Source organism: Marinomonas ostreistagni (assembly GCF_016888445.1).
Lineage (GTDB): Bacteria > Pseudomonadota > Gammaproteobacteria > Pseudomonadales > Marinomonadaceae > Marinomonas > Marinomonas ostreistagni.
In genome coordinates this window covers 1-115,343 of record NZ_JAFEKF010000001.1, presented here as the reverse complement: position 1 = coordinate 115,343, position 115,343 = coordinate 1, and the positions used below count along the sequence as shown (strand labels likewise).

General features: G+C 47.3%; 93 protein-coding genes, 2 tRNA genes, 1 rRNA gene and 1 riboswitch (1 of these 97 running past the window's edge). Of the genes, 38 read left to right on the top strand and 58 right to left on the bottom strand.

The genetic code is table 11. From position 1 onward, the window contains the following. The 4 genes from dgcA to JQX58_RS00465 all read right to left on the bottom strand — a co-directional run. A protein-coding gene (dgcA, locus tag JQX58_RS00480; RefSeq protein ID WP_204144874.1) for a dimethylglycine demethylation protein DgcA crosses the window boundary here: on the bottom strand, positions 1-431 show its 5' end (the start). It extends 1,633 nt beyond the left edge of the window; only the first 431 of its 2,064 coding nucleotides appear in the window; the start codon lies at positions 429-431; its stop codon lies beyond the left edge, outside the window. Positions 432-485: 54 nt separating this feature from the next. After that, entirely contained in the window at positions 486-1,031 is a 546-nt protein-coding gene (locus JQX58_RS00475; RefSeq protein WP_204144873.1) for a DUF5943 domain-containing protein, read from the bottom strand. A gap of 140 nt (positions 1,032-1,171) precedes the next feature. Next, positions 1,172-2,149 (bottom strand): dipeptidase, encoded by a 978-nt coding sequence (locus tag JQX58_RS00470; protein WP_204144872.1) that lies wholly within the window; start codon positions 2,147-2,149, stop codon positions 1,172-1,174. 206 nt (positions 2,150-2,355) lie between these two features. Beyond that, positions 2,356-3,957, bottom strand: coding sequence for a methyl-accepting chemotaxis protein (locus JQX58_RS00465; protein ID WP_204144871.1), 1,602 nt, complete (start codon positions 3,955-3,957; stop codon positions 2,356-2,358). Between the two features lie 184 nt (positions 3,958-4,141). Between JQX58_RS00465 and purB the strand changes: the two genes are divergently transcribed. The 3 genes from purB (at position 4,142) to JQX58_RS00450 (ending at position 7,196) form a co-directional block, all read left to right on the top strand. After that, positions 4,142-5,515 carry an adenylosuccinate lyase gene (purB, locus tag JQX58_RS00460; protein WP_204144870.1) on the top strand — a complete coding sequence of 458 codons (1,374 nt, stop codon included), beginning with the start codon at positions 4,142-4,144 and terminating at the stop codon, positions 5,513-5,515. A 74-nt stretch (positions 5,516-5,589) separates the two neighbouring features. Beyond that, positions 5,590-6,774 (top strand): cupin domain-containing protein, encoded by a 1,185-nt coding sequence (locus JQX58_RS00455; protein ID WP_204144869.1) that lies wholly within the window; start codon positions 5,590-5,592, stop codon positions 6,772-6,774. Between the two features lie 5 nt (positions 6,775-6,779). Continuing rightward, complete coding sequence (locus tag JQX58_RS00450) at positions 6,780-7,196, top strand: GNAT family N-acetyltransferase (protein ID WP_204144868.1); 417 nt, start codon at positions 6,780-6,782, stop codon at positions 7,194-7,196. A gap of 71 nt (positions 7,197-7,267) precedes the next feature. Here JQX58_RS00450 and JQX58_RS00445 read toward each other — a convergent pair whose 3' ends face one another. Beyond that, positions 7,268-7,888, bottom strand: a complete 621-nt coding sequence (locus JQX58_RS00445; protein WP_204144867.1) for a BamJ family beta-barrel-assembly machinery protein — start codon at positions 7,886-7,888, stop codon at positions 7,268-7,270. Between the two features lie 157 nt (positions 7,889-8,045). Between JQX58_RS00445 and JQX58_RS00440 the strand changes: the two genes are divergently transcribed. From JQX58_RS00440 to JQX58_RS00430, 3 genes are all read left to right on the top strand, one after another. Next, positions 8,046-8,210, top strand: a complete 165-nt coding sequence (locus JQX58_RS00440) for a hypothetical protein (RefSeq protein WP_204144866.1) — start codon at positions 8,046-8,048, stop codon at positions 8,208-8,210. Between the two features lie 57 nt (positions 8,211-8,267). Continuing rightward, positions 8,268-8,768: a universal stress protein gene (locus JQX58_RS00435; protein WP_338040621.1), complete on the top strand. Its 501-nt coding sequence runs from the start codon at positions 8,268-8,270 to the stop codon at positions 8,766-8,768. 74 nt (positions 8,769-8,842) lie between these two features. Beyond that, entirely contained in the window at positions 8,843-10,759 is a 1,917-nt protein-coding gene (locus JQX58_RS00430) for a DNA topoisomerase III (protein ID WP_204144864.1), read from the top strand. A 3-nt stretch (positions 10,760-10,762) separates the two neighbouring features. On the opposite strand, the gene JQX58_RS00425 is transcribed toward JQX58_RS00430, so the two are convergent. The 5 genes from JQX58_RS00425 to exaC form a co-directional block, all read right to left on the bottom strand. Next, positions 10,763-11,380 carry a LysE family translocator gene (locus tag JQX58_RS00425; RefSeq protein WP_204144863.1) on the bottom strand — a complete coding sequence of 206 codons (618 nt, stop codon included), beginning with the start codon at positions 11,378-11,380 and terminating at the stop codon, positions 10,763-10,765. Between the two features lie 107 nt (positions 11,381-11,487). After that, positions 11,488-12,276, bottom strand: coding sequence for a hypothetical protein (locus JQX58_RS00420; RefSeq protein WP_204144862.1), 789 nt, complete (start codon positions 12,274-12,276; stop codon positions 11,488-11,490). 73 nt (positions 12,277-12,349) lie between these two features. Further along, entirely contained in the window at positions 12,350-13,030 is a 681-nt protein-coding gene (locus JQX58_RS00415; protein ID WP_204144861.1) for a hypothetical protein, read from the bottom strand. Between the two features lie 117 nt (positions 13,031-13,147). After that, positions 13,148-14,716, bottom strand: coding sequence for an inorganic phosphate transporter (locus tag JQX58_RS00410; RefSeq protein ID WP_204144860.1), 1,569 nt, complete (start codon positions 14,714-14,716; stop codon positions 13,148-13,150). A gap of 366 nt (positions 14,717-15,082) precedes the next feature. Next, positions 15,083-16,600 carry an acetaldehyde dehydrogenase ExaC gene (exaC, locus tag JQX58_RS00405; RefSeq protein ID WP_204144859.1) on the bottom strand — a complete coding sequence of 506 codons (1,518 nt, stop codon included), beginning with the start codon at positions 16,598-16,600 and terminating at the stop codon, positions 15,083-15,085. Between the two features lie 198 nt (positions 16,601-16,798). Here exaC and JQX58_RS00400 point away from each other — a divergent pair, with 198 nt between their 5' ends. The 3 genes from JQX58_RS00400 to JQX58_RS00390 all read left to right on the top strand — a co-directional run bounded on the left by JQX58_RS00400 (position 16,799) and on the right by JQX58_RS00390 (position 19,810). After that, the gene (locus JQX58_RS00400; protein WP_204144858.1) at positions 16,799-17,707 is read left to right on the top strand and encodes a helix-turn-helix transcriptional regulator; all 909 of its coding nucleotides are present in this window, start codon (positions 16,799-16,801) and stop codon (positions 17,705-17,707) included. 109 nt (positions 17,708-17,816) lie between these two features. Continuing rightward, entirely contained in the window at positions 17,817-19,040 is a 1,224-nt protein-coding gene (locus JQX58_RS00395) for an MFS transporter (protein WP_204144857.1), read from the top strand. Further along, positions 19,037-19,810, top strand: a complete 774-nt coding sequence (locus tag JQX58_RS00390) for an ABC transporter ATP-binding protein (RefSeq protein WP_204144856.1) — start codon at positions 19,037-19,039, stop codon at positions 19,808-19,810. The genes JQX58_RS00395 and JQX58_RS00390 overlap by 4 nt, the downstream gene beginning before the upstream one ends. A 70-nt stretch (positions 19,811-19,880) precedes the next feature. On the opposite strand, the gene JQX58_RS00385 is transcribed toward JQX58_RS00390, so the two are convergent. Both JQX58_RS00385 and JQX58_RS00380 read right to left on the bottom strand, forming a co-directional pair. Further along, a tRNA-Leu gene (locus tag JQX58_RS00385) sits at positions 19,881-19,965 on the bottom strand. Positions 19,966-20,132: 167 nt separating this feature from the next. Then, positions 20,133-20,217: transfer RNA gene (locus tag JQX58_RS00380), tRNA-Leu, on the bottom strand. 184 nt (positions 20,218-20,401) lie between these two features. Here JQX58_RS00380 and JQX58_RS00375 point away from each other — a divergent pair. Next, a complete protein-coding gene (locus JQX58_RS00375; RefSeq protein WP_204144855.1) occupies positions 20,402-21,271 on the top strand; it encodes a DMT family transporter in 870 nt (289 codons plus the stop codon). Positions 21,272-21,337: 66 nt separating this feature from the next. Here the strand turns inward: JQX58_RS00375 and folE are convergent, their stop codons facing one another. The 7 genes from folE to JQX58_RS00340 all read right to left on the bottom strand — a co-directional run bounded on the left by folE (position 21,338) and on the right by JQX58_RS00340 (position 29,328). Next, a complete protein-coding gene (gene folE / locus JQX58_RS00370) occupies positions 21,338-22,021 on the bottom strand; it encodes a GTP cyclohydrolase I FolE (RefSeq protein WP_204144854.1) in 684 nt (227 codons plus the stop codon). 404 nt (positions 22,022-22,425) lie between these two features. Beyond that, entirely contained in the window at positions 22,426-23,505 is a 1,080-nt protein-coding gene (locus tag JQX58_RS00365) for an MJ1255/VC2487 family glycosyltransferase (protein WP_204144853.1), read from the bottom strand. Then, positions 23,502-24,017 carry a phosphatase PAP2 family protein gene (locus JQX58_RS00360; protein WP_204144852.1) on the bottom strand — a complete coding sequence of 172 codons (516 nt, stop codon included), beginning with the start codon at positions 24,015-24,017 and terminating at the stop codon, positions 23,502-23,504. Before JQX58_RS00360 ends, JQX58_RS00365 begins: the two co-directional genes overlap by 4 nt. Positions 24,018-24,153: 136 nt before the next feature. Further along, complete coding sequence (locus JQX58_RS00355) at positions 24,154-24,501, bottom strand: 5-carboxymethyl-2-hydroxymuconate Delta-isomerase (RefSeq protein ID WP_204144851.1); 348 nt, start codon at positions 24,499-24,501, stop codon at positions 24,154-24,156. Between the two features lie 41 nt (positions 24,502-24,542). Next, a complete protein-coding gene (locus tag JQX58_RS00350) occupies positions 24,543-25,511 on the bottom strand; it encodes a 2-hydroxyacid dehydrogenase (RefSeq protein ID WP_239090104.1) in 969 nt (322 codons plus the stop codon). Positions 25,512-25,570: 59 nt separating this feature from the next. Beyond that, entirely contained in the window at positions 25,571-27,970 is a 2,400-nt protein-coding gene (locus tag JQX58_RS00345; protein ID WP_204144850.1) for a putative bifunctional diguanylate cyclase/phosphodiesterase, read from the bottom strand. Between the two features lie 149 nt (positions 27,971-28,119). Next, positions 28,120-29,328, bottom strand: coding sequence for an MFS transporter (locus JQX58_RS00340; RefSeq protein WP_204144849.1), 1,209 nt, complete (start codon positions 29,326-29,328; stop codon positions 28,120-28,122). Between the two features lie 102 nt (positions 29,329-29,430). On the opposite strand from JQX58_RS00340, the gene JQX58_RS00335 reads away from it, so the two are divergent. Together JQX58_RS00335 and JQX58_RS00330 are read left to right on the top strand one after the other, a co-directional pair. Continuing rightward, on the top strand, positions 29,431-30,309 hold the full coding sequence (locus JQX58_RS00335) for a LysR substrate-binding domain-containing protein (RefSeq protein ID WP_204145793.1): 879 nt from the start codon (positions 29,431-29,433) through the stop codon (positions 30,307-30,309). Positions 30,310-30,459: 150 nt separating this feature from the next. Continuing rightward, the gene (locus JQX58_RS00330) at positions 30,460-32,367 is read left to right on the top strand and encodes a methyl-accepting chemotaxis protein (protein WP_204144848.1); all 1,908 of its coding nucleotides are present in this window, start codon (positions 30,460-30,462) and stop codon (positions 32,365-32,367) included. 67 nt (positions 32,368-32,434) lie between these two features. Here JQX58_RS00330 and JQX58_RS00325 read toward each other — a convergent pair whose 3' ends face one another. Further along, positions 32,435-33,016, bottom strand: a complete 582-nt coding sequence (locus JQX58_RS00325; protein ID WP_204144847.1) for an NnrU family protein — start codon at positions 33,014-33,016, stop codon at positions 32,435-32,437. A gap of 300 nt (positions 33,017-33,316) precedes the next feature. On the opposite strand from JQX58_RS00325, the gene JQX58_RS00320 reads away from it, so the two are divergent. The 4 genes from JQX58_RS00320 to JQX58_RS00305 all read left to right on the top strand — a co-directional run bounded on the left by JQX58_RS00320 (position 33,317) and on the right by JQX58_RS00305 (position 38,736). Further along, the gene (locus JQX58_RS00320) at positions 33,317-34,897 is read left to right on the top strand and encodes a glucan biosynthesis protein G (protein ID WP_204144846.1); all 1,581 of its coding nucleotides are present in this window, start codon (positions 33,317-33,319) and stop codon (positions 34,895-34,897) included. Positions 34,898-34,911: 14 nt separating this feature from the next. Next, positions 34,912-37,038, top strand: coding sequence for a glucans biosynthesis glucosyltransferase MdoH (gene mdoH, locus JQX58_RS00315; RefSeq protein WP_239090102.1), 2,127 nt, complete (start codon positions 34,912-34,914; stop codon positions 37,036-37,038). Between the two features lie 248 nt (positions 37,039-37,286). After that, complete coding sequence (locus JQX58_RS00310) at positions 37,287-37,913, top strand: OmpW/AlkL family protein (protein WP_204144844.1); 627 nt, start codon at positions 37,287-37,289, stop codon at positions 37,911-37,913. A gap of 235 nt (positions 37,914-38,148) precedes the next feature. Continuing rightward, complete coding sequence (locus JQX58_RS00305) at positions 38,149-38,736, top strand: porin family protein (RefSeq protein WP_204144843.1); 588 nt, start codon at positions 38,149-38,151, stop codon at positions 38,734-38,736. A gap of 89 nt (positions 38,737-38,825) precedes the next feature. Here JQX58_RS00305 and JQX58_RS00300 read toward each other — a convergent pair whose 3' ends face one another. The 4 genes from JQX58_RS00300 to JQX58_RS15500 form a co-directional block, all read right to left on the bottom strand. After that, entirely contained in the window at positions 38,826-39,275 is a 450-nt protein-coding gene (locus JQX58_RS00300; protein WP_239090101.1) for a pseudoazurin, read from the bottom strand. Between the two features lie 221 nt (positions 39,276-39,496). Next, positions 39,497-39,727, bottom strand: a complete 231-nt coding sequence (locus tag JQX58_RS00295; protein WP_204144842.1) for a DUF2789 domain-containing protein — start codon at positions 39,725-39,727, stop codon at positions 39,497-39,499. An 83-nt stretch (positions 39,728-39,810) separates the two neighbouring features. Further along, positions 39,811-40,467 carry an NAD(P)H-binding protein gene (locus JQX58_RS00290; protein WP_204144841.1) on the bottom strand — a complete coding sequence of 219 codons (657 nt, stop codon included), beginning with the start codon at positions 40,465-40,467 and terminating at the stop codon, positions 39,811-39,813. 156 nt (positions 40,468-40,623) lie between these two features. Next, positions 40,624-42,489 carry a methyl-accepting chemotaxis protein gene (locus JQX58_RS15500; protein ID WP_204144840.1) on the bottom strand — a complete coding sequence of 622 codons (1,866 nt, stop codon included), beginning with the start codon at positions 42,487-42,489 and terminating at the stop codon, positions 40,624-40,626. A gap of 457 nt (positions 42,490-42,946) precedes the next feature. On the opposite strand from JQX58_RS15500, the gene JQX58_RS00280 reads away from it, so the two are divergent. Then, positions 42,947-43,951: a lipid A deacylase LpxR family protein gene (locus JQX58_RS00280; protein ID WP_204144839.1), complete on the top strand. Its 1,005-nt coding sequence runs from the start codon at positions 42,947-42,949 to the stop codon at positions 43,949-43,951. 50 nt (positions 43,952-44,001) lie between these two features. Here JQX58_RS00280 and JQX58_RS00275 read toward each other — a convergent pair whose 3' ends face one another. Continuing rightward, on the bottom strand, positions 44,002-45,591 hold the full coding sequence (locus tag JQX58_RS00275) for an ABC-F family ATPase (protein ID WP_204144838.1): 1,590 nt from the start codon (positions 45,589-45,591) through the stop codon (positions 44,002-44,004). Between the two features lie 200 nt (positions 45,592-45,791). Here JQX58_RS00275 and JQX58_RS00270 point away from each other — a divergent pair, with 200 nt between their 5' ends. The 5 genes from JQX58_RS00270 to JQX58_RS00250 are packed head-to-tail and all read left to right on the top strand — an operon-like array spanning position 45,792 to position 50,078. Continuing rightward, positions 45,792-46,478, top strand: coding sequence for a thermostable hemolysin (locus tag JQX58_RS00270; RefSeq protein ID WP_204144837.1), 687 nt, complete (start codon positions 45,792-45,794; stop codon positions 46,476-46,478). Continuing rightward, positions 46,478-47,935 (top strand): AMP-binding protein, encoded by a 1,458-nt coding sequence (locus tag JQX58_RS00265; RefSeq protein ID WP_204144836.1) that lies wholly within the window; start codon positions 46,478-46,480, stop codon positions 47,933-47,935. Before JQX58_RS00270 ends, JQX58_RS00265 begins: the two co-directional genes overlap by 1 nt. 12 nt (positions 47,936-47,947) lie before the next feature. Then, on the top strand, positions 47,948-48,616 hold the full coding sequence (locus tag JQX58_RS00260) for an iron-containing redox enzyme family protein (RefSeq protein WP_204144835.1): 669 nt from the start codon (positions 47,948-47,950) through the stop codon (positions 48,614-48,616). Positions 48,617-48,630: 14 nt separating this feature from the next. Beyond that, complete coding sequence (locus JQX58_RS00255; RefSeq protein WP_204144834.1) at positions 48,631-49,440, top strand: SDR family oxidoreductase; 810 nt, start codon at positions 48,631-48,633, stop codon at positions 49,438-49,440. Beyond that, on the top strand, positions 49,437-50,078 hold the full coding sequence (locus JQX58_RS00250) for a tetratricopeptide repeat protein (RefSeq protein ID WP_204144833.1): 642 nt from the start codon (positions 49,437-49,439) through the stop codon (positions 50,076-50,078). The genes JQX58_RS00255 and JQX58_RS00250 overlap by 4 nt, the downstream gene beginning before the upstream one ends. Positions 50,079-50,104: 26 nt before the next feature. On the opposite strand, the gene JQX58_RS15215 is transcribed toward JQX58_RS00250, so the two are convergent. The 13 genes from JQX58_RS15215 to JQX58_RS00185 form a co-directional block, all read right to left on the bottom strand. Beyond that, entirely contained in the window at positions 50,105-52,141 is a 2,037-nt protein-coding gene (locus JQX58_RS15215) for an EAL domain-containing protein (protein ID WP_204144832.1), read from the bottom strand. A gap of 17 nt (positions 52,142-52,158) precedes the next feature. After that, positions 52,159-52,872, bottom strand: a complete 714-nt coding sequence (locus JQX58_RS00240; RefSeq protein ID WP_204144831.1) for a substrate-binding periplasmic protein — start codon at positions 52,870-52,872, stop codon at positions 52,159-52,161. Positions 52,873-53,081: 209 nt separating this feature from the next. Then, positions 53,082-55,037, bottom strand: a complete 1,956-nt coding sequence (locus JQX58_RS00235) for a methyl-accepting chemotaxis protein (RefSeq protein WP_204144830.1) — start codon at positions 55,035-55,037, stop codon at positions 53,082-53,084. Between the two features lie 202 nt (positions 55,038-55,239). Continuing rightward, positions 55,240-57,192 (bottom strand): methyl-accepting chemotaxis protein, encoded by a 1,953-nt coding sequence (locus tag JQX58_RS00230; protein WP_204144829.1) that lies wholly within the window; start codon positions 57,190-57,192, stop codon positions 55,240-55,242. A 271-nt stretch (positions 57,193-57,463) separates the two neighbouring features. Beyond that, positions 57,464-58,045: a hypothetical protein gene (locus JQX58_RS00225; RefSeq protein WP_204144828.1), complete on the bottom strand. Its 582-nt coding sequence runs from the start codon at positions 58,043-58,045 to the stop codon at positions 57,464-57,466. A gap of 117 nt (positions 58,046-58,162) precedes the next feature. Then, positions 58,163-59,413, bottom strand: a complete 1,251-nt coding sequence (locus JQX58_RS00220) for a sirohydrochlorin chelatase (RefSeq protein ID WP_204144827.1) — start codon at positions 59,411-59,413, stop codon at positions 58,163-58,165. Positions 59,414-59,474: 61 nt separating this feature from the next. Further along, positions 59,475-63,317, bottom strand: a complete 3,843-nt coding sequence (gene cobN / locus JQX58_RS00215) for a cobaltochelatase subunit CobN (protein WP_204144826.1) — start codon at positions 63,315-63,317, stop codon at positions 59,475-59,477. Positions 63,318-63,349: 32 nt separating this feature from the next. Beyond that, positions 63,350-64,426 carry a cobalamin biosynthesis protein CobW gene (gene cobW, locus JQX58_RS00210; RefSeq protein ID WP_204144825.1) on the bottom strand — a complete coding sequence of 359 codons (1,077 nt, stop codon included), beginning with the start codon at positions 64,424-64,426 and terminating at the stop codon, positions 63,350-63,352. A gap of 22 nt (positions 64,427-64,448) precedes the next feature. Further along, entirely contained in the window at positions 64,449-65,216 is a 768-nt protein-coding gene (gene cobM, locus JQX58_RS00205; RefSeq protein WP_204144824.1) for a precorrin-4 C(11)-methyltransferase, read from the bottom strand. Between the two features lie 30 nt (positions 65,217-65,246). Beyond that, positions 65,247-66,023, bottom strand: coding sequence for a precorrin-3B C(17)-methyltransferase (gene cobJ / locus JQX58_RS00200; RefSeq protein WP_204144823.1), 777 nt, complete (start codon positions 66,021-66,023; stop codon positions 65,247-65,249). Between the two features lie 100 nt (positions 66,024-66,123). Continuing rightward, on the bottom strand, positions 66,124-66,426 hold the full coding sequence (locus JQX58_RS00195; protein ID WP_204144822.1) for an MliC family protein: 303 nt from the start codon (positions 66,424-66,426) through the stop codon (positions 66,124-66,126). Between the two features lie 75 nt (positions 66,427-66,501). After that, positions 66,502-68,007 (bottom strand): methyl-accepting chemotaxis protein, encoded by a 1,506-nt coding sequence (locus JQX58_RS15615; protein ID WP_204144821.1) that lies wholly within the window; start codon positions 68,005-68,007, stop codon positions 66,502-66,504. Positions 68,008-68,014: 7 nt separating this feature from the next. Then, positions 68,015-68,551: a PAS domain-containing protein gene (locus JQX58_RS00185; protein WP_204144820.1), complete on the bottom strand. Its 537-nt coding sequence runs from the start codon at positions 68,549-68,551 to the stop codon at positions 68,015-68,017. Between the two features lie 202 nt (positions 68,552-68,753). Then, positions 68,754-68,898: riboswitch (FMN riboswitch) on the top strand. Between the two features lie 96 nt (positions 68,899-68,994). Here JQX58_RS00185 and JQX58_RS00180 point away from each other — a divergent pair. Further along, positions 68,995-69,480 carry a 6,7-dimethyl-8-ribityllumazine synthase gene (locus JQX58_RS00180; protein ID WP_204144819.1) on the top strand — a complete coding sequence of 162 codons (486 nt, stop codon included), beginning with the start codon at positions 68,995-68,997 and terminating at the stop codon, positions 69,478-69,480. Between the two features lie 39 nt (positions 69,481-69,519). On the opposite strand, the gene JQX58_RS00175 is transcribed toward JQX58_RS00180, so the two are convergent. Both JQX58_RS00175 and JQX58_RS00170 read right to left on the bottom strand, forming a co-directional pair. Next, positions 69,520-70,131: a hypothetical protein gene (locus tag JQX58_RS00175; protein WP_204144818.1), complete on the bottom strand. Its 612-nt coding sequence runs from the start codon at positions 70,129-70,131 to the stop codon at positions 69,520-69,522. A 131-nt stretch (positions 70,132-70,262) separates the two neighbouring features. Further along, positions 70,263-72,434, bottom strand: coding sequence for a malate synthase G (locus JQX58_RS00170; RefSeq protein WP_204144817.1), 2,172 nt, complete (start codon positions 72,432-72,434; stop codon positions 70,263-70,265). A gap of 299 nt (positions 72,435-72,733) precedes the next feature. On the opposite strand from JQX58_RS00170, the gene JQX58_RS00165 reads away from it, so the two are divergent. The 3 genes from JQX58_RS00165 (at position 72,734) to JQX58_RS00155 (ending at position 76,880) form a co-directional block, all read left to right on the top strand. After that, the gene (locus JQX58_RS00165) at positions 72,734-74,329 is read left to right on the top strand and encodes an isocitrate lyase (protein WP_204144816.1); all 1,596 of its coding nucleotides are present in this window, start codon (positions 72,734-72,736) and stop codon (positions 74,327-74,329) included. Between the two features lie 180 nt (positions 74,330-74,509). Further along, entirely contained in the window at positions 74,510-75,055 is a 546-nt protein-coding gene (locus JQX58_RS00160) for a glutathione peroxidase (protein ID WP_204144815.1), read from the top strand. A 217-nt stretch (positions 75,056-75,272) separates the two neighbouring features. Next, on the top strand, positions 75,273-76,880 hold the full coding sequence (locus JQX58_RS00155) for a methyl-accepting chemotaxis protein (RefSeq protein WP_204144814.1): 1,608 nt from the start codon (positions 75,273-75,275) through the stop codon (positions 76,878-76,880). A 30-nt stretch (positions 76,881-76,910) separates the two neighbouring features. Here JQX58_RS00155 and JQX58_RS15495 read toward each other — a convergent pair whose 3' ends face one another. Next, positions 76,911-77,537 carry a phosphatase PAP2 family protein gene (locus JQX58_RS15495; protein ID WP_204144813.1) on the bottom strand — a complete coding sequence of 209 codons (627 nt, stop codon included), beginning with the start codon at positions 77,535-77,537 and terminating at the stop codon, positions 76,911-76,913. A gap of 152 nt (positions 77,538-77,689) precedes the next feature. On the opposite strand from JQX58_RS15495, the gene JQX58_RS00145 reads away from it, so the two are divergent. Continuing rightward, positions 77,690-78,847 (top strand): MFS transporter, encoded by a 1,158-nt coding sequence (locus tag JQX58_RS00145; protein WP_204144812.1) that lies wholly within the window; start codon positions 77,690-77,692, stop codon positions 78,845-78,847. A 64-nt stretch (positions 78,848-78,911) separates the two neighbouring features. Here the strand turns inward: JQX58_RS00145 and JQX58_RS00140 are convergent, their stop codons facing one another. The 5 genes from JQX58_RS00140 to JQX58_RS00120 are packed head-to-tail and all read right to left on the bottom strand — an operon-like array spanning position 78,912 to position 84,124. Next, complete coding sequence (locus JQX58_RS00140; protein ID WP_204144811.1) at positions 78,912-79,610, bottom strand: 4'-phosphopantetheinyl transferase family protein; 699 nt, start codon at positions 79,608-79,610, stop codon at positions 78,912-78,914. Positions 79,611-79,670: 60 nt separating this feature from the next. Further along, entirely contained in the window at positions 79,671-80,426 is a 756-nt protein-coding gene (dhbA, locus tag JQX58_RS00135) for a 2,3-dihydro-2,3-dihydroxybenzoate dehydrogenase (RefSeq protein ID WP_204144810.1), read from the bottom strand. Beyond that, complete coding sequence (locus JQX58_RS00130; RefSeq protein ID WP_204144809.1) at positions 80,423-81,313, bottom strand: isochorismatase; 891 nt, start codon at positions 81,311-81,313, stop codon at positions 80,423-80,425. The genes dhbA and JQX58_RS00130 overlap by 4 nt, the downstream gene beginning before the upstream one ends. After that, positions 81,310-82,956 (bottom strand): (2,3-dihydroxybenzoyl)adenylate synthase, encoded by a 1,647-nt coding sequence (locus JQX58_RS00125; RefSeq protein ID WP_204144808.1) that lies wholly within the window; start codon positions 82,954-82,956, stop codon positions 81,310-81,312. Before JQX58_RS00125 ends, JQX58_RS00130 begins: the two co-directional genes overlap by 4 nt. 7 nt (positions 82,957-82,963) lie before the next feature. Continuing rightward, the gene (locus JQX58_RS00120; protein WP_204144807.1) at positions 82,964-84,124 is read right to left on the bottom strand and encodes an isochorismate synthase; all 1,161 of its coding nucleotides are present in this window, start codon (positions 84,122-84,124) and stop codon (positions 82,964-82,966) included. 231 nt (positions 84,125-84,355) lie between these two features. Here JQX58_RS00120 and fepB point away from each other — a divergent pair, with 231 nt between their 5' ends. Genes fepB through JQX58_RS00100 form a run of 4 tightly spaced genes read left to right on the top strand, consistent with a single transcriptional unit; the run spans position 84,356 to position 88,206 of the window. Further along, positions 84,356-85,390, top strand: a complete 1,035-nt coding sequence (fepB, locus tag JQX58_RS00115) for a Fe2+-enterobactin ABC transporter substrate-binding protein (protein WP_204144806.1) — start codon at positions 84,356-84,358, stop codon at positions 85,388-85,390. Next, complete coding sequence (locus JQX58_RS00110; RefSeq protein ID WP_204144805.1) at positions 85,380-86,411, top strand: Fe(3+)-siderophore ABC transporter permease; 1,032 nt, start codon at positions 85,380-85,382, stop codon at positions 86,409-86,411. Before fepB ends, JQX58_RS00110 begins: the two co-directional genes overlap by 11 nt. Then, positions 86,408-87,397: a FecCD family ABC transporter permease gene (locus JQX58_RS00105; RefSeq protein WP_338040617.1), complete on the top strand. Its 990-nt coding sequence runs from the start codon at positions 86,408-86,410 to the stop codon at positions 87,395-87,397. Before JQX58_RS00110 ends, JQX58_RS00105 begins: the two co-directional genes overlap by 4 nt. Beyond that, a complete protein-coding gene (locus JQX58_RS00100; protein ID WP_204144804.1) occupies positions 87,397-88,206 on the top strand; it encodes an ABC transporter ATP-binding protein in 810 nt (269 codons plus the stop codon). Before JQX58_RS00105 ends, JQX58_RS00100 begins: the two co-directional genes overlap by 1 nt. Positions 88,207-88,248: 42 nt before the next feature. Here the strand turns inward: JQX58_RS00100 and entS are convergent, their stop codons facing one another. Genes entS through fes form a run of 4 tightly spaced genes read right to left on the bottom strand, consistent with a single transcriptional unit; the run spans position 88,249 to position 99,670 of the window. Continuing rightward, positions 88,249-89,526 (bottom strand): enterobactin transporter EntS, encoded by a 1,278-nt coding sequence (entS, locus tag JQX58_RS00095; RefSeq protein ID WP_204144803.1) that lies wholly within the window; start codon positions 89,524-89,526, stop codon positions 88,249-88,251. A 57-nt stretch (positions 89,527-89,583) separates the two neighbouring features. Next, positions 89,584-98,145 carry an amino acid adenylation domain-containing protein gene (locus JQX58_RS00090; protein ID WP_204144802.1) on the bottom strand — a complete coding sequence of 2,854 codons (8,562 nt, stop codon included), beginning with the start codon at positions 98,143-98,145 and terminating at the stop codon, positions 89,584-89,586. Positions 98,146-98,175: 30 nt separating this feature from the next. Continuing rightward, a complete protein-coding gene (locus JQX58_RS00085; protein ID WP_239090100.1) occupies positions 98,176-98,373 on the bottom strand; it encodes an MbtH family protein in 198 nt (65 codons plus the stop codon). 13 nt (positions 98,374-98,386) lie between these two features. Further along, entirely contained in the window at positions 98,387-99,670 is a 1,284-nt protein-coding gene (gene fes, locus JQX58_RS00080; protein ID WP_204144801.1) for an enterochelin esterase, read from the bottom strand. Positions 99,671-99,821: 151 nt separating this feature from the next. Between fes and JQX58_RS00075 the strand changes: the two genes are divergently transcribed. Beyond that, positions 99,822-101,888, top strand: a complete 2,067-nt coding sequence (locus JQX58_RS00075) for a TonB-dependent receptor (protein WP_204144800.1) — start codon at positions 99,822-99,824, stop codon at positions 101,886-101,888. A 54-nt stretch (positions 101,889-101,942) separates the two neighbouring features. Here JQX58_RS00075 and JQX58_RS00070 read toward each other — a convergent pair whose 3' ends face one another. The 4 genes from JQX58_RS00070 to JQX58_RS00055 form a co-directional block, all read right to left on the bottom strand. Next, positions 101,943-102,830 (bottom strand): LysR substrate-binding domain-containing protein, encoded by an 888-nt coding sequence (locus tag JQX58_RS00070; RefSeq protein WP_204144799.1) that lies wholly within the window; start codon positions 102,828-102,830, stop codon positions 101,943-101,945. A gap of 40 nt (positions 102,831-102,870) precedes the next feature. After that, positions 102,871-103,620 carry an amino acid ABC transporter ATP-binding protein gene (locus tag JQX58_RS00065; protein ID WP_420827036.1) on the bottom strand — a complete coding sequence of 250 codons (750 nt, stop codon included), beginning with the start codon at positions 103,618-103,620 and terminating at the stop codon, positions 102,871-102,873. Between the two features lies 1 nt (position 103,621). Next, the gene (locus tag JQX58_RS00060) at positions 103,622-104,569 is read right to left on the bottom strand and encodes an amino acid ABC transporter permease (protein ID WP_204144797.1); all 948 of its coding nucleotides are present in this window, start codon (positions 104,567-104,569) and stop codon (positions 103,622-103,624) included. A 72-nt stretch (positions 104,570-104,641) separates the two neighbouring features. Then, positions 104,642-105,448, bottom strand: coding sequence for a transporter substrate-binding domain-containing protein (locus JQX58_RS00055; RefSeq protein WP_204144796.1), 807 nt, complete (start codon positions 105,446-105,448; stop codon positions 104,642-104,644). Positions 105,449-105,722: 274 nt separating this feature from the next. Here JQX58_RS00055 and JQX58_RS00050 point away from each other — a divergent pair, with 274 nt between their 5' ends. After that, positions 105,723-106,625 carry a homocysteine S-methyltransferase family protein gene (locus tag JQX58_RS00050; RefSeq protein ID WP_204144795.1) on the top strand — a complete coding sequence of 301 codons (903 nt, stop codon included), beginning with the start codon at positions 105,723-105,725 and terminating at the stop codon, positions 106,623-106,625. Between the two features lie 61 nt (positions 106,626-106,686). Here the strand turns inward: JQX58_RS00050 and JQX58_RS00045 are convergent, their stop codons facing one another. After that, complete coding sequence (locus JQX58_RS00045) at positions 106,687-108,612, bottom strand: methyl-accepting chemotaxis protein (protein WP_204144794.1); 1,926 nt, start codon at positions 108,610-108,612, stop codon at positions 106,687-106,689. 268 nt (positions 108,613-108,880) lie between these two features. Here JQX58_RS00045 and JQX58_RS00040 point away from each other — a divergent pair, with 268 nt between their 5' ends. From JQX58_RS00040 to JQX58_RS00030, 3 genes are read left to right on the top strand one after another with little or no spacing between them, the layout of a single operon-like run. Further along, a complete protein-coding gene (locus JQX58_RS00040) occupies positions 108,881-109,315 on the top strand; it encodes a MarR family transcriptional regulator (protein WP_204144793.1) in 435 nt (144 codons plus the stop codon). Then, on the top strand, positions 109,315-110,379 hold the full coding sequence (locus tag JQX58_RS00035) for an HlyD family secretion protein (protein ID WP_204144792.1): 1,065 nt from the start codon (positions 109,315-109,317) through the stop codon (positions 110,377-110,379). Before JQX58_RS00040 ends, JQX58_RS00035 begins: the two co-directional genes overlap by 1 nt. Next, positions 110,369-111,388 (top strand): DUF2955 domain-containing protein, encoded by a 1,020-nt coding sequence (locus tag JQX58_RS00030; RefSeq protein WP_204144791.1) that lies wholly within the window; start codon positions 110,369-110,371, stop codon positions 111,386-111,388. The genes JQX58_RS00035 and JQX58_RS00030 overlap by 11 nt, the downstream gene beginning before the upstream one ends. Positions 111,389-111,414: 26 nt before the next feature. Here JQX58_RS00030 and JQX58_RS00025 read toward each other — a convergent pair whose 3' ends face one another. Continuing rightward, a complete protein-coding gene (locus tag JQX58_RS00025) occupies positions 111,415-112,065 on the bottom strand; it encodes a glutathione S-transferase (RefSeq protein ID WP_204144790.1) in 651 nt (216 codons plus the stop codon). A gap of 199 nt (positions 112,066-112,264) precedes the next feature. Between JQX58_RS00025 and JQX58_RS00020 the strand changes: the two genes are divergently transcribed. Next, positions 112,265-113,002 carry a substrate-binding periplasmic protein gene (locus tag JQX58_RS00020; protein ID WP_204144789.1) on the top strand — a complete coding sequence of 246 codons (738 nt, stop codon included), beginning with the start codon at positions 112,265-112,267 and terminating at the stop codon, positions 113,000-113,002. A 104-nt stretch (positions 113,003-113,106) separates the two neighbouring features. Beyond that, positions 113,107-113,940, top strand: coding sequence for a polyphosphate kinase 2 family protein (locus JQX58_RS00015; RefSeq protein WP_204144788.1), 834 nt, complete (start codon positions 113,107-113,109; stop codon positions 113,938-113,940). A 38-nt stretch (positions 113,941-113,978) separates the two neighbouring features. Here JQX58_RS00015 and JQX58_RS00010 read toward each other — a convergent pair whose 3' ends face one another. Together JQX58_RS00010 and rrf are read right to left on the bottom strand one after the other, a co-directional pair. After that, positions 113,979-114,530, bottom strand: coding sequence for a DUF2058 domain-containing protein (locus JQX58_RS00010; RefSeq protein WP_239090099.1), 552 nt, complete (start codon positions 114,528-114,530; stop codon positions 113,979-113,981). Between the two features lie 602 nt (positions 114,531-115,132). Then, a 5S ribosomal RNA gene (gene rrf, locus JQX58_RS00005) occupies positions 115,133-115,247 on the bottom strand. Positions 115,248-115,343 lie beyond the last annotated feature (96 nt).

Here is a 115,343-nt window from a genome sequence, read left to right as displayed (position 1 = left end):
TCTACTTCAATCGTTTTACATGTCGCACGGTGAACCGGCTCACGGATACCAGATGGCGACATTAGGTTAGGCCAGTTTTCACCGTCCCAACGAGAACGACGACCCATGTGTGAGATTTGGATCATGATCTTGCCGCCGTGCTTGTGCACTGCGTCAGCAAGATTTTGGAAGTGAGGGATGATGCGATCTGTCGAAAGATTGACAGAGCTCCACCAGCTTTGTGGACTGTCGATGGATACAACACTTGATCCACCACAGATACACAAACCACAACCGCCTTTCGCTTTCTCTTCGTAGTACTTAACATAGCGATCGGTAGTCATACCACCGTCGGTTGCGTAAACCTCTGCGTGAGCCGTACTGACAATACGGTTACGAATGGTTAGTTTATTGATATTCAGTGGCTGAAACAGCACATCAAACTGGGACATAGTGGAACCCCGCCTTCTTTTTTTTAACGATAGACTGACAATTAATAATAATAATTAAAGCGGTGTTACTTCGAAGTAACCCACATCGCAACCTTCTTCGGCTGCACACTGCGTTTGCTCTGCTTTAGTGCGAACAGACAGACCTTGCGCTTCTGCGATTTGGTCCATTGCACCAGCAAACCAACCAGTAAACATGTAATCGATCTTACGGTTTACTTTTTTGCCGTGAATTTTTTCGTAATGGTAAACAAACGCTGAATTTTCTAGACGTACTTTAGCAGTACCTTTTTCGATGTCTAGCTCTTCAGTGATGAAGAAACCCCAACCGCGTTGAGACAGACGTTTTAGGTAGTGGTGCCATACATCTGCACCAGAGATACCGTGACACGCTGCTTCTTGTTCACACCAGAAGTAAGCAGACTTGTAACCTGCTTTGTAAAGAATTTCTGCGTAACGTTCTGCGCCGATCTCGTCTTCGATACCCATGTGGTTGTTAACGAAGAAGTGACGTGGAACGTAAAGCATTGGCAACGCATCCGTTGTCCATACGCCTGTTTCATCATCTACTTGGATTGGCATTTCTGGAGCATGTGAACCCATTTCTTACACCTCAAAATTAATTAAGCGGAATGCCTGTGCATTCTCTAAATCTTATTAGAACAAAATTAGAGTCGATAAACTTTGCATTTATCGACTCCCTTTTCCTGCTTTTAAGCCGTTTTTTGGCAAACTGTAAAAAATTACTCGCCCCAAACCTCAGCAAGTAGGTTAACCCAGTTTTCACCCATGATTTTAAGTACTTGACGCTCAGTGAAGCCATGACGAAGTAGCGCTTCAGTCAAGTTAGGGAATTCACCGACAGTACGGATGCCTTTCGGATTGATGATTTCACCGAAGCGCGTTAGGCGACGAGCATAACCTTTATCGTGTGTAAGGTACTCGAAGAAATCTTCGCCGTGACCTTGAGTAAAGTCAGTACCGATACCGATCGCATCTTCACCTACGATGTTGTAAACGTATTGAATCGCTTCAACGTAGTCATCAACCGTTGCATTAACACCCGCACGTAGGAAAGGTGTGAACATAGTCACGCCTACGAAGCCGCCGTTGTCCGCAATGAATTTCAATTCTTCATCAGAGCGGTTACGTGGGTGCTCTTTAAGACCAGAAGGCAGACAGTGAGAGTAAGCAACTGGTTTTTTTGATTCTTCGATAACTTCTTTCGCTGTGTTAGCACCTACGTGAGAAAGGTCACATAGCACACCGACACGGTTCATCTCAGCTACGATTTCACGACCAAAACCAGATAGGCCGCCATCACGCTCGTAACAACCTGTACCTACTAGGTTTTGCGTGTTGTAACACATCTGTGTGATACCCACGCCTAGGTCTTTAAGAATTTGTACGTAACCAATTTGATCTTCGTAAGGGTGGGCGTTTTGGAAGCCCATCATAACACCCGTCTTGCCTTCTGCTTTGGCGCGGTGGATGTCTTTAGTTGTGCGGACTTTTAGCAATAGATCGCTGTTTTCGTCGATCATTTTGTTCATGTCAGCGATGTTTTGGACGGCGCCTTCAAAGTTTTCCCAGAACGACATCGTGCAGTTCGCCGCAGTCAGCTTACCTTTAGCCATGTCTTCAAATAATTCGCGGTTCCAGTTCGCACAAATTAAGCCATCGATCACAATAGCCTTATCATGTAATTCTGCTGCATTCATCGTTCTTTTTCCTTTATATCAAATATAGGATTACTTGGAAGAAACACCTTCCGATGCGGTCAGTTTATGACTATGCATAAAACTATTAGTGGCTGTAAACGACCATGGCAGTACTAAAACCGACCCTAAATGCGACACACATCGGTAAATGATGTTAGGGGGCGGAGCCACTTGAAAATGACTCTCATATAGCCCTAATTATAGCCTTAAACTCGGTAAGCAGAGACCAGATTACTGATAGCTGCCGCCTGTTTCTGTACGCTTTCACTGGCCTGATTTGATTGCACCGCATTGGCACTGGTTTGCTCTGCCTCATCGCGAATCAAACGAATGCGCGTATCGATACTCTGCGCACTGGCGGCCTGTTGCTCCATCGCTGTCGCAATCTCTGCCGCCTTGGCAGACATGCTGCTAATCGAGCCAGAAATTTTCGCCAACGCCATATTCGCCTCAGTGGACTTGGTCACTGACTCTTCTGCCTGCTGCTTGCTACCGTTCATCACGACAACCGCCTCATGTGCACCAGCCTGCAACTTAGTGATCATCGCCTGAATTTGCTCGGTTGACTCTTGAGTTCGCTGCGCCAAGGTTCGAACCTCATCTGCTACAACAGCAAACCCACGCCCCTGCTCGCCTGCTCGCGCAGCCTCAATCGCGGCATTAAGAGCTAGTAGGTTGGTTTGATCTGCAATGTCGCGAATGACATCTAGAATACTACCGACATCACTGGTTTGTTTTTCTAAGCTTTGTAACGCAAGGGCTGCCTCATCGATTCCCTGCGCTAACTTGCCAATTGAGGCCGCACTGTTATCAACTAAACCCGCTACCGTTCGGGTGTATTCATCCGACTCTTTCGCGGCCTGCGCCGTGCCATCAGCCCCCTCTGCAACATAACGGATAGTACCTTGCATCTCTTCAATCGCGCCCGCGATGCCCAAGGTTTCATTTTGAAGTGACGCCATACCTGTGCGAGTACGCTCTGAAGCCGCTAGCATTTGCTCACCAACACTCGCTAATTCTTGGGATTGCCCTTGAACGGTTCCCACTAAGGTATTCAGATTGGCAATAAAACGGTTGAAGCTTTTCGCAACGTCCGCCAACTCATCATCACCCGCCTCATTTAAGCGTACTGTCAAATCGCGTGCGCCTTGAGCAATATCCTGCAAAGAGTGCTCCAGCTTACGAATATCTGGTAAGGTTTTTTGACGCAAAGCAAGCAGCAAACCGATCACCACCACAGCCGACACTAATGAGCTAATAAGAGCCACTTGCTCGGTTTCAGCGATGTTATTGATTGCATTATTAGAGCTTTGTTCGAGACGCCGCTCAATTTCATCGGAGACTGCAGCCAGCTCGGTAGACAGTTTTACCGATGCATCATCAAGTCCGCCTGGCCCCTTCATCAGAGCATTACCCGCGTCCGTACCCTGCTCAATATAAGCCTCTGCCATGACAAAACCGGATTGATACAGAGCATCAAGACTCTTTTTCAACGCCGCCACTTGCGTAGCATAATCTGGCATATAAGAGAGCAACACATCCAAACTCTGCTTGGCGCCAGCCAAACTCGCTTGCGCCTCTGGTAACGCATCGTCACCACGGGTCGCCCCCATATCGGTTAAAAATTGCTGCACCTGTACCGTGTAATAACGAGCATCCTTCATTGCTCCCATCGCATTCGCCAGTTGTACTTCTTTTTTAATAGTGGCCTGATTATTGATCAGGCCATACTCAGTAATGGCATACAGAGCGCACATTACTAACAAAACAGCCCCGATCACACAGCCGTATAAGCGATTAATGGTCATCGTTTATCCTTAATTGTGGGTAATAAGCCCCCATAGTATGACAAGCCCTAGATGTCCTTAATCAAAGAAATGTAGCAAATTGTCTACTTTGCCGATTTTAATTACAAAGGGTTAACGTAGCGCAAAAGCGGGCTTTCGCTTATAATGCGCCTTTCCCTGAAACCATGTTCGAGGCGTTAACTCAATGCAATTAACCAGCTTAAACGCGATTTCTCCTATCGACGGTCGCTACGGATCTAAAACAGACGCACTACGCCGCTCTGTTAGTGAGTACGGTCTACTACGCATGCGCGTGATTGTTGAAGTTCGTTGGCTTCAAGCGCTAGCGGCGCACCCAGAAATCACTGAAGTTCCTGCACTATCTAGCGAAGCCAGTGCCATCCTAGATAAATTGGCAGCGGATTTCTCAGAAGCCGATGCGCAAGCTATCAAAGATATCGAGAAAACCACCAACCACGACGTCAAAGCGGTTGAGTACTTTATCAAAGGCCATATGGCTGATAACGCTGAGCTGGCAGCAATCTCTGAATTTGTACACTTTGCTTGTACATCAGAAGACATCAACAACCTATCGCATGCATTGATGCTACGTGAAGCTCTAGACGAAGCAATCTTGCCAGAAATGAAAGCAGTGCTTGCTGCGATCGAAGAATTGGCACTTGAGCACGCTGAGCAATCTATTCTATCTCGTACACACGGCCAAACCGCTTCGCCAAGTACGGTCGGCAAAGAAATGGCCAACGTAGCAGCGCGTCTACGTCGTCAGATCAAACAAGCAGAAGCCGTCGAGTTCCTAGGCAAAATCAACGGTGCAGTTGGTAACTACAACGCCCACCTTTCAGCCTACCCACAAGTAGATTGGCAGGCACATGCTGAAAAGTTCGTAACGTCTCTAGGCCTTACATTCAACCCATACACGACTCAGATCGAGCCACACGATTACATCGCTGAACTATACGATGCGATTTGTCGTTTCAACACTATCTTGATCGATTTCGACCGTGACGTTTGGGGCTACATTTCTCTTGGTTACTTCAAGCAGAAGACCATCGCAGGCGAAATCGGCTCTTCAACTATGCCGCACAAAGTTAACCCAATCGACTTCGAAAACTCAGAAGGTAACTTGGGTATCGCCAATGCGATCATGGGCCACTTAAGCGCTAAATTGCCAATCTCTCGCTGGCAGCGTGACCTAACTGACTCAACGGTTCTACGTAACCTAGGTGTTGGTATGGCACACAGCTTGATCGCTTACCAAGCGTCACTTAAAGGCATCAGCAAACTAGAAATCAACGCTGTACGTCTAAACGAAGACCTAAACAACTCTTGGGAAGTACTAGCAGAGCCAATCCAAACTGTGATGCGCCGCTACGGTATCGAAGCCCCTTACGAGAAGCTAAAAGAGCTAACTCGTGGCCAAACGATCAATCAAGAGATCATGCAAGCGTTTGTTGAGAAGCTAGAGCTTCCTCGCGAAGCCAAAGAAGAACTGAAGGCCCTAACACCTTCAAACTACATTGGTAACGCTGTAGCCCAAGCCAAAGCGATTCGCAACTAAGCTAGGCATTGCCGCTACAATCCGCTACATTCAAAGAGCCGTTTACGGCTCTTTTTTTTACGACGAGAGCGAACATGAATATCGACACGCCCCTTTCTATCTTAGCTGGCATCAGCGCAAAAACCTTTTACCAAGAGTACTGGCAGAAAAAGCCATTACTGATCCGTGGTGGCGCAAAAGACATCGAGCTACCCATCAGTGCTGACGAGCTTGCCGGCTTAGCAATGGAAGAAGAAGTGGAATCACGCCTAGTCATTGAGCAAGGTGATACACCTTGGCAACTTCAACAAGGACCTTTCACAGAAGACACTTTTGCCCAACTTCCAGAATCTGAATGGACGCTATTAGTACAAGCAGTCGATCATTGGGTGCCAGCAGTTCAAGCGTTGCGTGAACGTTTTAACTTTTTACCAAGCTGGCGTGTCGATGACATCATGGTGAGCTACGCCACCGAAGGTGGTAGTGTTGGCCCACACTATGATCAATACGATGTATTTTTAGTTCAGCTGGCTGGCAAGCGTCGCTGGCAGGTGTTAGCTCCTGAACAGTACCAAGACACTAACCTTGAAGGCACCAAGCTGCATATTTTGGATATTTTTGAGGTCGACCCCAAACAGGATTACGAACTTGAAGCGGGCGATATTTTATATTTGCCGCCCAACTTTGCTCACAATGGCCGCGCCCTCGACAATGAGTGCATGACCTTTTCCGTCGGTTTTCGTGCGCCTTCCGTGCAAGCCGCATTACAGGGCGTGACGGATAAGCTGTGCGAAGAAGTCGATGAAAAAAATCGCTTTGCCGCACCTGAGCCGCTAGAACGCGATCACCATGCCCAGATTCAAGTCAGCGATATCGATCATTTACGCAACAAGCTATTAGATCTAATCGACGATCCAGCGTTGCTGGCACAATGGTTAGGCGAGACCATGAGTGAGAGCAAGTACCCTGAGTACACCGCACAACTTAATCAAAAAGAATTGGACGATGTGTACACTCAAGCCCTTCGCGGTGACACCTTCATTCGCCCTGGGGATGCTCGTTTAAGCTATTACAACGAACACTCAACCTGTCTGCTGTTCTGCAACGGTCAATCACTGGCTATTGCCGCCGAGCTTATCCCGTTTATCGAGGCCATTTGTGATCAAGAAGAATTTGATTTTAGCGGTCTTGAAATCAACCAGCATCCGCAACTCGCTGAGACACTGCGTTTTCTATTGCAGCACCAAGCGATTGTGGCACTGCCCTTTGAGGATGAATAACGTACATGAAAGTACTCACGTCAGACTGGCACAGCAGCCAAGCGCAACTTACCTTTGTGCGCAAACAGGTATTCGTCATAGAACACGGCTTTGATGAGGCAGACGAATGGGATGGGCTTGATGAGGACGCCACGCATTTTGTGGCCTTTGGCACCACCGCCGTGCCGATGGGCGTTTGTCGCTTAACGATGGCCGGCCAAATCGGTCATCTAGCGGTATTGCCGAATTATCGCCATCAAGGCTACGGCAAAATGCTGCTTAATCGTGCGGTACAAGTTGCTCGTGAGATGCAGGTAAAAGAAATCTTTTTACATACCATGGTCGATGCGCAAGCTTTTTTCCATGCACACGGTTTTGAAACCGATGGTCGCATCTTTCTGGAAGCCGGCAAACCGCATGTCAAAATGACGCGCCAGGTGTAAAAGCAAGACTATTTAAAGATAAAAAAATAGGAGCCTTGGCTCCTATTTTTTCGTGTTTAACTGGGCAAACCTTACAGGATCGCAATCAGCTCAACATCAAATACTAGAGTTGCGTGAGGTGGGATGACCGCACCAGCGCCTTGGGCACCGTAACCCAGATTCGCAGGAATCGTTAAGCGGTATTTAGCACCTTCTTTCATTAGCTGTAGACCTTCTGTCCAACCAGCAATAACACCAGCAAGTGGGAACTCAATTGGCTCGCCGCGCTGAATTGAGCTATCGAATACTTGACCATCAACCAAACGGCCTTCGTAGTGAACACGCACTGTTGAAGACGCAACTGGCTGGTTACCAGTACCTTCTTCCAGTACTTCGTATTGAAGACCAGATTCTGTTACTTGAACGCCATCACGCGCTTTGTTTTCTGCTAGGAACGCTTCGCCTGCAGCAATTTCGTCAGCCGCTGCCGCACGAGACTTCTCTTCCATTTTCTCTTGCAACTGGGCAAAAGCGGCTTCTAGCTCATCAGCTGGTACTGCCATTGGCTGATCGTTTAGCGCATCTTGGATCGCTGCGAACAAGTGATCCAAAGACAACTCACCTAAGTCGCTACCGCGCAGTTGGTCGCCGATTTGACGGCCGATGCCGTAGGCAATTTTCGCTTCATTTGTCGCGTAAGACAGTTCAGACATAACTTAATCTCTTTATAAGTACAGTTAAAAAATCGAGGTCAAAAGTCTACCACAACGGTCTCTCATTGCCGACCTAGGGAAGGCACTGAAACACTAGATTTTATTAATGATATTGATTATCATTAATATCATAGACTGACTAAGGAGGTAGACCGATATGTCCAAATTGCTCGCCACACTCACACCTAAAACACAAAAAAGCCAACTGTGGCTGAACGTCGCCTTTGTTACTCTAATCCTCAGTATTGCCGCCCTTGGCTTCATCGCAGATGGCTATCTTGATAGCCCCAATAAGAATTTTTTATTGGTGCTAGAACGCTAGTTTGACTTGCGTCACGCCACCTTAATATGAAATGTTTAGACTTAAGTTATCATCCGAATGAGGAGAAATCAGATGTTACCTAAAGTCCGCACTATTCTATATGCTTGCGATTTAGAGCCTAGAACTAATCAAGCCATGGAGATGGTCATGAATCTAGCGATCTCAAATCAAGCAAAAGTTGTCATCATGCATGCGATGGAGCCAATCACTGCCCAAGCAGCCAACATGATCCATAACTACATCTCAGACGAAAGCATTCAAGAAATGCGTGAAGACGCGGTTCGCTCAACCCTCGACCGCATGCAAACTTATTTGCGCGATTTTATGGAAGCGCACTCAGAAGATGTTAAAGAACTACCAGCGACGCCTGAGCTTGAAGTCGTACATGGCATCCCAGCCGAAGCCATCGAGCTTACCGCAGAGAAAGTGGGCGCTGACCTAATCGTTATGAACAGCCGCACCCATAGCCGTATTGGCCAAATGGTCATTGGCTCAACCGCTAACAAAGTGGTTCACCATAGCCGCGTACCCGTTCTTGTGGTTCCGATTTTAAAGTAACCACTTAGCGAGATTGGACTTGGATACACAAAATACTGTATAAATAACCATACTTACAGATTTCTTGTGTATCCATGATCTTATACATTGCCGAAAAGCCAAGCCTTGCTCGCGCTATCGCCAGCGCCCTACCCAACCCACAAAAAAAGCACGATGGCTACATTGAGCTGCCTAATGGTGATTGCGTCACTTGGTGCATCGGCCATCTTCTCGAGCTTGCTGAACCGCAGGATTACGCTCCCCATTACAAACAATGGAGTCTCGATCACTTACCGATTGTGCCAGATGACTGGCAATGGAAAGCCAAAGCAAACACTAAAAAACAGCTTGCGGTAGTTAAGCGACTCCTCAAACAAGCCAATCAAATCGTGCATGCAGGAGACCCTGATCGTGAAGGTCAACTACTGGTCGATGAAGTCTTACACTTTAGTAAAGTTAGCAAAGCAAAACTGGAACATACGCAACGTTTATTAATCAGCGACCTGACCTTACCTGCGGTCAAAAAGGCCCTAAACCAGCTGCGTCCTAATAAAGAATTTGCCGCGCTATCGCGTTCAGCCCTCGCGCGCTCCAGAGCTGACTGGCTTTACGGCATCAACTTAACACGCGCTTATACCGTCAAAGGCCGCCAAGCAGGCTATCAAGGCGTACTGTCCGTTGGTCGCGTACAAACGCCCGTACTTGGCCTAGTCGTACGCCGAGACAAAGAGCGCGCTGAGTTTGTCCCTAAGGCTTATTATCAAGTCATCGCACACTTGCTCACTGAACAACAGCAAAGCTTTCAAGCCAAATGGCAACCCAGCAAAGCCTGTGAGCCCTATCAAGACGAAGAAGGCCGTGTACTCAGTAAGCCATTAGCAGAAAATGTCGCACGTCGTATCACGGATAAACCAGCGACCGTCACAGGCTACGACAAAAGCCCCAAAAAACAGACTGCGCCACTGCCCTATAATTTGTCAGCCCTGCAAATTGACGCCGCTAAAGCGTTTTCTATGTCGGCGCAAAAAGTACTCGATACCTGTCAGGCGCTGTACGAGCGCCACCAAATGATCACTTATCCACGATCGGACTGCCGCTACCTGCCAACCGAACAATTTAAACAAGCTACAACCATTGTCGGCCAGTTAAAAAAACTTGAGCTCCCTTTTCAAAACGCAGCACAAGACGCCAACCCGCAGCAGAAAAGCAAAGCTTGGAACGACAAACAAGTCGGCGCGCACCATGCCATCATACCGACCAGTCAGCTAGCGGCATTCAGCAAGCTTAATAGCGATGAACGTAGAGTCTTTGAGCTGATTGCACGCCAGTACTTGATTCAGTTTTTACCGGCCTACGAATACTTAGCGACTAAGATTCACGTCACCATCGAAGGCGGTGAATTTACTACCTCAGGAGTAACGGTGACGAAATTGGGTTGGAAAGCATTAATGCCGGCCAACAAAAAAGAACAACCAGAGCTACCAAGCTTGATAGAAGGCCAAACCTTACATTGTCAGAAAGGGGAAGTCTTAGATAAAGAAACCACGCCGCCAGACGCGTTTACCGATGCCACCTTGCTAGCCGCAATGACAGGTATCAGCCGCTTCGTCACCGCTGCCGATATTAAGGCCATACTTAAAGAGACAGATGGCTTGGGCACTGAAGCGACAAGAGCAAGTATCATTGAGTTGCTGTTCAAGCGCGGTTTTTTACAACGTGACGGCAAACAAATCCATGCTACGGCGACAGGTACGGCATTAATCGAGGCCTTACCCGAACAAACGACCGTACCGGATATGACGGCAAAATGGGAAGCGATGCTCGATGGTATCAGTAAAAATACTGAACACTATCAAACCTTTATGGATGAGCTTGTAAGCGGACTTAACACCTTAGTAACTACCGCTCGAAGTGGCCAATTGAGCAACTTTAGCAACCTGCCTCAAGCCCCCAAACGCGGCACTAAAAAACGCTACAGCCGCAAGCCGAAGCGTACTAAAAAAACGACTTAGCGCTTAGCCGAAGGCGAGCCAAATACCGACGCCAATCATCAAAGTACCGGCAATACGGTTCATAATGCGTACGTTACCGCTTTTTAAAAGCACCGAACGCAATGTGCGCCCGCCGGTTGCATAAATCATCAAACAGCAGAATTCGAGCGTTAAAATAATGGCAATCAAGCTCACCAACTGCTGCGCCAGCGGTGCTGATGCATTAAGAAAAGGTGGCAGTAGCGCAACGAAAAACGCCCAACCTTTAGGGTTAGCAATCGCCGTGACAAAGCCTTGCGTCATCAACTCAAATACTCCAGCAGGCTGGGACTCCGCTTCGTTTTTGATCGCCATTTTGCCCCGCGACAACCACATTTGCACCCCTATATAGGCTAAATAAGCACCACCTACGTATTTGAATACTACAAAAGCCGTTGGATAATTCAGTAGTAACGCTGCAACACCGACGGCCGACAAAGTAGCCACCAACCCCACACCGACGAGTTCACCCAGCATCATCCATAATGAGCGTTTAACGCCTATGGTCATGCCTAGCGTCATCGCTAAGGTCATACACATACCTGGGGTGATCGAGACAAAAAAGAAGGTAGGTACAAATACTGAAAGAAGCGTAAGGGTCATTGCGTTAACCGAAATTATGAGCTGCAGCGGGTCTTAGATGTCTGCAGTATATCAATTGCGCACAGGTGAACTTGGGAACAACTGGGAAAATAACCGCGTGGTTAAAATTAGAAGTGCTTTTTCTTTTGGAATTCATTGTCTTCCATGAATTTCTGCCACTCATCATTGAGCTCTTCTTCGCCTTGCTCATCCTCTTGCGCCTCAGCCTCAAGCTCTGCTTCACGCTGTTGCAGTGCAATGTCCTCTTCAATCTCTGCGATAGTTTCTTCAAACTCAAGGATTTTAGCAGCCGCTTCCGCACTTTCTTCCACTGGCTTAAGGTGACCAATGGCCAAGCGATATTCTTGAATCGCCTCTTCCATCTTGTGCGTCAAAAAGTACTGTCGCGCTGTGTAAGCATGGTGGTCTGCAGTGACTTTGTATTTATACCAATGCAGTAACTCATCAAAGCGCGCAAACACCTCATCGGAGATTTTTTTGTTGGCTTTTTCAGACTGTAAGTACTGGTGGAAGGACTCAAAAATACGCTTCAACTCCATGATTTGTACTTCATCAACCACGGGTTTCGCACGACGCTTTTCTTTGCTTTCTTGAAACTGCACCATCTCCTCGTGCAAAAAGCGTCGACGACGTGACAACGGCTCATCTGGCTGAATGGACAACAGTTCGTCACAGATCGCAATCATACGACTATAAAGCCACAAGCGCATATCCTTCGGCTGGTACTGAGCCGGTAGCTCATCTAGATAGCGGCGCACCTGCCTGAGCTGATTATTGAGCAGAGCCACCTTTCGCAAACGCTCAATACGTGCCTGCTCTTTCATCTGCAGGTAAATCGCGAACGCAATAAAACCGCCGATCACGAGCAACAGCAGAGTAACAATAATGGCAGTCATAAAATGCGTTTCCGATGCATAAATACCCTATAGGTAAATATTAATATTCAAATAATTCTTATAGCAGAATGACTTAGCTTGCTCTAGGCTTTTTTCCAAATAGTTCTGCTTCTATGCTTTTGATGCGAATTTGCAACGCTTCGATGTATGGCTCAGACCAACTCAGGTTAACGACCTTCTCCATTTCGGCCAACGCCAGTCGCATTTTCTCAAGCGCACGAGCTTTTTTATCATCATCTAAGCTAACTTCAGCTTCTTTTAACAAGAGATCATGATGCGCGAGGCAAAACGCAAAACGTGTATTACTTACCTCTTCTTTAGCGGTCGCTTGATCGATAACTTTACTGGTCACCAAGCCCCTTAATAGTAATGGAACTACCTGCAGTCCTGCCTGTACTTGCGTCAATTGTAGATGTGTTTGCACTTTGTCATTCAAACTTGCTTGCGTTCCGTCCTTTAATTCAGCAAGCCACTGCAAATATTGTGGTAAATACGACGCCAGTTCACGGTCTGAACCATGGCGCTCGATGGTGTGTATGGACGCAATTAAGTACTCAATCAAGACCGTCTTAGTCATCAGTGACAGGTAGCGATCAGAAAGGAGATTCAATAGATCGATAATTTTGTAGCAGCGCGCAGTTAGAGCTTGAAGCTCTTTGTGCTGCTTAAGCTTTTGTTCGGCATAAAACCGCCACAGCGCCATTCCCATTGCGCCTAAAGCGATCAAAACCACCACCAACACCACCATCGTCACCAAAAAACTTTGCGTCACGGTCATACCTAAATAAGGTTAAAGGGATCTTTTAAGCATATAAAAAAACCGACCATTACGCATGGCCGGTTTTTAATAAAAACGAAACAAGTATCAAAATTAAGCGACTGAGTAGCCTAGCAACGCATAGAAAATCAAAGCAGCTAGCAATGCTGAAGCGGGCACTGTGATGACCCAAGCCGCCGCAATACGCAACAAGGCTGAGCGTTTAACCAGCTCTTTCTTAGTCGCTTTCTTAAGGCTCTTACGCTCTTCTTTACTGATCGGCGCTGCACCTTGAAGAGCTTTGACTTCACGCAAGATGGCACGTTTTTCTTCCACGTCCGCCACTTTAAAGCGCTCTAGGAATTCATGGGTTTCATCGACACCTAGACCTGAGCGCTGCGAGTGCTTCTCGATTTGCGCCAGTTTCTTCTCGTAAGACAGCTTCAAGTATTCACGCAAGAAGCCCACACCGAAGATACCACCTACAGCAATGTGCGTAGAGCTCACAGGCAAACCTAGTTGAGAAGCGATGATCACGGTAATCGCTGCCGCCATCGCCACACAGAATGCACGCGTTTTATCAAGCTCAGTGATTTCTGAACCTACCGTACGAATCAGTTTTGGACCAAACAATGCCAAACCAATCGCAATACCTAGACCGCCTAGCAGCATTACCCATAGCGGGATAGACGCTTTAGAAGACACGCCGCCGTGCAGCAAAGCATCATTGATAGCAGCCAAAGGCCCAATAGCGTTGGCTACGTCATTCGCACCGTGGGCAAAACTCAATAGCGCTGCAGAGGCAATCAGAGGAATCGTAAATAGGCTATTAACGGCATCTTTTTCATTTTTCAAGGAAGCCGCAGCGCGATCCACTAGCGGACGCACAATAAAGTAAGCAGTCATCGCCAAAGCAAAGCCAATCAACATCGCTGTGACAAAATCTAACTTCCAAATTTGTTTTAGACCTTTTAGTGCTAGGTAGGTAGAGAACGCCCATACCATTAAAGCGACCAATAAAGGGACAACTTTTTTCGCCGCAGCGATCATATCGCTCTTATAGGTAATCGAACGCTTGATATAGATAAGGAAGCCCGCCGCAATCAAACCGCCCAGCGCTGGTGAAATCACCCAGCTGGCAACGATAGCAGAGACCTTGTCCCAGTTAGCGATATCCCAGCCACCTGCTGCGATACCTGCGCCCATCACACCACCGACAATAGAGTGTGTCGTTGACACTGGCGCACCTAAGTAAGTCGCTAGGTTCAGCCAAATAGCGCCCGCCAAAAGCGCCGCCATCATCACCCAAATAAAGGTGGCAACATCACCGATCGCACTCGGATTGATGATGCCTTTTTTGATCGTACCAACCACACTGCCACCAGCAATCAAGGCACCAGATGCCTCAAAGATGGCTGCAATTAGGATTGCCCCTGTCATCGACAAGGCTTTTGAGCCGACGGCTGGGCCGACGTTATTAGCTACGTCATTAGCACCGATGTTCAAAGCCATGTAAGCACCAAACGCTGCGGCAATCGCAAGAATGGATACATTTGACACCAATTCGCCATGAGATGCTGCGTAAGCACCCGCTAGTACAACAAATGCCAAGGCAATTAAAATACGAACAATTTCACCACCGCGAGAAGGTTTAGCGCTCGATCCGTAATCAGCAAGATTCATATAACAATACTTCTTTATTAATTAAACGACTCTAGATTGCTTCGTAGCGCAGCAATCCTCTTCCTAGACTGCCTATCTAGCTCTGCACATTAATCCGTCAAAAGTAGTTCAAAAATTGAAACGCGCTCATTTTACACTCAGTTGTTAGGCATAAAAACCCGAACTCGGTTTATTTCTGAGCAACTGGCCAATTTTTTGATTCATTTCAATTTGGTGACCAGTATATGTCCGTTATATGACAGCTATGTTACAGGTATGAAATATTAGTGTAGTTGCTTTTAAATCTCTGCCAATAAAAAAGCCCCCGAAGGGGCTAAAAGGCGAATTGGGAGGACCAATTCTAGGGTAAACGCACTATGCGATGCGTTAGAAGAAACCCATAGGGTTAATATCGTAGCTGACCAGCATATTTTTGGTTTGTTGGTAGTGATCCAGCATCATCTTGTGCGTTTCACGGCCTACACCAGATTTTTTGTAGCCACCGAATGCTGCATGCGCTGGGTATTGGTGATAACAGTTCATCCATACACGACCAGCCTGAACGCCACGTCCCATGCGATAAGCTAAATTGGTATCACGTGTCCACACACCCGCACCCAAGCCAAACTCTGTATCGTTGGCGATAGCGAGTGCTTCAGCTTCATCCTTAAAAGTCGTGACAGCGACGACAGGACCAAAGATTTCTTCTTGGAACACGCGCATGTCATTAGAGCCTTTAAGCAATGTCGGCTTGATGTAGTAACCGCTATTAAAGCCTTCGACAACTTCTTTGTCACCGCCCACCAACACTTCAGCACCCTCATCACGACCAATATTTAGGTAACCTAAAATCTTTTCGTACTGCTCCTGTGAAGCTTGAGCACCGACCATGGTGTCAGTATCAAGTGGATTGCCGCGTTTGATTTTGCCAATGCGATCGATGACTAACTTGATGAAATCTTCGTAGATGTCTTCTTGTACCAACAATCGTGAAGGACAAGTACACACTTCCCCTTGGTTAAAGAACGCCAGCACCGTGCCTTCAACACACTTGCTGATAAACTCATCTTCCGCATTCATAATGTCACTAAAGTAGATATTAGGTGACTTACCACCCAGCTCTACCGTCGATGGAATAATGTTTTCAGCGGCACATTTTAGGATATGCGAACCTACTGGCGTTGAACCGGTGAACGCGATTTTAGCGATACGTGTACTGGTCGCTAGCGCTTGGCCGGCTTCTGCGCCGTAACCGTTCACGATATTCAACACACCTGCAGGCAGTAAATCTTTGATCAAATCCATCAGCACTAGGATTGATGCAGGCGTTTGCTCAGCCGGTTTAAGCACAATACAGTTACCTGCTGCAAGCGCTGGCGCAATCTTCCATGCCGCCATGAGTAGTGGGAAGTTCCACGGGATAATTTGTCCGACCACACCTAATGGCTCATGGAAGTGGTACGCCACCGTGTTTTCATCAATTTCACCGATCGAACCTTCTTGGGCACGAATACAGCCGGCAAAGTAACGGAAGTGGTCAGCAGCTAGCGGTACGTCTGCGTTTAGGGTTTCACGCACAGCCTTACCATTATCCCAAGTTTCGGCCACGGCAATGGCCTCCAAATTGGCCTCAATGCGATCGGCAATTTTTAGCAGGACAAGTGAACGCGCTTGAACAGAGGTTTTGCCCCACGCATCTTTGGCGGCGTGTGCTGCGTCCAAGGCAAGGTTAATATCGGCTTCGCTAGAGCGTGGAATGCGACAAAATGGCTGGCCATCAACTGGGCTCACATTATCAAAATATTCGCCTTTGACGGGCGCGACCCATTCGCCGCCGATGAAGTTTTCGTATTGTTCATTGAAAGAAACGATGCTGCCTTCTGAACCGGGTTTCGCATAGATCATACTGTTTACTCCATTATTGTTGTTGTAAGCACAATAGCTATACTTTCAATGTAGTCGGATAATCCGCAACTTACTTGCCTGACAGTCTAAAATGTTTGTCTGCCAGTCCATAAAAGTTGACCCCCACAGACTCTTGGGTTAATGATTAGAGTTATTCTTTACCCGCACTATCACCGAAAACAATATTAAGAGGTGTGTATGTCGCAACATTTAGCCAGTTTGGCGGCACTACGCCGCCCAAGCCAGCTTGTCGAAAACCGTATATGCTTTGCTGGGCCCAATGCTGAGCTGAGTATTTATGACACCTACGAACAAGCACAAAAAGTCAGCTTAAAGTCCGATGCGCTACTCTACTGTGGCATGATCAAAGGTGCCAAAGTCATGCATACCCACTATCAGCATGACATCCCATTTATGCCTCACGAGTCGTTTATATTAGCGCCTAAGGAAGAAGTGTTTATTGATTTTCCAGAAGCGCAAATGGAAGCACCAACCACCTGTCTTACGGTCGAAATCTCCGAAGAGCGCGTGGCGCAGATATGCGATCGCATGAACGATATCAACAGCCAGTCTTTCGGTGCCCAGCTACCGCTCTTAGACGCCAACAAGCCGTTGCACACCTTACACACTCAGGGCACACAACAACTGATCAATCGCCTGGTGAGTGATTTCGTGCAAAACGATCCCGATAGAGACCTGTTGGTGGACTTTGGCGTCAGTGAATTGGTTACTCGTATCTTGCGTTATCATGGCAGAGAAACCTTATTGAACTTCATTCGTTCGATGCCAGATAACAATGGTCTGAGTGCGGCATTAAGTTTTATCGAAGCGAATTTGGCGCTGCCACTGGATATTGATCATTTAAGTCGATTGGCCTGCATGAGTCGCAGCCGCTTTTATCAAGAGTTCAAACGCCATCTCGCTTGCACGCCGAGCGAATATCAGCATCAACGCCGTATGACGGTTGCTTTAGACAAGCTCAAACAACACCATTCCGTGACCCAAGTAAGCATGGAGCTAGGCTATCAGAGCCTCAGTCACTTCAGTCGCCGTTTTCATCAACACTACGGCATGTCGCCACGCCAAGCACAGAACCAACCAAGCTAGTTGTAATGAATATGGATTAAAGGGAGCAAGTTATTACACTCCCTTAGTGTTCTCACAGGTTCGTTGATAAACTCTATTAACTTCCCTTTCTGTGTCAAAAAGGACTTTCATGTCGAGCATTCCAACTTCGCTGCTCAAGCAGCGCAACTTTGTGCATTTTTGGGTGGGTCAAATCGCCTCATCGTTTGCTTTTCAGATGCTCACAGTGGGCATCGGCTGGCAAGTGTATGATTTGACCGACAGTGCGATGGCACTTGGCCTGGTAGGTCTGTTTCAGTTTCTGCCACAACTGCTGCTAACTCTTGTCGTTGGGCATGTTGCTGACCGCTACAATCGCCGCCTTATTTGTGTGTGTACCCGCCTAACTATGGCTTCTACTGTTGCCATTCTTGCCTACGGCAATCTTAGCGATACTATTTCGGCCAATATGATCTATGCCTGCGCGGTATTACTGGGCACCGCACGAGCCTTTGAGATGCCTGCGGCACAGTCTATTTTACCTAACCTAATTCCAGCCGCTCTGCTATCTCGGGCCGTCAGCGCTATCGCATCCGCACGTGAGATTTGTGTTATTGCTGGACCAGCACTGGGAGGTGTCATTTATTTGCTAGGCGCTCCGACGCTGTATTTCACCAGCATGGCCTGCTTTCTGATCTCTTGTTGCATCTTGTTTTTCTTGCGCTATGACTACGTTGCTAAAGGCAAGCAGCCGGTCGATCTCAACCATTTGTTGGGCGGCTTACGTTTTATTAAAAACAACAAGTTAATTTTAGGCTCAGTGTCATTGGATATGTTTGCCGTGTTACTAGGGGGCGCAACCGCGCTGCTACCGATTGTCGCCAAAGACATTCTACATACTGGTCCATGGGGGCTTGGGCTCTTGCGCTGCGCCCCGGCTTTAGGGGCACTATTAATGTCGCTGTATTTATCACGCCGCCCTTTGACTCATAGCGTCGGTAAAATCATGTATGCCTCGGTGGCGGTCTTCGGTGTTGCGACAATTGCCTTTGGTTTGTCTGAACACCTGATTTTATCTATGGCGGCATTGTTTGTACTAGGTGCCTCGGACATGATTAGCGTGGTCGTGCGTTCAACGTTAGTACAGCTTGAAACCCCCGATGAAATGCGTGGCCGTGTCAGCGCCGCCAACTCGGTATTCATCGGCAGCTCGAATCAGCTAGGAGAATTCGAATCAGGCGCCACAGCAGCCCTATTTGGCACGGTGCCCGCAATCGTCTTAGGGGGCTTTGGTACCATCGCCGTCGTCGGTCTTTGGATGGTGCTATTCCCAAGCTTGCTGCACCGCAACACCTTAGAGAATGAAGAAAAATGATCGAACTAAAAAACATCACCGCGTTTCAAGGCGACAAAAAAGTATTTGAGAACTTTAATGTGCACATCGGCCAAGGGGAGAAGGTCGCTATTTTAGGCCCTAACGGGGCCGGTAAAAGCACGTTCCTAAAGCTCATTACCCGCGAGCTCTACCCGGTCGTTAAAGATGATAGCCACATTAAGCTGTTTGATTTGGAGCGCGTCACTATTTGGGATCTGCGCAAACAAATCGGTCTGATCTCACAGGATCTACAAGAAGACTACACCCCGTACACGACGGCCATAGAAGTGATTCTATCGGGATTCTTTGGTGCGATTGGACAACACGGACATCTAACGCCCAGTGCCGAGCAAATTGATCAAGCTAAACAGATGCTTAACTATGTTGGCATGGGAGACTACAAAGAGACACATTTTCAGCGCCTCTCAACCGGACAAAAGCGCCGTCTATTAATTGGGCGTGCGTTGATCCACAAGCCGCAAGCTTTGATTTTTGACGAGCCGTCCAACGGCTTAGATATCAAAGCCTCTGCTCTGCTGCTTAATATCATGCGTGACTACGCCAAGCCTGATAACAGCCTGCTGCTGACCACGCATCATATCGGTGAGATTATTCCTGAAATTCAACGTGTCATTTTGATCAAACATGGGGCGGTAATTGCCGATGGGGCAAAAGAAGAGGTACTGACTAGCGAAGTGCTCAGTGATCTGTACGATACGCCAGTGAAGCTTGATAAGCACAATGACTATTACCACATCTGGCTCGACTAAGCTGCTGCGTCAGCAAAAAATTCAGACATAAAAAAAGCCGAGTTACTGAGTAACTCGGCTTTTTTAAATTTGGTGCGGAAGGAGAGACTCGAACTCTCACGCCGTGAAGCACTGGAACCTAAATCCAGCGTGTCTACCAATTCCACCACTCCCGCAAGGAATGACGCGTATTATAGAGAAGCGCGGCCATAGGTCAAGCGCTTTAGATAACTTTTTAATAAAAAGATCGCGCTCAATTTTTTAAATAAACTTTAAGTAAATCAATGCTTTATTTTAGGCATAAAAAAAGCCGAGTCACTCAGTAACTCAGCTTTCTTTAATTTGGTGCGGAAGGAGAGACTCGAACTCTCACGCCGTGAAGCACTGGAACCTAAATCCAGCGTGTCTACCAATTCCACCACTCCCGCTTGGAATGGATGCGTATTATAGGGATCTCTTACTTAGGGTCAAGTATTTTTTAAAAGGATTTTTATTTTTCACGGGAAAGCACGTGCAATGAGCCGCTAGTAAACCAATCAATCGCCGCAAGGTTTACTGACACTATGGTGAGTTCACTTTATAATGCGCGCAACATTTACAGGAGCAGGTTCTATGTGGATTTTATTGGCTATTACCGGTTTATGGGCGTTTTCTTTTAGCCTCATTGGCGTCTATTTAGCTGGCCAAGTCGACTCATGGTTTTCGGTACTCATGCGCATCAGCTTAGCGATGCTGGTCTTTTTACCCTTTATCAAATTTAAACAAACACCTTGGCCTTTGGCGCTAAAACTGATGGCGATTGGCGCATGTCAGTTAGGCATCATGTATGGCTTTTATTACCAATCGTTTTTGCATTTATCGGTACCAGAAGTATTGCTCTTCACCGTGATGACGCCTATTTACATTGCCGTGATCAACGATTTGCTAGAAAAGCGCTTTAACCCAGGCTTTATCATCAGTGCTTTGGTTGCCGTAGCTGGCGCGGTAAGTATTCGTTATCAAGGCATCGATGAAGGCTTTATTCAGGGCTTCTTATTGGTACAGGGCGCTAACCTTAGCTTCGGTCTAGGCCAAGTGGCTTATAAGCGCTTAATGGCTAAAACAGAGGTTAAATTACCGCAGCTTACCTTATTTGGCTGGTTCTTTATTGGCGCATTTTTAGTCGTACTGCCGTGTTTCTTAGCACTTGGGAATATCGAGCAATTACCGAGCACTCCTACCCAATGGGGCATTCTTGTCTATCTAGGGATCGTGGCTTCGGGGTTTGGTTATTTTGCCTGGAACAAAGGCGCGACCTTGGTCAACGTCGGTGCGCTCGCTGTGGCGAACAACCTTCTCATCCCAGCTGGGATCTTGGTCAATGTACTGTTTTGGAACCGTGACGCCGACATTACCCGCTTGGCGATTGGTGGTGGCATTATTATCGCCGCACTGTATCTTAATGAGTGGTTTGTTAAACGCCAAGACGCAAAAACGGCCTAACTTACGCAGCAACATTCAGACAATAAAAAAGGAGCCAATGGCTCCTTTTTTCTGCTTAATATAAGCTTAATTCGCTAAAAACTCGCCGCGAGTTTTATCGCTGCGCTTAAACAAACCACCTAGCGCTGTAGTTTGTGTCGACGAACTCGCGTCCATCACACCACGTGCTTTGACACAGTAGTGGGTTGCATTAATGCTGACCGCCACGTTATCCGTTTCTAACAATGTCTGTAACGCGACTAGAATCTGTTGCGTTTGGCGCTCTTGTACTTGTGGACGCTGACTAAAGAAACGCACGATGCGGTTAATCTTGGACAAACCAATAATCTTATTCTTAGGTAGATAAGCGACCTTTGCTAAGCCGTCAATCGTGACAAAGTGATGTTCACAGGTGCTGGTAAAAGAAATGTCGCTGACCTTAACCATTTCATCAACTTTCATTTTGTTATCAATGACAGTGATCTTAGGAAATTGGCCATAATCCAGACCTGAGAAGATCTCTTTTACGTACATTTTCGCGATGCGGTGCGGTGTTTCAGCCAGACTATCGTCCGAAAGATCCAAGCCCAAGGTGTACACCACATCTTCAAAAGCCGCCTTGATACGCTGGTATTTCTCTTCTGTTGAGAAGCCATTATCGATCATTGGGGTTTCTAAGCCGTGTTTGATGAGCGCATCACGAACTCGAGCCGCCTCATCAGAAAGCGCAATACTGCTAACTTTACTGGTTTCTGCCATTGCAGTTGTCATATCTATACCTTAACTAGCTAATTCGTTCATTCATGATGCTAAGAGCGAGAGATCATCCATATCGTGCCAAATGACGACCTCCATCTGATGCTAAGGTTCGCCCTGTCATGTAACGACTACTTAGGGCTATTGTACCGCTGCTTGCCCCTCGTGTTCACCTGATTGTAACCTTAAAAGCCATTTTTTTAATGATTTCTGCTTATAATCTTTGTCATTGGCGTTATGACAAGCTGGCTAACAGGTGTTAGTCGTCACTTATATTTACTCTCACATAACGGCGAAGCTTACTAGAACATGCAGCGTTATGCTTTTCTTTGCACGTATCGAAACCAGAGTTCCCTGCCCTTTTACGCCACATTAAACGAAAAAAGGCCCCGTTTGGGGCCTTCATTTGCAGCAATACATTAACTCGCTACTGAAAAGGTTACCGCCGGTGCATAATCAAAACTGACATGTGGTGTTGGCGCGACTTGCTGCCAGAGTGATTGGCTCAACGATTGCAATGGCTCCTCAGCGCCACCGGCAATCCATTTAGCAATGGCAGCGGCGACATTTGGAAATGCGACTTTTACTACCTTCGCCTGTTCCAACCAATTGGCGATGACTTCGGCATCTAATTGCTGGGCGCATTGCGCAAACCCTAAGCGCTCCAGCGCCACGACATTAGATAATTGCTCGACTTGGCCGTGCAGCGGCTTCACCAAGATACGACGCCCCATATGTAGCGCTTCTGAATTCAGCTCAAACCCAGCATTACACAACACCGACTTGCATTGGCGCAGATTAAGCTGAAACTGATCACGACTAAATGGATACACACGCACATTGCCATATTGACCAGGCTCGATGTCTTTACAGTGCATGCGAAACTGATAATTAGGAACCGCTTCTAACCACTCCAGCACATCTTCGCTGTTTTCAAACGGCAGATACACCAGCACTTGATCATCTTCGGCCTGTTCGCAGTCACTATGATGTTGAATAATTGGCGGCAATATTGGCTCGCCAAAATGATGCCAATGCACACCAACTGATTGGGTTACAGGTGTAAAACGTGACAAAATCCAAGCGCCAAAGGAATCCCCTTGATGTTTTGGAATATCGTAATTAAACGCGTATTGGTGACCCACACCTAAACAAGGCTTGCCCTGACGCTTGGCCGCCCATGCTGTTATCGGCTCAAAGTCGGTTAATACCAAATCGTAGTCACTAAGATCCAAGGCTTTAATGTCTTTCATCAAACGCAATAGCTGTGCCTGCTTGTAGGTCTCAAAGATATTGACGCGGCCATTTTTGGCGACAAAAGATAGCCCTTGAAAGGTGCGGTAATCGCCAAAGCAAGCCATATCAAAATACTCTTGCTCGGCTCGACCTGAGAACACGTAATCCACCTCAACGCCAAGCTTTTCAAACTCTACGCTCAGCGCACGAGCACGTGTGATGTGTCCATTTCCCGTGCCTTGCACGCCATATAAAATCTTCATACAACCACTCCAAACGCTAGGATCGCACACGCCGTGCCTAATAAGGCGCCCATAACGGTATCAGTCGGAAAGTGTACGCCCAAAAATATACGTGACATGCCCACCATTGTGGCCCAGCTGTATAAGCTCAAACTGATCTCTGGAAACCATTCACTTAAGCAGTAGGCCATAAAAAAGGCGCCAGAGGTGTGGCCGGATGGGAAAGAAAATTGATCGGAAGGGTGAATAAAGCTGGTAAAGTCATCCAAGATATCGGCGGGGCGATTACGCTTGAAGCTTTTCTTCAAAACAAAATACAACAGTCGTTCGACAATAAAACCGGTGGCGATGATCATTGCCCATTGGGTGTAATCTGCCCACCAAAGACCAAGGGCTACTAACACATACAAGGGTCCGTCTGCAGAATGCGACACCCCGCGGCTAACACGGGTTAGAAACTGGCGATTCTTCCTTGCCATCAGCCAGTAGAACGTTGATACATCGATATTATGAATACTGTTCAAAATGTTCATGAGCACCCTCATTCCCTTCTTTTATATATTCAAAATAGAAGCTAGGAGTGTCAGTTTCGTGGCAGTGTCGTGATGCTTTTATGACAGCACGCGCCTTGTCCTTAGACGCTTGTGTAAATCTATAGGCGGTTTAGCATTAAGCTGGGATTATTCGCCTTGCATAGCTGTCTTTGTCCATCTCAATGATTTCTACAGAGAGGCTGACTTGTTTAATCGAAAAACTGCATAAGGCGTCTAAAACTGACTGGGATAACTCATTTTTACGCTCCACAGAGCGCCCTGGTAGCATGCGAATCGTTACGTGTACAAAAGCGTCCTGTACGCCCCCCGTAATAAAGTGCTTACAAGCAAAGGCGCGCAGCTTAATGTCACTCGGTTGAAACAATTCGGTCGCTAAACAAGCTTGCTGCACCGCCTCGATCCAATCATGAGGAGGGACTTCTTGTTCTAGGTTATGACTATATTCGACGATGCAATGGGGCATGACGATCTCCTTTGTTGTAGTTATTTAGGCAACAGCAAGGCTTAATAGCCGCGCTTTGTATCGACCACATCCGGCAGTAAATTTAACAGGCGATAATTACGAATATTTTGCGCCACTATCTGACAGGCCGAATCGATATTGGTTTGCGCGGATATATGCGGTAATACAGTGATATTGGGATGGGTCCAAAACGGGTGTGACTTAGGCAAAGGTTCGATCGCAAACACATCTAGCACCGCGTGCTTAAGCTGACCTGTATTAAGAGCATACTGCAACGCTTCCTCATCGATCACATCACCTCTGGCGAAGTTAATAATGCAGGCACCGGGTTGCATCATTGCCAACGCTTCAAAGCCTAATAGTCCTCGTGTGTCCTTTGTTAAGGGCAGTAAACACACAACAATGTCACTGCTTTTAAGAACCGTCTCTAGCCCTTCATCACCGGTGTAGGTCGTCACTTGGTCGATGATTTTTTCGTTGCGACTCCAACCAATGACATTAAACCCAGTCGCCAGCAAGCGCTCAGCGCTGGCACGCCCCAGCTCGCCCAACCCCAGCACACCAATCGTTCGTGCTGAAGCAGGTACATATGGCAGTGGCTGCCAAGTAGCTTGGCGTTGCAACTTGGCGTATTCGAACATATCTCGGTGCAAATATAAGCTCCACGCCTGCACCGCTTCGGCCATGGCCTCTTGCAATTGTGGGTCCACTAAACGCACGATGCTAAAGCTCTGCTCGCTTAAATCATTGACCAGTCGCTCCACACCGGCCCATACACTGTGCACCCACACCAAATTTGGCAGTTGCTTTAGAGCTTGTGGATCAGGATTGGCTACAATCGCCACATCAGCTAATTGTCGTTCCCCTTCTGACAACTTGTCTAACGGTAAAATCGCCTCATCGGGTAGATACTTTGACAAGGTCTCCAACCAAACTCGCTCTTTTTCAGGGTTTTCTTGGGATACAAAAGGGATGGCAGCACGCACGCTAAAGCTCTCCATTTGGGTCATTGCAGCTAATATACCATGATTCTAAAGCTCAGGGCTCGCCCAGTACTGTTGGGGTAATTTTAAACCAGTTGCGTCTGCTTGCGACAGTAGTTGGTAAACCCCTGCGCTGAGATAGGCCGACTAAAATAAAAACCTTGATAGGTATAACATCCCATGGCGTTCAATCGTTCAAAATGCGCCAATGTTTCCACACCTTCAGCCAGCACATTTAAATGTAGTGCATGGCCCATCGCAATAACCGCTCTGACAATCGTCTCACTGTTATTGTCGGCACTTAACTCACGAATAAAAGACTGATCAATCTTTAAACGGTCAATCGGCAGATCCTTAAGGTAGCGCAAAGAAGAGTAGCCAGTGCCAAAATCGTCAACCGATAAGCTCACGCCGAGACGACGAATTTGGGTCATTTTGCTGATCGCCATATCTATATTTGACATCAGCATGTTTTCGGTAATTTCAAGATCCAATAAGGTTGCTGGCAATCCCGTTTTAGCCAGTGCTGATTCGACATCGTGCACCAAATCCTGCTGCGAAAACTGTACTGGGCTGACATTGATGGAAATACGCCAGCTGTCTTGCCAAAGACCTGCTTGGGACCACTGCATAACTTGTTGCATGGCTTGATACATAACCCAATTACTGATCTCACTAATCAAACCAATATCCTCAGCCACTGGGATAAATTCTACAGGGGAAACCGCTCCCAACTCTTGTGAATGCCAGCGTAATAAAGCTTCTGCTCCGATCAGGTGACCGAACGAGTCCAATTGCGGTTGGTAATAGACCTCAAACTCCTGCTGTTCAAGCGCACGATGCAAAGCACGCTCGATACGCAGACGTGCATCAGACATACGCTGCATATCTTGCTGAAAAAAGACAAACGTATTTCTGCCCATCGCTTTAGCTTGATAAAGCGCCGTATCGGCTTGGCGCAATACTTCGTCAGGGGATTCAGCCTGTCGATCAAAAAAAGAAATTCCTAAACTTGCTGTCACATGTAGCTCATGACCAGCAACCTCTTTGACTTTGGAACATTCGTATAACACTCGCTGTATAAAGTTGGCGATGGCGACATTATGCTCTTCAGCCTTACCACGCACCTGCTCCCATAAAAATACAAATTCATCTCCGCCAATGCGAGCAAAGGTCGTGTTGGGAGGTACTAGGGGCAATAAATCGTCCACTAACTTAACCAGTAGTTGATCGCCAATATTGTGTCCAAGGGCATCATTGATGGTTTTGAAGCGATCAAGGTCGAGAAGAATCAACGCGCCAGAGGTAGCGCCATCCAACCTAGCAATGGTCTTTTGCAGTTGCTCAGTAACAAGCGTACGGTTGGGTAAATGCGTCAATGAGTCATAAAAAGACAAGCGATTGATGCGATTCTGCGCTTCTTTACGCTCTGATAGATCACGTATAAGCAGAACCGTTTCCACTTGATCATGAACCGAATACTTGGTGGTGCGAATTTCAACGGGCACTCGCTGCTGCGCGCCCTCAAAGCTGGTCTCTAAGGTCATTACTTTATCTAACGCTAGAGTCTGCAAGTTCTGTTCAAATACTTGCCAAAAATCAGGATGATTCAGCGCGGTAATATGCTGCCCTTTTAGCGCCTGAGCACTTCTGTTTAACAGCACTTCCACCGCTTCGTTGGCAACCATAATAGTGAGTTCGCTATTCAGTACTAAAATGCCGTCTGCAGCGTGCTTAATCATAGCTTTGGCGTGTTGATGGCTGTGATCTAGATCCTCTAACGCGCCATTCATACGCCGCCACATCTGACTAAATTCAGCTTGTAAATGGCCTAATTCATCATGACTGTGCCAGCGGCTAAAAACGTTTGGCATTTGTACGTTTTGGGTCTCATCCACCTTAGATATTGCTTGTGTGAGCTGCTTCACTGGACGTGTTATCAACACATAAAATAGCAGCGACAAGAGACAAGCCAAAAGCACATCTTTGACTAAGTTTTGAATCAACAGCTGGCCATTTTGTCGCAATATTTGCATTGCTAGGTAGGACTCATCAAGCTCGAGTACCACAAACCCCAATGCGGCATCTCGGCCTGGAAATGCTAACTGACGGGAAACACTTAACTCACTGGGCAAGAGCTCACTCACCCAATCTTCATCTATTTTGGCGAGCTCAGTGGCGGCTTTTGCTTGCGCAAAAAATGTTTGGTTTTCATCAAGGATAAGCACACGTTCAATCGCAGGATGGTAAAGTAAACTGCTCGCCTGTTGTTGCGCCGAGGCTTGATCGTAACGAAATAACGCCTGCGCTAACGGCTGCTCAACCAGTGTCAGAACTTGATTGAATTCCGCGCGAATGCGTTGTGGTTCATGGCCTAATGTGTCATAAGCTTTAAGCCCACTCAGCGCAAGGCTTAACACTAAAGCTAGCCCTATGGTCGCCAATGCTTGCTTTAAGAAAAGCGACTTATTCCATGCTGTCGTCATCAAGATACGTTATAACCTTAGCCCTAGTGAACACTGGAGTCCCTGTTGTGATATAACCTTGACTATACATAGAACCCCTACTCGTTGAAAGGTTTTATCTATCCCTCACTAATACACCTTTACATGACTTAATTTTGACACTTCTCTGACTAACGCTTTGCCAATGCCGGTGAGGATGGGCAAGATTGCGAAGCACGTCCTAGTTTTAAGGTGACACATAAAACAAAGGTCAAAATAAGCAGTGAGCCCAGCACGACCCCAGGCCAACGCCCAGCTTGCCAGAAAGGATCTAAGTAAAAGCCTCCTAAACTGGCGCCCAAATAATAAAATACTAAGTAGAGTGAAGACGCACTGGCCTTGGCTTGCTTGGCCTGCTTACTGACATAACCACTGGCGGTGGAATGGCAAAGGAAGAAGCCAAAGCAATTCACTAATAAGCCCAAAATGATGGCCCAAAGGGAGCTATGAAGCGTAATCACAGTACCCAGCATCAACGTCAGTGTGCCTAAGGTCATGATCCGAGGCTGAGGCAAAATGGTTGCCAGACGTCCAGAGAAGGCCGAGCCGATGGTGCCACTTAAATAGGTCAGAAATAGTAAACTGACATATTTAGCCGACAGCGAAAATGGCTCATCTTCTAATACAAAGGTAATGTAACTGTATTGGTTGATGAAAATAAAAAAGTTAAAACCGCCGATTACATAGCAAAGTAGCAAAATACGATTACTTAAATGTAGTTTGACATTGGATGCGATCGAGCTCACGCGAAAGCGCTTCGGCTCAAAGTGCCGCGAGGCAGGTAGCAACAGTGCAAAGATCGCCACACACACGACACTAATCAGCGCCATCGCCAAAAACGCCGCAGAAGGTCCTTGCCATTCGCCCACAAAGCCGCCGATCAAACGACCGCCAATACCACCTAAAGTATTGCCACTGATGTATAACCCGACTGCCACGGCCAAAGCATGTGGCGTATATTCATCCCCTAAATAAGCAACCGCAATGGCAGGCAACCCAGCCAAGAAAAAGCCCTGTAATGCTCTGAGCGTTAATAACCAATGATAGTCCTGTACCCAAGATAGCGCTGCCGTGGTCAATGTAACGCCCACCAATGTTAGCAGCATGATTTTTTTGCGCCCTAGGGCATCGGATAAAGGGCCATAAAATAACAACGAAATCCCTAGTGTCAGGGTAGTAATGGTGAAACTACTGGCCGCTTGCAGCTCACTGATAGCAAACTGCTCGGCAATCATAGGTAATAATGGCTGGGTCACATAGACATTTGCAAACACCATAAACGAGCCAATGATTAGCGCTAATGTGCCGCGCCAAAATGCCCAACCGCCTGTTTCAATCACACTAACCACCTAGTTTGTCGTCGTAAAAAGAGACTTTCACTATACGCCAGCCTAAACTATCAATAAAATATATATAAATTATTATATGGATAATAAAAATTGATAGAAATTAAACCTTTAAAATATTTCCTGTGCGTGGCCGACCACCTGAGCTTCACGCGCGCCTCACAGCAGCTGCACATAGCTCAACCCGCCATCAGTATGGCGATCAAAAAACTGGAGCAAGAGTTTGGTGTCGCCCTATTTCATCGCTATGAACGTAAGATAAGTCTGACCGATGAAGGCAAAGTACTCCAAGCCCACGCACGCCGACTGATGACCGTTGCCGACGAAACACAAACAGCCATGAATGAATTACATGACTTAAGCTCAGGTGAAGTAAGAGTAGGTATTCCAAGCATGCTAGGCTCTTATTATTTCCCACCGATTTTAATGGCGTTTAAACATCGCTACCCACGTTTATCGCTACAGGTAATTGAAGGTGGCACTTGGAAACTGCAACAAATGCTCGAAGCTGGTGAGATTGATTTAAGCGTCATTGTCGCCGAAAACCCAGTCGATCATTTAGGCAGCCATGCCCTACTTAAAGAGCAAATGATGGTCACCATCAACCAAGATCACCCTTTTGCCAAACAATCGAGCGTGACCCCCGAGCAGTTTTTCCAACAAGAATTAGTCATGTTTAAAGAAGGCTACTTTCACCGAAAAGTCATTGATCGGTTAGCTAAACAGCAGCACTTAATACCCAATATTGGCTTTGAAACAAACCTCATCCCACTTATTAAGTCCATTGTAAAACAAGGCTTTGGTGTTTCCACTTTGCTAAACATGGTGATTGATGACAGTGATGGACTGGTCACACGGCCGTTTTCTGAGCCTATATGGCTTGACCTGAATATTGCTTGGCGCAAAGACAGTTACTTATCAAAAGCGAACCAAACCTTTCTCAACTTTTTAATTGCCCAAGAGCAACTAAAATAAATTAACTTTAGTAAATAAAGTGCGCACAATTATTGCATTAAGGAACTTGTAACATTGATGTGCGATAACCTTCATGGAATAAAAGGTGTATCGCTGCACCATCTGTGTTTCTATGATTTAGACACGTCTTAAATTGCCTAAGGAAGCCGAATGCAATTATCACTTCAAACAAAAATCACCCTGCAAAGTATTATCGCGACACTGATTGTCGCAGTGACGATCGGCTGGTTGGCTTTTGCCAAGTTCAATGAGTCGAATCACAACAGCATCAACTCTGAATCCGCCTCGCAAGCCTCTGCTGTAAGCATTTATCTGTCGAACTGGTACAGCGACCGCGAAGCCACCATGAAAACGGTACGACGCCACCTTGAAACTGTGCTGACCGAGGAGGGCGAAAATGAAGCCGATATTTTGGCCGTCTTGCAGCAAGCTCAAGCGAGTCTGGGCTTTGGCATGACGTTTCTAGGTCTTGAGAATGGCCATATGTACCGCCATGATCCAAGCCTAAACAGCGCTGACTACGACCCTCGCGTGCGCTCTTGGTATACCAACGTCAAAGCATCACAGCAAGAATACGTGACCAACCCTTACATTTCCGCCTCCACGCAAAAGCTTTCTATGACGTTTGTCGAGCCTATTTATGTGCAAGGTGAATTCGTCGGTGCCATCGGTGGCTTGGTCTTTTTAGACGACTTACTAAACCGTATATTAGAGCTAGATGTGCTCGGTAACGGTGAGATTATTTTGCTTGATCAAGAGGGACTTTTACTGGCCCACCAAGACAAATCTTTGATTCAGAAAAACATCACAGAGCTGGACTATGGCCTTTCTGAAACCGTGATTGAGCAAGGATTGGAGTCGAAAGAATTCCAAGAAATCTCAGTTGCGGGCACGCCCAAATACGCCTATTTTTCAGAGCTTGGTCGCACCAACTGGCGCCTTGGCCTGATTATGGATAAAGAGGTGCTGCAGGCGCCGATTAATAACTTTGCCACATTTGCTAGTATTTCTGTGCTAGTGCTACTTTTAGTGGCCTCTTTAATTATTTTTAAAGTCTCGCAACTACTGCTTAAAGACCTTAAAACGGTGACCACCCGTCTACAAGACATAGCCCACGGCGAAGGGGATTTAACCGCTCGCATCAGTGTTCACTCTAAAGATGAAGTGGCACAACTGGTGACAGCCTTCAATCAATTTGTCGAGCGTTTACAAGGCACCATCAACAACATCAAAAATATCGGCGGCAAGCTTTCTGAACAAGCACAATCGATGAATGCCACCACAACCCACAATACTGACCGCCTACAATCACAGCAAAGCAGCATCACTATGGTCGCTACCGCCGTGCATGAAATGGCGCAAGCCACACAAGAAATTGCTGACAATGCCCTAGAAACGGCGAAAAATGCCGACAATGCCGTATCGTCTAGTGAGTCTGGACAAGCGCAAATTGATGCCAGCCAAAACAGCATTCAACGCTTGGCCGATGAAGTGAGTAGCGTCTCAGAAGTGATCAGCAAAGTGAGCCAAGATGCAGACAACATTAACTCTATTTTGAACACCATCTCCGAGATTGCCGAGCAAACCAACCTACTCGCCCTAAACGCGGCAATTGAAGCGGCACGTGCCGGTGAACAAGGCCGAGGCTTTGCGGTAGTGGCGGATGAAGTGCGGGTGTTGAGTCAACGAACGTACAGTTCGATTGAAGAAATCCAAAGCATGATTGAAAACCTGCAATCTAGCAGCAGTAACGCCGTCAGCCAAATCCAACGCAGTCATCAACAAGCCAACCAGAGTGTTGAAGACATTAGCGTGGCGCGTAATAACTTTGATGACATCAAACAGTTAATCACTAACATCAGTGATCGCTCAACGCAAATTGCCAGTGCAACCGAAGAGCAAACCAGCGTCACCAAAGGCATCAGTGATAACACCACGGAAGTCGATAATGGCGCGCGCGAAATGGTCAGCTTTGCACAGGAAAATTCCGCTATCGCCACGCAACTTGAACAGCTTACGCATGAACTACGTGACAACATTCACCACTTTAAGAGTTAATTAAACTAAGCCAACATTAAAAAGCCCCGCCTGAGAACACACTCAAGCGGGGCTTTTTTATCTAAGGTTACATGGGCAGTGGTGCCACACCAATCAAAAACTCATGTAAGAACAACACAAATACAGCATAGGCAGCCAACGCAACGATGATGGCAAGCGCATCAAACTTAAAATTTGGCGCGCTAAATTCTAAGCCTTGGGCGCGAGCTCGACGACGAGAAATAGCGTAATTACAAATCGCCCATGCTAAAAATGCACCAAAAAGAACCACATCGGCACTGGTACCATTACTGATCAGGTGAGCAAAAGCCCATAGCTTAATCCCCAGCGCCATAGGATAACTCACCCATGATTTCAGCTTGCTATAAGGCATCGCTGCCGCGGCCACAAACACAAATGCCAGCAACACCAACAGCGCCGCTAAATGGCGTGTCCATACAGGAGGAAACCATAACCACTCAGCGCTATAACGCGCGTAGCCATAGCCCATAATGATTGTAAGTAGACCAATGATGGCTACCGCCGCATGCAGCAACTGCCAGTTCTTCTTACCTAATTGCTCGATCATAGATTCACGCCACTCGTTGGCAAATAAACGCAACGAATGAATCCCGATAAACAACAGCAAGCCCACCAATAACAACGCCATATTTTCTCCAGTTTGTAAGGGTTATTTTGACTGCGCCCTATTAAAGCACAGCAAGACAAGATGGTGCATAAAGATCACTTTTTGTAAGCAATTAACACTGATAAATAGCAATTATGCAGGGGCATTCCCGATACTGATAAATACCGTTATATATTTCGCATTCTTTGCGTTTTCTCGACAGCAAAACCACACAACAATCGCCAAGAATCATTATGATTAGAGGTAATCTAAAAGGTGTAATTTTGCTACAATCCACGCCTTTATTAACTCTATACTATCTGTTGAAGCTTAAAAAACTTTATGCAAATTAATACTTTAAAGAATCGAGCAATTCCGGTTTTAGCCTCTATGGTGCTCAGCTTAGCCGCTCACGCCGCGCCCTCTGACGAGCCTAATAGCGCCGCTAAAAATTTAGCACAATCAAGCCCACAACAAGATGGTTCAGAGAACCAAGGTTATCGCTTTACCAAAAACACCGTGACGGAACTCGCCCGTCAGTTGGCGCAGCAACCTATGCAGGCACCTAGCAAAGCGCCAGCCGCGCTCAACGAACTTGACTACTCTACCTACCGTCAAATTAACTTTCAGCAAAACCAAGCTGTTTGGGGTAATACCCAAACGCAATTCTCGATTCAACTGTTTGCACCAGGCTTTTTGTACCAAGATTTGGTCGAAATTGATGCCGTAGAAAATGGCCAAGCTTTTCCAATCCAAGCAAATGAAGATTCCTTTCACACACCTACCGAAGAAATCGATAAGCTGATTACCCAAGTGGGCAAATTTGCTGGGCTACGCTTACATTATCCCATTAATAAGTCCGACTATAGAGATGAGTTTATCGTGTTTCAGGGAGCCAGCTATTTCCGCGCGGTTTCCAAGGGCCAAACCTATGGCGCCTCAGCACGTGGCCTGGCCGTGGATGTAGCGCAGCCTAAGGGCGAAGAATTCCCAATGTTCCGCCATTTTTGGATAGAGCGCCCTTCTGCTAGCCAGCAAGCCATTGTAGTTCATGCCTTGCTTGACAGTAAGAGCGTCACTGGCGCCTACCGCTTTGGCATTTATCCTGGCAGTCCAACACGTATCGATGTAGACGCCACACTATTCCCTCGCCGTGATATTGAGCATATTGGCTTAGCGCCTCTGACCTCTATGTACATGTTTAATGGTGCACTCAACCACTCACGTACCGAAGACTACCGTCAAGCCGTACATGATTCGGAAGGTTTACAAATTCACACCGGACGCGGCGAAATGCTTTGGCGTCCGTTACGTAACCCAGAAACCCTACAAATTAGCGCTTTCATGGACCAGTCACCGCAAGGTTTTGGTTTGATCCAACGTCATCGTGAGTTTGATGATTATGAAGACCTAGAAGCGAGTTACCAAACGCGTCCTTCTATGTGGGTTCAACCTTTAAATGACTGGGGCGCAGGCCACATTGAGCTGGTTGAAATCCCATCCAATTCAGAAGGCAACGACAATATTGTCGCTTACTGGCAGCCCAAAGAAGGGGTCAAAAAAGGCCAGCCCTTTGAGTACTCTTATCGCCTAACGCTGCCCAATGACACCCCTGCGCTAGCTGGCAAGCCGCACGTGGTTCGCAGCGCTAAGGGCAATAAGCTTAATAATGATCAACCCGAAGTTGTCATCGACTTCAATAACATCGATGTCGCAGACCCAAGCAACATCCAAGTAGAAGCCAGTATTAGCGAAGGGGAGATCCTAGAGTCTCACGTGACCGCCAATCCATACGCTAATGGCGTACGTGCTTATGTCACCTTCAATCCAAATGATGCGGACTCAGCGGAGCTACGCGTACAACTTAAACTGGATGACCGACCACTCGCCTCAACTTGGCTATATCGCTGGTTAAATGAATGATGGAATCGACTCATATGAACAGTAAACATTATGCGCTTCCCCAAGAAGCGCACCTTACGATGCCACGACACGAGGTCAATGAGCGTCGTCAAAAGGCTAAAAAGCAGAATCAGCGTTTCTTCTTAACCACACTGCTGTCACGACTATTCGTTCTATTCGGTACCTTAGGACTGGCAGGCTATGGTGCGAAAGAAATGTACGAGGTGCTGAGCACCAACCAAATCACCTATCTGCAGTGGTTATTTTTAGGGCTGTTTTGCATTAACTTCACCTGGATTTCATTCGCCTTTACTCAAGCGACACTAGGGCTGATTGTTAAGATGTCGCCCATTCACTTCAAACGCAAAGAAGTTGACGCGCAAGGTGTGACAGCCATCTTGCTGCCAGTCTACAACGAAGATCCGGTCCGAATTCGTGCCAGCATTCAAGCGATGCATCAAGACTTGCTCGACAAAGCACCCGGCAAGTTCGCCTTTTTTATTCTAAGTGATACTAATCGCGCAGAAGAAAGCATTAAGGAAAAGCAAACCTTCTATCCACTGCTTAATCAAGATGAATCAGGCTGCCCTATTTACTACCGCCGCCGCCTCAACAATGCTGAACGTAAAGCGGGGAACGTCGCGGATTGGGTCACGCGCTTCGGTAACGATTACGAGTGCATGATTGTGTTAGACGCCGACAGCTTAATGAGCGCTGAATGCTTACTGTCAATGTCTCGCCGTATGGCCGCCGAGCCAAGCCTTGGTTTAATCCAAACCTTGCCGACTATTATTCGAGCAGACACGCTTTACAGCCGCATCCAGCAATTTGCCAACCAATGTTTTGGGCCTATCTATGCCGCTGGCCTCACTACTTGGCATGGTAACGCATCAAACTTTTGGGGCCACAACGCTATCATTCGTACCAAAGCCTTTGCAGAATCTTGTGGTTTGCCGATTCTGCCAGGCAAAGCCCCGTTTGGTGGTCATGTAATGAGCCATGACTTCATTGAAGCGGCGCTGTTAAGACGTGCTGGCTGGGGCGTACGCTTTGACACGGACCTGCAAGCCTCTTATGAAGAGGCGCCACCATCGTTGATTGATGTGATGGTACGCGATCGCCGCTGGTGTCAGGGTAACTTGCAGCACAAAGCCTTTGTCAAAGCCAAAGGGTTACACTTTGCCACGCGTATGCACCTGATGACGGGCATTTTTTCTTACTTTAGTGCTGTATTTTGGTTTGCCCTCATCGCGGTCGGTTTTGCCTTGGCTGTTCAGGCGCACTTTGTCAGACCAGAATATTTTAACAACCTATCGCTGTTCCCAAATTGGCCGGTGTTTGACTTCGAAAAAGCCCGCTCACTGTTTGTGCTGTCGATGGCATTAGTCCTGGCACCGAAAATTTATGGCTGGCTCAATGCCATGTTGCATTGGCGCCAATGCCTAAGATTTGGCGGCCCCATCATGCTAACCTTAGATACCTTGTTGGAGATCTTGGTCTCGGCTCTTTATGCTCCGATTCTAATGTTTTCTCAGTTCTTGGTGGTGATGGACGTCCTTAAAGGTCGCGATAGTGGTTGGAAACCTCAGTCCCGTGACGATGGTGCCAACGCATGGTCAGAGACCGCACGTGCGCATGTTTATCATACGTTATTTGGTATCTTGATGGCTGTGAGCGCTTACTTCTTAGGCCCACAGCTGTTTCTTTGGTCTCTGCCTATTACCTTCGGTTTGATCTTCTCGATTCCGCTGTCTTGGTTAAGCGGTGGCGCTAAGCGTGGCAACTTGTTCTCTAAGCTTGGCTTACTTAAAGGCCCTGAAGAGCGTAAACCTGCCAAAATTTGCCAAATTCTAGAACAGCAAATCGATCAACTTGAGCAACATACTCGTGCCATTGTTGACAGTGACGCACCCGCTTTAAAAGCCTACGTGGACGACGTCGAATTCTACCAGTGGCATTTGGCACAACTACCCCTTGAGGAGAGCAAAGAGTTAGATCGAGATAAAGTCTGTGCCGCATGGCAGATCGAGCACAGTCAAAACATCGATGAGCTTTTGGCCAGCCTTAATGAAAAAGAGCGCTTGGCTATTATTAAGCACCGCTCACTGTTTCAGCAGCTGAGTAAGTTCTTATCTATGCCAGACAATCAAGTCTACTCGTAGCCTCTTTCATCCCTTTTTTAAAGCCGTTAATTGATTTGAAATTAACGGCTTTTTTTGTGCCCATGAATCGTGCATAGACACTTAACCATACGCAAGACCTTGTCTTTGAATCGCATTTTCATGACATAGATTAATAAAATTTGCTTATAAATTGCTTGCCCGCTCCAAAAATTGATCTAGATTAATTTTTTTTATTTTCAGAAGCGTATGGTGGACCCATCTAAGATATGTCCAGTAGGAGACTCGCAATGAAAACTGTAGCTAAATTCGCCCTAGTATCTGCTGCGCTTGTCAGCGCACCACTTGCCCTAGCACACGAAGCAGGTGATGCTTTTATCCGTGGCGGTGTGATCAATGTTATGCCAAGTGTTGATGACAACACAGGTGCTGGCCTAGACCTTGATGTTAAAAACAACCTACAACTTGGTTTAACTGCTACATACATGTACACAGACAACATCGGTACTGAGCTGTTGCTGGCGACTCCGTTTACACACGATATTACAGCAGGTGGTACAAACGTAGGCGAAACCTCTCACCTACCACCATCACTGATGGTGCAATACTACTTCGGTAACTCAGAAAGCCAATTCCGCCCGTACGTAGGTGCAGGTGTGAACTACACCGTTTTCTTTGAAGAAAAGCTTACTGTTGATCTAAATAACGATGGTCGTAATGATGACCTAAAACTTGATGACTCTTTTGGCTTTGCCGCACAAGCTGGTGTGGATTACAAAGTGGATGAGAATCTATTCTTGAACGCTTCGGTTTGGTACATGGATATCAATACAGATGTAGAAGTTAATGGCGCATCTACAGGCGATCTAGATATCGACCCAATCGGCTTTATGGCAGCGATCGGTTACACTTTCTAATACCCTCTATTATGTACTCCGCTCAAGCCCCATTGGTACGCCAATGGGGCTTTTTTTGGTCTTCAAAAAAGCGTCAAGATTGCCCTTATATGCGTCCCAAATCGTGAGCTTGTTGCACAGATGCAGGCTAAACAGCACAGCAAAAAAGAAGACCTTAGTTTTACGCTTTACTCCCCATCACAATCGGATGAAACTGAATCTCGTAAACATTTGATTGTCACAAGGAGTAGTTAAAATGAAAAAATTAATGCCTGTACTAGCCAGCACTGCTGCCCTAACTGCCTTTGCCTCTGTTGCTCACGCGGACGATATGAGCATGCACGACAGCGGTCTATACATCGGTGGTAACTATGGTTACCTAAAGGTTGATGGTGATGACGGTGATAATGACTTCGACGACGATAACGACGTTTGGCAAGGTCTAGTGGGTTACCGCTTTAACGAGTATTTCGCCATCGAAGGTGGTTACACGGATTTTGGTAGCTACGGCAGCGGTCTAGCACGTGCTGAGACAGACGGTTACAGTGCTGCGGTAAAAGGTATCCTACCGTTGACTGAAAGCATTGAATTCTTCGCCAAAGCCGGTCAGCTTTGGTACGAGACAGACTACTCTGTAGCTGGCTTTAGCGGCGACTCTGACGACGAAGCCTTGTTTGCAGGTGCTGGCTTGAACTTTAAGCTATCAGAGCAACTACTATTGAACGCACAATACACTTGGTACGACACGTCTCTAGATGCTGATGCAGCGTCTGAAGACATCGATGACACTGAATTTGATTCTAAATTCAACCAAGCCAGTGTGGGTGTCGAGTACCGCTTCTAAACCAAGCTTATCTCCTAACACTAAAAAGCCTGCTTGATCCAAGCAGGCTTTTTTTATGTGATGTACTTACTTAACTTACTGCAGCGGTCTTATTGTACTTGCTCAACGATCGCATCGACGCGCTCAGGATTTAGTGAGATTCGCTCACGCAAAGCCTCATAAGCCTCCTTAAACTCCACAAGGTTATTCGCCTCACCCACCTGAATGACTCCGACCATACCCATGACCAAGTGTGGTGGACAATGGTACAGGGTTACGCCCTGCTCAGTTAACTCAACGGTATAAGGCTGATTTAGCTTAGATTGCCAAGCCTCTTGGCCTTCTGGCACGTGATCAGACTGACTATAGTGACCAGGCTGTGTCGGTACAAAGGTCACCGTGTCACCTACCTCGGCATGAATGTAAGCCGGTTCAAATACCATCGGGCCTTGCTCGCCAAAGTTAAGCATCTCAACCTGCCAGTCTTTCGCCATAGCTGAGGTAGAAATAGCGCTGGCAACCACACAAGCCCCAGCGAAAATACGAGTAAACATAGACATACAAAATTCGTCCAATACCAAATTATTGTGCCTTGTATCAAAGGCACCTACAAACAGATCTGCCGTCCTTTAAAAGCACGGCAGGCATTATTCACGTGATGCTCACTAAGACACGTCGTCCCGAATAAAGTTTAACCCTTTAAACCGGTTATCGAACACAGCCCCACAAAAAAGGCCCCACTGCCAGGCAGTAGGGCCTTTGAAGATAGACTTGGAAAATTTTAGCGTAGCATGACGTCCAGTTCGTCAACGATCACCGCCCAGTCAGCATCTTCATCTTTCATTTGTTTCAAAGTGCGGGCTTGAGATTCTGTCCACATAGGAGCTTCCCATAGCGCCATGCTGCTAGGAATGGGGTCAGCTGACACCACAAAACGCTCGATCCCCTGCTCGGAACTGTCTAACCCAAGCTGTTCAAATAACGTGCTCATTGAGTGTACTTGTGTGTCCATAATACTCTCCTTAAAGGATTAAAATCACAATTAAAAGCGAGACTCTTTTAGCTTAGAGTAAGCCCCTATTTCTTGCCAGCCGACTAGCCCTTAGCCAGAGTGTTGACCGCTTCATCTACTGGAATATCCCCGTCTGTCAATTCCACAATCTCACGCTTAACTTCTGGTGTATCAATCAGCGTGGACAACACTTTGGCTACATTACCACGCTTAACTGGACCGTAAGGCAATGCCTTGGCTAGACTGACAGCACCATCACCTTCCTCATCTTGCAATGTACCAGGACGTAAAATCACCCAATCTACATCACTTTGTACGACGGCTGCGTCGGTATTCTTTTTCACCTGCATGTAGTGCTCAAAGCCATCACCAAGGCCTTTGGTTCGGCCTGCTTCGGGAATAGCTGAAACTAAGTAAAAGCGGTCAATACCCTGCTGCTTCATCGCTTCTATCAATTTTAGCGGTCCATCCCCGTCCACTGCATCGGTTACTTCTTTGCCTGCGCCGGACGCACCAGCAGAAAAGACAACAGTATCATGACCTTCAAGTGCTTCTGTGAGCTCCGCAACAGACATTTTTGCTATATCGCCATCAACACGTTCGACTTGATTTTGAGCGTACCAATCAGCATGTTTTTGATCACGACACAGTCCTGTAACTTTATGGCCCGATGCGACCAACATTGGACTTAGACGTTTCCCTACTCCACCTGTCGCGCCGACGATAAATACGTTTGACATGAACTGCTCCTTAATCACTTGAATGAATTCCATTTCATTAAAACAGGTTCTGAAGCCATGCTTGCGCAAAAAAAACTAAAACAATATGAAGAACGCCCGCCCAAAAAAAAGCCAAGCGAACATCGCTTGGCTTTGATTGGTATGCCGTGTAATTGTTTAAAGTCTAAATTTGGAGACCACATCTTCGAGCTGATGGGCCTGCACAGAAATATCATCACTGGCTTGCGAGTTGAGTCGGACCGCTTCACTGGTATCTGTGGTAATCTCACGGATCACTTCAACATTTCGACTGATTTCATTGGCTGCAATAGATTGCTGGCCAATGGCGGATGCCACCGAATGCGCCATGTCGGCAATTTCGTCTACTTCACGGGTAATATTAGTCAATACATCACCGATCATAGACGCTTCGTCACGGCTGGTTAGCCCTTCTTCACTGCACTCTTGCATAATCTGCACAATGCTCTTGGAGCGATTTTGCAGCGACTCAATAATATCAGACACTTCTACGGTCGCATCATGGGTACGACTGGCCAGTGCCCGTACTTCATCAGCCACTACGGCAAAACCGCGGCCCTGTTCGCCCGCTCGCGCTGCTTCTATGGCAGCATTGAGCGCCAACAAATTGGTTTGCTCAGCAATTTCTTGGATCACACTTAAAACGGAGCCAATGCTTTGACTTTCTTTTGCTAACTGGTCTGCCGTCGACATAGAACTCTGTAAGCGCTGCGACAACCCATTTACCCGCTCAATCGCCGAACTGACTTTGGCTTGGCCTTCACTGGCACTGCTTTGCGCGGTTTGAGTCTTGCCTACCGCCGCTTCCATGTTTTGCGAGATGTCTTCGATGGTACCGACCATTTCGGTCACCGAGGTAGCGACCATATCGGTTTCATCGCGTTGACGCTCAGCATCATTGGCCGTGCGTGCAGCCGTCTGTGATAAGTTGTCGGTTTGCTGATTCATGTTAATGACCGTGTCATTCACTGAACGTACCACCGCTTGAAAACCTGTCAGCATTTGATTGATGCTGCGCGATACATCCCCGATTTCATCCTTGCCATCGTAAGCCACACGCATACTCAAGTCGTGGGTTTGATCGATTTTGACCATGGCCTTGTGAATCAACGCCAACGGGCGATTGATTGAGGCAGCAATGCGCCAAGCAATGACAACCGACAACACTACCACGGCGATAAACAGCGTCGTCAGAATCCACTCCATACGCTTTAACAGTGTATTAGTTTGGGTTTCCATAGCTTGCGCCATGGCTGTCAGGCGCGTTTCTGTCTTGTGGATGGTAGTACGCATCTCACCCAAAATACCTTGCTCACTGTCCAAACCGATGCGCTGCTGCTGCATCACAAACGCAGCAAAGCGTTGCTGATATCTATCCGCTAGCGCGAGCAGATTAGTACGCTCGGTTGCTGAGATATCTGATGCGCTATCAATGCCTTGCTTTAATTCAGCCAAGGTAGTGTTGAAGCGTTGTGGATATTTCATGTCCAAGCGCAGCATAAAATCTTTCTCATGACGACGCAGCTGCAGCATTAAGACTAACAGCGCGTCCTTATCTAAGCGCTCAAGTGAGCTTTCGATGTCATGCACTGCGCTACGTAATTGACCTTCTAGCCCTTCATTTTGAGTGAGTCCCATGGCTTGCTTGGCACTCACTAATTGTGAGAAGTCTTGGCGGTAGTCAGCAAACAGAGCCCCTAAACCTGCAAAACTCTGCGTATTCATGCCATTTTTATCAAACAATTCATCCAGCTGTTGTTGTTGGCTGATGATACGCTCTGCTACTTGATTAAAGCGCTGCACGTATTTCATATCTTGACGTGCTAAAAAGTCTTTTTCATGTCGACGTAACAACAACATTTCAACTTCTTGCTGCTGAGCACGCTCTTTGCCATCAATAAGATCTTTTAGCTTTTCTTCAGCTAAGAAAAAAGCGACCACAAGAACCAACATGGAAACCACGACCACACTGGTGTTTAAAAAAAGTTTTTGCTTGATTTGCACGAGACTACCTATTTGAGAAAAAACCATTTCTCTGATATTGCGATATACAGACGAAGAGCTTGCCTTAAGCTTGCAACAGCTCCTTAGCGCCTCAACGTTATTACGGTTTGGTGACAGTTTTGTTACAGAGAAATTGGAAATAATAAGGACTGCTTATTGAGCTCTGCTCCTACGGTAAATATACGTGAGCCGTTTCATCGTACAAGGATGCGCAGAAGGTTTGGCGCATTTGTGATGCCTTGCGCGCAAATAGAAAGCATTTTTGTGAAATAATTGCGTATTTAAACCGACATCCCTCTAGTCACTTAAACCATAATTTATGACTATTGGCTAAAAGGATGTATGAAAAGCCTCTTGTGTCAAAAACTAATCACCATAATTCTTAGTAGCTATGCTTTGCGCGCGATAAATTAATATAAAATTTTGGTTAATTTAATCCTATTCATAAGGGGTATTTATGAAACCGCTTTATTCTGTTGGAGTTGCTCTCTTTGCAGCACTTAGTTGCACAGTACACGCTGATGACTACAACTATTCCATCTCCGGCACCTTGGATAACGATAGCTTTGTCGGGGAAGACACAGGCTACACCAATGGTGTGAGTTTAGCGCTTTACGAATACGGCGGTCTCAACCCTAATAATCCAGACGAAGCCACACCTGAAGAAACCTTTTGGGTGACGCCGCTAATGTGGTCGATGCCTCGAAGCAATCATGGCGGTGCCATTAATGCCTACAGCATTGGGCAGTCGATGTTCACCCCTGATGACATTACGGTTGAAAACCCAGATCCTGATGATGTGCCTTACTCGGCAGCGCTTACCTTTACCAATACCTATATTACGGTTGGTGGCAATCAAGCGGATGCAGTTCACACCACAGTCGGTATTGTCGGCCCAGCCGCTTTAGGCGAACAGTCGCAAAAAACTGTACACAAGATTATGGGCGCCGACGATCCTAAGGGTTGGGATTACCAGCTGCATAATGAGCCAGTGTTTCAGGTGGGTCGTGGCAGAGTGTGGCGCCAATGGGCGACCAATGCCGATGACTTTGATGTGCTAACCACAGCCTATGCTTCTGCTGGTACGCTTCGTAGTTCAGTCAACTCGAGTGTGATGGTGCGTTATGGTCGAGACTTAGAGAACTCTTATCCTAGCTTATTACTAATGAGCACTCGTACCAGTAACCCGATTGCGGTCGAAAAAGAGTGGTATGTGTATGCCGAGCTTAAAGGTGAGTACGTCTTCAACCAGATCTTCACCGATGGTAACACCTTCCGCAACAGCCGCTCTATGTCTGACTACGAAAGAGATTTTGTCGGCCTTAATTTAGGCGCCAGCTACTCTTGGGGCGGTGGCTCGATCACGTTTGCTATCAATCATTCAGACTTAATGCCACATCATTCTGAGCAATACCAAAACCGCACACAATACGGCACCTTAACGCTTGCTTTTGATATCTAATCTAAGCAAGTAAGGCGTTCCCCAATATTTAGGGAACGCCTAAGTACTTTTTAAAGTTCGCGCGACGCTAAGAACTCGTCGTAAGTACCTTGGAAATGTTCCACTTTACGATTCTTAATATGCAAGATTTCAGTCGCCAGCGATGATACAAACTCGCGATCGTGACTCACGAAAATCAATGTACCTGGGTACATTTCAAGCGCCATGTTTAACGATTCAATCGACTCCATATCCAAGTGGTTAGTCGGCTCATCCATAATCAAGACGTTCGTTTCTTGCATGATCAGCTTACCGAAGATGAGGCGGTTCTTTTCACCACCAGAACACACTTTGGCTTTCTTTTTAAAATCATCCGCTGAGAACAGCATACGACCCAATGCCGCACGCACTGATTGGTCATCGTCGCCATCTTTACGCCATTGCGTCATCCAATCGAACAAATTCAGATCGTTATCGAACAGATCATTGCTGTCTTGCGGACAGTAGCCTAAGCTTGCATTTTCTGACCACTTGATTACCCCTTCTTGGGCTTCCAGCTCTCCGACTAAGCAACGTAGGAAGGTAGTTTTACCGACACCGTTTTCACCTAATACAGCAAGACGCGCGCCCGCTTCCAGAATCAGACTCGCATCGCTAAATAACTTACCGTCATCAAAACCGTGGCCCACTTGCTCTAGGATCAACGCCTGACGATGCAGTTTTTTGGTTTGATTAAAGCGAATAAATGGGTTCTGACGGCTCGAAGGTTTGATGTCATCCAGCTCAATTTTTTCTAACTGGCGTGCACGTGAGGTGGCCTGTTTTGCTTTCGAAGCATTGGCAGAGAAACGTGCGACAAACTGCTTCAACTCAGCAATCTGTGCCGACTTTTTCGCATTCGACGCCATCATGGATTCGCGTGCTTGAGCCGATGCCAGCATAAAGTTATCGTAGTTGCCTGGATAAACGCGCAATTCCCCATAGTCGATATCTGCCATATGCGTACAGACCGAGTTTAGGAAGTGACGATCGTGGGAAATGATGATCATGGTTGAATCGTATTGGTTCAACAAATCTTCAAGCCAACGGATCGAGTCGATATCCAAGTTGTTGGTTGGCTCGTCCAGCAACAAAATATCTGGGTTAGAAAACAGCGCTTGTGCCAGCAACACACGCAGCTTAAGACCTGGCGGCACCTCACTCATAGGGCCGTAATGGTAAGACTCTGCAATACCTGCACCCAATAGGATTTCACCCGCCTTGCTGTCGGCGCTGTAACCGTCCATTTCAGCAAATTCACCTTCAAGCTCAGCGACTTTGATGCCATCGTCTTCGCTCATTTCTGGCAAGCTGTAAATACGATCACGCTCTTTTTTTACTTCCCACAGCTCTTTGTAGCCCATGATCACGGCATCGATGACGCTGTACTCTTCAAACGCAAACTGGTCTTGGTTTAGTTTACCCACACGTTGGTTTGGCGTTACTGAAACGTTACCAGAGGTTGGCGTTAAACTGCCGTCCAAAATTTTCATCAAGGTCGACTTACCACAGCCGTTGGCACCAATCAGACCATAGCGATTGCCATCGCCAAATTTGACGGAGATATTTTCAAAAAGAGGTTTGCTACCAAACTGCATGGTAACGTTAGAAGCTACGATCATGGGGGAAATCCAATAGTTGAGAAGGCACAAAAATGTGCTCAATGAAACGATGGGCGTACTATAAAGGCTGTATAGGAAATGTCCATGGTCGACGCCTAAATTACAAAACTTTTCACATCCTTTTAGCCCACCTAAGCAGCCTTAAGATTTCCATAAGGTTCGCGTTCTAGTCTGATCCTATGAATATAAAGGAGCAGATCATGCAACAGTCACCTGTGGTTACCTTACCCGCGATCAAAGCCAATCGATTAAAAGGCCCCACACAAGCGTTTGAGTTTGTCATGGCACAGGAAAACAGTTCAGCACGCGACACGCTTGAACAATTCATTCATAGCGGCTTTGCACGTTGCTATGACGCCAACGTAGAGACTTATCTGCCCTTGTTACTGGGCATTAAAAGTAAGCAATTGCGTGCTGCTGTCGGGGTGCGAAGAGCGACCTCTCCTTTATTTATCGAACAATATCTCAGCCATGACATAAACGCTGTCTTGGCCAAGCATGGAGTTCATTGTGAACGCCATCAAATTGCTGAAATGGGCAATCTCTACTCTCTTAGTCATCGCTTTACCTTGCCTCTGATCATGACAGTCGTCATCGGTTTGTATTTAACCAATGTGCGTCAGTTAATTTTTGCAGGCACGCAAAAGGTACGTGACTTACTGAGCCATCTGGGCTTTTCAATGGTTTATTTAGGGGAAGCTTCTGCGCAAAAGCTGGTCACTCAGGCCAGCGAATGGGGCACCTACTACCAACATCAGCCGCAGGTCATGGCGCTTGATATCGAAGACTCTATCAAAGTGGCTTTCCAACAAAGCCTTTTACACGACGTGCTGGCACTCGCTCAAAGCCATGCGCAAACACTGCTACCACAGCTAAGGAGCCTATAATGTGGTTTGAATCTTCTACGTGGTCAGCTCGTATCGCTCTTATTGATCAACATCAATCGTTGACCTATAAGCAACTGGCCGAAGCGGTGGCCGCACGCCGTGATTGGCTCGCCAGCCTTCAAGTTGAGCGTGTCGCCTTGTGCATGGATAACCAAGTTGAGTGGGTGCTGTTTGATTTGGCCTGCCAATCACTCTCTATCTGCTGCATTCCAGTACCGGCTTTCTTTAGCGTCGAGCAGCGCCAACACACCTTAGCAAGCAGCGCTGTTGAAGTACTATTAATGGACCAAAGCCTGGCCCCCGAGGACTATGTCAACACACGACCTACCCCCTTCAACGGTATCAGTGCACAAACACATTACCCTAAGAGAACGCCACAGATCCCCCATGGGACACATAAAATCACCTTTACTTCTGGCACCACAGGCACACCAAAAGGCGTTTGCTTAAGCAATGACAATCAACTCACTGTGGCCCGCTCTTTGGCGGATGCGGTGGCGTTAGATGCCCCTAAGCATTTATGCCTATTGCCTTTGGCGACCTTGCTGGAAAACATCGCAGGAATTTATGCGCCCTTACTACGTGGCGGTTGTGTTTATCTTGCCAGCGCCAGCGAACGCGGCTTTTCCGGCAGCCGACTGGTGGACCCAAGCGCCTTGTTGCAACTGATTCAAGTCCAGCAACCAAGCACCTTAATTCTAGTACCAGAATTACTTTCTGTACTGGTTGCAGCGTGCGCTAAAGGCTGGCAAGCCCCCACCTCATTGACGTTTATTGCCGTCGGCGGTGGCAAAGTATCAGCACAATTGCTCAGCGCCGCTCATGAGTTTGGCTTACCTGTTTACCAAGGCTATGGCTTGTCAGAATGCGCTTCAGTGGTTGCGTTAAATACGCCCAAAGCAACGCATTTAGAGTGTGTCGGTAAGGTCTTGCCACATAATCAGCTTAGGGTTGAGAACCAGCAGCTAATCATCTCTGGTAACGTATTTTTAGGGTATCTAAATCAGCCTGAGAGCTTTTATCCAACCTCGTTTGCAACAGGCGATTTAGCCTCGCTCGAGGGGGATTGGCTTAGCATTACAGGTCGTCAGAAGAACATCATTATCAATTCGTTTGGTCGCAACCTTTCGCCAGAATGGATTGAAGCTGAGCTCTTGGCGACCCAGCTGTTTCGTCATGTCTTAGTGTTTGGCGACGCGTTGCCTAGCTGTGGCGTCATCCTCGTACCACATCAACCAACTTTAGCAACCGACACCATCGAGCACGTCCTTACCAAGCTCAATCAACATTTACCGGATTATGCGCAGTTGCACCATTATCTGGTTGCCAAGACGCCCTTTGAACAACTGCCTGGTGCCATTACTCAAACCGGAAAACTTATTCGCAACAACATCTTAGCGCACTACCAAAGCGCTATCGAATCACTTTATCAGCCTGCCATTTGTCAGCAAGCTTAGGAGCAACAGATTATGTCTTTATACCAACGCCTACAAAATGAAACCCAAGCAGAACGCCAATACCTTGTTTCAAGCCCAATCATTGAGCGCTGCTTCAATGGCGCCATCGAACGCCAAGAATACGTCGACTTTTTAAGCCAAGCCTATCATCACGTCAAACACACTGTACCGTTACTAATGAGCGTCGGTGGCCGTCTAAGTGAAGACAAAGAGTGGCTTCGAGAAGCCGTCGGCGAATACATCGAAGAAGAAATGGGACACCAAGAATGGATCCTAAACGATATTGCTGCCTGCGGTTACGACAAAGAAGCCGTACGCAAGAGCCAGCCTGCACTCGCCACTGAACTCATGGTGGCTTATGCCTACGATATGGTTCAGCGTATCAATCCATTAGGCTTTTTCGGCATGGTGTTTGTGTTAGAGGGCACGAGTACAGCGCTGGCCGATCAAGCAGCGCAACATATTCAAGACAAGCTTCAGCTGCCTAGCACAGCCTTTAGCTACCTGCGCTCTCATGGCGCCCTAGACCAAGAACACATTGTATTTTTTGAAAACCTGATGAACAAAATCACGGATCCGCAAGAGCAAGATCTGATCGTTCACAGCGCCAAAGTGTTCTTTACCTTATACGCCAATATCTTTCGTCAACTTGAATGCGCTCCAAGCGCACAAGTCGCCTAACGCGGAGGCATCCCATGAGCTCAGTTCAATCCTATTGTCTGCTAACAGGCGCCACGGGGGGCATTGGCCAAGCCATTGCCAAAGCGCTTGCCAATGAAGGCATTAAGCTCTTATTACAAGGCCGTAACGAGGCTGGCTTAGAACAGCTTCGGGCCCAATTACCTGGGCAACATGAAATCATCGTAGCCGATCTGGCAACGGCCACTGGGCGTCAACAACTGATCCGTAGAGCTTATCTTTTAGGCGAGCTCTCAATGCTGATTAACAACGCAGGTATTAGCCATCTGTCACTACTGGAAGAGACTGAGGAAGCCTTGCTACAAAGCATCATGCAGACAAATTTGATTGCCCCCATGCTGATCACCCAGGGATTATTGCCGCTACTTGAACGTCAGCCAAGCAGTACGATTGTCAATGTCGGCTCCACTTTTGGCAGTATCGGCTTCGCCGCTCAAACCAGCTATTGCGCCAGTAAATTTGGTTTGCGCGGCTTTACCGAGGCCCTACGTCGCGAGCTCGCTGATACGTCTATCAAAGTACTGTACCTAGCGCCCCGCGCGACCCAAACCTCGATCAACAGTGATGCCGCTATGGCCATGAATCAACACTTAGGTAACGCCGTTGATACCCCAGAGAAAGTCGCGCAAGCCTTGCTAAAACAGTTACATGCACAACGGGCGCGTACTTTCATCGGCTTTCCTGAACGCCTATTCGTACTACTCAACAGCCTAATGCCCAGTCTTATTGACCGAGCATTAAAATCCAAACTCAATCTCATCAAACATTACAGTAGCCGCCCACTTGGCGAGGAGAACAAACTATGAAAACTTTGATTGGCACAGTGCTATTAGCCATCAGTATTCCTGCCACCAGCTGGGCAGAATCCTTGCAAACGCCACTTAACGTATTGCAGCGTAACTGGGCTGAAATTCAATACAGAATGACCGAGCAGCAGCAAGAAGACGCCTTCATACAACTGTTAGCTAAGGCACAAGAAGCAGTGCAACAACACCCTAATGACGCCAACTACTTGATTTGGCAAGGTATCATTCAGTCCAGTACCGCTGGCGCTAAAGGCGGCTTAGGCGCACTGTCTCTGGCTAAAGAGGCACGTCAGAGCTTTGAACAAGCCATGGAAGTAAACGCTAATGCCCTTAACGGCTCTGCTTACACAAGCTTAGGAGTGTTATATCACAAGGTACCGGCTTGGCCGATCGGCTTTGGTAGCGATAAAAAGTCAGAAAAGCTGCTCAAACAAGCGCTAGAGATCAATCCCGATGGCATCGATAGCAATTACTTCTATGCCGAGTTTCTCTATGACGATAAACAGTATGCTGCGGCAAAAGCGTATTTACTCAAAGCGCAACAAGCCGCTCCACGCCCTGACAGGCCATTGGCCGACCAAGGTCGCCAAAAAGAGATCAGATCGTTACTAACTAAGGTCAATGCACGACTAAGTTAAGTCCAAGGTAGAGTCGTTTAGAGCCGCTATTGCTCAGGCTCTAAACGACCATTTTGCCGAGTCAACAAGCGATAAAAGTCTTCGTGATGTTGCGGCTTAGCAAAGTAGAAACCTTGGTAAAGCTGGCAGCCTCTGGCCTCTAATAACTGCTGCTGATGGGCAGTTTCCACTCCCTCAGCAATCACCTCCAACCCCAACTTTTTGGCGGTCAGCAAAATCACATCGACAATGGCCAACTCCGCGGCGCTGTCTTCCATACGCTGAATAAAAGAGCGATCAATTTTGAGAATATTCAGCGGTAGCTGATTTAAATAGCGCAACGATGAATACCCAGTACCAAAATCATCAATGGCAAAGGAAATATGGTGTTGCTGAAGCGTCGCCATGGTACTGGACGCTTGATGAAAATTATCAATCAATAGATTTTCTGTGATCTCAAATTCAAGCTTCACGCCGGCAATATTATAGCGCTCAATAATAGGCAAGATACGCTGTACAAAATCCGCCTGCATAAAGTGCGCAGGGCTGATATTTATCGCCAAGTGTTTGAACGTGGCCGGTAGTCCTGCTGCCAACCACTGTTCGAGTTGCTTTAACGACGCTTCAATCACCCATTCTTCAATATGATGAATTTGCCCAGACTCTTCGGCAATACTGATAAACTCGTCCGGTGGAATCATACCTTTTTGCGGGTGGCGCCAGCGTAATAACACTTCAGCCCCAGTAATATCATTGCGTGTCGATACCTGAGGCTGCCACCAAAGCTCTAGCTGCTCTTTCGCAATCGCCTCATGCAACGCTTCTTCTATTTGCCAGCGCTCTTGCGTTTGCTGCTGCATGGTATCATCGTACAGCTGATATCCATTACGTCCTTCCGCTTTGACACGGTACAAAGCAGTATCGGCGCGACGCAAAACGTCACTACTGCTGTCTGGTTGCTGTGGGAAGGTCGTAATGCCCATACTGGTCGAACAGTGAATCAGATTACGTTCGATTTTAATCGGTTCAGCGACTGCTTCAATCAGCTGCGCCGCTAGTGCGGTGGCGGCCTGCGTAGCCAGCTCTAAGTCATGACTTAAATCTGGGATCAAAACCACAAACTCATCACCACCAAAACGTGCCAGAGTGACAAAGTCAGGTAATACTTGGCGCAGTCGGGCAGCGATAATGATCAATAATTGATCACCAATACCATGTCCCAACGAGTCATTGATGCTTTTGAAGCGATCGACATCCAAATACATGACCGCGCCGATCGATTGTGACGCAGATTGTTGCTCTAGGGTGGCCTCTAACCGCTCGATAAACATGCGTCGGTTTACCAGCTCCGTCAGTGGATCATAGTATGCCAGACTGCGTACTTGCTGATTGGCGACGTCTTTTTTGCGCCAGATATCTGCTACATTGCGGGTCAACAACCCTAGCTCGTCTTGCTTACTGTAGGGTAATACCAGAGCCCCTTGTTGCTGGTCCAAGCTCTCTACCCAGCGGGCAATATGCTGAATAGGCTTAGAAAGCACACGATAAAAAATAGCGAATAAGACAATGCTTAGTAACAGCGTTGAAATCAGTCCTAGCCAAATAAGCGTCAAGGCTCGCTGGACTAACCCATGGGACATATAACGTGCATCTAATTGCAGAACTAAGCGAGCAGATGAATGATTGAGCCCAGAGCGGATTTCAATCGGGTATTCGTAGATTTCAGGCAGGTTGAGTGCAGCAAAACCAAGACTGTCGAAAATCGATGCTTGCTCCTTAGTATCGCGCCGCATGACACTCATGCGATCACCGAAGTCGTCATAGACAGTGACCGACAAAAATAACGGGTCTTTAGTGAGTGCCTTAGCAATGCTCTGGACTTGTTCGCTATCAAGATTATAGATAGCCCCTTGCAAACTTGGGACATAAACATTAACTGAGCGCTCTATGTCACTGACAAAATTGGCGCGTACCAATTTAAGGTCGATGGACAGTTGCACTAGAGCGGATAAGCCCCCCAATAAAAAGGCAGAGAGCAATATAATCTTAGCTTGTTTATAGGCAATCCTATGACCTAACTTCACCGGTAAAACATCCTTTTTTACTGCATGGACAAATATTGATCAAGCAGGTCATTGTAATCACCCTGCCGCTTGATTGCACGCAGCCCTTGGTTGAATGTCTCTTTTAGTGACTTGGCACCGGGGTAATCTTTACTCAAGCATAGATGCAATGCCAACGCGTTATCTTGCTGGAAAGACGTCACTTTTACCTCCTGTCCAAGTTGCATCTGTTTGGCATAGTAAAGCGCGGGATAGCGGGCCATATATAAGATATCGACATCGCGGAACTGTACCGCACGAATAGCACTTTCGATATCTGGCGCTGTACGATGCGGAATTTTGGCTTGTACCAATTGTGTTTGCATGCCCCAACCTTCTACGGTCGTCACGCGAAAGTTCTTGAGTGCTTGCAAATCCTTAAACTCGCCGACCTCTAATGACTGTTTGCTTAAAGCAATAGGTTCGACATAAGAGATCGGGTCACTAAACAGCATATACTGCTCTCGGTAATCACGTCTTGAGCAAGCAATCGTGCCAGCGATTTGACCATGCTGCATTAGTTTTACAATACGATTCCAGGGCATAACCTGCGTATCTACACTCACACCCATGACTGCAAACGCTTGTTTAACTACCTCTACATCTAAACCGGAGACATTATCCTTGTCCGCGGCAAAGATATGAGGTGGATAATCCACAACGTACAACGTCAAATCAGCAGCGGCGTGGCTGACGCCTGAAAATAGGGTCATAAGCCCAATGCTTACACATGTTTTGACCGACTTAAGTGTCATACGATCCCCCTTTAACACCGCTCGCTCCTATTAACCTGCGCATCAATTGAACAAATACTATACCAAGGCACCTACAGATAACATCGACTGATAAAAAAAAGCCCTTAGTGAGATACTAAGGGCTTTAAGATGTTTTGCTATCTAGCGACTACTTAACAATATCTGGTCTAACGACTGGACTTGAAGCGGCTCACCATGTCTTGCAGTTCGTTGGCCAGCTCATTTAAGGAAGCAGCCGTTTGCGAAACTTGCGAAGATAAGTTGTTGGCATCGTTTGCACCATCGTGAATCACAAGTACGTTGTTATTCACTTCCTCGGCGACGAGATGCTGCTCTTCTGCTGACGCACTGATTTGGATCATCATGTCTTTGATGGTTAGTACCGAATCCAGAATCTGTTCAAATACCTTGTAGGTCTCAGACGCTAAACCGACTGAACTGTGCGCCACACTCACACTGTGCTCCATCTTACCTGCCACAACATCGGTTTGTTGCTGCAAGCGTGTCAGTAGTTTATCAATCTCATCGGTCGATTCTGCGGTACGACCGGCTAAGGTACGTACTTCATCCGCCACCACGGCAAAGCCTCGACCTTGTTCACCCGCGCGCGCTGCCTCAATGGCTGCGTTTAAGGCGAGCAAATTAGTTTGTTCGGCAATCGCCTTGATCGTATCCAAGATACCGACAATGTTATTAGATTCTTGCGATAAGGTGACCATCGACTCGTTAGAACTGTTAAGTTCCTCTTCTAGATTATTCAACGAACTCATCGTTTGCTGAATCAAACGGTTACCCTCTTGCACTTGTGCTTCACTGTGCTCCGCTGACGCCGCAGCAGAACTACAGTTAGAGGCGACTTCGTTGGCAGTCGCCACCATCTCATTAAACGCTGTGGAAAGATGATCTACCGAATTTGCTTGCTTCGATACGATCTCACTCAGGTTATGCGATAACGATTCTGACTCATGCGCTACCTGACCGATGTGCTCACACGAAGATTTGGTGCGCCCAACAATCGAATCAATGGAGCCGATGAAATCATTGAAAGCATGGGCCATTTGACCCGACTCATCTTTTGCCAACATTTCAAGACGTTGAGTTAAATCCCCTTCCCCTTGACTAATATCGGTCAAACGCTCAGCCATAATTTTAACCGGTTTCGTAACCACGCCAGCTAAGAAGGAGCCAATCGCAATAAAGACGACAATCATCAACACAGCAATGATGGCGATTTTCACCATCAAATCGTTTGCTTGTGCGAACACGACCGAGCTTGGAATCAAGCCGATGAATTTCCAGCCAAGCTCTGGTGAGGTGTACACTTTGGCAAACCAGGTGTCACCGTCGATAGTGATTTCTTGAATCTCTTGCGAGTCACTAAGATCAGCGTAAGCGCGTGACGTATCAGCCAGTTGCTTGAAGTTATTATCCGGGTTAGAAGGGTCCGCAAGAACAGTTCCGGTATCTTCGACCATCACCACATAACCTTCACCGCCGAATTTAACGGTCGCCAGTAGTTCAGTCAGCTTTTGTAGCGTAACGTCGACGCCCACAACCCCAACAGTACCTTCAGCCCCTTCAAAACGCTGCAAGTAGTCCACTAGCGGTGCACCAGTAAAGGTATCTTTGTAAGCAGGGATACGCTTAGGGGTGGTTGAGTTGATCGACTGGGTGTACCAGCCTTTCTGGGTTGGATCATAATTCTCGATACTTTCAGCTAACGGCCACTGCAGGTACCCCTTCGCTTCGGTCCCCACCCAGATGTACGCTAGATCTGGGTGTGTTTCGGCGAAATCTTCAAACAATTCATAGGCTTGTTGCTCCAACAAAGTACCTTGAGCAGGATCCATAGGTTGGGCTGCCTGACCGGCATAATTTTGCAGGCTGTTAGGCGTTAACGCTTGTACCGCATCCGCTTGCGCAAAAAACGCAACGTTTTCGGCAAGGTTATTCAAATACATCGAAAACAAACGATCAACGTAGTGAATTTCCGACTCGCTTTGACTGGCAAACGAGTTGACGGCATCGGTACGCACGGTACTGATAATCACTAAAGACACCAAAAAGACGGGGAGAATGACCCCAGCCGCGACTAATGCAATGATTTTTGCACGAACCGTCATAGAGAACCTCACTGTAGCAAAAGCAAATTGACTGGCTTTTTATTAAAATAATTTATAAGTACTGTAATTTTTTATCGCTATTTAATCTAGTCTTTTTGCGACTTGGGATAGCGGAAAATAAATTTCATCGATTTTAATTACTACCGATGTTTTCGCCAAGCGAAATAACAACTTACTGATATTTCTTTTTATAATATCTCACTTAACTGGCTTTAAATCGGCTAACCATATTTTGCAATTCGTTGGCCAACTCATTTAACGCACTGGCGGTTTGCGCAACTTGTTCTGACAAACTATTGGACTCATTTGCACCATTATGGATCACAAGAACATTATTATTGATTTCTTCTGCCACTAAATGCTGCTCTTCTGCGGACGCACTAATTTGGATCATCATATCTTTTATTGCCAATACGGATGCCAAAATTTGCTCAAATACTTGGTAAGTATCAGACGCTAGATCGACCGAGCTATTTGCCACTCCCAAACTGGTTTGCATTTTACCAGCGACAATTTGCGTTTGTTGCTGCAAGCGTGTCAGCAGGGTATCAATCTCGTCTGTTGACTGAGCCGTACGACCTGCCAAGGTACGCACTTCATCCGCTACCACGGCAAAGCCTCGTCCTTGCTCACCGGCACGCGCCGCCTCGATGGCTGCATTGAGCGCCAGTAAGTTGGTTTGCTCGGCAATGGCTTTGATGGTATCTAAAATGGTCACGATGTTACTCGATTCTTGCGACAACACCGTCATGGCTTCATTCGAACCATTCAGCTCTGCTTCGAGTTTATGTAGCGACTCCATGGTTTGCTTAATCAGTCGGTTACCTTCTTGTACTTGCGCTTCACTGTGCTCAGCAGATGCTGCGGCCGAACTGCAGTTTGACGCCACTTCATTGGCGGTCGCCACCATTTCATTAAAGGCGGTAGATAAATGGTCCACTGAATTAGCTTGTTTCGCCACAATACCGCCCAATTCGTGAGACAAGCTTTCAGAGCTGTGCGCGACTTGCCCCATGCGCTGACAAGATCCTTTAGTATGGCCGACTATCGAATCAATGGAGCCAATGAAATCGTTGAATGCTGTAGCCATCTGGCCCGCTTCATCTTTGCTATGCATGTCCAAGCGCTGAGTCAAATCCCCCTCGCCTGTACTAATATCGGCTAAGCGTTGAGCCATCTGCTTGATTGGCTTCACGATCAACGTGGAAAGATAAACACCAATCACGGCAAACAGCGCAATCATTAGCGCTGCAATGGCGGCAATGTGAAGAGTCAAACGATCCGCTTGAGCAAACACCGCATTTTCAGGAATCAGACCTATGAACTTCCAGCCTAAATCAGAAGAGAGATATACGGTGGCAAACCAATCTTCACCGTCGATAGCAATGGATTGTATGCCTGGTTCGGACGAAAGCTTACTATAGGCTCGGGACGCTTGAGCGATCGACTTAAAGTTATTTTCAGCATCTGCCGGGTCCGCTAGGATGGTGCCACTATCCTCGACCATCACGACATAGCCTTCTCCACCGAACTTCACCGTTGCCAATAGTTCTGTCAGACTTTTTAAAGTCACATCAACACCCACGACCCCTTGCACTCCATCTGCTCCTGTGAAGGTGTGAACATAATCAATCAAAGGCGCTCCAGTAAAAGCGTCTAGATAAGCGGGAATACGAACGGGAGAGTTGGTACCTTGGGCTTTCTGGTACCAACTACGTTGAGTAGGATCATAATTGGCGGAACTTTCGCCTTTTGGCCAAGAAACATAACCAGTGTCTGCTAATCCCGCCCAAATATAAGCCAGATTAGGATGTGTCGAACCAAAATCATCAAACAGTGCATAAGCATTTTGTTCTAATAACGAGTTGCGCTCTGGCGTCATTCTTTGCGTCGGCGCATTAGCATACGATTTGAGACTTCCTGCGGTTAAATTTGTCACCGCATCGGCGCGTGCAAAAAACGCCGCTTGTTCGGCTAGGTTATTTAAATACATGGAGAAAAGCGCATCGATATGGCCCATTTCAGCCTGGCTTTGATGCTCAAAATTATCGATGGCTTCTGTTCGAATACTCGAAATAATAACCAATGCAATAATAAAAACGGGTAAGGTCACACCTGCAATAATCAGGGCGATGATTTTAGCGCGAACCGTCATAGCTACCTCAAGGATGAAAAAGGCCTCTGCCTTAGTATTCCTTTGCTTTTATAAATATGGGTTATCAGAGGATAGCCGTATTTTTCAAAGTAAAGGTCCCATCCATAGGTCGTCTGTGCAATAAATGTTATGTAACTCCAAATCCATTTACTATCGGTTATTACACTTTAACAACACAAACTCATAGATCAGTAATAGAAGCTAAAGTCACGATACTAAATGGCTTTAACTTCTATTTTAGACGGTAACGAAAAAAGCGGGAGAAATAATTTTACTGGCGGAAGGTATAGGTCAGAATATCTTCAATTTTTCGATCTAAACTAATGCCTACTTGCGCGAAATCAGCTCGTTCTACTTGATATAAAAAAGGTTTCAGCTCACGCAATTTTTTAATGGCCTCAGGATCTTCAGTCAACAGGACCGCCACATAAGAAAAGGCGTCATAGTAAGCAAAACCGTTTTCCTTCAGTGCATCCAAGTATGAACCTAGTGTTTCTTCACCAAACACTTGTTTGACGGCAGTGATTGCACCATACACGGCACAACCTTCACTTAATGCAATTGGCGTAGCTTGCTCAGTCAGAGGGTACAAGCCACGTACCATTTCTTGAACAATATCCGCTAATAGCATGACATCGTTGGTGAAGCTACGTGCTGGCATATGTATAGCGTAGCTGATTTGATCGTTCGTTTGTGTCACCGAAGCTTGCGGCTTGGGCAAGTCGGCATCAATCTTAAACCCTGTAAAGGTCACTCCAGGGGCAGCAGGGCCAAATAGGAATTCAACAGCTGGCAGCCAAGCTTGTCGTAATTTCTCTAATTTTTCGACCTGTATGGTTTGCGAATCGGACACGGTTTTCTCCCTTATTGGTTCTCTGATGATGGGGTGGCTGGCGCTAACATAACATATTCACCTACCTCGCTCGAAAACTTCAGAGCAGAGACGACTCCACTCTGAGGTCAGTGTTGTCTAAGCGTTGTGCGCCAGCGCAGTTTTCGAGCAATCCCCTTCAATACGGTCTTGTTCTTGCTCAAGGATCTCTTGGGTGAATTGTCCCATAAAGCAACAACAGACCCCTTCACCGATCATGGTGCGTGGGCCTAATGGGTGACCAATATGCTGATACACGCCATGGTGATGATGGCCATGATCGTGTGAATGCCCATGTGAATGACTGTGACCATGCGAATGATCGTGACTGTGAGCATGCCCGTGGTCATGTGAGTGATCATGGCTATGCGAATGCTCGTGACTATGCGAATGCTCGTGGCTATGCGAATGGCTATGGCTGTGATCGTGGGCATGATCCGCGGCTGCTAAGCCTTGAGTGTCGTCCTCAGGATCTACATATTCGGCGTGGTGATGATGCACATCGACCTCACCGGCCGCCAAGCGACGCTTAAATGAACTCATTAAAGTTTCATCGCTGGCTTGGCTCAGCGAACCATCCATAATTTCATTAACACGGTTTTCAAACGCATCGATCACACGCGGATGATCATTAAGATATGGCGTTTTGATAAACTTAATGGCTGGATTTTCAGCCGCCACTTTATCGACATAACCTTCAATACGCTTAATCAAACGCCCGGTAAACAAGAAATATGGCGCCACGACGATACGCTTAAAGCCAAGTTTCACCAGTTTCTCAAGACCGACGCCGACTGAAGGATAAGTCACACCAGAATACACCGTATCGGCCCAACCAAAGCCCATGTTTTCGTTAACAATACGCGTTAATTTCGCCGCTTCAGCATTGGCAGAGGTGTCAGAAGTTCCGCGCCCTACGACCACTAGCATAGTGTCGTACAAATCCGCAGGTGGATTCTCTGGATCCAGCCCTAATGACTCATAGATACGCGCTTGGAAGGCTTCGATCATATCATCTTGTAAGCCCAGCTCACGGCCGTAATGCACGCTTAAGTTATCGTGTTTATCTTGGAAGGTCGTTAACACTGATGGGATATCATTTTTGGCATGGGTGGCTGCAAACAGCATCCCAGGAATAGCATAAATATCCTCTACTCCTTGTTGGATCAAGCTGTTTAGACCCATGTGAATATTGGGTGCGGAAAACTCTAAAAATCCGTACTCAACAGGCAGATCCGGAAAACGTGCCTTCAAGCCGGCGGCTACTAAGCCAAACTCACGCTCTGCGTCCTTATCACGGCTACCATGCCCGCAAATCATAATGCCTTTCTTTTTGGCTTGTTCTGTCATGCTCTTATCTCTCTGCTTTTAATGCGATCAGTGCCGCTACATTAAATGGGTAATAGGTATTCTATGGATGTGCTGTTTCTTGGCGTTGATCCAGCGCTTGTAACAGTGATTTTATCCGTGTTTCATAATCTTCAGGGGCTTGCCACATACCACGCTGGATGGCTTCCAGTAAGCGCTCCGCCATCTCTAGCTGCGCATCGGGATTATTGTCGGCCATAAACGCTTGGTTATCTGGGTCAAGTAACAAGGTATCCGTCACTTGTTGGTACTGATAATCGGCAATCAAATCTGTGGTCGCATCGTAGGCAAACAAATAATCGACCGTGGCAGTCATTTCAAACGCACCTTTATAACCGTGTTCACGCATGGCCTCGATCCATTTCGGATTGAGCACGCGCCCACGAATCACACGATTCAGCTCTTCTTGAAGCGTACGGATCTTAGGCGTTGCCGGATTTGAATGATCACTGTGATACACCGCGGGCGCTGCGCCACGCAGTTGCGTCACGGCATTGGTCATGCCACCTTGAAACTGATAATAATCGTCTGAGTCAAGTAAATCATGCTCACGGTTATCTTGGTTTTGCACCACGGCTTCAAGATTGGCTAACCGCTCTGCAAACGCCTGCTGCGCCGCGACGCCTTCACCACCATTTTCGCCGTAAGCATAGCCGCCCCAGTTAAGGTAAGCCTCAGCCAAGTCTTGTTGAGTATCCCAACAGCGCTCATCAATTAGGCCTTGCAGGCCCGCACCATAGGCACCAGGTTTGCTGCCAAACACACGATAGCTGGCTTGGCGTTTAGCTTCAGTCACGTCCATCCCTTGGGCGACTAACTGTTGCTCACGCGCCAAAATATTAGCACGCACGGTATTGCCTTGCCCTGGCTCTTCAAACTCTGCCACCGCCTGCACCGCGGCATCGTACAAGCGCATCACATTGGCAAACGCATCGCGAAAAAAGCCCGACACACGTAAGGTCACATCCACTCTTGGGCGCCCTAATTGCATGCACGACAAGACTTCAAAATCGGTCACTCGATTGGAACCTGGTGCCCAAATCGGTCGCACGCCCATCAAAGCAAATGCTTGGGCAATGTCATCGCCACCGGTGCGCATGGTGGCTGTGCCCCAGACGGACAAACCAAGATTGGTCGGATAATCACCGTGCTCTTGTAAATGGCGCATGACCAGCGCTTCGGCTGACTTCGCACCAATAGCCCATGCCGCCGGTGATGGAATCGCACGATTATCTACGGCAAAAAAATTACGCCCTGTCGGTAAGGTATCTAAACGCCCACGAGTCGGTGCACCACTTGGGCCTGGTGGGATAAATTGCCCATTCAAACCGTTTAACAACGCTTGTATTTCATCGTTAGCACTTTGCTTAAGCGCCGCTAATATGACCTCTTTAGCGTGGGCTAAGAGTTGCACGGTCGTGGGCCACTGGCCAGCATCGGGGATGTCATCGTTTAAAACGTATTGCACAACAAACTGCTGCGCTAAGATTTCCAAGCGCTCTTTGGTATCAGCATGAGTACGCCAACTGCCTTGGATGCAGTGTTGTAAGGGCTCAGGTTTTGCCCCTTGCCAGACTGCCGTACTGTTGGCGAGTGGATCAAAGTTGTCATCAGCTAGGCCTAAATCAGCGGCCAAGGCATGCAAGATTCCCATGTGCGCAGGGTCTGAGCCACGTGGTAAGCGCAATAAGGCCACGCAGGTATCTGCAAGCTTACTAGGCTCGGGCAATTCACCCAGACGATGCAAACCATGACGAATTTGCGACTCTTTGATCTCGCATAAATAGGTGTCTAACTCTTCGAGCACCGCTGCCTCGTCTGAGGCTTCCACAGCGCCTAGTTCTTCAAGCAAATGCGTGCTTTGCACTTTGTCTAAGATCGTCTCTTTCAGCCAAGTTTCACGACGCACATCCATGCCCATGGCTTGATAGTATTCGTCAACTAATGCTTCTAGCTCAGCCATATCGCCATAGCTTTCCGCACGCGTCATGGGTGGCATCAAGTGATCAATGATGGCCGCATGTGCGCGTCGCTTGGCTTGGGCACCTTCACCTGGGTCATTGACGATAAATGGGTAAAAGTGCGGCACCGGCCCCATAGCAATGTCTGGCCAGCAAGTGTTCGACAGCGCAATGCCTTTGCCGGGTAACCACTCTAAGTTACCGTGCTTGCCCACATGAACAATGGCATCCACTTGATAAACGTGGCGCAGCCAAAAGTAATACGCTAGATAGCTGTGTGGCGGGATCAAGTCAGGATCGTGGTAATTAGCCGCTAAATCTAAGTTAAAGCCGCGTGCAGGCTGAATGCCTATAAACGTCTCGCCAAGACGAATGCCCGCGAGCATCATGCGCCACTGTCCTTGATAGGCACGGCACTTGTGATCGTCTTCGGGCGGCCCCCAGCGCTCCCATACAGACTGCTGTACCGTTAGATGCAGCTGGTAGAAGTAATGCAAATAATCATCTAACGCTAAGCTTTGCCAGCAGCCACGCTCATGCAGGGTGTTGGGATTATTAGTCACTGCGCCCAGCAGGGCTTCAATCAGCGCATTACCGTGCTCAGGAATATTGTCTATCGGGTAACCTGCTTGCGCTAACGCTTGCAACAGATTTACGGTCGACGCAGGCGTATCAAGCCCGACGCCGTTACCGATACGGCCATCTTTGGTAGGGTAATTGGCCAAAATAAACGCCACACGCTTGTCACCATTAGGCTTTTGGCTAAGGGCTGCGTAGCGCTTGGCTAGCTGCGCCACAAACGTTGCTCGTTCGCGATGCAACTGATAGTGAATCAGGTCGATTTGTGCGTGCGGGTGGTATTCGGCCAGCGTTTTGAAGCTGATCGCACGGGTGATGATCCGCCCGTCCATTTCTGGTAACACCACTTGCATGGCCACATCACGGCTGCGCAAACCTTGACTCTGTTGCTGCCAATCCTCTTGCGTACTGCCCGATAAAATGACCTGTAAAACCGGTAAATCGTTAGCGAAAGTGGACGCAAAAAATGTCGGTTCTGAGGCAAGTCTTGGACTGCCCGCACGGTTGGCAGAAAAGCCTGTTGCGTTTAACACCAAGCAGCTCGCACTTTGTTGTGCCAAATAACTGACCAGCTCAACACTGACCTCGTCTTTTAGCGAGCTGACCGCCACTTCTAATGGCACCACTCCTTGCTCTAGCAATACCTCAGAGAATTCACTAAAAACGGCGGTGTTACCACTTTGAAAGTGCGAACGATAGTAGAGCACTAAGGCTACAGGCAGCTGTGTCGCTAAGGCCTCATGATAATGGGCGCGCCACTGCTCTAGACTGCTAGCCTGCCCAGACAGCACCATAAACGCATTCGGTAATACGACCGGATCAAGCCAATCATTAGAGCCTGAAAACCAATGGTGGTGAGCAAATTTAAACAGTTGCTCGCCATTGCGCACACCGCCTTCACGCAAATAGCGCCACACGCGATTAACCACCTCTGGCGCCTCAGTGGAGGCTTTTGATAAATCTGGATCTGGGCTGTCATCCCCCGGCACCACCACCAAATGACGGTTAGGTTTAGCTTTTGCCCATGCTTGCAAACGCTCAAAACCGTATGGCCAATAGTGCTGGCCGCCTAAGAGCGACAACACCACCACCTGAGCACGTTTAGAGTCGTTTTGCTCAAGCACATTGGCTTCGTAAAGGTCATAGGCGGCAGGCTTCGCCAGTTGCATCCAGTTAGCTAGCCTGACACTCGGCGCCCCCTCAGGCAAGGCGTGTAAGGATTGCCCAAGCGCATACAGCAGCGAGTCGGCTGCGGCTAAGACCACAATGTCTGCAGGCGTCTGCGCTAAGTCGATGATGCCTTCGTCATCGACAAAGCCGCCCGGTTTGGCTGCCAATAAATGCACAGAAGCCTCTTAATCTAAACGTTCACACATGGCTAAGCCGATAACGCCTCATGCAACGTCGCTTCCACATCGGCTTGATGAATACCTTTGCCAATGAATACTAACTGCGTTTGACGGAGCTCTTCTGGTTGCCACAAACGATCGAAATAACGATCTAAGCGTGTCCCCACGACTTGGAACACTTGACGCATCGGCTTGCCATTCACTGCGGCAAAACCTTTGATACGGTAAATGTTATTGTTTTCTACCAAACGTTCTAAGGTCTCTTGCAGAATGTCTGCATCCACTTCGCCAAGCTTTACGACAAACGAGTCAAAATGATCGTGGGCATGATCATGATCGTGACCGTGAGCATGGTGATGGTCGTGATGGTTATGCACAGCTTCGATGCGCGCTTCAGTCGCCGACTCAAGACCAAGTAACACATCAAGTGCCGCTTCGCCGCGTTCGATGTAGGCAATCTTAACACTCGACGCCACTTCATTTTCGATGATGCTGGCCACGCGCTCACGCTGATCAGCATCTAATAAGTCATTCTTAGACACCACGACTAAGTCCGCTGCGCTCAATTGATCATCCAGCAACTCTCGCAGTGAAGGGTCGTGATCAAGGGATTCATCCGCCAAGCGTTGTGCTTGAACTTTGTCTTCGTCGTGAGCATAACGCCCCGCTGCTACCGCAGGACCATCGATCACAGTGATCACTGCATCGACAGTACAATGCTCTTTGATGCCCGGCCAGTTAAATGCCTGCACCAATGGCTTTGGCAAGGCCAAACCGCTGGTTTCGATTAGGATATGGTCAATGTCATCACGACGCTCAACCAACTGTTTCATGACCGGTAAAAACTCTTCTTCTACCGTACAGCAGATACATCCATTGGCCAGCTCATAAAAACCCTCTTCGGTTTGCGTTGCGCCGCTTTCGTCATCGCAATCAAGTGGGCACGAACGCAATAAATCGGTATCGATGTCCAGCTCGCCAAACTCATTAACAATGACAGCGATGCGCTTGCCAGCCGCTTGTTGTAAAACGTTGGATAATAAAGTGGTTTTACCACTGCCAAGGAAGCCTGTGACAACGGTAGTGGGAATCTTATTCAGTTGCATGATCAATCCTGCTACTCAGTGGTTATTTTTGTTGATGAATTTTGCGATAGATGTGTGCTTGGGATTTATCGTATAGATAGGAATCAGCGAAATCATCACAGTCCAATACGCGTCCCACCAAAATCAAACTAGTACGAGTAAACTTCTTAGCACGAACCTTTTCGACAATATCAGCCAAGGTGCCCGTCACATAATCTTGATCCGGCCAGCTGGTGCGATAGCACACTGCTACCGGACAATCAGCCCCATAATGTGGCACCAACTCTTCCACGATCTTGTGAATACGCGTAACGCCTAAATGAATCGCCAAGGTCGCGCCACTTTGAGCAAGTTGTGGCAAACGCTCACGCTCAGGGAATGGCGTTTTGCCCTCATAACGGGTCATGATCACCGTCTGTGACACACCCGACAGGGTCAGCTCTTTGTTCAGCATGGCCGCAGAAGCAGCCACCGCGCTGACACCTGGAATCACTTGATAATCGATACCCAATGCATCCAAACGCCGCATTTGCTCGCCCGTGGCACCATATAATGCTGGGTCGCCACATTGCAGACGTGCCACGTCTTTACCTTCTTTAGCAGCTTGCTCGATGATCGCTGTGGTTTCATCTAAGTTGAGTTCAGCACTGTCGTAAACAGCCTCAGCGGTGTCCCGTGCCCCTGCTATCACTTGCTCTGGAATCAAAGAGCCTGCGTATAGCACCACCGGACAGCGCGCAATGGTGTTCACCGCTTTGACTGTCATCAGCTCTGGGTCACCTGGCCCTGCCCCAATAAAATATACCGTCATAAACACTACCTACCGATAGATTAATTTCGTTTAAAGCTTTTTAGAGTAGCCACGCGGTGTATAGATCCAGTGACGTTCACCGTTGACGATATGGCGTGATTCACTGTTGCCCACGCTAACCATGGTAAACATGTCGACGTCTTTAGCATCGAGCTCACCCAATGTGGTAAAGGTAATGTCTTGTTCTGGACGCGTCAGCTGACGACCGATCATAACGGGCGTCGAAGCGGGTCGATATTGCAGTAGTACATCACGGGCGTGATTAAGCTGCCAATCGCGCTTTTTCGAGACAGGGTTATAAAAGGAAATAACAAAATCGCCAGCGCCTGCGGCGTGAATGCGCTTATCGATGGTTTCCCAAGGGGTTAGCAAATCACTTAGTGAAACGGTACAGAAATCGTGACCTAGCATGGCACCGACGCAGCTTGCACCAGCTTGCATCGCCGAGATACCCGGAATGACTTCGATGTCTACATCAAGCCACTCAGGATGTGTCTCTTTGCCCTGCAGCTGCTGATCTAACAGCTCAAACACCAAGGTTGCCATGGCGTAAATGCCGATGTCGCCACTTGAGATCAAAGCGGTGGTCTTACCTGAAGCGGCTAAATCCAGTGCTAAACGTGCGCGCCCAATTTCTTCACCTAGCGGTAGGTTATGGAAGGTTTTCCCTTCGCTCAATTCACCTAATAGGTCCAAATAGTAGCCATAAGCGACCCAGTCCGTACACGCTGCTAATGCTTTGGTTGCATTCGGGGCAACCAGCCCAAGATCTCCAGGGCCCATGCCCATCACAAATAGCTTACTCATAACCATCCACTCTAAATAATGGTCGTTATTGTACACACTCGTCTTAAAGAAAGGATGAAAAGCTTATGCAAAGTAGTGAAGGATATTCAGGAGAGAGTGACTAAAGCGTTTGCTTATCGCAGTGTCGAACACGTTTGTTGATATTGAGCGTTGCCGTGTCACCATGATCGACAAATGACAAGACATCATTCTGATACAGGGCGCCCCTATCAGAACGTTTTAATAGCAATACATAGGTGTAGTGGCTTACTTGTAAGTACAACTTACCAGGCTCTGACGTGGTTTCAACGCTTAAGCCATCGCAAACATAGTGAGTAACTTTAGCGGAGACATTTGGGTAAGAGTAGTACGCCCCCGTCGAGCCAATGTAACTCAGTAATCCTATGAGCAGGAGTTTTTTCATTCACCATCCATTCAAACAAAAAGTGCCTAGCGCATCACGCTAGGCACTTAACACTCAATTTGTTGAGGACGTATTCTATACGTTTTTTATCTGCTCGTGCATCTGTTCTAAGCGTTGTTCGGTTAATTGATTCACCCAATACATGACTTGCTCACTGCCTTCCTCGGCCAAGCGCATAGAATCTACGATGTCATTGCGTATTTGCGCATCCGACTCCCAGTTACTGTCTACTTGCTCAATCGCTGCATGAACTGAGCTATGTACCTGCTGGTGCGGTTGCTCTAGGCGCTTGAACGCTTCACTCTTAGCATAGGACTCGCTTTGCGCTTCGCCGTAATACCATTTACCCATACGACACATAGTATGATCAACGCGCGCCGCTTCGTGCTCATGGCCTGCTTCAGCGGCATGCAAAGCAACGTAGCCATTTTGCTTGTAAATAACGTGATCCAACTTAATCAAAGCATGATAGATAACCGTACCCACGCCATCGACGCTTAATGCAGACACACGCGAAGACTTCGCTAACTGGGTAAACTGCTGCTCAAAGCCACTCACAAGCTCCTGCATGCCACTGCTCAGTGCTTGCGACTCTTGCGTAATACGCGACACTTCTGTGACTTGATGACTAAAGGTCGATAACACCTGATCCACCGACTCAGCAGTTTCTTTGGTACGATTTGCCAGCTGCTTAACCTCATCAGCCACCACGGCAAAACCACGCCCGGCTTCCCCTGCGCGCGCCGCTTCGATCGATGCATTAAGCGCCAATAAGTTGGTTTGTTCGGCAATGTCTTTGATGGTGACTAGCGAGGCATTCACCTGCTGTGAGTCTCGACTTAGAGCATCCACTACGTTGGAAACTTGAGTAATGGTCTTACTGACTTGGTCAATTGAACTGCGAATTTTCTCAACAGCCGCAAGACTTTCTTGTGCTGAACTAGCATTGGCGCCCGCTTGCTCACCGACCTGCCCTACTTCTTGATCGACGCGCATCAAATCCGCCTGCGCTTCACGCAAATTACTGATCAAATTCTCGGTATTGAGGGCATGAAGGTTCGAGGCCAGCTCATTACGATTGATCAAACCAACATTGGCTTTCATCGCCTCCACTGATGTCTCGACCGATTGAATCGAGCGCTTCATGTTACCTGGTAGGCCTACACTTAAGGGACTGCGGTGAAACTCTCCTCTGGAGACATAAGCAAAGCTGGTATCCAGCTCTTTGAAATAGGTTTCTATGCGATCCAGTAGATCATTCAGCTCCCAAGCCACCATGCCAAGCTCACCCAAACCTTTAGTATTAGTGATGCGATGATGCAGCTCGCCCTTACAGCAGGCTGAAATAGTAAAAGATAAACGCTGTAACGTATCCACTAAGCGCAAACCTTGGCGTGCGAGTACGGCAAAAATGGCGCACAGGGCGACGATACAAAATGACGAAATCCAATAGTTGCCATTTAACAAAAAATGATTCACCGCTGCGATCAGCAACACCACCACACCCGTAATGCTTAAACCGATAATCTGTGTGCGTAAAAAGGGGATACTTCGACTAGAGTGATTTTTTAAGATCGACATCTATTACCTACTTACTTTGGTTGTAGAGTGCCAGCATGGCCTCATTAAACGATGGGTACTGCTCAGAAACCACTTCCTGTAAGTAAGCCAATGACTTATCAATGCCTCCGTTTCCTGGAGTTCCGGCCTCGATGGATCGCATATCGCGATATAGTTTTTCGCAATAGTCTACGGCGGAGCGAGGTGGGCAACGTCGCACCGAAAAATAGCCTTTAGAGACGCCATGCTCATCTAGGTCTACCGTCACGTTGGCAAATACCCAATAATGACGCCCATCGGCACAACTATTTTTGACAAAGCCGAAGAACTCTTTGCCCTCTTGTAACATACGCCACATCAACCTAAACACCGCACGCGGCATATCAGCGTGACGAATGATGTTATGCGGCTGGCCCAATAAATGCTGCTCATAGTAGCCAGAAATATTCATAAAGCGGCGATTAGCGTACGTTACTTTGCCCCTGGTATCGGTTTTACTGACGAGCAGATCGTCTTGTTCGAGTAATACCTCTTGGCCATTACCTATCGCTTGATTGGTTAGCATTTACTCATTCCTCAATTTGGACCCAGCACAATCGCTGCCATTGTAATGATCTCGTCATCAAAAAATCTGTCATAGATCAATTTTTTGTCATAAGACATTCTTATTATTCGTAATTTTTTGTTCGTTTTTGTGCAACTTTTCCGTGTTTTTTGCTTTGACAGAGGCGGCGACAAAATCTAAAGTATCCGCGTCACTTAGGTGACTTCGTTCTCGGGGCGGGGTGTAATTCCCCACCGGCGGTAATGAGTTAACTCAAAGCCCGCGAGCGCTTACTCTTAGGGGTAAGGTCAGCAGATCTGGTGTGATTCCAGAGCCGACGGTTATAGTCCGGATGATAGAGGACGGCGTAGACAAGATTTTTCAGACTTTGAACGTACTTCAAAGCTTTTCGGCTTGCCTCCCGTTCGCCCTGATTCAAGCATTATTTGTGGAATATACATACAATGAATCAGAGCTCAACGAATACTCAAACATACAATCCGTCTAACAAACGCATCGCTTTTCTGCACGCGTCTTGGCACAGCGACATCGTGCTACAGTGCTGGGAAGGTTTTAAAGAAGTGATGCTGGCTAATGGCTACAGCGAAGATAACCTTGAGTTGATCGCCGTACCGGGCGCCTACGAAATCCCACTGCAAGCCAAGCTGCTTGCGAAGACTGGCCAATACCATGCAATCGCTGCCAGCGGTTTGGTCGTGGATGGTGGTATCTACCGTCATGATTTTGTCGCGCAAGCGGTTTGTACGGGCCTTATGCAAGTACAACTAGAAACCGAAGTGCCGGTTTTGACAGCCGTACTAACGCCACATAACTTCCACGAGCATGACGAGCACTCAAGCTACTTCAAGCGTCACTTCGTTAAGAAAGGCCAAGAACTAGCGCAAGCGGCTAACCGTGCCATGATGCTTACGGAGTTGGCTAAGTCGTAATCGAGCCAATAAAAATGGCAGCGCTAAGCTGCCATTTTTTTACCAAACCCAATTAACGCCTGCCGCGACCCCAGCACCAAACATATCTGTACTCAAATCGTCCAACCATCTAGTCTCATGGTAATAAAAACCGTAAAGGCTTAAATCATCCAGCAATCGCACATTGATGCCCGTTTCAAAGCCAACTTCTGACAAAACATCGTTATGCCAGTCAAACGACAAAAACGTCGGTCGCACATCAGCACCTATGTACCAAGTAGTGCGTGCCATAATGGGTGTATAGAGCATGGCTCGAGCACTAAAACCACTGCGTTTATAGCCTGTGTCGGTCTCGGTTCGACTAAGACCCAGCGTGATGTCTGCCCCACGGGGATCATCAACACCCCCCTCGGTACTAAAACCGCGAAAACCTAAGGTCTGAAGCTCAGTTTTGCTGCTTTGGCGCAGGATCTTTTCTGAATAATACAGACCGCCAAAGCCAGAGCGCGCATCCTCAGGGTGAACGCCAACGCCAACGCCAAACTGCTCAAGCTCTGCGCCCTTGCTGTACTCCAATAAAAAGGCGGCATTACTGGTGTGAGTCTGGGTCGTTGTGGCTTGTGCGCTGCCTAGTAGTAAGCACATTACGCTGCCCAATGCTGCTTGTTTCATTCCTTTGCAAACCCTTTATTTCAATCGTATCGGCGCTCAATATAACCAACCTAAACGCATATGTAACGCTTGCAAGTATAAAAAAGCCGCCTATCGATAAAATCGGTAGGCGGCTAGCCGTTACGTAGGTTTTAGCGTTGCGCTTTAAATGCCTGACGGCGTTGATGTAACAGAGGCTCAGTGTAGCCATTGGGCTGAGCTTTGCCCTGCAATACCAAATCGCACGCTGTCTTAAAGGCAATGCCATCAAAGTTTGGTGCCATAGCAATATAGTTAGGGTCCGCTGCATTTTGCTGGTCGACAATCTGCGCCATGCGTTTGAACGAAGCCATTACCTGCTCTTCTGAACAGATACCATGATGTAACCAGTTGGCTAAATACTGAGATGAAATACGCAGTGTCGCGCGATCTTCCATAAGGCCAACATTATGAATATCAGGCACCTTCGAACAACCCACGCCTTGATCAATCCAGCGCACCACATAGCCCAAAATGCCTTGGGCGTTATTGTCGAGCTCAAATTGAATCTCCTCTTCGCTAAGCGCGTGAGGGTCTGTCATGAGAGGCAAGGTTAAAAGGTCTTTTAAAGCAGCTCGAGGTCGCTCTGCTAGCGTTTTTTGTTGCGCAAACACATCCACAAAATGGTAGTGCGTAGCGTGTAAAATAGCGCCATTTGGCGATGGTACCCAAGCCGTACTCGCACCAGCTTTTGGGTGTGCTATTTTTTGCTCTAACATGGCAGCCATTTCATCAGGCATGGCCCACATCCCTTTACCTATCTGCGCTTTACCAGGCAAGCCACACTCGATCCCGATATCAACGTTCCAATCTTCGTAAGCGCGAATCCAGGCCGCTTGCTTCATCTGAGTTTTCGGCACAAAAGGCCCAGCGAGCATTGAAGTATGGATTTCATCACCGGTACGATCCAAGAAGCCAGTATTGATGAATACCACGCGCTCCTTAGCCTGACGGATACACTCTTTCAAGTTCACCGTAGTACGACGCTCTTCATCCATAATGCCAACTTTGATGGTGTTGCGCGCAAGCCCCAAGATTTGCTCAACCCGCTCAAATAAGGTCACCGTGAAGGCCACTTCCTCAGGCCCATGCATCTTAGGTTTAACGATATTAATATTGCCTGCTCGGCTATTTTTACGTTGGGTATTCCCTAAGAGGTCGTGCTTGGCAGCTAAGGCGGTCATCATGGCATCTAAAATACCCTCCGGCACTTCTTGGCCCGACGCGTCCAAAATCGCTGGATTGGTCATCAAGTGCCCAACATTGCGGATAAATAACAAGCTGCGCCCATGCAGAGTGAGCGCTTGACCACGCTTATCACAGTATTCACGATCAGGGTTCATGCTACGGGTAATGGTTTTACCGCCTTTGACAAAGCTCTCCTCTAAGGTCCCTTGCATCAGCCCCAGCCAATTGCGATACACCTCGATTTTATCCTCAGCATCAACCGCCGCTACTGAGTCTTCACAATCCATAATCGTACTAACGGCAGCTTCCACAATGATATCTTGAATCCCAGCTGGATCGTCTTTACCGATGAAGCCAGCGCGGTCAATCAACAGCTCGATATGCAGACCATGATGACATAGCAAGATCGCTTCAGGTGCATCAGCAGTGCCACGAAAACCGCGACACAACAGGGTATCTTGTAGCTGCACTACGTCACCATTTTTAAGCGTAACAGCGAGTTCTTGATCGACTATTTGGTACGTGAGCGCTTGGGCGTGCGAGCCAGCCACCAAAGGCGCCACTTGATCTAGAAATTGACGACCATAAGCCGTTACTCGCTGGCCACGCACTGGATTGAACGCACCACTGCGCTCCGCGCCTTCTTCCTCTGGGATAGCGTCTGTACCATATAAAGCATCGTATAAACTGCCCCAGCGAGCATTGACAGCATTCAGCGCAAAACGCGCATTTTTGACGGGCACAACTAGCTGTGGGCCGGCTTGTTTGGCGATTTCTTCATCCACTTGCTCAGTTTGGACCTGAAAATCAGCGCCCTCCGCTACCAAATAACCTATTTCACGTAAAAAGTGTTGGTAACTGTCGGCATCATGAGGCTGACCACTGCGTGCCTGGTGATAGTCATCAATTTGCGCCTGCAGATGATCACGCTGTGCTAGCAGGGCGGCATTTTGTGGCCCAAGCTCTTCTATCAATGTCGACATGCCTTGCCAAAACACATCTGAATCCACCTTTGAATCTGGCAGCATTTCTTGCTCAACCAGATTGTATAAATCCGCGTCAATGGTGAGCCCGTGGCATTTTATTGTTTCAGTCATAATGGGTTCCTTTTTTATTCGATGGTTGGGCGTGGCAGCCAGAAACTCACTCCATTTATTTCATGAATACACTTATACATAAAATAAATAACCATATTCTCTGCAAACCGTTTTAAGTCACTTAGTAACCACTATGAGTAAAAAAACACCATAAATCACATTCACATTATGTATCGCTACAATAACAAACATAAATTAGCCGAATCAAAACCGAGAGACCAGACTGAAAACATGTTCAAAAAACATACGGCTGGCAGCTCAGGCTCCCCAGCATTCCATTTCAGAATGAGGAACTCGCTATGTCTAACTACAAAAAAGATACTGACAACACCGCTCGTTTAATCGCTCAACATGGCAGCGCTTGGCAAGCGATCAATCCCGAGTATGCGGCCCGTATGCGTGCACAAAACCGTTTTCAAACCGGCTTAGACATCGCCCGCTACACAGCCAAGATCATGCGTGATGATATGGAGCGCTACGACCGCGATCCAAGCCAGTACACTCAATCACTTGGTTGTTGGCACGGCTTTATCGGTCAGCAAAAAATGATCTCGATTAAAAAACACTTCAACAACACAGATCGTCGTTACTTATACCTATCAGGCTGGATGATTGCGGCGCTGCGCTCTGAGTTTGGCCCTTTACCGGATCAATCGATGCACGAGAAGACCTCAGTGCCAAGCTTGATCGAAGAGTTATACACCTTCTTACGTCAGGCCGATGCGCGCGAGTTAGGGGGGTTATTTAGACAGTTAGATCAAGCAACCGAAGCAGGCGATCAGGTTAAAGCAGCCTCTTTGCAAAAGCAGGTAGATGAGTACCAAACACATATTGTGCCAATCATCGCCGACATTGATGCTGGCTTTGGTAACGCCGAGGCGACTTACTTATTAGCGAAAAAAATGATCGAGGCAGGTGCCTGCTGTATCCAGATCGAAAACCAAGTATCTGATGAGAAACAATGTGGCCACCAAGACGGTAAAGTCACCGTGCCCCACGCGGATTTCTTAGCCAAAATTCGTGCTGTGCGCTATGCCTTTTTAGAGTTAGGTGTAGAAGATGGTGTTATCGTCGCCCGTACCGATTCATTAGGCGCAGGTCTAACCAAGCAAATTGCAGTATCGACACAACCAGGTGATCTAGGTGCGCAATACAATGCTTTCTTGGACGTTGAAGAAATCAATATGGCTGAGGCGACCGAAAACGATGTACTCATGGTGCGTGATGGCAAACTGGTACGCCCAAAACGCTTACCAAGCAATTTATTCCAATTTAAGAAAGGCTCTGGCGAAGATCGTGTGGTGCTGGATTGTATTACCTCTCTTGAAAACGGTGCCGACCTGCTTTGGATCGAAACAGAAAAACCCCATGTCGGACAAATCAAAGGCATGGTGGATCGAATTCGCCAAGCCGTGCCGAACGCTAAATTGGTATACAACAACTCACCATCGTTCAACTGGACGCTGAACTTCCGTCAGCAAGTGTTTGATGCATGGCAGGAAGAAGGCCGTAATGTAGCAAGCTACGATCGCGAGCAACTAATGCGCGAAGAATACGACAACAGTGAGCTGGCCAAAGAAGCGGATAATCGTATTCGTAACTTCCAAGCGGATGCCGCGCGAGAGGCAGGAATCTTCCATCACTTAATCACCTTACCGACTTACCATACGGCGGCACTATCGACCGACAACTTAGCCAAGGAGTACTTTGGCGATGAAGGCATGTTGGGCTATGTAAAAAATGTACAACGTGAAGAGATCCGCCAATCCATTGCCTGCGTAAAACATCAGAATATGGCCGGTTCAGATATGGGCGATGATCATAAGGAGTACTTCTCTGGTGAGGCTGCACTTAAAGCCTCTGGTAAGGACAACACTATGAATCAATTTGCCTAATATCTCAGTCAGATTTGGTTTCCCTTTGGGCTGCTTATGCAGCCCTTTTTTATTTGACGTCAGCCATCACACCACTACACTGATAGAGCAAGCCCTTTGGCTCAGCACGCTCTTTACAGCCCTACACATTTTTAGCATTTCCCTTAACGGCCGATATGCAGCAGCGCAAGAGGTAACAGCATGACCGATTTATACGACATCAAAGTCAAGGACATTGAGGGCAACGAGACCACGTTAGAGCCTTTCTGCGATAAAGTGCTACTGATCGTAAACGTTGCTTCTAAGTGCGGGCTAACGCCTCAATACAAAGCTTTGCAAGAGTTTTACGAGCATACCAAGGATCTAGGTTTTGAGATTCTCGCCTTCCCCGCCAACGATTTTGCGGGACAAGAGCCTGGTACCGAGAGCGAGATTCAAAATTTTTGCAGCACAGAATACGGCGTTACTTTTCCCATGTTTAGTAAGATCCAAGTCATTGGTGAAAATAAGCACCCGTTGTATCAATACCTTATCGAACAAGCGCCAGAAGCCGTTAACCGAGAGCAGATGGTGGCGCAGTTAGAGCGTTACGACATCAGCCCAACACCAGAACCAGAGGTGGTGTGGAATTTTGAGAAATTTGTCATTTGTCGCTCAGGTCAAGTGATTGGTCGATTTGCACCCAACACTACCGTGGAAGATACCAACTTAGTCAGTACTATTCACAAGGCTCTCTCCAACGGTTAAGCATTTCTAACACTGTTCAGATCAAACTAGATCTTCATCTAAGGCGTCCCCTTTACGCCTTAGATGAAACCTTCTACGCCGCAAGCATCTTAGTTAATCATTTCCTAATAAAGAAAAAAGTATAGACCTGCATCAATAGTTCAGCGGACTAAAACCTACATTAATCAAAACTATGTGACACTCAGTCTATGACCCTTAAGTAACGGAGTGTAGGTATATGCGTCAATATTTATCAGTTCGCTGGAAAATTCTTTTACCGATGGCAGGCATTCTGATTTTTATTATTGCAGTACTTAACCTTTACGCCTCGTATCAAGAAAAAGAACGTCTACTCGACTTAACCGAGCATCAGCTGCTCGATATTGCCAATGGTTACATGGACAGCATGAATGCGCTGATGTTTACTGGCGCCATGGCCAGCCGTGATATTTTGCGTGACAAAATTAGCCAGCGCGAAGGCATCGCTGAAGCACGCATGCTTCGCGGTGAAGCGGTCAGTGCCCTATATGGACCAGGTTTTGACCACGAGCAACCGCAAGATGAGCTCGATCGCCGTGCCCTTGAAGGTGAAACGATTATTGATGTAGAAACTGTTGATGGTGAGCGTTTACTAACTCTCCTACTTCCATTTGAAGCCTCAAGCAACCGCCACGGCACCAACTGTCTTACCTGTCACCCAGTGGCAGAAGGCACCATTTTAGGCGCAGCGCGTATCACCTATTCTATGGCCAGCCGCGATCAAGAAATTGAGTCCGCTATTATCAAAACGTCGACGATTAACTTCTTAGCCATCTTCGCAGGACTGGGCGTGATTTACGCCATCATGTTGAAGGTGCTGATCCAGCCATTGAACCGCCTCAAAGACACCATGCTTGAAATAGGTGAAAATGCTGACCTACGCCCTCGCATTGAGCTTGGCGCACATGATGAATTCCGTTTGGTCGGACAAGCCACGAATAATATGCTAGATACCTTCCAACCGACCATTCATGACCTGACTCGAACCATGGATAACCTAAGTGCTTCGGCTGACCAATTGGCGAACGTCACGCGGGACACGACCAAAGGAGTGGATCGCCAAAAGAATGAAAGTAACCTGCTAGCGAACTCTATCCGAGAGCTTTCAAATGCTGCCGAAGAAGTCGCTCAGAACGCTGCTAACGCCGAAGATTCTGCTCGCGATGCTAAGCATCTTGCAGACAACGGTAAAGCAATGGTTCTGCATGTCGCCCAAGGCAATGCGGATTTAGCGGATCAAGTCGACAACGCCACGGGCGTGGTGAAAAAGCTTGCCGAAGGGACCGAAGGCATCGGCCGAGTATCGCAGGAGATCAGTGATATCGCCGAGCAAACCAACTTGCTGGCATTAAACGCCGCCATTGAAGCGGCACGAGCTGGAGAGCAAGGTCGAGGCTTTGCCGTGGTCGCCGATGAAGTTCGCAGCCTAGCCAGCCGTACTCAGCAATCGACGGAAGAAATTCGTGCCATCATTGAAAACTTAGCCGCGATCTCAGAACAAGCGGTGGCCGCAATGGAGGCCAGCAAAACGCAAGCAGACGAAGGCGCTGAAGACGCTAATAAAGCTGGACATGCCTTAGAAGAAATCGCAGCAGGTGTGGAGAAGATTCGTAGTATGAATACCATGATTGCTGCTGCGGCATCCGAGCAAAGTGCCGTGGTTAATGAGATCAATAATAATATTCAGGCGATTGGTACGATCTCAGAGCAAACAGGAGCTGGCGCTCATAACACACTTCAGCAAAGTGAAGAAATCGCGCACATCGCAGAAGAACTAGATAAGACCATCAACCGTTTTAAGTCTTAATGTGTCTGACTCACGTTTCATATTAGCCGTTTAAGACTGTAGTTTTTTACGGTTAATGTGAAACAGACTGCCAACCCATAAAGCCCCTAACAACCAACCACCAAGAATATCCGTCGGCCAGTGCACCCCTAAGGCAATTCGGCTTAGCCCAACAAGTAAGGCACTTAACAATCCGACTGCCACTAGTAAACGCTGTAACGCTTGATGCTTAGTGAGACTAGCAAAGACTAAGGCCGCCCCCAAAAAGCACACCATTGACATAGTCGCATGCCCTGAAGGAAAGCTTGAGGTGTAGACATGCGTCAGGCTTTCGACGATGTCGGGTCTGGGGCGCGCGAAGACGTACTTCCCTCCCAAACTCAATACCAAGCCACCTACCAGCATAAGGGTAAGCGTTAACGCATGTTGAAAGCGCTTGACACAGACAAGTGCTAATGCCGCTGCCAAAGTGAAGTACACCAGCAGCCAATTACTGCCCATGGCGGTGATATCGCGCAACATACTGCCGACCCAGCCTGGTCCCATCAACGTTTGCTGCTCACCCGTACGTACCAAGGTTAAGCCATGTTGATCAAATAAGCTGGTATCGCCCAAGGCAATGAAGGCAACCGCGACAAACGCAACTGCCATCAGGATTAAGCCGTTTCGCTGTAACACAACATTCTCCCTAACGTTATCGGAATTCAACAATATTGCGTAAATATACCCATTACAATTGTATTACGGAGCCTATACGCGTAGGTTGCACGTTTTTTCAAAGCTTGAACAACAGTTCTTAAACCTTTCCAGTTAATTCACAAGGAATACCCATGCAATTTTATAAGTGGGGCGTGTTTGCGCTCGCTCTTGGAGCCTTTGGTATCGGGACCACGGAGTTTTTCCCGATGGGCTTATTGCCAACTATCGCCGAAGGGGTCGCCGTCTCTATTCCGACCGCAGGTCTGTTAATCAGCGCCTATGCTGTGGGTGTTATGATTGGTGCGCCTTTAGTCACGCTTTACATGACGCGCTTTAATCATAAGTTTTCATTGTTGGTACTGATGGCGATCTTCTTTGCTGGCAATGTCTTCTCTGCTTTGGCGACTGACTATACGATTTTGCTGATTTCGCGCATCGTCACCAGTCTTTCCCATGGCGCTTTCTTTGGTATCGGTGCGGTCGTCGCCATGAAACTGGCGCCACCTGGTCGACAAGGCTCGGCGGTTGCTGCGATGTTTTTAGGCTTAACCATCGCGAATATTGTCGGCGTGCCTTTGGTGACATGGTTGGGTCAAACCATACACTGGCGCATCGCATTTGCCGCCACGTCGGTCTTAGGTTTAGTGGCGATGCTAGGCCTTATGCGTACGCTCCCTGTCATGGAAAAGCCAGATCGTCCAAATGTAAAGCAAGAGCTTAAAGCGATTTTACAGCCGGCTGCGCTTCGTATCTTTTTAACGACTGTGCTCTGCGCAGGCTCCATGTTCACGCTCTACACTTACATTTCACCCATCTTACAAACCATCGCCTTGGTACCAGAACAAACCATCGCTTATCTGCTAATGATCGCGGGTATCGGCTTTACGGTGGGTAATTTTATCAGTGGTAAATTGGCAGATCGCTCGGCGGATCTCTCTTTATTTGTCGCACTAACTTTGCAAGTCATTATCTTGCTCTTTTTCAGCGTCTTTACCGTCAACATCATCACGGCATTTATCAGCGTTTTCTTATGGGGCTGTGTCATTTTTATGATTGGGCCACCACTGCAAATGAAAGTGATGAAAGTCGCAGACCAAGCACCGGGATTAGCCTCTTCGATCAACATTGGCGCCTTCAACCTAGGCAACGCCCTAGGGGCTGTGTTAGGCGGAGCCGTAATTACCGTTGGACTCGGCTACGCGTGGATCCCGAGCGCAGCCGCAATCCTTTCTGGTTCAGCCTTGCTGTTACTTTTGATACACCGTAAGTTAACGCCTACTAACCAATAACCTATGTGCCTTGTTAAGCGGTACCATGGTACCGCTTAACGATCATGTCGAAAAAACTGGGGCACTACACCCAACCACAAACTGAATAGCACTTGCCCTGCTTTTGCCAAAACACCCCAAACAACTCACACTTTTGATCTAGCTCTTTTGCTAATGCTGCTCTAGGCCTAGCACACCAGTGCCCTTGCGAATTAAGCAAAATCACTTCTACTTCTAAAAAATCGACAAACCTTCTTAAAGAAGGATAAATGGCTTTGTAGATGCTTTCTTTTATTGAAAAAAGAACCAGTAGCTCGCTTTCCAAATCATATCCCTGATCCCGGATCAACAAACGCTCCGAGGCAACGCAGAGCAGATCCTCCGTGGCTTTTAACTGTTTAGCCTGCGATAAATATTCCACATCGACGCCCAGCCCTAGAAGCGCTTTAGGTTGAATATCTTCTCTCTGAAAGTAGAGTACTGCGATGGCTTCGTCAGTGCAGTGTGAAATACTCCCTAGCCAACCATCGGGCCAATGGGGACTTCCGTCTACAGCCTTTGGCACAATAAAAGAAGTCTCTGCAAACACTTTTTGCCATTGCTTAACCGCCGCTCGTCCGGCCAAAAAACTGCTACGACGCACTGGTTTCCAAGCATAAAAATCTGTTGGCATGTATTCGTTTAAAAGCTGTTGTCCGACCGCGCACGTCAGTGCAGAAAAGGCGTAATGTGAAATGCTTAAAGGTATGTTACAAAAAGGTAATGTAAGTGTCGTAAAAGTCATAAGACATCGCAATAAAATAACTAAGCCAAGCTAAGCACACGGCTTGGCTTAATTATGATCCTAGGCGTTTAGCGTCGCACCGCCATCAACCACAATATCTTGCATGGTAATGTGGCGTGACATATCACTGGCAAAAAACAAAATCGCTTGAGCGACATCGCTTGGCTCAGCAATGCGTCCTAGAGGAATACCTAATTTATATTGTTCAGGAAAACCTGCAATAGTACGCTCTCGAGCATCATCATGTTGCCACAACATACGTTGCATTGGGGTATCAGTTGAACCAGGACAGACCACATTACATCTAACGCCATACTGAGAAAGCTCTAATGCAGCACTATGGCTTAAAGCAGACAGAGCTGCTTTTGAAGCGCAGTAAGCCGCCATATTAATACGCGGTACCTTTGCAGCATTCGAGCTTACATTGACAATGGCACCACTGCCTTGCGCTGTAAACTGCTGAAACAGAGCCTGCATCATGTTAAAAGCACCGCCGGTGTTCACAGAGAAACAGTCATTTAAGTCTTGCCAAGATGTCTCTGCAAAAGACGCCATACGCAAAATTCCGGCCGCGTTTATCAAAATATCAACGTTTGGACACTGAGCTAATAATTCCTTTGTCACTTGTTGTACGCGAACTTGATCACTAACATCAAGTTCAATACAACGGTAAGGTAACTCACTCTCTGGAAACGTCCGATCAAACCCCACCACAGAAGCCCCTAAAGCCACGCACTGGCGTGCAACTTCAGCCCCAATGCCACGCGCCGCACCGGTAACCCAAATCTGCTTACCGGTAAAATCTAATGCGTTCATGAAGCAAGCTCCATAGACTGACGCGCTTCAATCAACGCCCACCAATCGTTGAGTGTTTCCGCTTGAGCTAACTCAGCAAAGCTCACTTCAATCCCCTGTTCGCGCCAATGGCTAACAAAGTTCATGATCTGAATGGAATCTAAACCAAAGTTTAGCAATGCTTCGTCTGGGGCAAATTCCGCGGCATCTTCTTCGTCTAACTGGGCAAGCACTTGTGCTTTCAGATCAGCGTAAGTGATTTTCTGCACGCCACCTTGAGCACTATTTAAAACGTCCTGTGTCGCAATCACCGAGCCCGAGCGTCCAGCGGTATACACCAGCGCTTGGATATGCTCAGCTTCACTAAAGTCAGCTAACGCATCGCCCACCATAAACGCCTGTATATCCCGCATAAAGGCATCCGTGGCCGTGACCATACAACCGATGTGCGCGTATACCCCGCCGATTAATAATTGATCTCGTCCCCAGCTTTGCATAAGTTCCTGCAAATTTGAGCGATGGAACGCACTATAACGCCACTTCACCAATACCGTATCCGCTTCGGTTGGTGCAAGTTCTGGGATAACAGGCTGCAACTCAGGGAAATCGTTCACCCCATTACCCCACATATCATTGAGCAAGGCTCGGTCTTCGGGAGCCTGATCATTTGGCTGGGCCGTATAAATCACCGGAATATTGTGCGCTTGGCAGAATGCCTTAATAGCAACCAAATTTCTTTTTAGTGTCTGTATAAGTTCAGACTCTTGGTCGTAGTAACGTAAAAAATACGCTTGCATATCATGAATCAAAAACACCGCTCGATCTGGCTGAAATGCCCAATTCACTTTGTTTTTAGGAAACTGCTCAGGACTCGGCATCGGATATGATGCAATGCGAGGGATACTCATTTCGACTTCTCCGTCATCGATTCTAGATTTAATGTTGCGCTGATTTGCGCTCTAAGAAGCGCCTTGTTTGGCTTTCCAACAGGTGTTAAAGGCAGTTGGTCAATAAATTCGAAGTGATCTGGAATTTTGTAATCGGCGACCCCTTGAGCTCGCAGATATTTGCGTAAGGTGACGCCTTTTAATGTGTGATGTTTGTTAAACGGAACAATGAAAGCACAGCTTTTCTCCCCCATTAAAGCATCAGGCATGGCCACTAATGCGCCATGCATTATTTGCTCATGAGTGAGTAGTAGATTCTCAATTTCTTCCGCAGCAATCTTTTCACCACCCCGATTAATCTGGTCTTTATCACGCCCCACCACAGTCAAGTAGCCTTGATCATTCAGCGTGACAAGATCACCTGAATGGTAAAAACCGTCTTGATCAAACGCTTTTTTATTGTGCTCAGGTGCATTGAAGTAACCACGTATCGTATAAGGCCCACGAGTGACTAGCTGGCCAGCGATACCATTAGCGACCGGTTGGCCATGACTGTCGACCACTTTCACTTCGTCAAGGGAACACATTGGTCGGCCCTGAGTAGTCATAATCGTTTCCAAATCATCGTCAAGACGGGTGTAATTTACGAGCCCTTCTGCCATGCCTAACACCTGCTGTAGCTGGCAACCTAATGCTTCGGGAATACGCCTCGCGATTGTCTCACTGAGCTTAGCGCCACCCACCTGCATCAATGTTAAGGTCTTAAGTTGCTCTTGATAGCGGCTTGCCGCTTGCACCCAGAGCGCAACGGCTGGAGGCACTAATGCGGCCATACTTACTTGGTGTTTTTCAATCAGTTCAAAGCAAGTCAAAGCATCAGGATTCGGCGCCATCACCACACAGCCACCTGCCCAAAACACCCCAAAAGCACCAGGGGAACTCATTGGGTAGTTATGTGCACAAGGCAAAGCACATAAAAATCGTGTGTTGCTATTTAACTCACATATCTCAGCACTACGGCGAATACTAAAATAGTAATCATTATGTGTACGAGGAATCAGTTTAGGTGTCCCTGTGCTACCGCCGGAGAGTTGAAAGAAGGCCACTTCATGCGCTTGAGAAGGCTCAAAACGGTGAAATTGGAGTGTCGCAATCGTATGCGCTAGCGAGGTAATATTGTGTTGCGCCCAACTGTCAGACTCGAGTAACACTAGATGATCAAGAGCGGGGGCAAGCGACTGCAAACGCTGATAAAAAACATCATCCCGAAACAGCTTATGGCGTTCAGATGCGATGATAATACGAGGTTGAATTTGCTCAGTATAAGACTCAAGCTCACGCTCGTTGTGGTTGAACAAGGCATTTACTGGCACCACACCGATTTTCAATAGAGCAAAGAAGGCAACGTAAAATTCCGCCACATTCGGTAATTGCACGACGGCAGTATCTCCCGCTCTGAGCCCCATCTGATATAGGTTTGCCGCAAGATTGTCTGACTGTTGACGTAGGCTATCGTAGGTAAATTGACGCTCACCACATATCAAAGCGACATGTTGCGGCTCACCAAATTCAATTAATTCTGTTAAAGGGCGGTCAATCCAGTAGCCCTTTTCGCGATAACACGCCGCAAACTCTGCTGGCCACGGGGTAAAACTTATGCTCATAAATTCCTCACTGAATACCAAACGCATTTAACATAGTGCGCATTTTGTCACCGGTCTCACGCCACTCTTTATCAGGATCAGAGCCTGGCACGATGCCTGCTCCGGCAAATAATCGAGCTTTATTACCCGACACGTGTGCGCAACGAATAGCAATCGCCCATTCCCCATTACCTTCATCGTCACACCAGCCCACTAAACCACTGAAAAACTGACGCTGATAAGGCTCTATCGCTTGAATGGCAGACAAAGCCGAGGCTTTAGGTGATCCGCACATGGCAGGAGTTGGATGCAGTGCTTTGATTAACTCAAAAGCGCAGGTTGAAGGATCAATTAACTCTTCTTCTATACGAGTGGATAAATGCCACATGGTGGGAGTGTGTATAAGGCTAGGAGTACGTGGGATATGATCTTGCTTTATGAATCCATGCAAAGCCTCACGGATACTGTCAACGACTAGACGATGCTCGAACTGATCTTTATCTGAAGCCTTTAACGCTTCGGCCGTTGCCTGATCCTGATACGAATCTTGACAACGTTTTGCTGACCCAGCTAACGGATTAGAAAAAATCTTCTCGGCCTGTTTGCGCAATAGCAGCTCAGGGCTTGCTCCCAGTAATACCCCCTCTTGAAGAGGCACGCGAAAATGAAAGGCATTAGGATTTTGCGCCATGACATTGCCCATCAATCGATCAACATCAAGGTTGTTTTCAAAATCGATATCTAACACTCGAGATAAAACAACCTTATCCAATTGCCGAGTTTCAAAACGCGCTAAGGCATCATCTACCCCAGCCACAAATTGCTCATACTCCGGCATATAGCGTGAACTCTGAGCACGGTTAACGAAGCTTTTATCATTAAACTCAGCCACATCAAATGCGGGTGCACTTTGCGTCGAATTCCATTGAGGAACAATCAAGTAACACGGCTGATCCAGATCAAACGGGATGGCTCCAACAATGATCGGCCTCTCTACGCCAGACAACTTTTCTTGTTGAAACAAAGCCTGCAAATCTTGTTGGAACTTCGGATGGTTAATAGGCGTCGTCAGTAACGCTTTCTTTCCCATCGCTCGCACTGAGCTGCTATCCGAATAGAACAAAAATAAATCGGATGCTATCTCGTGAGCAGCTTGAGATGCTGATTCATCCGCAATGAGCGTATCCATGAAAATCTCCTAAACAATTGCATTAATGATTTGCAAGCCATCCATTAACGCAAACGATAATGCATATCATTTACATAAATCTACCCCACAGTTTTAAATTTTTTGAACTTTACAAAAAACAGTCAATCTTAAGAAAAAATTATTATCGATAATCATTATCAACTCTATTAACAACAAATTTATCGCGGTACTATGTCGGTCTTCGTACGTGAATTAAGGAAGAAAAGCTCTATGATGAATGCTTGGCGCTATGGCAGCTTAGCCATGCTAATAATGATTGGCACCCTACTCGGTGGTTGCCAAGAAGACGATTCGGCTCCATCTACCTTGGCCGTTGATAGCGTACATAAAGCCGACCAAGGTTGGCCTCGAACGTTAATGACCATTGAAGGACCGGTAACTTTAGAGCGTCCTCCTAAGCGTATAGTTTCCACTAGCGTCACCTTAACTGGCACTTTGATCGCACTGGATGCTCCTGTCGTCGCTTCGGGCGCCACGACTCCCAATACTGAAGTAGCCAACGCTCAAGGCTTCTTTCGTCAATGGTCTGAACAGGCTAAGTCGCGCGGAATTAAGCCGCTTTACACTACCGAACCAAATGCTGAAGCCATCGTGGCGGCGAATCCTGATTTGATCGTCATTGCTGCAACAGGTGCAGACTCCGCGCTGCCGTTGTACCAACAGCTTCAAGCCATTGCTCCAACCATTGTTGTGCATTATGACGATAAAAACTGGATGACATTAACAACGCTGTTTGGAGATTTTTTAGGGCTCGAACAACAAGCAAAAGAGCGCTTGAAGACATTTGAAGAAAATGTTGCGTACTTCAAAGCCAATGCAACCTTACCGCCTCAGCCAACGACAGCCATGGTGTATTACAAAGACAATACAGGCGCCAATATTTGGACAAAAGCTTCCGCCCAAGGGCAGATTCTCAGCGAACTTGGGTTTACTCTGGCACCGTTACCTGAGTCTGTTAAAGGAGACATTAGTATGGGGGAGCGCAGTGACATAGTAACTGTCTCAGGAGAACGCTTCCCAGATGCGGTGACTGGCCATACTGCACTGCTGTTTTCTGCTGAATCGGAACAAGTAAAACAAGTTATGAGTAATGGCTACCTGTCTGAAACTGCGCCAGTGTTAGGACAGCAAATCTATGCGGTTGGTAATGATACGTTCCGTATGGATTACTATAGTGCAAGCAACTTGGTTGAACGTTTAGCTAACTATTTCGTAAACGATAGTGTGGCGCACAATGAACACTGAGGCGATCACGGCTCATGTCACTCAAGCGCGCCGTTCCACACGTTTGAAGTGGCTGTGCATTAGTGTGCTTGCGCTGGTCGTGACATGTTTACTTAGCCTCAGTATTGGTGCTCGACCGATCGACTGGAATACTCTAGTGCAAACATTTCAAGGCCATCATCTTGGCTTAGACAGCACTATTCTCTGGCAAGGTCGCTTACCGCGAACCCTGAATGGATTATTTGTAGGTATGGCTCTAGGGGTATGCGGCGCCTTAATCCAAGCGCTTACCCGCAATCCATTAGCGGATCCAGGGATTTTAGGTGTTAATTCAGGAGCGAGTTTAGCTGTTGCCATCGCTATCGTATTTCTTGGCGCCACTAGCATGCCTCAGTTTTTCTTCTATGCTTCGCTTGGTGCCTTTTGCACCAGTGTCTTGGTGTTTATTCTAGGTCGCAGTCGTGCTGGTCGTCCTGACCCACTAAAACTCACCTTAGCAGGTGTTGCGATTGGCGCAGTACTCAGTGGCATCAGTTCAGGTCTCACTCTGTTTAACCCGGCCGCATTCGATATTATTCGCTTTTGGGTTGCAGGCAGTTTAGACATCCGCAATCTGGATATTCCTATGTTTATTGCGCCACTTGTCTTAATCGGCTGTGCCGCGGCCTTTGCCCTGACCCCTTCATTGAATGCATTGAACTTAGGTGAAGCCCTCGCGACCAGCCTGGGGATTCGCATGCTCTATGCCCAGCTCATTGGCTTGGCCATCATCACTCTTCTATGCGGTGCTGCCACCGCAGCTGCTGGTCCTATCGGTTTTGTCAGCCTAATGATGCCCCATGTGGCGCGCTGGATGGTTGGACCTGACCAACGTTGGATCGTGCCATTTTGCTGTGTGCTAACTCCTATTTTGTTGCTGTGGGCCGATATGATCGGACGCATCATCCTCACCTCAGAATTACGCGTATCGGTCGTTACTGCCTTCATCGGTGCCCCTATTCTGATTTACCTTGTCCGTCAAAAGAAGGCTTCCTCGTTGTGACATCCCTTGCTTTAAAGAAACCTAATGCTTGGCGCTGGACACTGCCAATTTCTATGTTGCTGCTGGCCACCGTATCACTGCTGATCGAACAAGTATCATTGGACCTACAAGGGCTATCACAGTTTTTTACCCAGTCACTGACGCATTATCAGTCAGTCATTATTTGGCAATGGCGCGCCCCTCGTATCATCGCCGCTTTGGTGATTGGCGCAGCCCTAGGACTCAGTGGCGCCATTTTTCAATCTTTGGTGAAAAACCCACTCGGTAGTCCAGATGTCACTGGCTTCAATGTCGGTGCTTACACGGGGGTATTACTGGCCATGGCGCTGTTGGGCACCAGCTTTGTATGGACAGTTTCAGGGGCGATTTTAGGCGGGCTGTGCTCGGCTATTTTGGTGTACTTATTTGCCTATCGTAACGGCTTGTCTGGATTTCGTTTGATCATTGTCGGGATCGCAATCAGTGCAATGCTAGGGGCATTCAATCTCTGGCTTACGTTGACGGTGTCACTCGATACTGCTATGACAGCCGCCCTATGGAGCGCAGGTTCGCTCAACGGTATTACTTGGCAAAAACTGCTCCCTTGCCTCATTTTATTATTACTACTGATTGGCGCTGCGACACTTTGCCAAAAGCGCATGCGTCTATTAGAAATGGGCGATGACAGTGCTGCAGGGTTAGGCATATCAGTAAACAGCACACGCCTGCAGTTAATGCTAGTGGGGGTTTGTTTGACAGCTATTCCAACCGCTATAACAGGTCCTATTGCGTTTATATCATTAAGTGCGCCGCAGATTGCTAAACGCCTGCATCCACATCATGAAAGCACCTTAACTGGCGCCGCTATGATGGGGGCTGCCTTATTGCTTGGCGCTGATTTTATTGCGCAATATGCACTGGGACAGATCACCCTACCTGTGGGGCTTGTCACCATTAGCTTAGGTGGTTTGTATCTCGTTTATCTAATTCGAAGGGAGGCAAAATAATGAGCATATTATCCTCTGGCGCGATCGCTTTAGCCGCTCAATCCGTGACACTCGCTTATGAAGAAAAATGCATCGCTGAAGATTTATCTGTGGCTATACCAGAAGGTAAATTCAGCGTTATTGTTGGTCCAAATGCCTGTGGTAAATCGACGTTATTACGAGCTCTTAGCCGCCTGCTAGTACCGCAATCTGGCCAGGTTTTACTAAATGGCCGAGACATTCAACAGCAAGCGACAAAGACCGTTGCCACTCAATTGGGGCTATTACCACAAACTGCCACCGCGCCAGATGGCATTCGCGTCATAGACCTGGTGGCTCGTGGACGCTATCCACACCAAAAATGGTTTCAACCTTGGAGTGACGCTGACCAAACAGCTTTAGATGAAGCATTACGTGCCACAGATACCCAGAACTTTGCCGACCAACCCGTCGATCAACTGTCGGGAGGACAGCGTCAAAGGGTATGGGTCGCGATGGCTCTGGCCCAGCAAACACCTTTACTCTTACTCGACGAACCCACCACTTACTTAGACATCGCACACCAAATCGAACTGCTCGATTTATTTCAACGGCTTAACCATGACAACGGTCAAACAATGGTGGCAGTCCTACATGACTTGAACCACGCTTGCCGCTATGCCGATTACCTGATTGCGATGAAAGATGGGCAGATTGTTGCGACTGGGCACCCTAGCGAGATCATTACCGCCGATCTGGTGAGACAAGTCTTTGGACTCGAAGCCTTGATCATTGATGACCCTGTTTCTCATACCCCAATGATTGTGCCCAAAGGACGTTATCACTACTGAACTAGCGCCTTCTGCTCAGAAGGCGCTACTCACCCATCTTATCTAGGCTGACTGAGGCGCTTTACTTGCCTCTGGTTCAGATACTAACGCTCTATCAATTAGGCTCGCTTGGCGTAATGACCGAAAACCTCCCGCCATTAAAAGCGCAATGCCAGCACCACCTAGCCCAAGCCACATAACACTTGCTAATGGTGTTAATGCTTTACTGATTGCACCAATCCCTAAAGCACCAAACGAATCCCCCATAACTTCCTGAGCTGTCCAGAAACTGCCGATCCGCCCAAGCATATAATCCGGGGTATGACCTTGCACGATCGAATACTGAAGCAATCCACCAGTGGCGCTAAAGTAACCAAACAGCGCCAGCAACAGCAACATAGGTATTAAGTGCCCGACCACAGCAAGACCCGCAATGCTAACGAAAGCAGCTAATGCGGTGTAAAGCATGATCAATCCAGGTCGAGCAACACTGCGTACCCAACCGCTGGTCAATGCACCGATCATTGAGCCGACGGGGACCGCGGCATACATTAGCCCTACTTCAAAAGCGCCCCCTCCAAACGCACTTAAGGCCAGCGCTGGAAACAAGATTCGTATAGATTTAGCCACCGCTTCAAGCGTACCAAGTGCGACCACAGAGCGAATGATTTTATGACCAAACACGAAGCGAAAGCCGCCCATCATCGAACGAAGCGGATGTTCTTTAGGGCTATCAGTCGCTGGTTTCATGGGCGGCAACCAAACCAACGATAACAAGGTTGCAAGGGTCCCTGCTGCTGCTAATGAATAGTTCCAAGTTACACCAAAGGAGACAATAACAATACCCGCTAACGCCGGAGAAATAATCGAGCCGATACGCACTACTAACATACTCAGTGCGCCAGCCGTAGGCACATTCTCTCGACCAACAAGATTGGGGATAGAAGCTAATAGCGCGGTCATGCCAATGGCGCTAAAAAAACCATCCCAGATTGAAATTGCATAAATGGCCCATAGGGAGGGTGCGGCTAGATAACTGTTTAGGGCAAGAAAAATAAAACCTATGCCGCAGATAGAGCGAGAAAAGAGGATCAATCGACGTCGATCAAAGCGATCAGCCAATACTCCCCCCAGCATCAAACCGATGAACATACCGATACCGTCTAAAGTGACCGCAAGGCCAACTTGTAAACTTGACCCGGTTAACTCATAGATTTGAATCGGTACCGCCACATTTAACATGCCAATACCCAGTACTGACATCAGACGAGCTATAAAAATGGCACGAAAGTTCTTGTTCGTTTTCAATAAACTAAAATCTAAAAAAATACTTTTGGACATATTATTTCTCAAACAAAAAGACTCAAGCGTAAGCTGCGCTTGAGTCTTTTGAGGAATTTACAGAGCGTTTAGGTGTTGATTTAGCACTGGGCCAATCTGTTCGAGCGCATCCGGCGATAAAATATCTTCATGGGAAAAATCGAAATGATGAAGCTCTAACTGAGCTACATAAGCCTGCCAAGTCACATCGATATTCATCTGCACAGGTACTGTGCGATCGGCGACAAAAAGGATGGCCTTCCCTTCAAAACGCTTACTTTGCGCCTGCGATAGTAAGCGAATGGAATCCGCATAATTCGCCACGATGTCTGCAAACATCTCCCCTTTTTCCTGCTCCAGTTGCACCTGCGCCGGCGTATTACCATCGTTTAAAAACTGCGCCTGCTCACGAGCAATTTCCTGCTCGGCCTCTTGATCAAGCGGCCCACTCCAATCTTGCTCATCTGGTGGATAGGTATCAAACAAGCCTAAAAAGCTGACTTCTTCCCCTTGCTCCTGAAGTGTGGCAGCCATTTGATGCGCCACCACGCCCCCTAAGGAGTAACCAATCAAGCGATAGGGCCCCTGTGCTTGCTCAGCTTTTAGCAATGTCAAATGATGATCCACCACTTGTTGCAGCGTTTGCTTAGTGGCTAGAGCCCCTTCCGGTCTTGGTGACTGCAAGCCAACCAGCGGACAGTCTTGGCTTAAGTAACGACGCAGCGCCGTATATTGCCAGGCAAAACCAGAGCCTGAGTGAATACAAAAGATCGGCGCTCCGCTCCCAGGGCGAATCGGTAAACGCTCGCCGAAACCTGATAATTCTCGGCTGTCGCCTAAACTCTCATCGGATAACACTTGTGCTAGTTGAGCAACCGTCGCTGATGTCATAACTTGACCAACGGAAACCTCCAAACGCCACTGCTGACGCAGTAGAGCCACCAAGCGTACAGCCATTAATGAATGGCCACCTAAGGCAAAAAAGTCATCGTCAGCCAAGATCTGATCCCGACCTAACACTTCTGCAAAGGCAGCTGCCAACTGACTCTCTAGCCCAGGAGCTGGGGCACGGCTAGCTTGACTGATTGTCGGTAGAGGTAACGCTTTGCGATCTAATTTGCCGTTGGCACTTAGGGGCAACGCTTCTAACTCAAGCCATACAGCAGGCACCATATGCGCAGGAAGCTGTTCAGCTAATCGCGCTTTACACTCTGTGAGCGCCGTATCGCCTACGTTAGCCTCTAACACCGCATAGGCCACTAATTGACGCGAATCCGACGTAGCCTGTAAACCTGACTGATCCCAGCTTTTCGCCGCAACCGCACAGGCTTTGATCCCTTGCTGAGCTTGTAACACACGCTCAATTTCTCCAAGTTCAATTCGTTGTCCACGTATTTTTAGTTGATCATCACTGCGCCCTAGATACTCTACCTGTCCATCAGATAACCAACGTGCCATATCGCCAGTACGATACATACGCTCACCTGCTTTGGTAGGATGCGCAACGAAGCGGGTCGCGGTAAGATCAGACCTCTGCCAATAACCATGGGCCAACTGCGTTCCCGATAAGTACAACTCCCCTGGCACACCAAGTGGCACGGGTCTTAAGAAGTGATCCAAGATACACCATTCAGTATTCCATACCGGCCAGCCAAGTGGCACATTTGTCCCTTCAACCTGAAGCAACTCAGAGCCAAATGCAGGGGCAAAGCTGACATCAACAGCCGCTTCAGTGGGGCCATAAAGGTTATGCAGCGGCACAGCAAAACGCTGTTCAAAGCTTTGCGCTAGAGCCTTAGGTAAGGCTTCACCACTACAAAAAACTTGGCGTAAAGAAGATAACGAAATGTCATCATCACAACTTAGCAACAGTGCAGAAAGCATTGAAGGTACAAAATGCAAGGTTGTTACTGCCTGTTGCGCCATCAAGGCTAATAACTGCTGTGGATCCCGATGTGCTTCAGGCGGCGCCATATAGAGACGTGCGCCATATAATGCTGGCCAGAAAAATTCCCATACCGAGACATCAAAGCTACACGGTGTTTTTTGCAGGACACAATCATTGCTAGAGAGCGGATAAGCTGACTGCATCCACTCTAGTCGATTAACTATGGCTTGGTGAGACACCAACACACCCTTAGGGCGGCCAGTAGAGCCTGATGTATATAATAAGTAGGCGCCCTGTTCTGGTTCGAGAGGTGGCGCTTGCCATGCTTCAAGACTGATATTTTCATCATAAAGTGCTTCAAACAACAGGCTAGACTGTGTCTTACTAAAGCGTGACCTATGTTCTGCGGTACTGATTAATAGCTTAGGCTGGGCGTCTTCTAACATTAAGTTTAAACGCTCATCAGGATATCCCGTATCCAACGGCAAGTAGGTCGCTCCTACTTCGATCACCGCCCACAGGGCCAAAGTAAGCTGCACTGAGCGAGGTAGCGCCACCGCCACAACATCACCCACCGCAACACCCTGTTGCTGTAGTTGTTGCGCTAGGGCAACCACTTGATGTCGCGCCTCTAGATAATTTAGCTGATAGCGCTCATCCGCCAAACAAATGGCATCTGGAGTACACAAAGCTTGGCTCTGTAAACCTTCGCGCAAGGTCTTCCACATTAAAGGCTGGTAGGTGCTGTTTACGGCTTCGATCATTTCCTGTTCACGTTGGCTTAGTAACCTATGGCGTGCTTGAGGTACTTGAGCCTCATCCGATAACGCGCTTAACAAACACTGTTCGAAACGTGTCATTAAGGTTTGCAATGCCAACTCGCTTCCACGGTACTCAAACACTAAGGAAAGTGTCTCACTGGGCAATGCCAAAATCGTTAGTGGATAATGAGTGTAACCTCGGTTTTCAAGCGCCGAAATACATAGCTCTGGATCATCCAGCAAAGCCGCCTGATCAGGATAGTTCTCCACCACAAGCAGAGTATCAAATAAACGCGCATGCCCTGTTAACTGATGGATTTCGGCTAATCCTAAGCCATCATGCTCAAGCAATGCGACTTGCTCTGACTGAGTTTGGCGCGCCTGCTGCCAAAGGCTTAATTCTGGTGCTAAGGTCACCCTTACCGGTACGGTATTGCTGAATAGACCGATATGTTCCGACGCCCCCTGTACACCATTAAAGCGCCCCGATACAGGCGTACCAAAAATAACATCTGTTTTGCCGGTTAGGGTGTGTAACAAGCATGCCCACACGGTTTGCAATAAGGAATTTAAGGTAATCCCGTGTTGCTTAAGCTGAACATTCAAAGCACTAAACTGCTGTTCATCAAGGCAAAGCGTGCGACTAACAACCGCTTCTTGGGAAGTATCATCGCCCCATACTAAAGTAGGCTCAGCACTTTCTAATGCGGCCTGCCAAGCATGACGCATCAACTCCTTATCGCGTGACAATGCACTTTTGACTACCTCGCTATAGGCAGTACTCGGAGCCGTTAATGTGTATGGTGGCATATAAGCTTGCCACAGATCTTGTAGCAGAATTGGTGTCGACCAACCATCTACGACTAAGTGATGAGCATTAAGAATTAGCTCATAGCGCTGCTCAGCACAACGAACCAAACAGGCATTTACCAGTGCTTGGGGATCTTGTTCGAATACGCCAAAATCACGACAAAGCTCTTGCTCTAGGATGCTACAGATACGTTGGTCTTGCTCAGCCTTGCTATAGGCCCTTAGATCTTGCTGATGTAGCGGCCACTGCAAACGAGAGTCTTGTTTGAGTATTAACTGTACCGGGGCATCTAGCGTACTGACATCAAAGACCGCAGCTAATTGGGGGTGCTTGCTTAACACCGCATTCAGTGCATTTTGTAGGCGATCACAGTCCAAAACACCTTCAAGCGTCAGTCGCGCCATCGTGCTGTAGCCATTGTCTTTCGCTACCGCTGCCCCCGTTCGAATAATCTGCTCATGGAACAGTAAGCCTGCTTGCAACGGCAGTACTGGCAGCACCGTATGCAAAGGCCCGTATTTTAAGCGCCATAACTCCAATGCCGATTCACTGATGTGTAAATCATTTATCGTATGCTCTACCAAGCAATCCGCACTCATCACGGGATTGTTTTCACCATAAGCAAGCATCTCATTAGCGATGCTTGCCATACTGTCACTGAGGGCTGCGATACTTTCGTCACTATGACAATCCTCCATCCAGCTCCAATTTAGAGTTAACTGGGGGGAAGCCTCTTGTTCAGCCACAAATATATTCAGTTCCAATGGATGTTTTTGTGCCATGCGCTGATCTTGGTACACAGCAAAGGTATCTTGATAAACACTCGTGGTGCGACATGGCGACCAAGCTTGATCGTTTGTCCCAACAAAGCGCCCCAAAAAGTTAAATAAAGCATCCGCAGGACTGTGCTCTGCTAATGCTTCAAACAAAGCTCGACCATCATTGTCTAAATAACGTAACACCCCATAACCAAGGCCACGGTCCGGCACAAGGTGCGTGCGTCGGCAGATAGTGCGTACCAAGAGTTCAAATGGAATATGTGAGCGCGACTTAGTGCTAGTCACTTCATCTGGCACCACAAAATTCAATGGGTACTCTGCTGTCAGCCAGCCCACAGTTTGACTCAAATCTGCCACCACTCCTTGTTTATCCACTAGGCTTTCACGACCATGTGATTCCAAATCCACACGCACTGCCGAGCTATTCAATTGGCGAGATAAAGCTAGGACAAATACGGCTAATAATGCTTCTTCAGGGGTAATACGAAACTGCTTGGGCAATGTATCCAGTAGCGCCTGACTCAGCTTTTGCGACCACTCGATTCGAGCATGGTGGAGATCAGCACGCCTTGCATCCGCGTTGACTTGTGGCTTAGAGGGCGACTGTGGAACCAACTGCGCTTGCCAAAATGATCGTTGCTGCTGGGCACTTTGGCGATAATCTTGCAAAGTTTTCTGCCATTGGCGCAACGTCGTATACTCACCCTGCTCGACGATCTTTTGGCCTTGCATTAACGCTTGCGAGTAACGCTTTAACGCATCTAATACGATGCGCCATGAGACCCCATCAATAGCTAAGTGATGGACGCTGAGCACTAGTCCGATTTGTTCTTCAGCGGCAATATATTGCGTGCGCATTAAAGGACCAGAGTCCACATCCAATGCTGACACAGTCTGTGTAAACGCTTGCTCGGCTCGATCTGCTAATGATAAGGATCGGCGCTCGCTCGCTGCTACCATAAACTTCGCATGGGCACCTGTTTCTGGGATCTCGAGTCCGCCATCAACGACTTTGGCAGCTAGTATGGGATACTGCTTACCTAGATAGGACAAGGCCTGTTCGATAGTCGCTAAAGGCAGCTGATCAGGTAACTTGATAAATACCGAATGCACATACGCTTGCTCCAATCCCCCGACAGAACTCAGCCAATGTATCATCGGCAAATCCGTCAAGCGCCCCGCGGCCAGCTGCTGCTCGATGGCTGGCTGATTAGCCGCTTCAATGGGCTGCATCGTTTGCGCCATCTGACAGGCTGTTTTACCGTTAAACACGTCCTGCGGCTTCAGCAAGTACCCCTCACGGCGAAGTTTGGAGCCCAACGCCATGGCACTAATACTATCGCCACCGAGTTGGAAAAAGTCTTCATCGGCGAATATTTGCTCAAGCCCAAGACATTCAGCCATTGCTTGGCAAACCAATTGCTCTTGCGGTGTTTGCGGTACACGCCCAGTTGATCGAGCTTTTATCATCAGCTCTGGTAGCTGTAAACGATCCACTTTGCCATTGACGTTGAGAGGAAAAGCCGGCAACACTGCCAGCGCACTTGGCACCATATATTCAGGTAGCTGTTGTGCTAAAGCGTTCAATAAATCCTGTTCCAATTGCACTCTATGGGCTTCATCGATGACTTTTGGGCACACGCAATAGGCAACTAGACGTTCGACCGCCCCCTGCTGACGAATCATAACTAGTGCTTCCGTCACATGAGCTAGCTGAGCTAGACTGCGTTCAATCTCACCTAGCTCAACTCGATAGCCGCGAATCTGGACCTGATGGTCACTACGACCTAGATATTCAATCAGACCATTTTTGTGCCAACGAGCCAAATCACCGGTACGATACATACGTTCACCCGCGATAAATGGGTTAGCCACAAAACGGCTCGCACTAAGATCCGGCCGTTTTAAGTAGCCCTGCGCAAGACCAGCCCCAGCCACATACAGCTCGCCAATCGTTTGCGCAGGGACTGGCTGAAGGGTACTGTCGAGTATATACGCTTGAGTCCCCAGAATCGGACGGCCAATGACTACTTCTGGGCTATCTTTAACAGAGCACCCAACACTATCGACACTGTTTTCTGTGGGCCCATAATAGTTTTTCACCGTCAACCATGGCAGTTGGCGCAGCCTCTGCCAAAGTGCTGGCGATGTCGCCTCCCCTCCTACCCAAGCACTATGCAACCGATGCGTGCTCGCTTCGGCTAAGCCGCATTCCAACATCTGCGTTAACATGGAAGGCGGTACATCAATGCTATCAATTTCGTGCTGCTCTATGTATTGCGTCATTGCCAAGGCATCTTTGCGCAGCACCTCATCGCCAATATGCACAGTTTGGCCTAGCCATAACCACAGTAACATATCCCAAGAGCTATCAAATGAAAACGAGGCGGTATGTAAGACAACGGCTTTCTGATCGCGCTCGGCGAGTAAGGGTAAATAATCAGCATGCTGGTGGGCCGCCCATAAATTACTGATTCCACGATAGGGAATGACGACTCCCTTTGGTTGGCCAGTAGAGCCGGAGGTATACATGACATAAGCTTCATCATCGGCATCGCAAGGGACTAAAAGATCTGTCGCCAGCTCACCCCATGCTTGATAAGATTGCGCGTCAATCAATGTCAAAAACGCCTCTTCATCCACCAATACTCGCTGCTTATAAGCAGGTAACTGTGCTGTGAGCGATGAAATCGTCAACAAGCAACTCGGTTCTGAGTTACTTAACATCCACTCTAATCGCTGAATTGGATACTCAGGGTCCATTGGAATAAAACTGGCTCGCAAGTTCATCAGCGCCAAAATTGCCAAGACACTGCGCTCATCACGCGGCATAGACAATGCAACACGATCATAAGGCTTAATCCCTAACACCTGCAGGGCACGGCTCCATTGCAACACCTTGCGATTGAGCCATTGGTGGCTGAAACGACCATTTAGGCTAACAAGTGCTAAGCTAGTATCCTGCTTTGGACGCTGCCAAAAGCTACTCATAATATCTTGGTAGGGATAGTTTTCTAGGCCATCTGGGCTGATTTGCCACTGACCTAACTGAGTAGACTCAAGATCGGTTAATAAAGTTAACTGAGCGACTGGGCACTCCGGTTTATCTGCTAATTGCTCAAATAATTGCGTTAAACGTTGGCCATGTTGCACTAGCTCCTCTGTATTATAACGAGAGTGATTCGCGACCCACTCCACCTGCAACGTTCCCTGAGAGAAATGCAGCCCAATGTCTAAATCTTCAACTGGGCCTGCGGCTAGATGTTCGATACTAGTCGCTACCCCTGCAAACGAGATGTCATAATCAAACAAACGCAAGTTTACTGTGGTAGCAAACAACGGAAACTGCTGACCACTACGACCGCTGTCACGGGTAATTTGCTCTGCGTTGTAACGCTGGTGGGAACGTATTTGCTTAACTTGCTGCTTCACCGATCGAACCACATTCGCCAAACTCTGTTCAGGTGTGATCGTGACTTGCAGTGGCAGGACGTTAACCATCGGCCCTAGCGCACCAACCCCAACGCTCCCTATGCGTCCCATAAAAGGAAAACCAATAGCAACATCTTTAGCGCCAGTTAGTTTGTGCAGATAGATCATAACCGCAGCAACCGCAAGATCTGCGGGGCTGGCTTTTAGCTTGGTGAATTGACGTAGTTCATTAAGGCGCTTGCTAGAAATTTCACAAACGTGACGAATTAGAGATTGCTGTTCAACTTCCTGTTGCGAGCCTCTGGATAGAGAAACAGGAGCACCCAACTGTGCGACATAATGTTCCCAAAACGCAGCATCTTCACCATAGGCAGACGAGGCTTTATAAGCTGCCTCTTCCGTCACCACTTTTGTAAACGACGTAAAAGGCTGGAACGTCATACAACCTTGAAGAGCTTGCTCATACAGTACTGCCACGCGCTGTGTAAACAGGTTGAAACTGTACCCATCCAACATAATGTGATGGAAGCGCTGATACCATACGACGCTCTGGTCAGGTCGAACATACAACACTTGGCGACTCAAAGGCTCATTGGCATTCAAGCGCAATGGTGCAGCTAAGTCCTGACGCATCTGCTCGTCCACCCAGTACGCTGATTGACCTGCTTCGAGCTCGACGATTTCGGGCAACAGCCAGCATTCCTGCTGGTTTAAATACTGTTGCGGCGCACCGTCTTCATCCGTTAAATATCGTGCGCAAATGGTATCCGACTCTTTTAAGGCTTGCCCAATTGCAGCACTAAGTACCGCCACATTTATTGTCCCATGCAACGTTAAAGCATGGGCTATGGTGAATGCATTGGATTGAGACGACACTTGATCTCCCAACCAAATTCCCAACTGAACATCAGTCAGCGTCTGCCCAAGTTCGCTCTGTAGCGTCGTTTGTAGGTCATACTCTACGGTCATACTAGATCCTTCCTCAGCGGTTTTTGGGCTTTATTGGGGACGAATATCCGTCCAGTGTTGCGTGACATAAGCCAAGCATTCGCCATGGCTGGCTGGGCCAAAAACACTTTTCCAGCCAGCGGGCATTTGCGCAAACGTGGGCCATAGACTGTGCTGCAACAGATGATTAACCAATACATAAAATGTCTGTGTTTCATCATCAAATGGGTTTACCTGAATGTCACTCATAACCACTCCTTGCTTAAGCTGTCTGCGCAGCTGGGATTAAATGCTTTAAACCATTTATCAGTTCAGATCGCCAAGATAGCCAGTCATGTCCACCTTGAAACTGCTCGTACACTACAGAGGCTTCTTCTCGCATAGCAGCCACTATTTGGTCATTGTCAGCGTGCATGTCCAACTCACCATTACCGACACTAAAATAGGCCTGAAGATGCTGAGCACTTACCTCTCCCAAATTAAGGCGCTCAAACAGGCTCGTTGATCCCGACTCTGGCCAAAAACCAGGACGTCCATTTGGCCACCAAAACGATCCCGATAGGCTAATGATCTGACACACTAACTGGGGCCAATAAAGCCCTGCAAAAGCAGCCGATAAACCACCCAAGCTCTGACCAGCCACCAAGGTATTAGCCGCTAGCACAGGGATCGGAAATTGCGATCGGAGTGCCGGTATTAACTCTTCAAAAATGGCCTGCCAAAAACTAGTACTGCACGCTAATTCATGACTACGTACTTCATCACTTATGGAATCGATAAAAAGGTAATGAGCAGATGCCAAAACATTGTCATTAGTTAGCTGCTTCAGTACGGTCGGTAGTCCAGAAGCCCCGCCCCATTTCTGGCCATCTAATAGCAGCACAACACGTTTTTTGCCTAAATCAGCAGGGGCCGTATCAAGGTATTGAATAGCTCTCGTATTGGACAAACGTTTACTAAACCACTGCCACGCTTGGATCTGGCCATCGTCGCGAACGAAGCTTCCTTTCTCCCAGTCTTGAAAACCAAGCTCAGGCTTTGCCGCCAAACCATGCAAAGCAGACTTACACTCATTGATGAGCGGCAAAGGGTTTAAAGGGTCATGACAGCTATTTTGTATGATCGACATATACCAACGACGCTGTGAAGCTGACGAGCCGTCGCTGTGTTGTTTGCCATATATTGGAGACTGATATTGAGTCAAAGGAATAAAGCGATAACTTGCTCGCCAATCGGCTGGCATGACAAGCATGCCATGCCAAACATCCGTACCTTCTATTCGGTTTAACGAAACCGGCTCCCAAGTTCGATGGCTAGTGATTCCATTTACCTCTAATAGAACTGATTGCACATCAGATGACACACCATCAGGGTCACGCCAACAAAAGTCGACTCTCGCGTATTTAGATGCTAAGAGTGTCTGAAAAGGCATGCCTTGCTCGGCAAGCCTTATCCACCATTCGTCACTACCAATATTGTGGTCTAACAACCAGCTTGGCGTAGCTTGCAGAGCAAAGCCAAGGTTTGCCTTATCGTCCTTAAGCATAGGGTCTCCTGTATAGAAAAGTGGCAACAACAAACAAATGGTATTGCTAATCATTCTCATTATCAATATAGTGTTTCCCGCTTTACAATTGTTTTGCACCAATAAACAGCAAAATTAATAACTAAAACTGGCTAATAAAGGACGAAACATCATGCCACTCAGTTCGAAAGCACCCAATAAACGACCAAGCACACTGTCTCTTGTCGCACTATCCGTTATTTCAATTAATAGTGCGTTGATCTCTGCTCAAGCTCACTCGGAAGAGCCAATCACCATGGAAGCACTGATGGTGACGGGTGAGAAAATAGATAAAAATATTAAGGACACCACCACTGCTGTTACAGTGATCAACGGTGAAGATCTCGCCAGTGGCGAGACCAAAAACCTTAGAGAAGTCGCAACACAAGCTCCTAACGTGACGACTTCAGCTTTTGGTAATGTGGCGATTCGAGGCATGAGTGGTAATGGTGCTGCATCAGGTGGCTATGCATTGATCACGGGCGCTCGATCACGAGTTGCCACCGTGATTGACGGTGGCACACAAGACTGGGCTGGTTACAACTTCACACCGAATGGTGTCTGGGATGCTCAGCAAGTAGAAGTACTTCGAGGTCCGCAGTCCACTACTCAAGGCACCAGCTCCATTGCCGGTGCTCTCGTCATTCAGACTAACGATCCTACTTACACGGACGAGGCTGCGGTACGTGCTGGATTAGAAAATTACGAAAATGGTAATTTAAAATATAACTTGGCGGCGATGTCTTCAGGCGCGCTTATTGATGATGAGCTTGCCTATCGTATCGCTTTAGATGGTACGAAAGGCGAAGGCTGGATGAATTACGATCAGGAGACAGATCAACTGGACACAGGCCCTGATGTAAATGATGCAGAGAACTATAATATTCGTGGTAAGTTGCTTTGGGAGCCAGCCGGCAACCCCAACCTAACAACTAAATTAACAGTGGAACATCACAAGTACGATGGTGAATACTTGAGTTGGGCCAATGATGCAGAAGATGACTTTAAAGGTCAGACAATGGTCCTAGGTGAAAGTCGTCGTAACACCCGCCTACAAGACTCAACTACCGATTCTATTGCAGCAGATATCGATTACGATCTAGGAGGTGGCGTTAGTAATTCACTACGCATATCACAGAGCAAAAGTGATATTAGCTTTGCTGAATACCCAGGTAACACCATGCTGGATTTGGTAAAAGATACCACCACGTTGGAAAACCGCATTATATTTAATAATCAAGACTCTGCTCTAACGGGCGTGATTGGCTTCTATGCTTCCAAAAAAGACGCCGATACTGATATTACTTATCGCGAACGAGATTGGTACACCACCAATGACACAACTACAACCACTCTAGCCCTCTACTCTGAAGGCAACTATGCTCTCACTGAGCGCACCAGTCTTATTGGTGGCGCTCGATTAGAGAAAGAAGATGCTGAACGTTTTATTGTTAATGATGGACGTGTTGATGTAGACCACGATGACAGCGAAACGAACCTATTACCTAAGCTTGGGCTAACACATGCTATTTCCGATAGCACAACGCTTGGCGCCAGTGTACGCAAGGGCTATAGCCCAGGGGGTTCAGCTTACCAATGGGATTCAACACGCGAATTCTATACCTATGACAGTGAAGAAGTCGTCACTTACGAACTTAGTAGTAAAAGTCAGTTCGGTAATGGCTCAACAGTCAATGCCTCTCTTTTCTACAACGACTATAGTGACTACCAAGCTATGTACAATGACCGTATTAACAATATCGATGCGGCGCATTCTTACGGTTTAGAAGTAGAGGCAACGACATGGGCTAGCGACAACTTAGAACTCCGCGGCTCGTTAGGCTTATTGGATAGCAAAATTGACCAAGATGAAACTAGTGATGTCGGCAATGAGCTTCCCAGCGCCCCCAACACTAATATCGGAGCAGGCTTTACCCAATATATTGGTGAGCGCTGGTCATTTGGTGCAGATGTGACTTATGTTGGTGAGTACTACTCTGGTTTGAGCAATGATGAAGAAACTAAAGCCGGCGACTATGTCCGCACAGATGCGCGCTTACAATATGTAAAAGGTGACTTAACTATTGATGGTTATATCAAAAACCTAACAGACGAAGATATCATCTACCAAAACAATGGTGATCGAGCATCGGTTGGCCAAACTCGAACCATTGGTTTAAGCGCTACCTACCGTATGTAGTCATACAAAAAGTCAAAATTATGCGGTAGGTATGGTCTTCCTACCGCATTTTTATCAATTTGACCTAACTTTCCGCTCTAGCCAATTCCAAAATTGTTGTGCCTCATTGGATAATTGGGTACCAGACCGTTTTACCAAGTAAAATGACTCCCCGGCTTCAATCTGATGACTAAAGGGAGCGACTAAGCGACCGTCAGCCAACATATCTTCGACCATAGATGAGCGTGCTAAAGCTACTCCCATCCCTAGTTCTGCCATGCGTAACGACGCTAACATAGTGTCCAGTTGCATGCCTCTAGAAGAATCCACATCACTCGCATTGACCATAGAAAGCCAGTACCCCCAACCTTCTTCATAGCCCAGCACATGCAGCAAAGTATGCTTTGCTAAATCATCGATAACTTGGATTGGCAGGCGCTCTAATAATTCAGGCGCACACACCGGAAATAAAGTATCCCAGCTTAATCGCTGTGAGATGTAACCAGACCATTGGCCATTGCCCCAACGAATTTCAAAATCATCATCTGCCTCGCTGTCTTTGACCCACAGGGAGCTTATATAGCGTAAATCTGTATTAGGATACAAACGCTGAAAGTCTGGTAAGCGTGGAGCTAGCCAATGTACAAAAAAAGATAAGCTGCCACGAATTTTAACTGGCACCGATTGATCCTGACTGAACAATTCATGAGTGCCCGCGGCCAGACGCGAGATTGAGTCTTGCACCACAGGAAGATAAGACATTCCTTCGTCAGTAAGTGCTAACCCACGGGGCAAACGTTTAAATAAGGGCACACCTAAATGCGCCTCAAGCAAACGGATTTGTTGGCTCACAGCCCCTTGAGTTAAGTGCAGCTCTTGCGCTGCCTTGGTAAAGTTCAAGCTACGCGCTGACACTTCAAAGGTACGCAGCCAATTGAGCGGCGGTAAAGACTTCTGGTTCATGATTACTCTAATAAGTCGCACTTAGTCGATAAACGAAGCGCTAGAGTACCTGACCTAAAAAACGTTGCAAGCGCGGATGATGCGAATCAAAAAAGCGTTCGGGCGTTTCTTCAAGCACTAACTCGCCGTCTTCCATGAACACAACACGATCAGCGACCTCTCGGGCGAATCCCATCTCATGGGTGACGACCACCATCGTCATACCTTCTTTTGCTAGCTCTTTCATCACATCTAGCACTTCACCTACCATCTCTGGATCCAGTGCACTAGTAGGCTCATCAAACAGCAGCGCTTTAGGCTTCATCGCTAACGAACGAGCGATTGCGACGCGCTGCTGCTGTCCGCCAGATAATCGAGATGGATAGTTGTTAAATCGATCGGCAAGGCCAACTCGGGTCAACAGATCTCGTGCCGTTTGCTGAGCTTCTGCTTTGCTTTGTCGCTGTACTTTAAGTGGTGCCAGCATGACATTCCCCAAAGCCGTTTTGTGTGGGAATAAGTTAAATGCTTGAAATACCATGCCTACATCAGCACGCACTTTATTAATGTCCGTGCGAGAGTCCGTGAGATCGACTTGATCTAACAGAATATGGCCAGACGAAATACTTTCCAGTTGATTTAGCGTGCGCAAGAAAGTTGACTTACCAGAACCGCTAGGGCCAATAATGACGACCACTTCCCCGGGGAAGATATCAAGCGACACATCTTTCAGTGCATGGCAGCCATTGGCGAACACTTTATTAACTTGCTTTGCTTGGATAAGCGGTAAGGGCTTTACCGTTTCATTGATATCAGTCACTGGCAGCTAACCTCTTCTCTAATCGCTGAATCATCCAAGACAACCCACCTGTTACCAGTAAATATAAAGCAGCCACCGTAAACCATACTTCAAAAGGTGCAAAACTACCGCTCACGACTTCACGACCAGCCTTGGTAAGATCCGTGATAGAAATAACGGACACGAGCGACGAGTCTTTGATGAGATTAATAAATTGCCCCGCAAGTGGCGGTAAAGTGCGCTTAATCGCTTGAGGCATAATGACGTAAAGCATGGCCTGGGCGTAGTTCATGCCCAATGAGCGTGCTGCTTCCATTTGACCAACAGGGACTGATTGTATGCCTGCGCGTACGATCTCAGCCACATAAGCCCCCGTAAAAATAGACAAAGCAGCCACACCCGCCGTAAAGCGATCTAAATCAAATACAGTGCCGATAAAGAAATAGACTATAAAAATCTGTACCAGCAGTGGCGTGCCGCGTATCACCTCGACATAGGTCAACGCTAAATTACGCCAAACTTGACCATGTGCCACACGCATTAAGCCAAAGATAATGCCCAGCAACACAGCAAAAATAAGCGAGATAAATGAAATCTTTATCGTCACCCAAAGCCCCTGCGCAATGGGGCCAAAGCGCCATCCATCGATACGCGCTATCGTATCGCCCTGAAAAATCAGATCGCCGTTGCGCGACACTAACGTATCGTATCGCTGAACGACTTGTGGGTCGCCACCAAAGTCAGGCTGTATGGTTAACTGCCCGGATTCATCAACCAGAGCGGTGCCATCTGTTATCGCCACAATATCTTGTGACTCGGTGTTTACAATGTAAGGCCACAATCGTTCCCAATGCCAGGAATAATCGATTTTCTGGCCTGCGAAATACACACCCGAAAGCAGCATGGCCATGATCAGTAAATACAACGCGTGGCCGGACCAACGTGAAGAGTTTGTTTGCATGAGTTCTCTTAAATAAAAAAGAGCCTATAAATCTATAGACTCTTGGAAATATAAAAAATGTACCGACCGAACTTACTGGATGCTATCGACCCACGCATCGGATTCGAACCACTTAGAATAGATACGATCGTAAGAGCCATCTTGTTTAATCTGTACAAGATAGTTATTTAAGAAGTTTAGGAAGTTCGGATCGTTTTGACGAATCGCCCACCCCAGCGGCTCATAAGTAAAAGACTGGTCTAAATGAATCACATTGTCTTTATGCTGAGAGGCGTACAAAGCATTGTAAGGAAGGTCATATATGAACGCATCTGCTTTGCCATTAGACACTTGAAGCACCGCATCGGCTGAGGTTTCAAACAGGTCTAACTTCGCCTTAGGGAAATATTTTTTTGCGGCTTGCGCACCAGTTGTACCAATCTGCGACACCAATGTGTACTTAGGATCATTAAGATCACGATAAGACTCAACCTGCCCTACAAGCTCTGGCTTTATCAACGCGGTCTGACCGATTTCGATGTACGTATCGGCAAACATCACTTTTAGATTACGCTGCGGTGTAATGGCCATGCCGCCAATGATGATGTCACACTTACCTGTTTGTAAAGCGGGGATAATACCATCCCAAGCGGTATTAACAGGTGTGAACTTCACATCCATTGAGCGTGCCATATGCTTAGCAATATCGATATCAAAGCCAATAAAGCGGCCATCTTTGGTCTTCATTTCAAAAGGAATATAACCGGCTTCAAAACACACTTTCAGCTCGCCGCTAGACAATATACTGTCGATAGCAGGTTCGGCGGCATGACTATTTAAGGAGCACAATGCTCCGATGACTGCCAGTCCAGAGAACGCCTTCTTAAGACCAAATTTCATAGTATTCCTCGCATCGATAACCGCACTGAATAAACAGTGGATACTGAGTGTTTCAAGCATAATTGGCGCAACAATATAGCGGAAAAAATGTGCTAAGAGTAACTATCTAATCCACCCCTAAGACCAAATTTTTTTAATAGATATAGGCTAATTACTCATCATTAAGCCATTATATCGCTAAAAAACTACAGATTGACCAATATTTTATAATTAAAGTACTATGCTCGCCATTGTCCACTGTTAAGCGATACGACACAAAGTCTTGGAAATTATTATGCAATCATCGGTCACTATTTTAGACGGCGGTATGGGCCGTGAGTTGGAGCGTCGTGGCGCACCTTTTAAACAACCTGAGTGGTCAGCTCTAGCTATGATGGAAGCGCCAGAAATAGTTAAAGAAGTCCACAAAGCCTTCATCGATGCTGGCTCACGAGTTATTACGACCAATAGCTATGCGCTGGTCCCTTTTCATATTGGTGAAGACGTTTTTGGGCAACGCGTAACAGAACTGGTGATCGAGTCAGCACGCGTCGCGCGCGAAGCGGCAGAGGAATGCCCTGAGCCTGTATTGGTAGCAGGTTCCTTGGCACCATTGTTTGGCTCTTATCGCGCAGATCTTTATAAAGCAGATCGTGCTGAACAAATTGCACGCCCTATCATTGAAGCGTTGGCGCCACGCGTTGATCTTTGGCTCAACGAGACACAAAGTTTGCTGGCAGAAACGCTGCAAATGAAAGCTCTGGTTGATGAAATCGATGGCTCGGCCAATAAACCTTATTGGGTTTCATTTACTCTAGAAGATGCTGACGTATCAGACATACCGCGCCTACGCTCAGGCGAATCAGTCGAGCAAGCTGTTATTGCTATGGCCAATGCTGGCGTTCAAGGTATTTTGTTTAATTGCTGCCAGCCTGAAATTATTGCGGACGCAATTCGAGTAGCAAAACAAGTGCTTCCTAATCAAGCTATTCAACTGGGGGCCTACGCCAACGCATTCCCGCCACAACCTAAAGATGCAACAGCGAATGATGGTTTGGATGAACTACGTGGAGATCTAACCCCCGAATCTTATTTAACGTGGGCTGAACACTGGAAAGAGCAAGGGGCGACCTTAATTGGTGGTTGTTGCGGTATTGGACCAGACCATATTCGTGCTCTGGCCAACAAACTCTCATAAGACTAAAAGCTTTGGTGAAATAAAAAGCCCACTTCTAAAGTGGGCTTTTTCTATTCTCAAATCAGTCGGTTTTATAAGACCCGAGCTGGTTATTAAGATTTTGGGCCAGCGCATTAAGCTGCTTACTCGCCTCCATGGTTTGTAGTGAGTAGGTCGAGCTGTCTTCACCCGCGCGCTTAATGGACTCAATATTCTGGCTTAACTCATTAGACACTTGGCGTTGTTGACCAGCGGCACTGGCAATCTGCGTGTTGAATTCTGAGATCATGCGCACAGATTCCAAGACATTTTCCAGCATAGTGCCTGCATGCTTGGCACTTTCAACACTTTCTAAAGCGCCTTTTTTGTTGCTTTCCATTTGTGTCGATGCTTCGCGGCCACCGCGTTGTAGACGCTCAATCATTTCTCGAATTTCTTCGGTAGACGCCTGTGTACGGCTCGCCAGAGAGCGGACTTCATCCGCCACCACAGCAAAACCTCGACCTTGCTCACCGGCACGAGCCGCCTCGATCGCAGCGTTTAAAGCAAGTAGGTTGGTTTGCTCAGCAATGTCACTGATTACTTCCAATACTTTACTGATGTCTTCACTAGCATTAACCAGCTCTTGTACCACTTGGCCTGAGCTCTCGATCGCTTGAGCTTGACGCTCAATGTTCATGATCGTATTACTCAGCGTTTGATTGGCTTCATTAACCTTATCATTTGCGCTGTGCGCTTGTTGCTCGGCAGAAGAAGCATTCTGAGCCACGTCTTCAGCAGCAATACTCATTTCATGGGTCGCAGCAGACACTTGCTCAATGTCATTTTCTTGAGCTTGTACTGATTGACTTGCCTTCGCTGAGGCGTCTGACAGCACCGTCGCTGAGCCAGCAAGTTGGCGAGAAGCCTCTTTAGATTCACGTACAGTGTTTTGAATGCGATCCAATAAGGTATTAAAACCTTGCGCCATTTGCCCTAGCTCATCATGACTGCTGGCATCAAAACGCGTGGTTAAATCCCCATCTCCCTCAGCGATATCACGAATCGAATCAACATAACGGCGTAGCGGAGTACCGACAAAAGATTTCACTAGGTAAGCAATCACCAGAACTAAAATAACACCACCGATAATGACAAATATGGCTGCGTTAATGGCTTCTTGTGTAGCAAGCTGATTGACCTCTTTGTTGCTATAGGCCAAAACGACGTCATAACCCCACTTGTTGTATGGCTTGATTGTGTAAGCCCAATCTTCACTATCACCGTTCACCACTTGCTCGATTTGCTCTGGCGTAACGTGTGAGGAATGCACACGGATGTTGCCTTTGCCATCACGCAACGCCACAAACCCAGACTCTAGAATCTTGGTTGTGTCGATCACGCTTTCTAATTCCTTTAAGTCTGCAGAGTAGCCGACATACCAGATACCGATAGTGTCGTTGCCATTTTTGATCGGTGCGTAGCCCGTCAAGAAAGGACGTCCTAAGATATCCACTTGGCCGTAGTAGGCTTCGCCTTGATTAATGGCTTTAATCGCTTTGCCATTTGGCGACAATATAGTACCTGTCGCGCGCTGACCATCGCCTTTAATAACGTTGGTCGTGACTCGCACATAGTCACTGCCATCACGACTAAATAAAGTAGCTGTCCCTCCCATCACACTGGTCAGGCCATCGACTAAATCGTAATTATTTGCTTGTGGCTCCCCACCTAATAGGAGGTTTGGCGGATTGCGCTCACCCACTGCAACACGCTCACCTTGGGTGGGCTGACCAATTGACTGACCTCGCTGGATCAGCAACTTCATACTACTTTGCACTTTAGAGGACACTAAGCTGTCTGTGACATCTAGTAGTCGTGTGATATCGGCGCTCAAACGTTCCTTTTCTTGCTCAACGCTTTTACTGATAGTGCTTTGTGTATTGGAAACCACAAGTGCCACTATGATCAGAGCAATGACTGCGACAATAGCTGACGTGGTAAAAATGAATTTTCTTTGTAAAGACATACGCTTAACTCCAATCCTGAATTTCTTATTCTAGTTGGTGGCCTTTTCCTTGGTACGAGCTTAGCAAAGCAGGCTTTGCTTTAACGTAATATTCTGTATAACAATTGCACGTTTATGTTGTAAAGAAAAGCTTAATGTTAGGTAGCCCTCCCCCCTTAATCGTCAACACAAACTGACAAAGATTACGCAAGTCTTCATTCCTAATTGATTAGCCTGCTATGTATTACATAAAATAGCTAGCATGCTAACTAAATAAGAATTTATCATTATGGACCAAAATATCGGTTGGAACCTCGCCCGCGCAGCGCTTAATTGGCGTCATGTAGTTGATGACCGGATGGCGCAGATAGGTTTCACCCAATCTAAATGGATCGCTATGATGCACTTAAACCGCTTAGGCGAAGGATGCACACAAAGTGATTTAGCCAACACCATGGGAATTGAGCAACCCTCCGTTATACGTACTCTCAATCAACTAGAGCAAGCCGGTTTCATTAAGCGCAAAGAGTCGCCAAGCGACGCTCGCCGCAAAACACTATGGTTTACCGATGCTGGCAAAACGCAATTGATTGAAATGCAACAAATGGCCGATGAAGGCCGAGCTGCCTTACTCAATGGATTGTCAACTGAGCAACGCGAGCTTCTCGACGATGCCCTGCTCACTATTATCTCTAATGCCCAAACTATGAGTCGACAAAACTAATGACACCAGACGTTCACTTTAACCGTTGGATGAAGCGCGCCATCGCGCTTTTTTTTGTGATTTTTGCCTACCTTGTCATCGCAGACGTCACTATCCCTATGACCAGTTACTCTACCTTACAACGACCTGTACTGAGCATCGCGCCCCAAGTCTCAGGCCAAGTTGTAGAGGTCGCTGTTGAAAACAATCAGCACGTCAAAAAGGGCGACCTGCTGTTCAAAATCGACGATACCGATTACCGGCTGGCCATGCGTCAAGCGGAGCTTACGCTCCAACAAGCGCATCAAAGCAACCAAACCTTAAAAGCGAATATCGCTGAGGCGAATGCAGAGTTAGCCTCAGCAAAAGTCACGCTACAGGAGAATGAACGTGAATATCAGCGTCTTCGTAAACTGCGACAGCAGGATATGGTTAGCGAGCAGCAAGTCGATCAAGCCCAAACACAAGTACAAGCCAGCCGCGCAAACTTAAAAGCCATCGAAGCGCGCAAATCCGCCATTTTAATAGCCTTGGGGGAAGATGAAGATAATAATCTCGACGTGAACAGTGCCCGTAACGCCCTAGCAGATGCCAAAGTTGACCTAGCAAGAACCGCCATTTACGCCCCTCAAGATGGCGTTATTTCAAATATGCAGCTCGTCCCTGGCATGATCACTCAATCGGGCCAATCTCTGTTATCGCTAGTGGTCACAGGAAAAGACCGAATCACAGCAGATTTTCGTGAAAAAAGTATCACCAATGTTGAGCCTGGTACAGCGGCATTGATTGTCTACGATGCCTTTCCAGGACGATTGTTTGAAGGTGAGCTGGTAAGTCGAGACTTTGGTATTGCCCAAGGCCAAAACATGGCAAATGGTGTATTGGCTACGCCGGACGATAGCGATCGCTGGGTACGTGATGCACAACGTATCCGTGTCTATGTTAAACAGCACGGTGAGACACCAAGCTCCCTAGTCAGTGGCTCTAAGGCAACGGTTATGGTCGAGTCTAGTGACAACGCTATCTTCCGCTGGATTGGTCATTTGCAAATGCGTATTGTGAGCCTACTGCACTATGTTTATTGAGATGAAAGCCAGCGAAAAGCGACGCCTCTTGCGCATCGCTTTTGGCACTACCATTGGTTTTGCATGCTGCAAGTTGATGGATTGGCCTTACGGGGTCTTCTTCACAGTGTTCCCGATGTTATTGCTAGGCATGGTCCCCGTATTTAACCGTACCTTGGCCATTGAGTTCATCGTCGGTGCATTCATCAGTGCTGCAGAGATGTGGATTTTGCAGACCTTTTTCAAGCCGTTTCCAACCGCGATGATGCTGGCGATCTTTTTCATCTTTGGTTATCACTTCCGGTTTATGCTGACCACCAGTCATTTTTTGATGTGGGCGTCAGGCTTAATTACGCTATCTACTCTAGTTAATTTTGGCAGTTACGATGCTGGGCAAGCCACAGATATGGTCGTTGCGACCATGCTAGCAGCACTGATCTCTGTTGCCAGTGCTTACTTACTCTATTGGTTAATTCCGGATACTGAGCCTTTTAAAGGTTCACCGCCTCCTAAGCCTTCCGCAGCACAAATTAATCACCGCACGTTATTGGGTGCAAGTTTGGCGACATTATCTTTCATTGTCTTCCAAGTATTTGATCTAAAAGACTCGCTCTCGGCTCAAGTGGCGACCATGCTGATTTTGTTTCCCATGACTTATCAAGGCTCGATAGGCAGCGCCAAAAAGCGCTCAAAAGGTGTCGCCTACGGCTGTGGCCTAGCCTTGATTATGCAGATTTTCATGTACACACTGATTGGTAACTTCTTTCTCGTCACTATCTCTTTATTTATTACCGTAATGATCACCGCCTATTTTCACCTAGTCGAGCGCTCCGGCTCCGGCATAGGTTTTGGCGCCTTGACGACCATCGGAATCCTTTATGGCCAATACCTCACGCCACATAGCGATATTTTCTACACTGCACTCTACCGATTTAGCTCTGTTATCGTAGCAATGACAATGGTCCTTATGGTGGCTTATGTCATTGATTATCTCCTCAACAAATTTGAGGCGACTAATAACTACGCCTAACCACTCAAACGGCTTTTTGAGCCATTCTAAGGGAAATACACCACAGCTTGGGACGCATCCCAAGCTGGGAATTTCTGCATCACACGAGCGAAGCGCTCGTTTGACATAAACCCCTCCAACCAAGCCCTTAACTTTGGATAAGGCGCTTGTTCAAACCAAGCGTGATCCACACCAGCAAACTGTCGGATAAAAGGAAACACGCCAATATCCGCGAGGCTCACCTTCTGCCCCATTAAATACGTCTGCGCCGTTAAACGTTGTTCTAGCCGTTGTAAAAAACGCTCCCCTTGCTGGCGATAATAACTCTGAGGATGCTCAGGATGACGATCGGCGTATTTATAACGATCAAGCCAAGGTTTGAAACAGTGATCGTTGTAAGATAGCCAAGTTCGTATTTTCGCTTGAGTCGTCGCAGATTGAGGCCATAACTGCTGTGCCGTTGTTTGATCTTGGGTAGCCCTTAAAGCCCAAAAGATAATATCGAGACTTTCAGGGTAACGCTCATCCTGCGTCACCAATTGGGGAACCGTAGAACGCCCCCCTAAATCCAGCAAAGCTTGAGGCTTATTTTTAAGCACTACTTCTCGTAACTGCACACGCACCTGCAACATATCTAAGGTGTAACGGGCGCGGATAGCATATGGACAACGTCGAAAACTATACAAGACAACAGACAATACCTACTCCAGAACAATGATTTAGCTTAGCTTTACAAGAATTTAACATTTTTATACTGTTGATCTAAGCTAGAAACGATTAAAAAATAATAATTACGACCACAGGCTATCTATTTACGACAGCTTGACTATAGAATAAACAACAATGTTCATAGAATATGAAAACAACAGGAACGTATCATAAAAAGAGGATCACCTTATGAAAAAGATAACCAAATTCTTTTCTGCCCTAGCACTTGCTCTTCCCCTGACAGCTCAAGCCCAAACAGTTGACCTTACTACCATGAACTGGCCACCGTTCTACGGTGAAAGTCTTGAAAAAGGCGGCTTTATTACAGCCATCGTAGAGGAAGCATTGGCAGAATCAGGTTATGACAGCACCATCGAATTTACTGCATGGCAAACCGCTCTGGACACTGCTAAAAGCGGTGAGAAAGATGCGATCGTGGGTGGCTATTACTCAGAAGAGCGTGCCCAAGATTACTACTTCTCAATTCCTATCTACACTGTATTAGCAGGTCTAATCAAAAAACCAGACTTCCCGCTTAATAACTACGCATCATTCGAAACCCTTAATGAATACAGCATTGGTAAACTTGAAGGTACCGTTATTGGCGAGTCATTTGATAATTACCCGTTCAACGACCTACGTGAATACCCAGAAGTAACAGATGCGGTTAAAGCACTTGAAGCGGGTGAACTTGACTTATACGCGGATAGCCTAGCAGTAGCCAAAGAAGCGGCTAAAGCTGAAGGCATTGATGGCTCACAGTTACAAATCCTGCTACCACCACTTGAAGAAAACGATCTATACCTACTGATCTCTAAATCAGTACCTAATGCAGAAGAGCTACGTGATGCGTTCAACAAGGGTTTGATCTCGATTCAAGGCTCTGGTCGTTACGATGAAATTTTAGCTGAGTTTAATCAGCAATAAAGAACCTTGAGATTGTTCACAAGAATAATCTTAGAGTACGCTAAGAAGGCCCACAGGAATGTTCCTGTGGGCCTTCTTTTTGGACACACTACATGGAGCATGGAATGTTCACCCCTAGCACAATTACTTTGATGGCCAATCCACCACGCCTCAGCGATCTTGATATCGAGCAAAAGGAATACGCACTCAAAGACAAAGATCACTACCAAAAAAAGCTTAAAAAAGCACAGGATCTAATGCTGCAAGTTCAGCAGGCCTACTATCATCAAGACAAGCGTGCCATTATTGTTTTTCAAGGTTGGGATGCGGCAGGAAAAGGGGGCGCTATACGGCGCATAACGGAAAAGCTCGACCCTCGAGGTTATCGCGTCCATCCGATAGCCTCCCCAACTAAAGAGGAGCAAGGCAGACATTATTTGTATCGCTTCCAAGCTCGCTTACCTAAGCCTGGATCCATTGCGATTTTCGACCGCTCTTGGTACGAACGGGTATTGGTGGAGCGTATAGAGGGCTTTGCGTCTGACCGAGAATGGCAACGGGCTTATCAAGAAATTAATGAATTCGAGCGTATGCTGACCGATGACGGCGTACGTATCATCAAAATTTTTATGCACATCTCCAAGGACGAACAGCTAAAACGTTTTGAAGAGCGCCTTAATAACCCGATTAAACAGTGGAAGCTAACAGAAGAAGACATCCGCAATCGTAGCAAATGGGATGCATATGAAAGTGCTACGGATGAGATGTTTCAGCGCACAGCAACCATTTCAGCACCATGGCACATTATTCCTGGCAATAAAAAATGGTTTGCCCGCGTCGAAGTACTTAATACGGTTATAGACGCGCTATCAAAAGAAATGGACATGTCTCCACCACCAGTGGATCCAGCAGTGGTAAAAGCTGCACGTAAGCAGCTAGGCATTAAAATCAGCGAATAGTCGAAAATAAAAAAGGGCCATGAAGGCCCTTTAAAAACTTACCACATCAAATCATCTGGGATTTGGAATTCTGCATACGGATCATCTTCGTCAAGCGTCTCTGCTTGAGAGGATGTATTTAACACCAAGATCATGTCAGGTTCTTTCTCCTGTACTTTCTCGGCAATCCCTTTTGGTACGATCTCGTATTGACCCTCTAGTTTAGCAATCGCTAAACGCCCTTCTGATAGGTCTTTATGCATTTTTTCAGAGACGTAGAGCTTCTTCACTTTTTTATCATCAGTAAAGTTGTAAGCGATATCACCGTCGTCTTTAGCCACTCTATTTTGCTGAATGATCTGACGAATTTGCCCCAAAATAGCTTTATGTTCAATTTCAGCTTGGCGTTTTAAGTTAAGCTCTTTATCGCGCTTTGCCTTCTCTTCTTTTTGACGCTTCAGCTCTGCTTGGCGAGCCAGCTCTTCACTATTGTCTACCTGGCCTTTCTTCGCCTTTTGCTTAGTTTGCAGCTTCTCGGCTTTGATTTTATTCGCCTTTTTCTTATCAACGATGCCTGCACCCAGCAACTGCTCTTGGAGTGATTTCGCCATAACGTCCTCTACACTAGTGGAATTCTTGAATTCGTTCATTATAACGACTTTTATACAACGCGCTAAGCTTGTCGTAATATTCATTGCTCCACAATAGTAAGATCTCTAAGAAACACTTTTTACAATATGCTGCGCCCGTGATCGGCAGCGCTAGCCGCCTTGCTTAAGCCCAGCAAGCGTTGCTTGCGATCGCGCGTGGAACGCCCTCGTACAAGAACCGAAGCCCTGAAGAAACTTTGAGGTAGGCGTCATAACCCTTTTGCAGCGCCCATTTCATATTGGCGCGTGGTGCCGATATGTGGCGCGCAAAAGGTGTTTGGCGCCGACGCTCAACCACAAATCTCTCAAGCCTGGGCTTTTTCGCCAGACGTAAAAAAGCCCTGACCGACGATACTCGAAATGATGAAGGGTTATGAGACGACGACCACAATGATCTGAAGCTTCGCTTCATCCCCTGCGGGCATCCTTCGGATGTCTGCCACTGGCTCCTTCGGAGCATCGTGTCATCACATGGATCCGTTGTAGTGGACAGATAGGTGACGGGATTCTGAAATTAAAAAACCCCGCCCTGCTTCGCAGGACGGGGTTCTTTTAATTTAAAAGCTTGACGACGACCTACTCTCACATGGGATCTCCCACACTACCATCGGCGATGGCGCCTTTCACTTCTGAGTTCGGGATGGGATCAGGTGGTTCAACGCCTCTATGATCGTCAAGCAAACGGGTTTGCGTTCGTTTTGGGTAGCTTGTTGCTTTTTCCAAAACACGCAAGTTCATAAACTTGATGTCTTCAACAATTGTCTTTTGAAACAG

Bases quoted from the DNA above. Each gene is read 5' to 3' on its own strand.
- JQX58_RS00450 (WP_204144868.1), top strand. From the start codon at position 6,780: ATGAAAGTACTCACGTCAGACTGGCACAGCAGCCAAGCGCAACTTACC.
- JQX58_RS00040 (WP_204144793.1), top strand. From the start codon at position 108,881: ATGGACCAAAATATCGGTTGGAACCTCGCCCGCGCAGCGCTTAATTGG.
- JQX58_RS00295 (WP_204144842.1), bottom strand. From the start codon at position 39,727: ATGGACACACAAGTACACTCAATGAGCACGTTATTTGAACAGCTTGGG.
- JQX58_RS00235 (WP_204144830.1), bottom strand. From the start codon at position 55,037: ATGACGGTTCGTGCAAAAATCATTGCATTAGTCGCGGCTGGGGTCATT.
- fepB (WP_204144806.1), top strand. From the start codon at position 84,356: ATGATGAATGCTTGGCGCTATGGCAGCTTAGCCATGCTAATAATGATT.
- JQX58_RS00265 (WP_204144836.1), top strand. From the start codon at position 46,478: ATGTGGTTTGAATCTTCTACGTGGTCAGCTCGTATCGCTCTTATTGAT.
- dhbA (WP_204144810.1), bottom strand. From the start codon at position 80,426: ATGAACGCATTAGATTTTACCGGTAAGCAGATTTGGGTTACCGGTGCG.
- JQX58_RS00220 (WP_204144827.1), bottom strand. From the start codon at position 59,413: ATGACAGAACAAGCCAAAAAGAAAGGCATTATGATTTGCGGGCATGGT.
- JQX58_RS00165 (WP_204144816.1), top strand. From the start codon at position 72,734: ATGTCTAACTACAAAAAAGATACTGACAACACCGCTCGTTTAATCGCT.
- JQX58_RS00365 (WP_204144853.1), bottom strand. From the start codon at position 23,505: ATGAAGATTTTATATGGCGTGCAAGGCACGGGAAATGGACACATCACA.
- JQX58_RS00320 (WP_204144846.1), top strand. From the start codon at position 33,317: ATGCAAATTAATACTTTAAAGAATCGAGCAATTCCGGTTTTAGCCTCT.
- JQX58_RS00125 (WP_204144808.1), bottom strand. From the start codon at position 82,956: ATGAGCATAAGTTTTACCCCGTGGCCAGCAGAGTTTGCGGCGTGTTAT.
- JQX58_RS00455 (WP_204144869.1), top strand. From the start codon at position 5,590: ATGAATATCGACACGCCCCTTTCTATCTTAGCTGGCATCAGCGCAAAA.
- JQX58_RS00310 (WP_204144844.1), top strand. From the start codon at position 37,287: ATGAAAACTGTAGCTAAATTCGCCCTAGTATCTGCTGCGCTTGTCAGC.
- JQX58_RS00170 (WP_204144817.1), bottom strand. From the start codon at position 72,434: ATGACTGAAACAATAAAATGCCACGGGCTCACCATTGACGCGGATTTA.
- JQX58_RS00085 (WP_239090100.1), bottom strand. From the start codon at position 98,373: ATGAGTGACATTCAGGTAAACCCATTTGATGATGAAACACAGACATTT.
- JQX58_RS00020 (WP_204144789.1), top strand. From the start codon at position 112,265: ATGAAAAAGATAACCAAATTCTTTTCTGCCCTAGCACTTGCTCTTCCC.
- JQX58_RS00180 (WP_204144819.1), top strand. From the start codon at position 68,995: ATGAATCAGAGCTCAACGAATACTCAAACATACAATCCGTCTAACAAA.
- JQX58_RS00300 (WP_239090101.1), bottom strand. From the start codon at position 39,275: ATGTCTATGTTTACTCGTATTTTCGCTGGGGCTTGTGTGGTTGCCAGC.
- JQX58_RS00055 (WP_204144796.1), bottom strand. From the start codon at position 105,448: ATGAAATTTGGTCTTAAGAAGGCGTTCTCTGGACTGGCAGTCATCGGA.
- JQX58_RS00395 (WP_204144857.1), top strand. From the start codon at position 17,817: ATGTCGAGCATTCCAACTTCGCTGCTCAAGCAGCGCAACTTTGTGCAT.
- JQX58_RS00010 (WP_239090099.1), bottom strand. From the start codon at position 114,530: ATGGCGAAATCACTCCAAGAGCAGTTGCTGGGTGCAGGCATCGTTGAT.
- purB (WP_204144870.1), top strand. From the start codon at position 4,142: ATGCAATTAACCAGCTTAAACGCGATTTCTCCTATCGACGGTCGCTAC.
- JQX58_RS00400 (WP_204144858.1), top strand. From the start codon at position 16,799: ATGTCGCAACATTTAGCCAGTTTGGCGGCACTACGCCGCCCAAGCCAG.
- JQX58_RS00420 (WP_204144862.1), bottom strand. From the start codon at position 12,276: ATGACTGCCATTATTGTTACTCTGCTGTTGCTCGTGATCGGCGGTTTT.
- JQX58_RS00100 (WP_204144804.1), top strand. From the start codon at position 87,397: ATGAGCATATTATCCTCTGGCGCGATCGCTTTAGCCGCTCAATCCGTG.
- JQX58_RS00185 (WP_204144820.1), bottom strand. From the start codon at position 68,551: ATGCTAACCAATCAAGCGATAGGTAATGGCCAAGAGGTATTACTCGAA.
- JQX58_RS00475 (WP_204144873.1), bottom strand. From the start codon at position 1,031: ATGGGTTCACATGCTCCAGAAATGCCAATCCAAGTAGATGATGAAACA.
- mdoH (WP_239090102.1), top strand. From the start codon at position 34,912: ATGAACAGTAAACATTATGCGCTTCCCCAAGAAGCGCACCTTACGATG.
- JQX58_RS00195 (WP_204144822.1), bottom strand. From the start codon at position 66,426: ATGAAAAAACTCCTGCTCATAGGATTACTGAGTTACATTGGCTCGACG.
- JQX58_RS00445 (WP_204144867.1), bottom strand. From the start codon at position 7,888: ATGTCTGAACTGTCTTACGCGACAAATGAAGCGAAAATTGCCTACGGC.
- JQX58_RS00345 (WP_204144850.1), bottom strand. From the start codon at position 27,970: ATGACGACAGCATGGAATAAGTCGCTTTTCTTAAAGCAAGCATTGGCG.
- JQX58_RS00430 (WP_204144864.1), top strand. From the start codon at position 8,843: ATGATCTTATACATTGCCGAAAAGCCAAGCCTTGCTCGCGCTATCGCC.
- JQX58_RS00390 (WP_204144856.1), top strand. From the start codon at position 19,037: ATGATCGAACTAAAAAACATCACCGCGTTTCAAGGCGACAAAAAAGTA.
- JQX58_RS00465 (WP_204144871.1), bottom strand. From the start codon at position 3,957: ATGACCATTAATCGCTTATACGGCTGTGTGATCGGGGCTGTTTTGTTA.
- JQX58_RS00305 (WP_204144843.1), top strand. From the start codon at position 38,149: ATGAAAAAATTAATGCCTGTACTAGCCAGCACTGCTGCCCTAACTGCC.
- JQX58_RS00050 (WP_204144795.1), top strand. From the start codon at position 105,723: ATGCAATCATCGGTCACTATTTTAGACGGCGGTATGGGCCGTGAGTTG.
- exaC (WP_204144859.1), bottom strand. From the start codon at position 16,600: ATGATCTATGCGAAACCCGGTTCAGAAGGCAGCATCGTTTCTTTCAAT.
- cobW (WP_204144825.1), bottom strand. From the start codon at position 64,426: ATGCAACTGAATAAGATTCCCACTACCGTTGTCACAGGCTTCCTTGGC.
- JQX58_RS00435 (WP_338040621.1), top strand. From the start codon at position 8,268: ATGAGGAGAAATCAGATGTTACCTAAAGTCCGCACTATTCTATATGCT.
- JQX58_RS00145 (WP_204144812.1), top strand. From the start codon at position 77,690: ATGCAATTTTATAAGTGGGGCGTGTTTGCGCTCGCTCTTGGAGCCTTT.
- JQX58_RS00045 (WP_204144794.1), bottom strand. From the start codon at position 108,612: ATGTCTTTACAAAGAAAATTCATTTTTACCACGTCAGCTATTGTCGCA.
- JQX58_RS00140 (WP_204144811.1), bottom strand. From the start codon at position 79,610: ATGACTTTTACGACACTTACATTACCTTTTTGTAACATACCTTTAAGC.
- cobJ (WP_204144823.1), bottom strand. From the start codon at position 66,023: ATGAGTAAGCTATTTGTGATGGGCATGGGCCCTGGAGATCTTGGGCTG.
- JQX58_RS00120 (WP_204144807.1), bottom strand. From the start codon at position 84,124: ATGGATACGCTCATTGCGGATGAATCAGCATCTCAAGCTGCTCACGAG.
- JQX58_RS00035 (WP_204144792.1), top strand. From the start codon at position 109,315: ATGACACCAGACGTTCACTTTAACCGTTGGATGAAGCGCGCCATCGCG.
- JQX58_RS00410 (WP_204144860.1), bottom strand. From the start codon at position 14,716: ATGAATCTTGCTGATTACGGATCGAGCGCTAAACCTTCTCGCGGTGGT.
- JQX58_RS00275 (WP_204144838.1), bottom strand. From the start codon at position 45,591: ATGATCGTAGCTTCTAACGTTACCATGCAGTTTGGTAGCAAACCTCTT.
- JQX58_RS00280 (WP_204144839.1), top strand. From the start codon at position 42,947: ATGAAACCGCTTTATTCTGTTGGAGTTGCTCTCTTTGCAGCACTTAGT.
- JQX58_RS00060 (WP_204144797.1), bottom strand. From the start codon at position 104,569: ATGCAAACAAACTCTTCACGTTGGTCCGGCCACGCGTTGTATTTACTG.
- JQX58_RS00375 (WP_204144855.1), top strand. From the start codon at position 20,402: ATGTGGATTTTATTGGCTATTACCGGTTTATGGGCGTTTTCTTTTAGC.
- JQX58_RS00075 (WP_204144800.1), top strand. From the start codon at position 99,822: ATGCCACTCAGTTCGAAAGCACCCAATAAACGACCAAGCACACTGTCT.
- JQX58_RS00425 (WP_204144863.1), bottom strand. From the start codon at position 11,380: ATGACCCTTACGCTTCTTTCAGTATTTGTACCTACCTTCTTTTTTGTC.
- JQX58_RS00350 (WP_239090104.1), bottom strand. From the start codon at position 25,511: ATGACCCAAATGGAGAGCTTTAGCGTGCGTGCTGCCATCCCTTTTGTA.
- JQX58_RS15615 (WP_204144821.1), bottom strand. From the start codon at position 68,007: ATGTCGATCTTAAAAAATCACTCTAGTCGAAGTATCCCCTTTTTACGC.
- JQX58_RS00160 (WP_204144815.1), top strand. From the start codon at position 74,510: ATGACCGATTTATACGACATCAAAGTCAAGGACATTGAGGGCAACGAG.
- JQX58_RS00240 (WP_204144831.1), bottom strand. From the start codon at position 52,872: ATGACCCTATTTTCAGGCGTCAGCCACGCCGCTGCTGATTTGACGTTG.
- JQX58_RS00015 (WP_204144788.1), top strand. From the start codon at position 113,107: ATGTTCACCCCTAGCACAATTACTTTGATGGCCAATCCACCACGCCTC.
- JQX58_RS00355 (WP_204144851.1), bottom strand. From the start codon at position 24,501: ATGCCCCATTGCATCGTCGAATATAGTCATAACCTAGAACAAGAAGTC.
- JQX58_RS00470 (WP_204144872.1), bottom strand. From the start codon at position 2,149: ATGAATGCAGCAGAATTACATGATAAGGCTATTGTGATCGATGGCTTA.
- JQX58_RS00325 (WP_204144847.1), bottom strand. From the start codon at position 33,016: ATGGCGTTGTTATTGGTGGGCTTGCTGTTGTTTATCGGGATTCATTCG.
- JQX58_RS00330 (WP_204144848.1), top strand. From the start codon at position 30,460: ATGCAATTATCACTTCAAACAAAAATCACCCTGCAAAGTATTATCGCG.
- JQX58_RS00270 (WP_204144837.1), top strand. From the start codon at position 45,792: ATGCAACAGTCACCTGTGGTTACCTTACCCGCGATCAAAGCCAATCGA.
- JQX58_RS00440 (WP_204144866.1), top strand. From the start codon at position 8,046: ATGTCCAAATTGCTCGCCACACTCACACCTAAAACACAAAAAAGCCAA.
- JQX58_RS00130 (WP_204144809.1), bottom strand. From the start codon at position 81,313: ATGAGTATCCCTCGCATTGCATCATATCCGATGCCGAGTCCTGAGCAG.
- JQX58_RS00030 (WP_204144791.1), top strand. From the start codon at position 110,369: ATGTTTATTGAGATGAAAGCCAGCGAAAAGCGACGCCTCTTGCGCATC.
- JQX58_RS00090 (WP_204144802.1), bottom strand. From the start codon at position 98,145: ATGACCGTAGAGTATGACCTACAAACGACGCTACAGAGCGAACTTGGG.
- JQX58_RS00255 (WP_204144834.1), top strand. From the start codon at position 48,631: ATGAGCTCAGTTCAATCCTATTGTCTGCTAACAGGCGCCACGGGGGGC.
- JQX58_RS00260 (WP_204144835.1), top strand. From the start codon at position 47,948: ATGTCTTTATACCAACGCCTACAAAATGAAACCCAAGCAGAACGCCAA.
- JQX58_RS00360 (WP_204144852.1), bottom strand. From the start codon at position 24,017: ATGAACATTTTGAACAGTATTCATAATATCGATGTATCAACGTTCTAC.
- JQX58_RS00290 (WP_204144841.1), bottom strand. From the start codon at position 40,467: ATGTCAAACGTATTTATCGTCGGCGCGACAGGTGGAGTAGGGAAACGT.
- JQX58_RS00175 (WP_204144818.1), bottom strand. From the start codon at position 70,131: ATGAAACAAGCAGCATTGGGCAGCGTAATGTGCTTACTACTAGGCAGC.
- entS (WP_204144803.1), bottom strand. From the start codon at position 89,526: ATGTCCAAAAGTATTTTTTTAGATTTTAGTTTATTGAAAACGAACAAG.
- JQX58_RS00250 (WP_204144833.1), top strand. From the start codon at position 49,437: ATGAAAACTTTGATTGGCACAGTGCTATTAGCCATCAGTATTCCTGCC.
- JQX58_RS00230 (WP_204144829.1), bottom strand. From the start codon at position 57,192: ATGACGGTTCGCGCTAAAATCATCGCCCTGATTATTGCAGGTGTGACC.
- JQX58_RS00070 (WP_204144799.1), bottom strand. From the start codon at position 102,830: ATGAACCAGAAGTCTTTACCGCCGCTCAATTGGCTGCGTACCTTTGAA.
- fes (WP_204144801.1), bottom strand. From the start codon at position 99,670: ATGCTTAAGGACGATAAGGCAAACCTTGGCTTTGCTCTGCAAGCTACG.
- JQX58_RS00110 (WP_204144805.1), top strand. From the start codon at position 85,380: ATGAACACTGAGGCGATCACGGCTCATGTCACTCAAGCGCGCCGTTCC.
- JQX58_RS00155 (WP_204144814.1), top strand. From the start codon at position 75,273: ATGCGTCAATATTTATCAGTTCGCTGGAAAATTCTTTTACCGATGGCA.
- cobM (WP_204144824.1), bottom strand. From the start codon at position 65,216: ATGACGGTATATTTTATTGGGGCAGGGCCAGGTGACCCAGAGCTGATG.
- folE (WP_204144854.1), bottom strand. From the start codon at position 22,021: ATGACAACTGCAATGGCAGAAACCAGTAAAGTTAGCAGTATTGCGCTT.